We start from the raw sequence: 115,343 nt of genomic DNA, 5'->3' as shown, positions 1-115,343 counted from the left end.
TTTTATTAATATAAATCAACATTAACTCATTCATTAAGAGTTAACCGCTGCTCGCTGAATACCCAGTAAAAAATAAAAGCTGATCCTCAAAGATCAGACATGAATAGGAAGAGGAACCTTAGAGGCTCCACTGTAGTTCCTTGTCATTAATAATTGGCTCAAGGCATTTATTTAATAAAGCCAAATTGAGCCGCCCTATTTCTAACTTTTAACCCATATTTTGGTACAGGTAATACACCTATATGGGAGGAATTTACCATGAAAAATCAAACCATAGTGATCATCGGAGCCAATAGCGAAATTGCTAAAGCTCTGTCACTACAAGTTATTGCAGGCGCGAAAAACAATGATAATACTCAGCTTATTGTTATCAGTCGTGAACTTGAGTTTTATCAGCAAGAAAGCTTTCTTCAATTACCATCAGCTTGCTTAAACACCATTAATGTTAATAGTTACGAAGAATCTGAGATTAACCTAGCGGTGAAAAAAATAGATTTAATCGCCATGTTTGAAATAACTCAAATATATATTTGTCATGGGCTTTTACATAATGAGCAACTTCAGCCAGAAAAACGTTTAGAAGATTTTTCGCCTGAAGCTTTTACTAAAATATTAACCGTAAATACCATCACACCTATGTTATGGCTGAAAAATCTAACACCTATACTCAGCGATAAAGGAGATTGTAAAATAGTAGTATTTACTGCGAGAGTTGGAAGTATAAGTGATAACAGATTAGGTGGCTGGTATAGCTATCGCTCTTCGAAAGCTGCGATGAATATGCTGCTAACTTCTACCGCTGTGGAATTAGCCAGAAGAGCGAAAAACATCAAGCTGATCTCTTTCCACCCAGGCACTACCGACAGCCCTCTTTCAAAACCTTTTCAGAAGAATGTGCCTAAAGGTAAGTTATTTACAAGCCAATTTGTTGCTAAGCAATTATTAAACATCGTTGAACATACTCAACTAGATGGCAAAGCAAGTTATTTAGATTGGGAAGGAAAATCAATACCTTGGTAGAGGGAAGTTAATCGTTATTAAGAAGTAAGATTACATGTTGTGACTATTTCGAAAAGAATACATTTACCAAATCATTAACTAACTAAAACCTCAAAATTAAGACTTATTAGCTTATAAAGAACTTCCTCAATATAATTATGGAGGAAGTTCTATTCTAAGTTTTGTTTAAGCTGCGCTGATAGTTGAGCAAATTTCTTGATCTCTTAATCCGAAATGTTTTTTATCATGCGATTAAAGGCTTGGCTTTCAACATTTTTAAACAGAGTCATAATTTCACTGCCTTTAATAGATAACACTAAAAGCTGGCTGCGTTTATCTTTGTCCCTGTCTTCTTTTTCAATAAGCTATATCCTCCCAACCCTTTGATAAATAAATTAATCAATACTTTATCTCGTCCCATAAAGACAGCTAAAAGTACATTTTAGTGATAACTGTGAGTATAAGAAATATAGACTTTACGCCAGCGCTTACTGGAATCAAAAGCGATAACTCATGTGCATGAATTGACATTAACCACAAATTAGTTATCATGGTAACTAATTTGTGGTTTTAATGATCTATTACCTACGAGGAAGTATCAATATGCACTGTGTCTTTGCAACTATCACCCCAAAAGCAGAATATTTTGAGTCGGCTAAAGCAGCTATATTATCTATCCTTGATGAAACTCGTCATGAAACAGGCTGCATTCAATTTGATATTCATACCAACACTGACCAAACTGAATTATTTCTTTATGAACAATGGGTTAACGAATCAGCTTTACAATTACATTACCTGCAAGATTATACTCAGAAAGTATTCGTCGCGTACGAAACTTGGTTAGAGAAACCTGTAGATATTGTTGCTATGAATCACTTAGGCTAATTACATGTTTTTCTTAAAAGAGTTACCCACTCAAGCAATGATAACGCGCTATAGTGATGAATTTTGTCCTGATCAAAGTCAGAAAATAGCTCAACGGCTTGAAGGTCTGAGGGAATATAGTTCACTTATACGAAAGCTAGACGATTACTTTGCATCACATGGCTTATCTCAATTACGCTTTTTAATACTCATGGCAATTGATCGTGAGTTAGATCGTGAGTGGCTTTACGCATCAGAATTAGTGAGTCGGTTAGATGTATCTAAACCCGTATTAAGTCGTGCTGTTAAAAAGTTAGTTGAAGATGCTTTGTTATGCGCAACAAAAGATGAAGACGATGGCAGAGCGGTAACTTTAGCACTAACAAAAAAAAGCGAAGTTCTGTTAAAATCAATATTGTCAGGCTATTTTGATATATTAACTACCTCCCCAAATTTGGAGTAAAACTTTTGTCGTACCGTTTAGTATTTTCACTGTTAATGTCTTTTGTATTATGTTTTTTGATGACCGTATGGGTAACTTTCATTAATTTAGGACTGGTTGATGGTTTTCTCATTAGTTGGGCTCGAGCTTTCTTATTTGCTTGGCCTGTGGCGTGGCTTATCTCGTTTTCATTAGGACCTAAAATTGAAGCTGTAGCTCAGAAGTTATGTAAGCAAAATGGGCAATAGGCGTTTTGTTCTATCCGATTATCAAAGCTCTCTAAACAAGTGTGTATCAAACAGGTATTCACTAACAAGAAAGATGAATAAAACGGGTATCTTCATCAAAGTAACTTAAATGCTCCAAGGTAACTTAACTACTTCCAGCCTATTTTCCAACACTCACTATTTTTTAAATCGCGCCAGTTGATTGAATATTCATTTTTAGACATAACGGCTTCAATTTTACATTCAACAATACGCTGTTCGTCATCCATCTCAAGTTGAGTTACTACAAAATGCTTTTCTTTATTCTCAACTTCAACTTTAGTCCACTTACTGTGAAGCAACGCTTTTGGGCTGACTTTATTCATATTTACCTCTAATAGTTAACACAACAAACTCGAAAAACATTCATCACTCACAAGATTACAACTACAAACAATTTAGTTTGTAGTTGCCTTTCAATAATCACTTTCTATATATCTTTGTACCTTTACTAGCTTTATTCGTAATAGTCAGATTGCTTACCGCGAGGTTGGTTTCTCGCTTGTTCAGGTATTCCGCCATTAAGTACGCGAATAACTTCTTCACTGGCACGAACACGTAATTCTTCAAGTGATGCATCAGACGAGAAAGCCACGTGCGGCGTAACAATAGTATTAGGATGATCACGTAACTCAGCAGGAACATTAGGCTCATCTTCTAAAACATCAAGTCCTACAGATGAAAGTCTACCGCTCGCTAAAGCATTAATTACCGCATTCGTATCAACCACACCACCTCGGCTAACATTAATTAATAATCCGCCTGGTTTAATGCGGTCTAAAATATTTTGATCAATTAACTGATGCGTTTGTGGTGTAAGTGGCGTTTGTACAATCAGTACATCACTACGTTCAGCCATGGTTTCAAGATCACAAAACTCTATATCATCTTCATCAGGAGAGCGATCTACAGCTAATAATTCACAACCGAAAGGTCTTAATTTACTTGCGGTACGTTGACCGATTCGACCATAACCTAAAATACCAACAGTTAGGTTAGCTACACGCAATAACTTAGCGCCAGCAGGTTCCCAAACACCTTCGCTTACTTTCTTGTTAAAAGGCACTAAACCTCGAGCCCAAGAAAGTAACATTGCTACTGTATGATCAGATACTTCTTCAACACAGTAATCAGGCACATTGGTTACCCAAATCCCTAGTTCAGTACATACGTCAACGGCTAGGTTATCTAGCCCTACACCTAAGCGTGCCGCTAGTTTTAAATGAGGAACACTGCGAATAGCTTTTTCAGTGACAGGTGCCCAACAAAACAATACAACATCAGGTTGATGCTCTAACATAAGCGCTTCAATCACTTCTGCTGAGGCAGGAGCTGATGGCCCAGAAACCACTTTATAGCCAGCACCTTCTAAAATACTTTTTTCAATATCGAGATCAGGCCAAGCGTAATCAGTAATTAATACAACAGGTTGTTTTTCGGTTGCAGTCATCAGCAACATTCCTTTTAATTTATTTCGCAGGTAGCTTGCACTGCGGTAACGGAAATTTAATTGAACTCATAATGAAGTACAGATTTAAGTATAAATCTCTTTTAAGTGATGAATTCTATTTGATTAAGTCAGACAAAAATAGCAGATGAAAGCAAAATGTCGCAGAAAACATCTGTTGTTACAAAACAAAGGGAAGTTTTATATAAATTCGATGGAGTAAATGTTTAAAGAAAAGTGGCTTGGTTGTTTAGCTGATAACAGAAAGCCAACATGGGTAATAGTAGAAGCCTTTAATAAAGGGGCATTACTGATAATTAGTCCTCTAAATGATGCTTCAAAATCAGATAATTTGAATGTGTGATTTGTTACTGTATCAATGCTTGTATCAAAGTTAATTTTATAAGCCAGTTCGTAGCCCATAACTTGCGTTCTAACACGTAATTGATAAGGTTTTTCATCGCCTTTAATAGCAATAGTGACTGACTTTATAGACTCAGATAATCCAGAGAGCTTTTTAAATACACTACTAAACCCACCTGAATTTTCAGTAGATAAAAAGCCTGAAAAAGTTACAGTATTATCTTCAACAAAAGTATGACCTTTTGATAGCCCGCCCATCACACTGTCGTTAGTGATCAGCCAGTCGTCGCTATTATTTAAGGTATGTAAAGGCAAGATTTTATAACTCTGATTCCATTTTTTCGATCAAAGCGATGAACTCTTCTCGTGTTGGATCTTTTTCATAGTCGTAAGCAAATTTACCATGAAAATATAAGCTCATAGTCAGCTCTTTATAACCTAGGTAGCAGGTATATCCGTCAAAGTCGTGCCAAGCCGATAATTCGCCCAAAACGTACTTATCGCCCTGTTTCTCACCATTTGTAACGATATGATTATAAACATTAAGATGGAGGGTTAAATTCATATTAACTTTTCCTTTAGTTAAAGTTGCACTATTTTATAATGATACAGTTTCATGCGTAACTTTGGATGTTGGTAAACCGCACATCTCGTCGTAAGGAGTTTGTAAGGTTAACTGAGCTTCTAACATATCATTATCACGTAACAATTGCTTTGCCGATGACAAAGAGTTACATATTACAACATCGCCCAAAACGGGTAAGGCAGTAAAATTATCATCAACATCGGTTCCGCCTACTAAGTAATGTGTTGCTTCAGCTACACTTATGATTGTTGGTTTAAAATACATAATAAATTCCTCATATTAATTGAAATAAATACTGTGTTTTCTGTTTTCATTAGCTCAATACGTTGGAAAAAACTTTTTGGTTTAAATTAAATCATCATTTTATCGATATATTTAAGATTTGGAGCACTTTATAGATGAAATGCTGGCAGTATAAAAAGGTAAAATGTTGGAATATTAAAAAAATTGTGAGCTAAACTTACTTTTACATCGTATTGATTTATATAACCTAAGTAATACAAAGTCATTATTCAAAAGAGAGTATTCAAATGCGTATTTTTCTATTATCTTGTTTCATATTTATAGCGACAGGTTGTAGTACAACTTATTCAAATAAAGACATTACAGGTAGCACATTTCCTTCTGTGTTAGGCGAATCTTTAGAGCAAGAGCAGGTCAATCTACCTGAAGATTTTAAGGGTAAGTTAACTTTATTATTAGTAGGTTATAAACAAGATTCTCAATTCGACATTGACCGTTGGTTAATTGGTTTAGATATGACTGAAACCCTAGTTGATGTTTATGAAATACCAACGATTCAAGGTTTATTTCCTCGTATGTTCAGTACTATGATCAATAACGGTATGCGTAAAGGTATTCCAAAAGAATTATGGAAAGGTGTTGTTACCGTTTATGAAGATGGTGAAAGAATTCAAGAATATACAGGTAACGAAACGCCTAATAACACGAGGGTCATCCTGTTAGATAAAAATGGCAAGGTTATCTATTTTTATGACAGAGGTTTTTCGGTAGCGGCATTAAATGAGTTGAGAAGTTTTTTAGACTCAAAGAACCGATACCAAACGGATTAATTTATTGCTCACTTAGCGAGAATTTAAAGGCTTAGAGGCACAGGTTCATAGTTCCAGACTGAACCTAAGCACCTACATCCATGTAGGCGAGGCATTGATTGAAGAGAATGGTTATTCTCGGTAACTGCTCCTGCGTTACCCTAATGTCCTACATCCATGTAGGAACCTTGTCAAAATCAATAACGCGGCATATGAGCCTTTAAATTCTCGCCCTTCGGGAGCTCATTAGCAAACCGATAACATCACAAAATTAAAAAAATATAGAATAACTATGTTTAATCAATTTTGCTTGTTCTCAGCTTGCTAATGTAGCTCTAAGTTGCTCAATAAATTAATCCGTTTGGTATAAAGCCATTATCGAATAGTACATAAAAAAAATGGGATAACAATCATGTTATCCCATTTTTTGTAATTTATGCTTTTTTAAGTAAAGCTCTTTTACTCTGCAAGTGCCATAGCAGCCATTTTCATTGTGCTTTCCAAAGACTCTGAACCCGCAATAAATAATCCGTTATGACAAAACATTGCATCGGCGATACCTGTTACGTCTTGTAGCTCTTTATCGGCTAAACCAGCCCAAGCTGCAGGTAATGGCTTTCTGTCTTCAAACGAACCAGGTTCAACAGGCACGGTTTGAATGCGCCATTCTCCTGATTGTGATGGGTAGATCATGTATAACGCTTCTTGAGATAAAGCGTGAACTGTTCTTTTCCATGGAATGTATTTTTCTAATACGATAACACGTGGATCTTCGGCATTTTCAATGGCTTCTGCCACAATAGTTTTAGCACTAATACCACCACTTGATGAGGCGATAAAGCGAGTTAAAACATGTGATGCAAATACAACAGCTTCATCAAAACAAATATCTACATGCTTATCTTCTTGCCATGTTGGGTTAAACATTGAAATGGTTTGGCTAAGGCTAATACCAGTAGGAACACCTTCAACATGACCACAATCTATAGCATCGATTGTTGACACTAAACCTGCATCAACTGAGTTAGCAACGTCTTGATTACCACCACATATTTCTAAACCATATTTTTGCCAGATCAAGCCAAATGAAGAATAAGGAATACCGTTTTCACGTGCGCCAGCGCCACCACGTTGATGATGATCAAAACGACCTGCGTCTGCATCATATACGCCGCCAACATCTATCACTAAATCAGCTTTGCCAATAAGTTCTAAATCTCGTGTACGTATTAATTTAAACGTAGGAAAAATGTTGCTAAGTGCTGCGATACTGAAAACATCGTCTGCATGAAAATTACCATTATGCGTTGCTATTGTTGTTTCATTCATTTGTTTTATGTCATTTTTAGAAAGAGATAAGAAGGCGAAGCTTGTTCAGCTTTACTGTTTGGAAATATAGTAACCCCTAAATAGGTTATTATAATTTACCTAAGTTTTAACGAATTAAAAACTAGGGAATAATTACACGGCTAATTCTATACGAATACGCCTTACAAAAATAGTTAAGCTAACCCTCTTTAATCTTAAGTGTCTAAATCAACAGCATTTTCTTTTGCTCTTTTTTTCCATAATTTACGTGCTTTATGCTGCATATCAACGGTTTTATCTTTTTCATCAACAATTTCTAAGCCTAAAATGGTTTCAATCACATCTTCTAAGGTGATAAGTCCTTGCACACTTCCATATTCATTAACCACTATCATCAAGTGAGACCGCTCTTTTAGTAACTTTTGAAACACGAGTTTTATTCTCATGGAATCAACGACTGTGACTATCGAATAAAGATAGTTCGATACAGACTTACGACCATTACCTCTTGCTTGTGCCAGCAACAAATCGCTACGAAGTACATAACCAATAATATTTTCCATTTCATCGCAGTAAACAGGTATTCGAGAAAAGTAAACTTTATCGTATTTATGAAAGTATTCTTCAACTAACAAGGTGCTAGAAAGCGTAAACATCACCATACGTGGCGTCATCGCATCTTTAACATTCACTCCTTTCAGCAGCATTAAACTCTTAAGTAAGTTGGATTCTTGTACGCCTAACTGCCCTTCTTTTGTACTTAATTCTGCCATAGCTACAAACTCATCTCGGCTTAAACCTGTAACAATCGACTTGTTCTCAAAGGGTGACGTTACGAGCTCTGCTAATTTAATAAATGGATATAAGCTCCATGTCATGAATCTTAATGTATGAGCAGTAAAAGGCACGAGTTCTCGCCAATAATGTGCGCCAATTGTTTTAGGAATAATTTCAGAAAAGATAAGAATAAATAGTGTTAAAACAGCAGAAAAAATACCAACATAAGTATTACCAAATACTAGCGCAGCTTGTGCCCCAGCTCCTGCAGCCCCAATAGTATGAGCTATGGTGTTTAACGTTAAAATAGCAATTAGTGGCTTGCCGACATCGTCTTTTAGTTTTCTGAACATAATACCGATAGCCGAACCTTTTCGAGTCAGGTTTTCAATATAGGCGTGATTAACACTAAGTAAAACAGCTTCTAAAACAGAGCAGATAAAGGAAACGACAATAGCGATAAATACATATAAGAAAAGCATACTCATAAAAGTACATCCACTCATTAAAAGGCATCTACCTTTATTATAATCAATTGAGAATAAATTGAATGGATAAGCACCGAATAGAAATAGACTGAAACAATTAAAAATGACGACCTATTATAATCGCCATCTTATGTTAAGTTTTTATTTTTTGATCACTACAGCTGTACGAAGTCGGCTTGCACCAAAACTCGCCATTTTGTCAAAATCATCACGTGCGATAGGCACATGCTGACAGTCAAAACCATTGTGCTCATGTTCGTCTAAATCAGGATCATGTACGTATAAACACATATCATCAATGTGCGTTACTGTAACCCAATGAGGCGATTTTTTACCATCTAAGCGATAAGTACTGATCAATACTAATACAGCATAACCTTGCTCAAGCCAAAGGGATATTTGGTCTTGCTCAACGGTTTGATAGTTAATTTCAACACCAAGCTCAAGCGCCTCTGCTTTGAATTGATTATCAACCGTTGTCATTATCTGCTTTTTATCTTCAGTGCGAACACCATCGGTAAATAACACATCTTCAGTATTAATATATACCGTGGCTTCAAAACCACGTCGCTTAGCCGCAAGCCCTAAACCAATAGGATGACAACCACCGTGACCTGACGTCATAAAGATGGTGGTTGCTTCACGCCACAGAGCCAGCTCTAATACTTGGCTTAATTCTATTTCGTCATCTAACGAAGTCATTGCCATCATCAAAGCTGAAGGACCGCAGGTAAACGCTGTTGTTTGTGCATACCAAGGTGTTATACGAGATATTTGATGCGTATTCGCACGCAAAACTTTCTTTTGCATACGCAGCGCATCACTATGATCTTCGTAATAATCTGAATACTCGCCAAAAATGCGATAACCCGCCGCTTCGTATAAACGAATAGCGTTATGATTATTTTTATTAACCTCTAAACGCATAAACAAGCGGCCTTGGGCAGCAGCTGCTTGTTCAAGTTGTTGTAATAAATGTTCAGCAATACCTTGCTTACGCGCAGCAGGTAAAACGGCCATCGAGTATAAGCGAACTAATCGCCGTCCTTTATGGCAATAAACCAAACCGTAACCTACAACTTCTTGATTACGGTGCGCGACAATAAAGATACCGTTGTCTGAATTTATCCAGCGAATAAAACTGCGTTTGCTAATCTTGTCAGAAGTGAAACACGTCGATTCAATAACAAGTAAATCGTTTATATCTGATAATTGCGCTTTACGATATTGCACTTCTTCAAACCCAATAGCAGTATCAGGTTGTGTGTTCAATTAACGGCCTCTCTCTTCTAAACGACGTTGAAATTCAGCCATGATCAGCATATAAAGTTCGTCGCCTAAATAAGCGTTTTCAATACCGTGATCGACACTTGGGTTATCATTCACTTCAATCACATAAACTTGTTTATCTTTTTGTTTTAAGTCAACACCATAAAACCCATTACCGACTAGGTTAGCTGACTTTATTGCTGCATCTAATACGGCTTTTGGCACTTCAAATGTTGGTAACGTATCAAAGTCACCTGACGAGAATTTTTTACTCGCTGTGTGGTTGTAAATTTGCCAATGGTTACGTGCCATATGATAACGACAAGCGTAAATAGGTCGACCATTCAAAATACCAATACGCCAATCAAAATCTGTATATAAATATTCTTGTACCAGTACTAAAGCTGAAAGCTCAAATAATTCAGCTAACTTTTCAACTAACTCTTCTTTGTTTTCAACTTTATAAACACCGTTTGAGAATGAACCTTCTGGCATTTTCAATACGATAGGATAGCTATACTCTGCTTCAATGTTAGCAATCAGTTCGTCACCGCCTTGCATAAATACAGAGGTTTTTGGGCTTGGTACTTTTTGATAATTAAACGCATCATGTAAAAACACTTTATTACAGCATTTTAAAATAGAGTCGGGATCGTCTAATACCACTAAACCTGCAGATTCAGCTTTACGCGCAATTTTATAAGTGTGGTGATCTATAGCGGTCGTTTCGCGAATAAATAACGCATCGTAATTTAGAATTTGTGCGGCGTCAGTCGTCGTTACTAAATCAGCTTTAATACCAAACTTTTTAGCCGCTTTAACAAAGCGTTTTAATGCTTGGTCACAACTCGGCGGAAAAGCTTCATCTGGGTTAACCAAAATAGCCATTTCCCAACGTTGCGCTTTAGATTTATTAGTCCGCCAAACAGCACCCGTAAAGTGGCTAAGTTGATTTAAAAATAAGATTTTATCTTCAGCCGACAATTCAGTAATTGATAAGCGTGAAATATCAGCAATACCTTTATCTGAAAAGGTTACTTTCAATATAGGTGCTGGAAATAAATCAAAAAGCTTACGTGCTGATTTTTGAATACGAGTATCTTCGGTCCACCCTAAAAAGATCAGGAATTCAGTAGCGTTAGCATTTTTTGTTAACGATAAAATATTATCAATAATTGAGCTATGATCTTCAGAAATATCACGCAGTTCGTTTATTGTTTTAACACTTGGCAATGCTTGATGCTGTCTAGCTTCAGCCAATAACGAACAATAATAACCTTTACTCAAATACTGAGCGGTATCACATAAGTTAATAATGCGAGTTTTAGGTTCACCCTTTTTTGGGTATTGTTCTAAGTAATCTTTGAAACTTATAACGCCAGTTGAGTTTTCAATTGATACGTCATTTATATCATCACAAATGATTAAGGTTTTATGCATTTCTGTTCTCTAATTTAGCAAGGTCGATAATAATATCTAAAAAGGCAGCCACTGATTTTATTGGCGCCGATTCCGACATGGTATGGTATCCAGAGGTCGGTATTTGTAATGTTGTACCATCAACTATTCCGTTTGAACCGTTAATAATTTTACCCATTTCAGTTGAACCCAGAGAAAAAACATCAAGATCCTGAGCTAACCTTTCAACATTAATTTGTTGTGTGTATTCATCTTTAAAAGTAACGCTGTAATTATGCTTTTCACAAGTACGAGCTAACTTTTCAGTTAACGCTTGGTTGAAACTCGCATTCGCATCGCAATTACGTAAAACAAGATCTTGCTTTGAAGCGGCTTCAAAGTCAGGAAATGGGCTCGTATCAACAACAACTAATTGGTTAGTTTGCCCACCAAAGCGTAAAAACCATTCCAATAAGTATTGCCAGCTATTGCCACACTCTTCTTCAGCAGTAAAAAAGGCCGTGCCTTCAAAACCTAATTCAAACATATAAACAAGTACTGCTGCTGTTAACACATTATCGATTTGACCTACTAAGGCTTCATCGGTTATCGATAATTTGTCGGTAAAAGCAATCGGTGTACCTGCAACTAAATGTTGTAAATTGTCTAATTCAAAAATCAGATTTTTACGTTTAGGGCAAATGTACGAATGTTTAACTTTTCCAGCGCCACGATAAGCACCTGACCATGGCTCGTAAGCGTAAACACTTTGCTCAGGATAGCGCTTAACAATTTTACGCATCAGCTCTTCGTCAGCTGAATTACCTAATAAACCCGAACGATTGGCAGATACAAATGCTGCATATTGAAACTCATTAGGACCAGTACAAACTAGTCCGTGACGATCTATATGTGCTGAAAAAAACACACTTTCAGGATCGTTACCTTGAGCAACAAGTATGCCTTGATACCAAGTTACTTTAGCGCCTCGCTCTTCTAGCTCTCGCTGTAAAACGCGAAAAAATGAATGTTCGGCACCCACAACACTTGGGCTACGGATCAATTGTGCGATTAAATTAACTAACGCTTCTGGCAAACTATCAATCAGTGAATTTACTTGGTTCTTTGGCATTATTGCTCTCTGAAAAAACTTAATTTAGAACACCTAAATTTGTATATTTATTAGGTTATTTTTTTTGCGATTTATATACCTGAATTTAAACTTTAGCAATATTTATTTATCGATAATTAAAAATATTTTCAATGGCAAATATAACCAATATAAAACAGCAAGTTACAGGGTAATAAAAACAGATAAAAAAGAAGTGAAAGTAGTAAATAAATATAGATATGTACGCGTAATTAAAATGTTTATTGGTACATTTATAAAACAGCAGTCTTTAGGTATAAAGGAGGTCGATTTATATCAAAAAGGTTATAAGTTTTTTAACACATTTGAATATTAAGAGAATGAGTGGTTATTGGTTTCAACAGTCGAAAAATCTCATTAAAGTAACTAACCTGAACGATATAAAATCGTATTCTAAGAGGTGATTGTTAACCTTAAACCAGCTAAAAATTATGATTACATTCAATATTACAATTTAGCGACTTATCGTTTGTAGTAAAATGGGAAACAGGCAGTTATATTCCTCCCAATTTTTAATATTGAAGTCGTTGTTATTGCTTTATCAAAAGCACATGAGATATTCTGAATTAATGCCGTTTAAAAAATTGAGAGTCACATGTAAATGATCTCATTGAACTCAATCTACTATTTATGGAGTATACGCATGAAAAAAGTAATTTTATTATCATTATTATTTGTAACCACAATGTCACTTTCGGGTATCTCGTCGGCTTTTGGATTAGCAGAAGCTTTAAAGCAACCAACCTATAAAACCAAGAAAGATGCTGATAAGGCTAATGAAGTAAAAGAAGTCAAAAAAAGCAGTGAGGTTAAAGCCTTAGAAACAACAATCGCTGACTGGGCGAATGCTTTTAATAATAAAGATATTGAAACTTTGATGTCTTTTTATGATGAAGATAGTCTTTATGCCAGCCCAGACTTAGGACTTATTAAAGGCAGTGAGAATATAAAAGTTTGGTATGAAACCTTCTTCCCTGAAATGGATGGTACTTTAAAATACGAACAAGAATCTATTACTGAAAAAGGTGGCGTAGGAACTATTGTTCTTACTTTTTACCTTGAGTCTACTAATAGCGATAAAGCAGAAGTTACATTTAAAGGTAGGTCGATGTTAGTGTTTAAAAAGAAATTCTTAGGTGACTGGTTATTACTATCTTCTATGGTTCACGCAGTTCATTAGCTAATAATGAACGACTTTGAATGACCTGTTATTAATCTCTTTGGGTAATTACCAAGTATTAAAGAAATAAAGCCACAAATGATGTGGCTTTATTATTTGTGGCTTAAAATTATTCAACGCTTATTCATATAGCGCTAATTAATAAGCGCCCGCAGCGTAAGTTAATTCATAGCTATGGCTGTATATTTCAAGAATATTACCAAATGGGTCTTCCATGTAAATCATACGGTATGGTTTTTCATTTGGGTAGTAATAGCGTGGTTCTGCCATTCTCTTTTTACCGCCAGCAGCAACAATCTTTTCAACTAACTCTTCTAAGTTTGGATCTTGTACACAAAAGTGGAAAACACCTGTTTTCCAATATTCGAAGTTATTCTCAGGGTTTTCTTGGTTTTTAAATTCAAATAACTCAACGCCAATACGATCACCCGTCGACATATGAGCAATTTTAAACTTGCCCCAGTTAGCTCCAAACACATCGGTACACATTTCGCCGATTGGGCTGTCATCTTCTACAATTTCAGTTGGTTCCATAATTAAGTACCAGCCTAGTACTTCTGTATAAAATTTTACGGCTTTTTCTACACTAGGAACTGAAATGCCTATGTGTGAAAATGTTCTTGGGTATGCTTTGCTCATAGTTTTTCCTTGAAGACTTGCTTAACTCATTTGATGGGCAAAGTGTACGCTTAGTGATAAAGTATAAAAAATTATCATTTTTAATAATAATGAGTACATTTCGTAATGATAAATCCTAATTGGCTTAAAACGTTCTGTACTCTTGCTGATGCAGGACATTTCACTAAAACGGCTGAATTGCTATTTATGACCCAGTCGGGCGTTAGTCAGCACATCAAAAAACTAGAACAACAACTCGATACGCCATTATTGATACGTGATGGGAAATCTTTTTCATTAACTTCGGCGGGTGTAAAGCTTTATCAACAAGGTAAGTATTTGCTGAACAACTTAACGGAATTAGAGGCTTCAATTAAGTTAGATGAGCCATTTACTGGCAGCGTTAAAATAGCCTCTCCTGGTAGTGTCGGTTTAAAGCTATATCCGTATTTATTAAACATACAAGAACAACATAAAAGCTTAGTTATTGATTACAGCTTTGCGCCAAACAGCGATATTGAAGAGAAAATTATTGAACGGAAAATTGATATTGGTTTATTAACGGAATTAAGCAAAGCCAAGCATGTTGTTTGTAAGAAAATAGCCGTAGAGCCTTTATTATTAGTTACTTCAAGTGATATTGAATCAGTAACCTGGCAGCAATTACTTGAATTAGGTTTTGTATCTCATCCTGATGCAGCTCATCATGCACAGTTATTGTTAAGTAAAAACTTTCCAGCCTTTGAGCATATAGAACAATTTGATCGTAAAGGATTTTCTAATCAAATCAGTTTGATTTTAGAGCCTGTCAGCCGTGGTATAGGTTTTACTATTTTACCCTTACACGCTGTAAATGCCTTCCATAAAGAATCAGCTATTCGTATTCATCCACTTGAATATTCAGTCGGTGAACCCTTGTACCTTTGCCACAATCGACAATCTTTCGAAACTAAGCGTAGCAGCTATATAGCATCTAAGATTTGTGAGTTTATTGGTAAATAGATAGTTCCATTGTTTTGAATCGAGGCGATCCCAACAGTCCTAATTTATCATTTACTTAAACTGTGTATAAAGTAAAAAGCACGCTGTAACGATTAATAACCCGCCCATGAGGTAATTAAAACACTTTAATTTAAAGGCATTATTCAACAATATTGACGCTTTCTTACCGACTACTGACCAGATAAAAAGTGAGCCGTAACATACAACAAAATAAATAAAAGCAAAGGTTAAGAACTCTAGATTACTGTTTGGCACAGAGAATAAAGAAATACCGACCATACTTGCGATCCAAGCTTTAGGGTTTAACCACTGCAACAAGAAACCTTGACTAAATGTAGGTTGGGCACGAGTTTCTATATCAACTTTAGGCTTTGAACTTGCTATTTTATAACCCATATAAACAATAAATAATGACCCAACAACCGCTAAAACATCAAGAAAGTGTGGATATAGATCTATAACTTTAGAAAATCCTAAACCAACAAATAACAGCAATAATGTAAAGCCAATCGCTCCACCTGAAACGAATGCAAATGTTTTACGGATCCCGTAATTAGCTCCTGAAGATACCACCACCATATTCACAGGCCCTGGTGAAATGGACATAGCTAAAGAGAATGAGAACATTGCGAATAATAACGACATGGGTTTCCTAAATATGATTTTTAGATAGTTGGAGCATTTAAAGCATAACTATAAAGACGAGAAGAAGATTAAAGATAAAAACGGAACGTTGTTGGTGTTTATCAAGCCATTATATCACTAACTATAATAAGTAGTGAAAGTTGTATAGTTAATTCAAACTTAACTACATTTTGATCAGAAGCGACTGCTGATCTTTCTTGGCCATTTTACTCACTACTAACTTAAATGAGTTGTCGATCATACGCTCTATTTCACCTTGTGGAATAGAGCCATCTAGAATAATGGTATTCCAGTGGCGTTTGTTCATATGGTAACCAGGGATCACAGAAGGGAATATGTCGCGTAGCATTAAGGCTTCGTCAGGTTCGCATTTTAAATTGATGTAATAATGCCCTGACATTTTGCTATCTGACTTTTCAGTCTCTTTACCTAAAGATAAAAATCCAAACATTTTATGTTTAACGCGATAAACCTCTACGCCATCACCAAAAGGATAATTTACAAAGGCTTTGGGTTTACTCAATAAGTAATTTTGTACCTGTTCTTTGTTCATAAGTGACTTTAATAAAGGTAATGAAACAAAAGAATATCATAACATTCAAGATACACTTCATATTCATTACCTAAATATAAGCCGCTTATTTAGAAAGCGCTTTTAAACGCTCGGATAACTTAACCACGCAAGGCATTAAAAAAGATACGAGGTAGTTTCAAAAAGCTTGGCGAATGTTGAAACTGTGTAAGTAACTGCCCAATCTTATCCTGCTTCTTGTTAGTAACAAACCATGGTGGTTTCGGCAATAACGTTAGCTCACCTGATAATAGGTTACGTGGGAACGGTCGCCAAGGAGAGCGCACAATCACACGTTCAGGTTTGTCGAACATAAACGTATTATGTGCGAAGCCAATACCACTTTGTACATCTTGTAAGGTATGACCTGGGAATGCTCCCCAAGGACAAGCAGGAGTTAAAAAGCCGAGACCACTCCACGTATTAATAGCGATAGTTCCATAACGTAATTCAGCAATTATCTCTTCAAAACGCTCTTTCCCCATTTGCTTGATGGTTTTAGGGTGAACAACAATATTAGCCCCCAATGTTCCATACAGTTCGTTATTAGCAAATTTAACCGCTGCACGTAAATAGGCTTCAGGATCTAGCTCTGATATTTCATGTGTCGCAAGTGCTGGAGCAAAAACTTCAGTCATACGGTACTTATCGTTAGTTGAATCGGTTTCAGAGCTAACCAATAAAGGTGTAACGGTTCCACGATCAAATTTAACAACATTATTCGCGCTTTTCTCAAACTCTGATAAACGATCTGCCGCACCAGGATAATAAGGCTGGCGAGGATCGAGATTACCTATGGTTTCTTCAATCGTTTTCAGTAGCGTTTCTTTCTTATCCCAACCTTTTGGTAAAATAAGCATTTGGCAGGCAACACAGTTAAAACCTGAGTTATGCATTTTTTGTGTTGCTATGTTCTCAGCCTGAAACTTTAAGTCTGCTGATGACCAAGGCCCTGGCACTACGATGGTAGGACAAACTGCACCTAACTCAGATGTGATTGTTTTAGTCAGCTTAGGAGTGTTCGCTGCTTTATTACGAACACCTTCTTCACCTGGTCCCCAAACAATAATGTCGTGTGAGGCACCCGAGCCGGTAATATGTATTTCATTCACATCTGAATGTTCACACAAATAACCACCTACATCAGCACCACCTTTTACTATACGTAGAACATTCAAATCAATCAGAGGCTTTAACGCTTCATTTAAAAATTCTGTTAGATATTCATTAACAGGATTCATTTTCAAGATAACCACTTGATGTTCATTAAAGATTTTATGAAAAACATCTAATGGCGCTATTGATGCAATGTTACCTGCACCTAAAACTAGAGCGAGCTTACCTTTACGTTGTTCTGGAGGTACGTCGTAACTGCCTGCCGTATGTTGTGCAAGGTTACTTTCTGTAACTTTATCTTCCATCCAAACTTCTGCAGAAACGCCAGATAACAATAAATGGTCCCAAATAGAATGCGGTAATACTTTTACAGCGAGTTGACCTGATTGTGTTTTACGTTTTTTCAGTGAATTAAGAAAAGTTTTCCCTTCCATTTTTGTGAGTGTTTGCAGTAAAGCATTACAGGCAGACATCACTGTATATGGACCTGAAATCCACTCTTCACCAACTAAAGCAGAATCTTCTGGTATACCTTTTTTACGGCCTGCTGTTTTAGCCCATTTTTCTGAAACAGGTAAAAGACACTCTTTAATGTCAAGTAATACTGAAATACGTTTGGCAATACTTGTTTGAGCCCATTCGCCTTTTTCAGCAGTAAGATCACTGAGATCTTGATCCAGAGCCGTTTTATCAATGGAGGTGTTTTGTACTGTATTATTAGTCATTCTGTTTTCCTTTATCCATTAAATGTTCACCAAACTGTTTACGTAATTCTGCTTTTTGTACTTTGCCCGTTGCACCCAGTGGTAAGTTATCTACAAAAATAACCGCATCAGGTATCTGCCACGATAGAATTTTTCCTTTATAAAAAGCTAAAACATCTTCTTCAGTAGGGTTCATGTTTGGAGCTTTAACGGCGATAACAATTGGGCGTTCATCCCACTTGTCATGTCGAGCAGCAACCACTGCGGCATTCGCAATCTCAGGATGTGCAATAGCTATATTTTCTAACTCAACGGTAGAAATCCATTCTCCTCCCGACTTAATAATATCTTTGGAGCGATCTCGAATGATCATAAAACCGTCTTCATCAATCGTGGAAACATCTCCGGTATCAAACCAACCATCATCGGTCAGTGCATCTTTATCTTGTCCGAAATAACGTTTAGCAACCCAATGCCCGCGAACCTGAAGATCACCTTGCGTTTTTCCATCATGAGGAAGTAATTCACCGTTTTCATCAAGCAAGCGTAAGTCGACACCAAATAATGGTCTGCCTTGTCCTGTACGTAATGTGGTTTTTTCTGTGTCAGATAGAGCGCTATGACGTTGTAAAAACTGATTAATTGTTGCTACTGGAGAAGTTTCTGTCATGCCCCATGCATGCAACAACTCAACACCGTAAGAGGCAAAAACTGGGATCATGGATGGCGGTAATGGTGCCCCACCTACCACTGTGCGTGTCAAACTTGCTAATGTAGAATCTGAAGCTTCAAGTGCCGCTAATAAGTTCATCCAAATGGTAGGAACGCCAAGTGCTATAGTGGTTTCAGTATCATCAATTAGGTTGAGAATACTTTTCCCATCTAAGTTAGGACCTGGTAACACAAGCTTACAGCCGTTAGCCGCCGCGATGTAAGGAACTCCCCATGCATTTACATGAAACATAGGTACAACAGGTAAAACAGTATCTTGTGCAGAAAGTGCAAGACCGTCAGGTTGATTGCCCACTAATGTGTGCATTAGCGTAGAACGATGCGAATAAAGCACACCTTTAGGATTACCAGTAGTGCCAGAGGTATAACATAAGCTTGACGCCGAACGCTCATCGACTTCTGGCCAAGGTGCATCAGCTTCACCTGTAGTAAGAAGCTCATCATAAAATAACAATCCTTCGATCGCTTGAGCAATATTTTCGTCTCGAGGACCCATCACAACGAAGTGTTTAACGGTTTTCAGTAATGGATAAATTTTTTCAACTAAAGGTAAGAAAGATTGTTCAAAAAGTAAGACTTGGTCTTCTGCATCATTAACCACAAAGGAAAGTTGTTCAGGAGAAAAACGTGGATTAATAGTGTGGCACACCATGCCCCCACCAGAAATACCAAAATAACTTTCTAGGTGACGACGATTATTCCAAGCAATAGTTGCACAACGGTCTCCGCCAGCAATACCAAGCTTACGAAGTGCGTAAGCAAGTTTTCGAGAATTACGTCCGACTTCTCCCCAGTTACTCGTGATTCGTTCGCCTGTGGTTTCTACTGAGATAATTTCAGTGTGGGTGTGGTAACGTTCCGCATGAGCAATGAGGCTGCCAATTGTGAGTGGCATCTCCATCATTTGTCCTAGCATTACGATTCTCCTATTTAATTGTTAACGAAACATATTGCTTATATTCAAAGCACCTCGGAAGAGGTTTATATAAAACAATATCGGTTATATAAGAAGGTAGATTCTCCACAAAGAACAACGTGGAGATCTTTTTATTTATAGCTTCATAATCACACCTTTGCAGTAAAACAACGTGTGATTATGATATTTTTAACGTTATGCTTTTCGGATTAAATCAGCACATTTCTCGCCAATCATAATGGTTGGTGCATTAGTATTCGCATTAATAATGGTAGGCATGATTGAAGCATCAGCAATACGTAAGCCATCAATACCATGCACACGCAATTTATGATCTACAACAGCCATTTTGTCGTCGCCCATTTTACAAGTACCTACTGGATGATAAATAGTCTGAATGTACTTGTTAATATACGTTTTTAACTCATCATCAGTTTGAACAGCAGTACCTGGTAAAAACTCTTCCCCGCGTAAATCATCAAGTGCTGATTCAGCAATAATTTTACGAGCAATTTTAACACCGGCTATTAATGTATCGTAATCACTTTCATCCTGGAAAATATTTGGGTTTATTAAAGGCTTTATCAAAGGATTAGCCGAAGCTAATGTAACCGAGCCTTTTACTTTACTTTGCACTAACGATGGCAAAATAGTGAAAGCATCTGAGCCATCAGTTGGATTTCCTGCACCGTCTAAAATGAAGTAGCCCGGCACAAAATGAAATTGAAGATCTGGCGCTGTAGATTTAGGGTTTATTCTCATAAAGCCCCCTGCTTCACCAATATTTGAAGTAAGCAAACCTTTACCTTTTCCAAATAAAGCGGCTTGTTCTTTGTTACCCGCTTGAGATAAGCTGATTGGCTTTTTACAGTTATAAACCACTGGCATCATATAATGATCTTGCAGGTTTTGACCTACGCCAGGTAAGTCATGAACTACATCAATACCGTGCTCTTTCAAATGTTCTTTCGGACCAATACCAGACACCATCAAGATTTGAGGTGAATTAATAGAACCACCAGAAAGTATGATTTCTTTACGTGCGCTAACAACATGTTCTTTACCGTTAACAAGAAATTGAACACCTGTAGCACGACCATCTTTTACGATAAGTTTTTGAACCATTGCTTCAGCTTGCGCGGTAAGGCGACCTGAATTAATTGCAGGGTGAAGATAGCTCACTGCAGCAGATGCTCTATATCCGTTCTTTTGAGTTACCTGAAACATGCCAAAACCTTCTTGGTCACCATCATTAAAATCATTATTTTGGGTATAACCAGCTTCTTTCGATGCTTCGACCATAGCAAGCGTTATTAGGTTAGGATCATTCAGATCTGAAACACTTAATGGACCATCTCCACCATGGGCTTTAGATGCACCACGTGAATTAGTTTCAGATTTTTTAAATAAAGGAAGTAGATCAGCATAGCTCCAACCTGGATTTGTTTCTCCCCAAGTATCATATGTTGAATAATGACCACGTTGATAAATCATGGCATTGATCGACGAACAACCCCCAAAAACTTTTCCACGTGGCATGTATAAGGTGCCACCATTTAATGAGCTTTGTGGTTCTGAACGATAATTCCAATCCAATGCAGTTTTGAACAATAATGGGAATGTAGCTGGAATATGAATAAAGTCGTTTGTATCAGCTGGGCCTGCTTCAAGAATTAAAACTTTGTTAGCTGGGTCTTCAGATAAACGAGCTGCTACGGCACATCCAGCAGAGCCTGAACCAATAACTATATAGTCGTATTCTTCTGCTGATGTACTTTTAGCATGTGCGGCACTTAAGAAAAATGGAACTTGTGCAGCAACCCCAATTGCTGCAGCCATTCGAATAAAATCACGCCTAGAGATATTTCCTGCGGCGAAGTCTTTGTAAAGTTGTTTTTCCCCTGGATTTTTATTGATTGATGCAACTTGTAATAGTTTTTTTCTTTTAAGGTTTTTATCAGTCATAAATAGTTATCCTAATTTGTTTTTATTTTTTATAATATTCAGCATGATATATGCCAAAACAAAAAAAACCAGTTAATAGTTTGATATATAATGATTTATTCTGTTTACCATTAAAAATAAACACAAAAGAGATAAATCAACTTGAGACAGTTAATGTGAGATGTGTGTCATGTTGAAACACTTGGTGAGTTATTTTTTAGATAACTTCCGGTATAAAGTTGCTCGAGAGATACCTAACCATTTAGCTGCCTCACTCACATTACCTTTACATTGCTTTAGAGACGTTGAGATTAGCTTTTCCATTTCAACATCAATCTTTCCATTTAATTTCTTACCTAATGAAGTACATGATTGATCGGGTAGCAGTTCTACAGCGTTATGATATTCTTCTGGAAGCTCTTCAAGGGTTATATTCTCATCACCCTCATTCATTGCGTCGGCATAAAGCAAAGCATTTCTAAGCTCTCTTATATTGCCCGGCCAATCATAAGTATTAATGAATAATTCCATGCTTTCATCTAGCTTAGATTTATTGTGACAATCTTTATGTAATATAATGTCTGCTATGCCAATTTTGTCTACTCTTGATCTCAGCGGAAGTAGATTAATTGAATAACCTTTGATTCGATAATATAGATCTTTTCTGAATCCACCTGATTCCACTTGTTTTTCAAGATCAACATTTGTTGCACATATCAGTTGAAAGGTTACGTCTTTCTCAATATTTGAACCCAGCGGGTTAACTTTTCTGGTTTCTAATACTCGAAGTAAGCGGCTTTGCATAGCAAGAGGCATATCACCAATTTCATCTAAAAATAATGTACCGTTATGCGCTTCGACTATTCGTCCTTTATTACCTTTCTTATCTGCACCTGTAAATGCACCTCCTTGATAGCCAAACAGTTCACTCTCAATAAGTGCTTCAGGAATAGAAGCACAATTAATGGAAACAAACTTTCCGGTACACTCACTTTTATCATGTAAATATTGCGCGGCAACTTCTTTACCAACTCCAGACTCACCTAATAAAACGATAGGGAGGCGTGATATAACTTTACTTCCGCTATTCATATTTTTATTGATAGTGGGATCACCGAAGTATATAGAATCGGCCTTACAATGGTTTTTTTCGGCTTCTAACGGTGCATAAGTATGTTTAGTGGTTATAGGTTGGTCTTTCGACTTTATAACTTTTGCCGTTAACGAAATACCTGAATGTAATCTCAATTTAAAAGGCTGTTGTTTTGTTAAGCCTAAATTAAGCACATCAGAAAATGGTGTATCAAAAATAGAACTAAATAACTGTCCGTTGATAGAGTAATCATGAAACAAGAAACGATTCGCCGCTTCATTACACCCAACAATAGTCGTATCTGCTGCCACGGCAATAATTAAATTAGTTAGTTCGCCAAATTGGGCTGATGATAAGGTTAACTCTATGGTTAATGTTTCAGGTATTGAATAGACAAGTTGTTTTTGTATGTTTTTAGCGCAGCTTTTCAACATATAAAAGACTGCTGGATCATCTAACGGGTTTTCATTTGTTAAATTGATAGAACCGATAACGATACCTTTTGGACTTAGAATCGGCAAAGCTGCGCAATTTAATCCAACCAGTAAATCTTTATAATGTTCATTCCCAAACACTCTTGTAAATTGTTTTGAGTGAATAGAACAAGACATCGCCGTTGTACCCACTCTATGCTCATCTAAGGCTACACCGTCCTCAAAGCCCACAAATAGTTTGTCATTCACTATTTTATTAGAGCGCATAACTTGCAGGGTATTACAGTTGGTATCAGTTAAGAGAATAGAACAGCCTGAGTCGGCTACTGAATTATGTAAATATTCAAGATGGTTTTTTGAGCTATCGATAAGCAACCGTGAGTCATATTTTACTTCAGCAAAACGACTTTTATTAAGGTGATCATATTCAAGACCACCTTTCATATCTAACGAATTGTTTTTGCATCGTAACCAAGATTCTTTAATGGAGTATGGTAAATATTCATCAATATTTAACTCACCTTCATCAAAGCGTTGCTTTAATATTTCTAATTTAGAACCCATCATATATACACTCAGCTCTATTAAATTAAACACGTAGAAAGGGTTTTCACCAATATATTTACAACATGACTAAGAGCATTTTTTAAAAATGTATTAGCTTAAATACATGGTTAATCCCATACCGTTAAATTTTAACCTTTAGACATGCTAACACCTAAAGAGCTAAGTTCCAATAAACCTAAATTGTCTTTATAAAACTATTACTTTGCCTTTTCAACTTCATAGTTAACAATCCTTTACACAACCTAGCTTAAGGTTGAGTAAAGAGATTGAACGTTATAATCACCTATTCATTCATAGTCATGCTATGAACCTTATGAGTTAATTAATACGACATATTAAAAAACTTTTACAAGTCTAAGATTAATAAATGAGTTTTCATAAAAGCCATTTTCTATTGAAACACTTTGGCCATATTGTAGTTGTACTTGTAAATCAGGTTTTAAGAAGTGCTGAGCAGTAATTTGAAAACGGCTGTTATCTAATTCATCATCTTGTTTTACACCTTCAATTTCAGACTCTGCACCAAAATCATGGTAATAGCTTAAACTTAAGTTAGTAGCCTCTGTCATATGGTAATTAAGATGTGTTTGGATCCCATATTGTGCATCTTGTTTTCTGGTCGTATTACTGTTTCCAAACTCATCATTTTCACCAAAGAATGTATATTCTCCGATTAATTCTAAAGAAAAGTCATTAGAAATCTGATGTATATAAGCGGCTTGAGTAATGAATTTATAACGATTTTCGCCAATATTAATACCACCTTGCTCTTTATCATAATTTCCTAACGGAATAGATAAAAAGCCTGTAACACCAAAGGAATTCTTAGTTTCAGCATTGTTGTATAACCAGATAGTAGCGCCAACTAAAGGATCACCAACACCTGATGCAGATAGTGAGGCATCACCCGCATTTAACTCAACACGTCCAAAAGGGATAACGACTTGCGGATCAACAATAAAATCACCTATTTTAAGATAATGTATCCAACGCGCGATACCAATATTAGTAGATAATGTAGGTGCGCCTTCAATACGATCACCATCAACATAGAGCTTGTCGAGGTCTGTCGTTTGGTAATAAAGTGCAGCAACGTTAAGTCCTGCAGGTAAAGGTCTATAGTCCCCAGGATCGGTAGTCACTTGAGCAGCAAATACGGTAGATGTACAAAGAGATAAAGCTAGTGCAGGTAAATAAGATTGTTTTATGTTTGATGTCATAGTTATGCTTCCTTGTTATTTTTATTTTTTATCAACAACAGAAGAGCAATAAATATTCCATTTATATAAATACAATATAAAACATACACTTAATATATTTAACAGGGGAAAACGAAATAATAATAGTCTTGAAACAGAACGTTTTAATGGATGTAGATCTCATATTGATACAATGAGTAAAATAAATAGGTTTAGCTGTAAGAGATAACAAAGTGTTTTATAAATAATAGATATAGTACGAAGAGGTTTAGGTGTGATTATGTATTTATTAAGGCGTTAGAAAATGACATTTTAATGAAGGCCCTGAGCAATTGAGTTCGCCCAGGGAAATTACTCCTCCATTTGGAATACCACTATTAAGCTGAGTACAGAAAGACTCTGATTTTATAATAGTGGATCAACTTAATTCTATTTAGCGATAGCTCACCATAGTAGGGATAGTCAGTATATTCTTACCAAAACGCTTTAATGTCATATATATGCTAAAGAACACCAAACTAACTACAGCTAATATAATAAAGGACAGCATAGGTGTTGCCGCAAAAGTTGCGACTTGGTAACTTGCTGTTGCAGCTAAATAAGCTAACGTGAAACTCCATGAAGCAGCAAAAACAGCCCAACGTGTACCCACCTCATTTTTAATTGCGCCCATTGCAGCAGCACAAGGCGTATAAAGTAAAATGAAGAGTAAGTAACTAAAGGCACCAATTTTACCGGCAAAGGCGGCCTGCATTATAGTTATAGTGCTTTCTTCAACATCTTGAGCCTGAGCAGCAGCTTGAATAGTGGATACGTCGCCAATACTAGTACCTAATGGATCGTCTGCTTCTATTCCTTGTAAATTATCTGTAATGCTTGATACAGCATCATTCCATACCACACCAAAAGAGTCTGGTTCAGCAGCTTCTTCCGACTTAGGTGAATATAGGCTATTGAATGTTGCCACAAGTGCTTCTTTAGCAAATAAGCCTGTAATAATACCTACACTTGCTTGCCAGTTATCTTCTTTCACACCCATAGGTGCTAATAACGGAGTAACCACTTGAGCACTTCGACTTAATAATGAGTCTTGAGTATCGTGATGTCCAAATTGTCCGTCAGTACCTAACGAGTTAAAAAAGTTAAGTACACAAACAACAACAATAATAGTTTTACCCGCGCCTAATACAAAAGAGCGTGTTCTTTGCCATACACGTTTACATAAGAAAGATAGCTTCGGCCATTCATATAAAGGAAGCTCCATTATATTAATAGAGTTACTGCCCATTAAAATGGTTTTCTTAAGCATTAAGCCTGTAAATAATGCTGCTGCGATACCAATTAAATACAGTAAAAATACAATATTTTGACCTGACTCAGGGAAGAAAGCTGCTGCAAAAAGTGCATATACAGGCAATCGAGCGCCACACGACATAAACGGAGACATCATTACCGTAGTTATGCGCTCGCGTTCGTTATCTAAAATACGTGCTGACATAACCGCAGGTACTGTACAACCAAAGCCAACAATTAACGGTACAAAGGCTTTACCTGGTAAACCAATTCTTTGCATCGCGCTATCAACAACAAAAGCTGCTCTAGCTAAATAACCGCTACTTTCAAGTAATGATAAACCTATGAATAAACAAGCGATAATAGGAATGAAAGTCGCTACTGTTTGAATCCCTAACCCTATCCCACCAATAATGGTTGTTAGCCAATCTGGTAAACCAAAGCTACTTAAAAAGTGCAGTGGATAATCTACAAATATTGCGCCTGCAAGAATATCGAAAAAATCGATAAAAGCACTACCAACGTTAATAGCAAACATGAACAATAAGTACATCATTACCAAGAAAATGGGTACACCTAGAACAGGATGTAACATCCAGCGATCTAATTTATCGCTGAAAGTATTTTTTTCTGGTGGCTCAACAGTAATGTCTGCCATGAGTTGTTCAATAAAAGTATATCTTGCCTGCATTACAGCAAGTGCTCGTTTGTCGTTTGACTGACAAGAGCCAGAACAAGCTTGACGCTCTAATGATAATGGTATGTCTTGATAGTCAGCTAATTCATCAGGAAGCGTTAGTAAGTGTTTTTTCTCGCTGACTTTTGGGATTGTTTTTAAAATTTCTTTTAAATGCTTTCCTGCATTTTTACCAATACTGTTTTCAGTTACAACAGGACAACCTAGTTGTTTAGACAGCTTGCTTACATCTATATTTTCAGCTTCTTTACGATCATTTTTGTTAAGCACAACCACCATAGGCAGTCCAAGCTCTAATAACTGTGTAGTTAAATAAAGTTGACGCTTAAGCTGAGTAACATCGATTACATTAATTAAGCAATCAATCGGCTTATTCTTAATAAAGTCTTGAGTTATTGATAAGTCTTTACCTTGCTGATCACGCTGGGCTAACGAGCTAATACCCGGTAAGTCGGTTAATAATGTAGGCGTGTTATTAATTTCGCACTGTTTCTGTTTTGCAGAAACCGTTACGCCTGTCCAATTACCTGTTTTTTGTTTTCCGTCACTTAAGGCATTAAATAATGTACTTTTTCCTGAATTAGCAAAACCCGCTAATACAAAGTTTTGCTGTGTCATTCGTTTATTAACTCAATTTGAATTTGTTTGGCGATATCATTTTGTAAGCACATTTTTGTTCCGTGTAAATGGAATGCAAGTGGACCTTTAAAAGGAGCTCTATGTGCTAAAGATATTTGTGTTTTTAAGGCAAAACCTTGCTCAATTAGCTGAGCACTTAAATTAAAGTTATCAGGTAAAAAGCAAATACGTGCCTGTTGATTGGGTGATAATTCGGATAATGTCATAAAAGCCACAAATGAATGATAATTGTTATCATTTAATAATACTAAATCTGTAGGTCTTCGACAATATAATTAATACATAGATCAAAAAATGATGGGCTTAAACCCACCATTTAACCGCTATCTTTAACTAATTCGATATTGTATCAATTTGCAACAGCCCAATATCAGTCACTCAAGCTCACTTGATATTGAGTTCTATAAGGCTTTGGCTGTTATTTTGTAAGATTTTATAAGTGCGTATTTACATTAAAGCGTAACATTGGATAATGATCCTTCTAAATATTGCTCATTCAACGTTAATTTTCTTAACTGAATTATTCAGTTCCTCTAGGTTCAGTTGATGTTTCAAGAGTTTATACTAGTATTGGCATAAAATACTCAGCTAGATATGGCTTACTTCGATTAAGCTTTAATTCGCATAAATTTTGATAGCGGAAGTTCAACAAACCCAATGATATTTAATGACAATTCATTTAACAGTGGCACAATAGAAAAGTATTTAACGATAAGGATTCTAAATGAAAGGTATTATCGCCTTACTATTAATAGCAACAAGTAGTATTTGTAATGCAACAGAACAAGCAGAAGCAATTTTTAAACAACTCGCTCCCTCTCTATACCAAATTAGACTTATTGATAAAGCCAGTGGTGAAAAATCATCTATTGGTTCAGGTTTTCAAGTCACCAGCGATGGACTTATCGCAACCAATTATCATGTAATTTCCGGCTATGCTCGTCATCCTAGTAAATACAAAATTGAATACTTAGATAACAAAGGTAATAAAGGCGCACTCGAACTTAAAAGTGTTGAGGTAATTAACGATTTAGCATTAGTAAAACGTGAAGTTACTCGTGAGATGCCTTTTTTCGAAATTTCAGACACAACCCCCACTAAAGGTGAAGAACTATTTTCTTTAGGTAACCCTCACGATTTAGGCATGATTGTAGTACCCGGTACCTACAATGGTTTAAAGAAAGAATCTTTTAATGACCGCATTCATTTTACCGGTTCAGTTAACTCAGGAATGAGTGGTGGTCCGGTTGTAAATGCTCAAACCAAAGTGGTAGGGATTAATGTAGCAACGTCAGGAAATCAAATAGGTTTTTTAGTACCACACGATAAACTATTATCACTTTTTGCATCATATAAAATAGACGAACCTGTAAGTATTGAACAACAAATGCTAGCTCAGCTTACTAAGAACCAAGAAAAGCTCATGTCGAGTATTTTAGCGAATGAATGGCAGTTAAAACAGTTAGGTGAGAGCTTAATTCCAACGATAGATGTACCTTTTATTAGATGCTGGGGAGACTCGAATGCTGATAAAGCTGATGCACTTATTTCAGCCGCTGTTGCACATTGTACTTTAGAAGAAAACACTTACCTGTCTTCACATTTTTTTACCGGTATTCTGGAAATGGAATTCAGGTATATGCAGGCTAAAGAGTTGAGTGATACTAAATTCTATACTTTATATGAACAACGCATTAAAAGAGCTGGTCCCGCTAACGAAGCAAATAAAGAAGATGTGACTGAATATCAGTGCCAGCACGATATTGTGATGCCTTCGCATCAAGGAATGAAAAACAAAGCTGTTTTCTGTACCAGAGCTTATAAGGACTTTTCTGGCTTATTCGATATTCTGTATCTAGCTGCCTCTATTGATAAAAACGATCAAGCACTATTAAGTCACTTTACCATTGCTGGTGTTACGCAAGATTCTGCCATGGCATTTTCTAAGAAGTTTATGGAGTCTGTAACATGGAAATAATCATTGAAGAAATCAGCAAGGGTCATAAGCTTTTAGGCAGACACAAGTTTTCTCAAACATCGATAACCATTGGTAGAGGCTATCAAAACGATATTATTGTTTCTGATCCTCATGTTTGTGCTGAACATTTGAATTTTAATTACAATGGCGAAGACTGGATTGTATCTGATTCAAATACCGTGAATGGTAGTTTTATAGAAAATAGTAAATCGATAATAAAACAGCATATTGTTAAATCTGGCGATGTTATTTCATTAGGTAAAAGTCAAATACGCGTGTTTTTTCCTGATCACCCCGTTGAAGCTAGTACAAGCTTCAGCCCTTTCGAAAACTTGATTGATATCGCACGTCACCCAATTACTCTTGTGTGTAGTATTGCTTTGTTTGCGGTTATTACTGGCTTTTTATTTTATTTAAACCACGGTACTGAAGTATCCTTCACCCAACTGTTTGTTCCTACAATAAGTATGGCGCTGATGTTTGCTTTATGGCCAGCCATTATTTCAATAGTATCTCACCTAACAAAACATGACGCTCGTATAGCCAGCCAGCTGGGCATAAGTTTCGTGTTTTTTAACTTGATGTGGGTAAGTGATATTATCCAACGTTTTGTGCAATTTAATGTATCAAGCCAATGGCCATTAATGTGGTTAGTGTCAGCCGTGCCTATTGCTTTAGCTTTCTGCTTGTTTTGGTTTAACCTAAGTATTGGTTTTCATACCTCTGAGCGTCGTCGTTTAATCATTTCAGCCGCTTTAACAGGTTTGTTATTTGGTGGTACTGCCTTAATTGAATTAAGTAAGAAGCCTGAGTTTAGTACGCGTCCGAAATACGATGCTACATTGATGACACCAATATTTAATATAACGCCTAGTACAAGTGTTGATGAGTTTATTAAAGACAGCGCTAAGTTATTTGAAAATGCGAAAAAAGAGATTGATGAAGAATAATCAGCATAATATAAATTGAGTTATTCGATTACCTTAAAAAACTAAAACGCCCTCTAAATTTATATTTAGAGGGCGTTTTATTTATTGCGTTTACTTATTCTGATATCAGAATATATAACCAATTTTTACTATGGGCGAGGAATAAAACCAACCGCTTCGTATACAGACTTAAGTACTTTTTGGGCATGAGCTGAAGCTTTCTCAGCACCTTGACGCATAACAGAATCTAAAAAGGCTTGGTCGTTACGGTATTGATGATACTTCTCTTGAATTGGCTCTAAAAGCGCTACAACAGCTTCTGCAACGTCACCCTTAAGGTGACCATACATTTTATCAGTATATTCTGGTACTAAAGACTCAACCGTTTTACCTGTACAACAAGATAGCAATGACAATAAGTTAGACACACCTGGCTTCTCAGCTACATCGAAATAGATATTTGCTTGCTCGTCTGAATCTGTCATTGCACGTTTAATTTTCTTAGAAATTTTCTTAGGATCTTCAAGTAAACCAATAAAGTTACTAGGATTATTGTCTGACTTTGACATTTTCTTAGTTGGTTCTTGTAGGCTCATTACACGTGCACCAAATTCAGGAATATACGGATCGGGAACGGTAAACACTTCACCATGAATATTGTTAAAACGTGTTGCTATATCGCGAGCAAGTTCTAAATGCTGTTTTTGATCATCGCCTACAGGCACGGTATCTGCTTTATATAACAAGATGTCTGCAGCCATGAGTACTGGGTAAGTAAATAAGCCTGAATTCATATGTGCTTCAGATTTTTGCGACTTGTCTTTATATTGAGTCATACGATTCAATTCACCCATTTGGGTGTAACAATTTAACACCCAACTTAACTGAGCATGTTCTGGCACGTGAGATTGAATGAAAATAGTACTTTTTTCAGGATCTACACCACAAGCTAAGTACAAAGCTAAGCCATCAAGTGTCGCTTTACGTAATGCTTCAGGATCAGGACGAACAGTGATCGCATGTTGATCAACAAGCATATAAAAACATTCGTGGCTGTCTTGCATGTTAACCCACTGCTTTAAAGCTCCTAAATAATTACCAATAGTTAATTCACCTGACGGTTGGCAGCCACTTAATACAATAGGTTTACTCATGATTTTCCTTTAATAATTTTTAATTGGTTTTTGAACATTGTTTATATGCTGGATTCAGCTTTAGCTAATGCTAGATAATTCTTTTCTTAATTCATCAATAGCAACTTTGTAATCTGGTTGTGAAAATATAGCACTACCTGCAACAAACATATCTGCACCTGCAGCTGCAATTTCAGCAATATTTTCACTGTTAACGCCACCATCAACTTCAAGTCTTATATCTCTTGCGCTCTCAGTGATTTTAGCCTTAACATGTTTAATTTTTTCTATTGTGGTTGGTATAAAGCTTTGACCACCAAAACCTGGATTGACTGACATTAATAAAATAACGTCGACTTTATCCATAATGTAATCTAAACAACTTAACGATGTAGCAGGGTTTAAAACAATGCCCGCCTTACAGCCTAAATCTTTAATCAGTTGTAGTGTTCTATCAACATGGTCAGTTGCTTCAGGGTGAAACGTTATAATGTCTGCACCCGCTTTTGCAAACGAAGGAATTAAACTATCAACTGGCTTGATCATAAGGTGAACATCAATAGGAGCTTTTATACCAAAAGCTCTTAATGATTCACAAATCATAGGACCAAAGCTCAAATTAGGAACAAAATGATTATCCATTACATCGAAATGAATAACATCAGCCCCAGCATCTAAAACAGCTTGAACGTCATCGCCCAAACGAGCAAAGTCAGCAGATAAAATAGAAGGTGCAATTAAAAAAGACATAGGTAATCCTGCAAATAAAATCTGCGCTACTTTATAACAAAGCTGCAATATTTTCCATTATAGAAAATATTATTATCGACTTATTACTCTGTTTAGGTGAGTAATTATAAATTATACTTTTTTTAATGATTAATACTAAAAACTTCTCTGCTTCGTTTTCATCAATTCATGTCGATATATTACATATATTTCCTTGTGAAACGCACTATCGACCATGTCAAATATGAATAAATCAAACAAAACCTTATCAATTTAGAATCTTTATTCTCTTTATTAGAATATTTATAAACATCGCACCCAAATGGTGCGCAACTATGTTTAGATACGCACCAAAACCAAACAAATACTAAAGAAAAAGTTATATAAATGTTAACAAAACATAATAAAGCACTGATATTTAAGTAAAATAAATATATTTTATTTTTGGCAACCAAATTGCTTTATATCAAGGAAACATTTAATAAAATAATAGAGAGAACTAAACATGAAAAAAACAATCGTATCTATCGCATTAAGCGCTACTTTAGCGACTTCAGCACTTGTTTCTACTCAAGCTTCAGCAGTTGAAGGATTATCAGCAAACGTAGCAGCTTCATCAAACTACATTTGGCGCGGTATCAGTCAAACAGGCGATGAAGCAGCAATATCAGGCGGTATTGATTATGCAGCGGATTCTGGATTTTATGTAGGTACTTGGGCTTCAAGCCTAGGTGGTGGTGCTGCTGAAGTTGATTTATATGCTGGTTACGGCTTTGAAGTTGATGGAATAAGCTATGATTTTGGCTATATCTTTTACGGTTACGATAGCTCAATAGCATCTACTGGTGATTCTGATTTCGGTGAGATTTATGCTTCTGTAGGAATTGATGCATTTTCATTTGGTGTGTCTGTTTTAGCTCACGCTGAGTGGGATGAAGATTTTGCTGATGACATTTATTACACAGCTGATTATGCCCTTGATGTTGAAGGTCTGGAAGTTGGCTTTCATGCCGGTTATTACGATACTGAATCTTCATATGATGAAGGTAATGTATATGATGGTTACGATTTAGGTGTAAGTCTGTCTAAAAACAATTTTACTTTTGGTGTTAACAAGCACGAAAACACAAACACAAGCGTATACCTTTCTTACGCTGTAGATATTGATTTATAATCAAATCTAATTAAGTACTAAAAACCTAAATTTTTATTTAGGTTTTTTTTTTCGCCTATTTTTCTCTAACTCTAAATCATCGATAAGTAATGGATACACTTTTGGGTGAAAAAATAACAAGAATAGCTTTCAATATACGCAGAAAATGAAATAGCTACTCTTATTGTTTGATGTTGCTACTCCGACTAAATATTTTTCATTTTTATACCTTATAAAATCAAGAATAGACTGATCCACTTCATTTAAGGTTGAATTCATCAATCAAAAATCATTACTCCATCGTTAAATACATTATTAATTGAAATAAAACATCCTCACAACGGGTCTTTTCTTTATTAGATGAATATTGGTTTATTACCCAGATAGAGGTTTTTATGAAAAAAATACTTGGCTTAGTTTTATCAACATCAATACTTTTGTACTCATCTTTAGCGAGTGCAGATAAAGCTGTTTTAGCTGGCGGCTGTTTTTGGTGTATGGAATCTGACTTCGAAAAATTACCTGGTGTAACTAAGGTGATTTCAGGTTTTACAGGCGGTGAAGTAAAAAACCCAACCTATCAAGGTGATCATAGTGGTCATTATGAAGCCGTAGAAATAACCTATAATCCAGAAAAATTAAGCTATCAGGATATACTCAATCATTATTGGGTTAACATCGATCCTTTTGATGCTCGCGGTCAATTTTGTGATAAAGGCTCAAGCTACTTAAGTGCTATTTTTGTTGCCAATGAGGAAGAAAGGGCTCTAGCAGAAAAATCTAAAGCATTAGTTATAAATGAGTTCCCTGATCAAACGGTTGTAACTCCTATATTAAACAGTAGTATTTTTTACCCAATAAAAGGTAAAGAAAGTTATCACCAAGATTTCTATAAAAACAATCCAATACGTTATAATGCTTACCGTTGGAACTGTGGTCGAGATAAACGTTTGAATGAAATTTGGGGAGATAGATCTACACATTAAAGTAAAATTTATTAAGACTATCTATACCTACCTTACCTAATTTCTTTAGGTAAGGATTAATAATCATTTCAGACAAAATCAAAATAATATCAACAAAGGTTTCTATAGTTTTCATTCGAACTATTAGCTTTATTAAAAGCACAGAAAGAATAACCACCTTCGATTCATAAATACTTTAATTGCACCTCTTTAAATCTACCTGAAATTAAACATTCAGTACCACAACTCTAAAAACTTCATGTTAGATTTATTAGTTCGTTTAATCATTTATTACCTGTAAGAAAAAATTCAATAATTAACATCAGTGACTTAGATGTAATTTCTATTCATAAATATTAAAAAGAGCTGATATTAAATAAATATTTAGGCTTTTTTTTCGCCTATCTTTGCTTTACTCTGAAGTATCTATAAACAACGGATGTACTTATGAGCAATAAAAACAACGAGAATAGCTTTAAAGATACAGCAAAGAGTGTAGGAGCTGCCTTTATTGGAGTACAAAGTGAAGCCAATAGGAAACGAGATTTCTCACAGGGAAAATTTAGTCACTTTGTTATTGCGGGTGTTATTGGTGTGGTTTTATTTATAACTGTACTACTGGTTATTGTATCTTTTGTTTTGCTTTAACCTTTAATTGTTAATCTTAAAGCTTTTTAGATTTAGGTAAATGATACAAAGCTAACAACTCTGCTGCTTTTTTACGTTCACCGCCTTTCTGACTTATAGTACGTGCTACTTGAATAGATTTAATTTTATGCGCGTGCTCATAAATTTTTCTTGTCCAAATCGTATCGTGATTACTAATGAGAACACTCGTTTTAACTTTATTAATGATCTCTTCAGCAGCATTAGCTAAATCAGCTTGTTCATCTAAACCAAAGCCATTTCCTGAATAACTGGTAAAACTAGCTGTAGTACTTAAAGGTACATACGGCGGATCACAATAAATAACATCGCCATCTTGTGCGTTATCTATAACACTACGATAGCCTTGGCATATGAATGTGGCTTTTTCTGACTTCTCTGAAAAGTACTCGAGCTCTTCACGAGGAAAATAAGGCTTTTTATACTTACCAAAAGGCACATTGTAACCACCTGACTTGTTATAACGGCACAGTCCGTTATAACCGTGTCTGTTCATATACAAAAACAGAAGCGAGCGGTAGTATTTATCCGTTGTTTCATTAAACTCTTTTCGCAAGCCGTAATAAACATCGGGATCATTATGTTGCTGATTGAATAAGCGCGCTGCATCTTCAATAAATTTGATAGGTGTTTGTTGGACGATTTTATAAAGGTTAATGAGATCAGCGTTGATATCATTAAGAATATATTCATCATAATCTGTATTTAAGAAAATAGAACCTGCGCCAATAAACGGCTCAATTAAGCGTTTACCATCGGGTAATAATTTATTGATGGTGTCAGACAGTGTGTATTTACCACCTGCCCATTTGAGAAACGCTCTATGTTTAATTTTCATCTAACTTTTTATGGTTAACACTTTCTAAGAGGCTGGATTGTAACTAATTATCGTGACTGATTATATAGGTTGATTTCATTATTCACTGCTTGAATTGACTTTATCCATGGTCCACGGTCTCGAAGTTCAGGAGATAACACCTTGATTGCTGCTTTGGCCTGTGGAATTGACTTATAAACATGGGTGGTCACTATATAAGAAAATTTACCATTAACTTCTCTAGCATAGCCATGAAAGGGGTTGTTTATATGTGTATTTAAAAATGCTTTGTAGCCATCAAGTTTTGCAAAACTAGCAAGTTGAATCACATAACCTTCTATGTAGCTTTGGTAATATTCTGAATTTTTACTAATATCGAGTGGTATATTTTCACTTTCTGTCAATGTTTTTTGTATCTTCAATACTTCGATTTTAGGCTTGCTAGCAGATTGTTTAATTTCAGGTATATCAGTTTCTTCCAAAGTAGCGAATGTTCTAACTTCAGCTTTAGACTTATTTCCGATTGTGTCTACCACTTCACTCTCTGTATTTCCAATACTTTCAGGTTGGATAACTATATCAGTACCTTCTTCAACAATTGCTTTCTGAGTGTTTTCAGCTACATCTATTGATTCATTTATGACGAGTGTCTTTTCATTTATGAGAAATTGAAAAACTTCTTTAGCTGTTGCTATAGCTGGCTTTAATTCTTGCTCTTCAGCTAATGTATTACCATCTCCAATCTTATTAGTTTGTACAAAGGCTTTTTTATATTCGTTCTTGTTAGCTGCTTTACCTTGAATGGATTCAGCATCATCAAGGATATCGTTACTATTAAAACCACTAGAGTAGAACATAAAACCTAAAGAACACATGAGCACGACGATAGCTAAAGTAATTAGAGTGTTTTGTATTCTGCCTTTGTTCTTTTTGTTTTTAAGTATTGATGCATTCCAGCTGATTAGCTGACCATTAGCTGCTAACAATATTGATATTTTATTTTCAAATAGATGTTTATTTCCAGATAGATTGATTCCCGCTTGAACTTTACCTAGAAGTAAAACATTGATCGTTTTATTTAGTTTTTTCGCAATTTCCGCTAATTGACATAATTCATGGGATAACTGTAATGAAAGGTATTCAACATTAGAAATAACAATGGTGATTGCTTCGTTTTTAGCTTCAGCTAACTTAATTACGTTTACAGAGAGTGGTTGTTCGGGATCGAATAAGGTATTTCCAAATAGTTGTTCGATGATTCGACAACGAATTTGAATATCATTTAGTTTTGAAGAGAGTGAGACAAAAGCAGCGTTATTATCTTGCGATAATGAGCCCAGGAATTCATTACCAACATTGGTGTAAACTTCTGGATCATCGTCTATAACTAACACTGCGTGTTTCGAGAATCGTAATATGTAGTCTATACGTGCATTAGCACTAATTGCTGTAACACTTTCACGCAAATTTGGCTTCATTTCTGTGCGTTCAATTGTAGACATACTTTTCTCTTAAAAAATGTTGGCTAGTACACGACCAAATTTACAGTATCTCTTTTAGAAGGTCCTCTGCAATGTCGTCACGGATTTCTGATTTACCAATTGCTGTTGGTATGATGAATCTTAATTTACCCGCTAAATTTTTCTTATCACGTTTCATATGACAGATAAATTCTTCGAACCCCATATTACTTGGTGCATCTAATGGTAAATCAAAAGCTTCAATTAGCGTTTCAATGCGTCGTAAATCTGACACATTAAGTAAATTTAGCTTAACTGCTAGTTTAGCAGCAAGTACCATACCAGTAGCAACAGCTTCGCCGTGTAACCATTTTCCATAACCTTGATCTGCTTCAATTGCATGCCCAAAGGTATGACCTAGATTAAGAAGAGCTCTTATTCCGCCCTCTTTTTCATCAGCAGAAACAATATCAGCTTTTAGCTGACAACATGTTTCTATCATCTTGCTCAATATAGCTGGTTCACCTGAATTAATTGCGTCTATGTTATTTTCTAACCAAACAAAAAATTCGTAATCACCTAAGATGCCATATTTAATAACTTCTGCCATACCTGCGTTAAATTCACGCTTAGGCAAAGTTGTTAATGAATTGATATCGATAAAAACAGCTTTAGGTTGGTAAAAAGCACCAATCATGTTTTTACCCAAAGGATGATTAACAGCAGTTTTACCACCAACAGACGAGTCTACTTGTGAAAGTAATGTTGTTGGAATTTGAATGAAGTCTATCCCACGTTGATAACACGCTGCAGCAAAACCTGTAATATCACCAATAACACCACCACCTAATGCAATAAGAGTTGAATCTCTACCGTGTGCACTAGAAAGTAGATGTGACATTATGACATCAAAATTTGACAGGCTTTTTTCTGATTCACCATCAGGTAAAATCACTTCATCAACATCAAAATCTTTTAACGTATTTTTTAATGCTGATAAATACAGAGGCTGAACAACAGTATTAGATACAATACAAACTCGAGTACCACGGATATGTTTAGAAATAAGATCACTAGTTTCTAGTAACCCTTGATCTATATATATCGGATAACTTCGTGTATCTAACTCAACATGAAGAGTTGTCATGACTTAAATACAACTTAGAAGTCTAAGCGCTCCATTATTTTATGAGCAACAACTTTGGCACTTTGATCATCTGTTTGTACAATAACGTCAGCAATCTCTTCATATAAAGGGTTACGCTCAACAGCTAGATTCTCTAGTACTGTACGAGGCTCTTCTTCAGTTTGAAGTAGTGGACGTTTTCTATCTCTTTGGGTGCGTGCGACTTGTTTATCTATCGTTGTTTCTAAATAAACAACGATACCACGAGCGGATAGACGGTTTCGTACTTGTGCACTAATAACTGATCCACCACCTGTAGCAAGAACAATACCTTGCTTTTCGGTTAGATCTTCAATGACAGACTCTTCCCTTAAACGGAAACCTTCTTCGCCTTCTAGGTCAAACACCCAAGCAATATCTGCGCCTGTACGACGTTCAATCTCTTGATCTGAATCAAAAAAATCTAGATGCAATCTATCTGCTAACTCTCTACCAATGGTACTTTTACCGGCGCCCATAGGGCCCACAAGGAAAATATTACGTTTCTCTGCCATTAGACTAACTTTAACTCATTAAATATCAATTATGTAAAATAGGGTATATCTGGAAACCCCCAACGAAAACTCAAGGGCGCAATTATCGCAATTCTTCTATGTAAAATGCAAGTAAGTGAGGACGAAAGTCCTCACTTACTGCAAAATAGTTATAAACGCTCTGTTACTATGCGGGGTGTAACAAAGATTAATAGCTCTTTTTTCTCGCTAACATTGCTAGTATTTCTAAATAACCAACCAAAATATGGTACATCTCCAAGCACAGGTACTTTTGAAACACTTGTAATAAGTGATTGTTCATAAATACCACCTAACACGATTGTCTCAGCATTATTAACTAATACTTGAGTGCCGATGCGTTGAGTATTAATTGATGGACCTGAGACTGTTTCCTCACCTCTTGTATCTTGAGAAACAATTAAGTCTAAAATAATACGGTCATCCGGAGTTATATGAGGAGTTACTGTTAAGCTCAATACTGCTTTTTTAAATGAAACAGATGTAGCACCACTTGAAGCTGCTTCTTGGTAAGGTATTTCTACACCTTGCTCAATATAAGCTTCTTTTTGATTTGAAGTAGTAATACGTGGGCTAGCTATAACCTCACCTTTGTTTTCACTTTCTAGAGCGCTTAACTCCAAATCTAATATCGTACCATTTGCTAATCTAGCAACCTGAAATGCAAGGCTAGCTGCACCAGTAGTGGTTACAGGTAAATTCACATTTAATCTGTCTGCTAAATCTGGCACTTTACCTGTTCCAACCGGCGATTGAGTTAAACCATTACCATCATCAAGAGCATCTATAGTAGCTGCGCTACCATATTCGCCGTCAGTATTTGTAACACCCCAACGTATACCTAACTCTTCATCAATACTATCAACAACAGTAACCATACGAGCTTCAATTATCACCTGACGAATAGGTATATCAAGAACCGTTACCATTCTTCTGATATCTTCAATACTTTTTGCTGTATCACGAATTAACAATGTATTCGTTCTTTCGTCAACACTCACACTACCGCGGTCAGATAAAATACTATTGTCTTCAGTTTTAACAAGATCTGCTAATTCACTTGCTTTAGCGTAATTCACTTGAACGTATTCAGAATATAAAGGAGCTAACTCTTCAACTTGCTGCAATGCTTGCAAATCACGAGCTTCACGTGCGGCTAGTTCGTCGCTCGGCGCTACCATTAAGATATTACCTTCCATACGCTTATCAAGACCTTTAACTTTAAGGATAATATCTAAAGCTTGATCCCAAGGAACACCATCTAGTCGTAAAGTAATGCTACCTGCAACCGTGTCGCTAGTAACAAGGTTAAAACCATTATAGTCGGCAATAATTTGTAAAACTGTTCTTACTGGAATGTCTTGGAAGTTAAGAGATATAGCTTTGCCTGAAAAGTCATCACTTTCACCTAAATAACCTGGTACTTTAATTTTTTCAGCAACAGTTAATGAAAATAAGTTATTTAATTGTTGGTGTTTAAATGTGAATTCCCCATTAATATCTATCACTAAACGCGCATTTCGACCCTCTTTAAAAGTTTCAATATTTGTAACAAGGGTACCGAAATCGGTTACGTCTAGTTGATATAATAAGTCTTCTGAGATTTCAGTATTATGAAACTCAACATATAGCTTACCTAATTTATCACTTACATCTACGGCAACCATACTGTCTTCAAGGTTAACCAAAACTTGAGCTTCGTTATTCTGACCTTTCCTGAAGTCTAAAGATAAAACATTATTAATAAAGTCTTTACCTATATCAGGTAACTGCGAAACAGAAGAGTTTTTCAGGCCTTTATTTAATACTAAGGAAAACTCATTATCTACTTGAGAAACATCAAATACAGATAATTGATCCATATGAATAGTCGCAACAACTTTTCCAGAGCGTTTTTGCACGGTAATATTATTAACCCCTGCATGTTCCACTATAGTTTCTTGAAGTTGTAGATCGAAACTATCTGCATCAAAAGTAAGTGCAATATTCGCTGGACTCATCGAAGTCTTTACTTTTGGCTGAATACTAAGATTTTCTGACAAGATAAAAGTTAATTTTATCTCTTCATTTTGCATCGTATTATATTTAACGCCAGTTAAACTAGAAGACATTGCAAATGTAGAAAATAAACACATTAACCCAGAAATGAAGTATTTTATGTTTAACATTTTATAAGAATTATTTTTATTCATTTTATTTAATAGCAACATTACTTCCTTTGCCCCTTTGAATCCGATTCTGACATTGTGATAACCGTTTCTCTTTCTACCCAACAACCTGCACCATCAGGAATTAATTCAGTAACAGAAACCGATTTCTGATTTACTGCGGTAATTTTTCCATTATACAAACCAACATACCCACCAATTGAAATACGATGTAAAGTAAAATCAGATGCTTCCACAAGTCCCCAAGTAATACCTAACTCACCTAGTGTGCCTCGCATTGTCAAATCACTAATCGAAAATTTTTCAAGTGGTTGTTTTCTACGACGTGGGTCTGGACTTAAACATCCAGAGGTTTGTTGTAATTTTTCTTGAATCGCTTCAGGTTGTGGTAAGTCAAAAGGGCTACGCATATTCTGAGCTTCATAATCATAATGATGAAAAACAGGAACTTCTGGCATAGGTTCAATACGACTTGTCGTCGTTTCTTGAACATCTGCAATATAGGCTCTTATTTCATTTGTATCATCAAAACAACCAGATAATACAAATGGTAATAGCAAAGCTAATTTTTTCATTCTTCAGCCTCTCTATAACGATATGTTTTTGCTTGTAGTTTTAATATGAGAAAATCATCTGCTTCAAAAGGAGCCGGAGGAAATTCTATATCGAAGTCATGCAATGTAACTATCCGTGGTAAACCTGCGATCTTACTAACAAAGTTACCAAACTCGTGATAAAAGCCTTGAACTTCAATATCAATAGGAAGCTCAATATAAATTTCTTTCGTAATTTCAGGTTGCCAGTTAAGTTTTGCAAAATCTAATCCGCTTGTAGTACCGACGAAAGTTATGTCATCCAATAAACCAGGAGTCTCATGACTTTCTGGTAAACTTTTTAGTTGCTTTGCAAATAAATTTTCAGCCTCTTTCATTTGTTCCTGAAAAAGTTCTAAATTAGCGGCGACATGATATTTAGCACGATAATCGTCACGTAAAGTTAACTCTTGGGTTTGTACATTTTTTAAGGTATCGATTCTGTCGCTGACTAAACCGATATAACCTAAAACAAGCACTACAATACTAATAAAAATAGTGAGTACTATTTTAGGTAAAACTGGCCATTCACCTACATTGTCCAGCTCTAAACCATCAAACTGAGAAAAATCTAATTGCATGTTTAGCGTCCTCCCTGAGCTGATTTGGTTTGCTCAGATGACTTCAAACCTTTTATCGACACTCTCATTTTAAAATCACTTAATAACTTACTCTCAGCATCTTTCGATGTAATCGATTCGAGTACCGCATCAATGAACAAGTCAGACCTTTCTATTTCTCTGATCATATTTGCTAAATGATTGTTTGATTCGCTTTTACCTTCTAATTCTAGAGTATTATTTACTTTCTTCAAATGTGTTAGATAAATACCATTAGGAATTATTTTAGCTATTTCATTTAAGACTTGAGTACCTACATTACGGCTACGTTGGAGTTGTTCAACTACACTCATGCGTTGTTCAAGTTCTTTTTTCTTTTCATCTAGTGTTTTGATTTCAGCAATACGAATATCTAATATTTTTATCTCATTCTTTAAATATTCATTACGTGTATTTTGTCCATCTATTTTAGCTTGGAAATATTGGCTAATAGAGAAAACAATAGCAAAAGAGACAATTGCAACTAGTGCAAGTATCGAGAAGAACTCTTTTTGCTTTGCTTTTTCAGCTTCTTCACGCCATGGGAGTAGATTTATATGTGCCATGAACTAAAGCTCCTTAATGCTAACCCAGCTGCAACCATGAATTTAGGTGCTATGCTTTCTAACTTAACCATATCAATGTCATCAGACTTTTTCATATCTGTAAATGGGTTAGCTATTACCGTATGAATTCCCAGCTCTTCCGTTAGAAGACTTTCAATCCCTTCTACTGAGGCTGTTCCACCAGAGATAACAAGGTAATCAACTTTATCTTTACCACTTGATGTTAAAAACATTTGAATAGCACGACGTATTTGTTGAACTAAAACAGTATGGAATGGTGCTAGTACTTCAAAAGTATAATTAGGGGGCAAATCATTACTTACTTTTGCAAACTCAGCTTCTTCAAAGGTTTTATTGTAATAAGAAACAATTGAGCGAGTATATTGTTCACCACCAAATATTTGATCTCGGCTGTAAATATGATTTCCAGCTTCTGTAACTGAAAACAATGTCATAACAGAGCCAACATCTACCAAGGCAACAATTTTATTTTCTGCATCTTCAGGTAACTGAGACAACACCAAGTCATACGGCCGACTAATGGCATAAGATTCAACATCAATAACCTTTGCTGTAAATCCGCCACTTTCTAGTGCTGAAACTCGAGCTTCAACTGATTCAGTTCGAGCAGCACTTAATAAAACGTTAATTTTACTCGGATCAGATTCATTAACATCTAATGATTCAAAATCTAAACTAACTTCATCAAGTGGGTAAGGTATTAAGCTATCAGCTTCAATTTCTATCTGGCTTGCTAATTCTTGTTCGCTAAGATTAACATCCATATAAATTATTTTGGTGATGACGGTTTGACCTGATACGGCTGCCGCGGCATGAGTTACTGAGGAAGTGATTTTTTTTCTTATTTTAGCAATTACATTACCTACTGCTTCAATATCTTGAATTTCACAATCAATCACTGCACCTCTAGGCATTGTTTCTTCCAACAAAGCCTCTAGTATGTAGCCATCATTTCCTTGATTAAGCAACACAGCTTTTACACTATGTGAGCCAATATCAATCCCAACAATGAGTGATACTTTCTTTTTCCATAGACTGCTTAACATAACATCCTACTAAGTTATTTTTGTTATTCAAAATAATAAACATAAATACATTTATTACACTGTTTTACAGGATATACTAGTAATATTAAACGATTTTATTAATTTTATTGAGTATTTTTTATTGTGTTTACATTTAAAAAACTATTAAAAGTATTTTTTATACTATTTATTCTTGGAACGATATCTCTCGCAGCCCTTTATTTTTCAATGCGGTCAGAACTGCCAAGTGTGAATATTCTTAAAGAAATTCAATGGCAAACGCCAATGCAAATATTTAGTGCTGATGGAGAATTGATTTCTCAGTTTGGCGAAAAAAAACGCATTCCAGTAACTCTTGATGAAGTACCTCAACATTTAATTAACGCACTTCTTGCTACAGAAGATGACCGATTTTATTACCATTTTGGTGTTGATCCCATTGGTATGAGCAGAGCTATTCTGGGTCAATTAACAGGTCAAAATAAAGGCGGTGCTAGTACCATAACAATGCAAGTCGCTCGTAATTTTTTCTTAAGCTCAGAAATTACTTACACTCGAAAGATCCGAGAAATATTCCTTGCTTTTCATATAGAAAGTTTATTAACAAAAGATGAAATATTAACCCTTTATTTAAATAAAATTCCTCTCGGACATCGTTCATTTGGATTTGCCGCTGCTGCACAAGTTTATTATGGCAAAGAGCTAAACGATTTAAGTTTAGCACAAATAGCAGTTTTAGCAGGATTACCAAAAGCACCTTCTGCAATTAATCCAATACGCTCTCCAAGTAAAGCAAAAGCAAGACGAAGTGTTGTCTTAAGACGCATGCTCGATACAGACTACATTACAGATGATGAGTACGCTGAAGCAATGCAAGAGCCAATTACAGGAGAAAAGCACGGCACAGAAATACAACTTAGCGCACCTTACCTTGCTGAAATGGCTCACCAAGAAGTCTTAAATATGTTTGGTAAAGAAGCCGCTTACTCAGAAGGCTATAAAATATATACAACGGTTCCAAGTCATTTACAAATTGCAGCTCAACAAGCTGTTATAAAAAACTTACATGCTTATGATCAGCGTCACGGATACCGTGGACCATCATTAAGTTTACGTCCACAATTAAAAGAAACGGCTGAAGATGGCAACCCAGTAATTACTGATAATGAACGTTTAACAGAAACAGAAATAACACAAGCATTTAAAGAAGTGACAACTTATCAGTCGTTGATCGCCGCTGTTGTTACAGAAGTATTAGACAATTCAATAAAAGTCCGTTTAGAAAATAACAGTACTATTACAATAGATTGGGATGGACTTTCGTGGGCACGTCAATATATTACAGATAGAAGACAAGGCACGGCTCCAGATTATGCTTATCAAATTTTAACATACGGTGATGTGATCCTTATTAGTCGACAAGATGACCTCTACCGTTTGAGCCAATTACCATTAGCAAGTTCAGCATTAATATCACTATCTCCTGATGACGGTGCAATAAAAGCCATAGTTGGTGGTTATAGTTTTGAACAAAGCCAATTTAACCGTGTAACTCAAGCTAAGCGTCAAGTTGGCTCGAATATCAAACCTTTTATTTATTCGGCAGCTCTTGAGCATGGTTTAACTTTAGCTTCTTTAATAAATGATGCACCAATCAATCAATGGGACGAAAGTAGCGGTAGTGTGTGGCGACCAAAAAATTCTCCTGCAAAATACGATGGTCCTATCAGAGTTAGGCTCTCATTAGCTCAATCTAAAAACGTTGTTGCTGTTCGTTTATTTCGACAAGTCGGCAAAAAGAATATTATTAACCACTTGCAGTCTTTTGGCTTTCAGCGAGACGAAATACCTAGAAATGAAACTTTAGCACTAGGTTCAGCTTCTTTTACACCATTAGAGATTGCAACAGGCTATGCTGTTTTCGCCAACGGAGGGTTCTTAATTGAACCTTACTTTATAGACAGAATTGAAGATTCAAATGGCAATATTGTATTTAAAGCTAATCCTAAAATCGCCTGCGATGAAATGTGTATACAACAAAAAGTAATAGAAGCTGAACTTCTCGCTTCAGCAAGTGAAAAAATCATCGCCCAAGACGTTGTTGTAGAGTTTATATCGAACAATGATGACGACAACAATGAAAGATTAGATTACGAATCAACCGAAATTAATCAAATTAATAGTGAACTATCAAACAACGGTTTTGTTTCTGACGAGTCAACTTTCAAGTCAGATTCTACAAATACTTTGAATACTGTTGACACAAACATAAGAGAATTAAATATAGCTGAAAGAGTATTAAATCCTCAAAATGCCTTTCTAATTACCAATGCTATGAACTCTGTTATTTGGGGCGCAGATTGGAATAAAAAGCCTTATTGGCAAGGTACAGGATGGCGTTCTCGTGCATTAAAAAGAAAAGATTTATCGGGAAAAACAGGAACCACTAACCAATCTGTAGATGCTTGGTTTTCAGGGTTTTCGAGACGATTAGTCACTTCAACTTGGATAGGGTTCGATGATCCATCTAAAGATTTAGGTCGCACATCATATAATAACAACCTACCAAAAAATCAAATTACGGGCTCAGAGGCTGGTGCTAACTCAGCACAACCTGCATGGAATCTTTATATGAAAGAAGCATTACCTTACTTTCCTTATGAAGCTTTTACGCAGCCTAACGATGTTGTATCTGCACGTATAGATAAAGCTACAGGTAAATTAACTCATAAAACAGACCGTTCAAGTGACTTTGAGTACTTTAAAAAAGGGACTATTCCAACTGAATCGATACCTCAAAACGATACTTACAACTTGAATGAAGACGAGGATTCTAGTATTGATGGCATATTCTAACAAGAATCATGTAACCAACGCTGGTGACTTTCATAAAAAACAACAAATACATACGTAAAATTCACTAAAAGTAGATTTGTGATAACTTAAATATAGTTATTCACAAATCTCACCCTTCTTCAAAAAAACAAATAATAATTACAAAACAACGAGTTAAAGTTAAATCTATTTTATAATGTATTTTTACTTATAATATAGTTGTGAAAGTTATATGAAAACTTTCACAACGAAAGATATAAACCTTTCGCTTTCCATGAAAGTCAACTAGAATACTTACAAGCTTAATTCTATTTGAAACTTTACCGCTGGAGATACATCAGATGACCACTTTGGGAAATACAATCGATCTAACACAATACGGCATAACGAATGTTACTGAAATTGTTTACAATCCATCTTATGAAATGCTGTTTACTGAAGAAACCAAAAGTACGTTAACAGGCTTTGATAAAGGCGTAGAAACAGAGCTAGGAGCGGTAAACGTTAACACGGGTGTTTTTACAGGTAGATCCCCAAAAGATAAATATATTGCTAGAGACGATGTATCTCGCGACACTGTTTGGTGGTCTGATCAAGGTAAAAATGATAATAAGCCTATGACTCAAGAAACATGGGACAACCTGAAAGGTTTAGTTACGAGTCAATTAACAGGTAAAAGGTTATTTGTAGTAGATACATACTGCGGTGCAAATGATAATACTCGTTTGAAAGTTCGTTTTATTACTGAAGTAGCATGGCAAGCTCATTTTGTTAAAAACATGTTCATACGCCCTACAGATGAAGAATTAAAAAACTACGAGCCTGACTTTATTGTTATGAACGGCGCTAAAACAACCAATCCATTATGGAAAGAACAAGGCTTAAATTCAGAAAACTTTGTTGCTTTTAACCTAACAGAAAGAATTCAGCTTATTGGTGGTACTTGGTATGGCGGAGAGATGAAGAAAGGTATGTTCTCTATGATGAACTATCTTCTACCTCTTCAAGGTATTGCTTCAATGCATTGTAGTGCTAACGTTGGAGAAGATGGTGACGTAGCCATATTCTTCGGACTTTCTGGAACAGGTAAAACAACACTTTCAACTGACCCTAAGCGCCAGTTGATTGGTGATGATGAACATGGTTGGGATGACAACGGTGTTTTCAACTTTGAAGGTGGCTGTTACGCAAAAACAATTAATCTTAGTAAAGAAAATGAACCTGAAATTTATGATGCGATAAGACGTGATGCGCTATTAGAAAACGTTACAGTAGACGCAAACGGAAAAATAGATTTTGATGATGGCTCAGTAACTGAAAATACACGTGTTTCATACCCAATTCATCATATTGAAAATATTGTTAAGCCTATTTCAAGAGCGGGTCATGCTAAAAAAGTTATCTTTTTAACTGCCGATGCCTTTGGGGTTTTACCTCCAGTGGCTAAACTAACGGCTGATCAAGCACAGTACTATTTCTTATCTGGTTTTACAGCTAAATTAGCAGGGACAGAAAGAGGTATTACAGAGCCAACACCTACATTCTCAAGTTGTTTTGGTTCTGCATTTTTAAGTTTACATCCGACTCAATATGCCGAAGTACTAAAAAATCGTATGGAAGCCGTAGGTGCAGAAGCTTACTTAGTAAATACGGGTTGGAATGGCACAGGTAAACGTATTTCAATAAAAGACACACGTGCGATTATTGATTCAATCTTAGATGGCTCTATTGACGACACTGAAACATCTGTTGTGCCTTTATTTAACCTAGAAGTACCGAATACTTTAAAAGGTGTAAATACACAAATATTAGACCCAAGAAATACTTACGAAGCAGCGGGGGAATGGGAAGATAAAGCTCACGCACTAGCCACTCGATTTGTAAATAACTTCAAGAAATTTACCGATACTGATAATGGTAAGTCTTTAGTTCCTGCTGGACCGCAACTTTAAAGATATTTAAAGTTTAACTGTTCCGCCCTGAAATAGGCAACAAAAAAGCAGTATAAGATTCCCTTATACTGCTTTTTTATATCAAATATAAACTTGATCGGCTAAATAAATAAACTTGGAAAGTGATCTCCCAGTTCATAAATTAACTAAGTTAATTTAAACGGTAAAGTAACCGTAGCTTTCAGCCCTCCTTCTGCACCATTTGTTAACTCGACATTACCGCCATGAGAATCAACAATTCGTTTTATTATAGCCAAACCTAAACCACTACCTTCACCACCACGAGCTATATCGCCTTGTGTAAATGGTTGGAATAAACGAGAGATTTCATTTTCAGGTATTCCAGGTCCTTCATCCACCACAGTAAAAGTGATTTGATTACTTTTTACTTGTTCACTTAATGCTACCGTTATTTTACCGTCGCTATAACGTAATGCATTTTGAATTAAATTAGCCACAACTCGTTTTATAGCAATATAACGAATAGGCACTAATGAGATCACATTCTCTTTATAGTCAATAATACGATCATGAGTTTTTTCAGCCTGTATAACTTCTTTTAATAACTCATTTAAATCGCTATTTTCAACCATATCTTTAGTGTCATGACGAATATAATCAATGAATTGATCGATGATTTTATTCATATCATCAATATCACCTTCAATACCTTCTTTTAGAAACTCATCTTCGACAGACATCATTTCTGAAGCTAATCTTATGCGAGTAAGCGGCGTACGTAAATCATGAGAGATCCCAGCCATCAATAGATTTCGGTCATCTTCTAACTGTAAAATACCTTTCGACATATGATTAAAAGCTTGAGTAACTGAAACAACTTCAGTGGTTCCATGCTCTTCTAATGGCTCAGGGAAGTTACCCCTTCCAACTTCTTCTGCTGCATTTTGTAATGCGGTTAAAGGACGGTTTAATTGTCGAACAAACAGCCAGCCGCCCGCAACACTTACAATACCTAAAATCACTAGAATAACGAGCAATGGATATAAATTTTCTTCTTCTAACCCTGTTAACGGTATTTTAACCCACCAATTGGGCGACTGAGGTGGTCGTATCCAAAACAGATATTCATCACCTTGTGAAATACGTACTTCTGCAGGACCACCTAACAAAAATGACATTTCTTCAGAGCGAAATGGATAATGAATAGCATGCTGTAAACCTAGCTGCATTGCGACATTCTCACGATACACGCCTATCCCAGTTTCTTTATGAAACGCTTCAGCCATTGCAGGTCTTAAAACAGGATCGTCAATATCGATAAATACGGCTTTTACTTGTTTTGCGAGAAGTTGATTAACTTGTTGGGCGTTAGGTTGGAGGATATAAATGGCAATTGAGATATAAGAAACAACTTGATTAACTAAAAGTAAAACACCAATTAATAATACCGTTTGCCCAAATGCACTCTGTGGTAATACTTTCATAATAACTTTTTACCTAAAAACCTAAGTTTTTGATGGGCGATATTCAGTAACTTAAACGTGGAAATTACCTTTTAACTATCGGTTAAATACTGCCTAAAAACACTTCACCCTTTAATAAAGTGAAGTGTGTATTTTCAGTTGCTAAAAGATTTAAGCAGTTTCTTTACCTTCAGGAACAAATACGTAGCCTAAGCCCCATACTGTTTGTATATAACGAGGTTTGGCAGGATCTTCTTCAAGCATACGTCTTAGTCGAGACACTTGAACATCAATACTTCGCTCAAGAGCAGAATAATCTCGACCTCGAGCTAAATTCATTAACTTATCTCGAGAAAGTGGTTCTCTAGGATGGCTAATAAGTGCTTTTAGTACAGCAAACTCACCACTCGTTAATGGCATGCTCACATCGCCTTTCAACATTTCTCTTGTTGCTAGGTTTAGTTGATATTCGCCAAATGAAATTATATTTTCTTCTAAGCTTGGCGCACCTGGTGCTTCTAAAACTTTACGTCTTAGCACAGCTTTAATACGTGCTAATAATTCTCTTGGGTTAAATGGTTTAGGCATATAGTCATCAGCGCCTAATTCTAGACCAATAATTCGATCTACTTCATCACCTTTAGCTGTAAGCATAACAATTGGAATGTCGTTAGAGTTTTGACGTAAACGACGACAAATAGATAAACCATCTTCACCTGGTAGCATTAAATCTAATACTAATAAATGAAAGTTTTCACGTTCTAATAAACGATCCATTTGTTCTGAGTTTGCAGCACTTCTTACAACATAACCTTGTTCAACAAGATAACGTTCAAGTAATGCACGTAAACGCATATCATCGTCAACAACTAAGATTTTTGGAGTTTCTTGACCCATAGGAATGTTCTCTGTTTCGGTTATGTTTCTAATATAAATGAAAAAGCGCTAAAACTGAAAAGCTCCTTTGTGACAATGCCTAGGCATTTGTTACAAATTATGAATAGCTGAACAATTCTAACGCAATAAATATCTACACTCAGGTTAAATGAGGTTATTCACCTACATTCAAATTATATTTCTCAATCAATGAATATAAAGTAGGTCTTGTTACACCAAGTAACTCAGCTGTTTTCGACATGTTAGTATCTGAAAGTGAATAAGCTTTTTTAATCGCTATCGACTCAGCTTGTTCACGAACAGTACGTAAGTTTAAAGACAACTCAAATGATGTGTTTTCGTGATCAAAAAAGCCTAAGTCCATCGCCGTTACTTGTGTGCCTGTACACATAATTACAGAGCTTTTTACTTTGTTCTGTAACTCACGAATATTACCAGGCCATCTGTGTGCTTTAATTGCGGCAAAACCATCATCAGAAAAACTTTTTACATTACTTTTATATTCAATAGCATAACGTTGTAAGAAGTATTGCGCTAAAATAATAACGTCTTCATCTCTGTCTCTAAGTGGCGGAATATTTAAAGTTATTTCGCTAACACGGTAAAATAAATCCTCTCTAAAGGTTTTTTCTTTTACCATTTCTTCAAGGTTTTGGTTGGTTGCACATACCACTCTTACATCAACCGAAATTTCTTGTCTACCACCGAGTCGTTCTATCTGTTTTTCTTGTAAAAAACGTAATAATTTAGCCTGAAGGCTGAAAGGCATATCCCCTATTTCATCTAGAAATAAAGTACCTCCTTCTGCACACTCAATTTTACCTTTAGTGGTTTTATGAGCGCCTGTAAAAGCGCCTTTTTCAAAACCAAACAATTCACTTTCTAACAAGGTTTCAGGAATAGATGCACAGTTAATAGCAATAAATGGTTTGTCTTTTCTATCACTCGCTAAATGTACCGCATTTGCAGTAACTTCTTTACCTGTACCACTTTCACCCAACAATAATGCTGTGATTTGCGTAGGAGCAATGCGTTTAACCATAGTACGCAATCGATCAATAGTCGCACTATTACCAATAATACCGATATCGCTACCAGCAACTGAACGCATTAATCTATTTTCTTCTTCAATTGCAGCTACACTAAAGGCGCGAGAAACAATCACATTAATCACTTCAGCCTCTACGGGTTTCTGATAGAAGTCGTACGCTCCTGCTGCAATAGCTTTTAAAGCATTAGTTCTGTCGTCATTACCGGTTATAACAATAACTTTAGTATGTGGTGCTATCGTAAGGATTTCTTGAAGTGCAGCTAAGCCTTCTGAAGCATTCGCTTCATCTGGTGGTAAGCCTAAATCTAATGTCACTACTTTTGGTTCAAAACGTCTAACAGCTGCAATAGCGCTCTCTCTATCGCCAGCTAAAACCACATCGTAATCAGATAAGCTCCACTTAAGCTGTTTTTGAATACCTTTATCGTCATCAATGATTAATAATTTTTCCATTTAGAAAGAATCCTTCTTTTTTAATCTTTCATTTACATTAATGGTGAAGTTGCTGGTATGGTCACAATAAACTTACTACCCACGCCCTCTTCACTTTCTACTTTAATAACCCCCGAAATGCTTTCGATGAATTGCTTGGCTTCGTATACACCAATCCCCATTCCAGCATTACCTTTTGTTGTATCAAAAGGTTTGAACAATCTTTTTTCTATGAATGCTTTCGACATTCCTGTGCCATTATCTTCAATAATTACAAGTGCGTCATTTGCGCTATTATTCAATGAAACTTTCACCCAACCATCAGGTTGTGTCGCTTCCTGAGCATTTTGGATAAGATGGTTTAAAACCGAAAACAACACCTCTTTATCCGCTATAACCGTCGCATCTTGTTTCACTGTAAATGTAACCACAGGTTTTTTAACGTTTCTCTGCTCTACGACTTTCGTGAGTACATCACTAATAGTAAACGTATTACTCTTAGATTGCGCCACTTGTTTATTACGTAATTGAGACAATACTTTATCTAAGCGTTCGGTCGCAGACTCTACCGTTTCAAAAACATCATCAATAAACTCAGGATTGTCCCTATGTTTTTGAGCATTTGTTGTTATCAGCCCAAGTTGAGCTTGTATGTTTTTTAGATCATGAACTAAAAAAGCCGACATTCGATTAAATGCATCAAATTGTTTTGATTCTGCAAGCTTATCGTTCGCTTCATATAACGACAAAACGTTACCTAACTGCTGAGAGATGGCAAAAAGTAAATCGCGATCTTCCCAATTTAATTTATTTGATTTTTTCTCTGTAGCTAAAATAAATAAACCGTAAAAATCTTTACCAATAAAAATAGGTACTACAACCGATATGTTTTTCTCTTGCCATTGTAATAAATTAAGTGACAGATCAGGGTAAATACTAGGACCTTTTGAATATTCTTTTAAATCAATGATCCAGCCCTGGCGCTTACAAAAATGGCAAAGATGAATTAATTGCGGAACAAACATATCTTCAAACTCTAACCCAGAAGTATATTTAGTTTCAAACTGCGTATTAGACACTTGTTTAACAATAGCACCATATTGAGCATCGGTTTTATCCATCATGATTTGAGTCGCCATTTGATAGTTATTTTCGGCGTTACTCGTTTCTATCTTTCCTATGAGATTAAGCCACTCATCTCGGTATTCATATTTATTCGCAAAGAAATTCTTTGCGATAAAAACTTTAACGTTTCTTCGTAAGGTTTCGGTTGCTAATAAAACAATGAGCACTACGCCACCTAGAGCCAGAAAACCAATACTAAATACAGATCCCCATTTACCACCTAAGTAACTAAGTACATAACCAACAATTGCCATTACAATTAGATATAAGCCGGCAATCATGAGCATAGAACTGTAAAAAACAACATTTCTTGAAACGAAAATCCTTACCGAACCATTTTTAATTCTACGTGTACTTATGAGTAACAGTGGTACAACAACTATCGCGATGAAGCCTCGACTGAACCAAAAATCGAAGTCTAAACCTTGCACCATCATTGCTTGAGCATACAATACGAAATCAAATAACGAGACACTTGCAATCGCAATAACAAGTGGCCATATCGCCCACCTGACCTGAGAGTCGGCACTGCGATATAATTGCTCAAGTAAAACCAATGCCCATAAATTTAATACGATGAATAATAAGAACAAATATTCATAAGAAAAGTTAAGACTATAAGTAAGCCCCCAGCAACTTAGCATTAAACCTAACCATATTAAGCAATACTTTCTTATATAAAAATTGGAGAGTAAGCGCCGAAAAGTAGGTTCTTCTGTATTGCAAATAAGAATTAGAATAGACCAACACGCTATTTTAAAGCCATCAGCCACCATAACGAGCTGTAAGCTAAAGCCCAATTTTATTTGAAGTGCAGCGACTAAATTAGCAATTAAGGTAGATAATGCACAAATAATTATGCATCGAGCCATCAAGGTATTATTTCGAGCAGCCAGAATGAGTAATGTAAAAATAACATATGAAAAGCTTGCAAAGGCAAACCCTAAAAAACCAATTGAATTCATTGCTATTCATCCTATGTGCTTCTGGATAAAGAGACAGATATGCTTTATGACTCTTTAAAAACTAATAATATATTAACGTTAAAACACGACTTTTTCTATGTATATGTAGTTAATACAAAAGGATTTATTATTGGATTATTATTAATATAAGAATTGGCGCTCTCGGCAGGAATCGAACCTGCGACTTAGACTCCGGAGGTCCACGTGATATCCACTTCACCACGAAAGCACATTAAGAGGCTGCGATTCTAGTCAAAAGCGTACCTTATTTCTAGTATACAGCTAAAATAAATAGCTTAGCGGCACTAATATAACAGCTAGTAGTTGCCTATCATTACAAGTTTACGTACATTGTATTATTTACTTTATATCGTTTGAAAATCCATGCACAGTAACACGCTCGCTCAAAATCATTTATGTAATACCGTTTTACTAGGCAACCTAGTTGATAAACCCATTATCAGATACCAAGCCAACCCTGTTTTAGCTATTGCTGAATTCACTTTAGCAACACACAGCAAATGGTTTGATAAAAGTAGTAATCAATATAAAGAATGGACGCGATATCATGTAGTAAAGGTAATAGGTGAAGTTGTTGAGCGCTCTCTTATTCATGCACAAAAAGGCGATATAATATTATTGCGCGGCTATTTACTCAATAGTAAAAAAACAGGCCGTGAAATAATACATGCAACCTATGCTCAAACTTACCCTAAAGGCTATGCTAAATCACTGAATCAAATTCATTGCAGTGGGCAAATTGACTCCCCTATTAAATTCGTTACAACAGAACAAAATAAAGAATTAGTAGAGTTAACGCTTTCAACTAACTTCTTTGTGCATTCATCTGTGACACAAGAACTTAAAAATATAGAAATAAAACGCCCTATCCATATATGGGGAAAGCAAGCTGCTTATATTAATGATCAAGCAAAAATAGGCGACCAATTAGTGATTGAGGGTAAACTAAGTTATTTAAATAACTCAAATAAATCGCAATTAATTGATTGTCAGCAAGTGATATTGTTAAAATAACGTAATAATGGAATATACTATTATTTGAATCCTCGATTCACTTAAAAAAGCCTATGGGTAAAATGAATAATAATAACAGCTCAATAACCTTACAAATCATTAAATATCTATTCTTAACATTTGCTATGTTAGGAGCTAACCCTCTATTAGCTAACGATTTCTATAGTGTAGATCCTTATATTGATTTCTCTACCCAAGGAATGAAAGAAACCACTTGGTTAGCGCCTATTGCAAATACCACGCAAGATGATGAACTATTTTTTGTTAATACACATGGCGAAATATATCGTTCTAAAGGGCAAAAAGTTGGCACCGAACCTGTTATTAATTTATCTGAGCATATAAAAAATCAAACAAACCTTACATTTACAGCATTAACACTTCATCCAAGCTTTGATTTACCCGATCAAGAAGGCTCCTATGTAATTTATACTGCCCACATAGAAAAATATGACCCATCCATTAAGAAGAATCGCTTAGATAATAAAGAAATAGAAAAAAGTCATAGTCACGATGCTGTAATAACAGAATTTCAGCTAAGTAATGTAAACAATAATAAAGTGAATATAATTCATCAACGAGAAGTATTACGTATAGCCTCTACTTCTGCAGATATTAATATAAATCAACTGTCTTTTAATCCTTACCTTAAATCATGGAGTGATGATTTTGGATTACTTTATATAGCGTTTGAAAATGACAATACACTACAAAAAACAAGTTTATATTCTGGAACTATCTTACGTATAAACCCTAATAAGTTTGGGCTAAAAAATTATACTATCCCACGTAATAACCCTTTTATAAAAAACCCACAGGTTGAAGATGAAATTGTAGTGCTTGGTGCTCAAGAAATACAACATTTTACTTGGTCTAAAAAAACCAGAAACCAACTAATACTGACTCACCAATTTAATGCAGAACAAAACATATCAGTAACGCCTGTAGGAAGTGACTACTTACAAACAGAACCTTTAAACATAATATATAAACGTAAAAATCCAGATAGCTTACTCTCTACTGTGTATTACCGCAGCAGAGAACTAAATACCTTATGGAATAAAATACTCTTCATTGAAAAAGTAAATAATCAATGGCAGTTGAGCGCGACAAATATCGTCAATCAATCAGAGAGTGAAGTAGTTCCGACAGCGGTACTAAACTTAAATCCAAAACAAGTTAATCCCGAGAGTCAGCTTGCTTTATATATACCACGTGAGAATGAATTGCTGATATGGGATCGCTCACAAGCCATCATTTATAAAGTTCTCCCTCACTTATCTACAGACAAAAATTTTTCTTCTGTGAAAGAGTTACCAGAAGAAAGCGGTTCTAATACATTACCCTATACTTTTTTAATATTGATACTTGCAGCCATCCTATTTATTTATATAAAGAAACAGTACGGGCAAAATATCATTAGAAACAAATCATTATTGAGAGCTAACTTTGCTCGTTTTGAATTTGATACCGAGACTAAGACTATCTCTTTGTTCAAACGACATGAGACTGAAGTAAACACAAGCTTATCGGTTGTGGATATTGCTTCAAGTGAAGTTTGGTTAAATAACACTTTATTAAATACTGTCAGTATAGAAAGTGGACGTGGGTTTGATTTGCCAAAAGAAAATGCTCTTAGACTCAGTTTTGAGCAAGAACACCGCGATAAAATGGTCGATGATAAAGTTAGACAAATCTCAGTAAAACTAATAACAAGTCAATCTGAGCAATACCATATTTGTGCTTACTTAAGAGAAGGTAATCAAAGGTTAACTAAAGAAAAATATCACAACGTTATTGATCATATTATCGATTGGAATTGGTACTTTTCTGCTTTAATTAATAAAAATGAAACGCCAGAAAGACCTGTAAAAACGCCTGAAGTGAAGCCAAAGTTAAAACCTGAAAAAGCTAAAGTTATTACACCGATAAAAACGAAAGAAGTGCTCGATAAAAAAGTAGAACCTACAAGTTTAGCAGAAGAAAAAGTGACTCAAAGTTCAGTAGTTGAAAGCTCTACAGCTAAAACTAAAACTAAAGCAAAGATCGACACTAAATTGATCGAAGCATTAAATAAACTTGCGGTATTAAAACAGCAAGGCTATTTAACAGAAGAAGAGTTTGCTTTAGCTAAAGCCAATTTATTAGAAAGCTTATCAGCATCTTCTGCAGATTAAGCAAAATGTCCAATGCCTTGGCTTAAAAAACTACTTTTTAATAAGAGCACATTATGGCTGATAGCAATAAGTACATTTGTTGTACTTTACGCTCTTATCTCAATAACTGTTTTCACACAGAATGCATTTCAAGAGTATTTACTGTCAATCTCACCTACTAGCCTAAAATCTATAATAATATTGCTTAGCATCTTGTTAGGACTCTCTTGTATAGGCATGCCAAGGCAAGTAGTAGCTTTTACTTGCGGGTATTTCTTTGGTGTTATTTTAGGTTTAGTTTACGCAACACTAACCGTTACTATCGCCGCTGCTATTACTTATAAGGTAGCGTCTTTATTTCAACAAAGTTATATCGCCAGTAAATACAAAAAACAGCTAACAAAACTGCATAACTTTTTATCTGTTGATACATTTTTAAAAGCCTTAGTTATTAGATTACTTCCTGTTGGTTCAAATTTTTTAACCAATATACTCGCTGGAATTGCTAATATTCCATTACGACCTTACATTGCAGGTAGTTGCCTTGGTTTCATACCACAAATGGCTATTTTCTCATTGGCTGGATCAGGTGTTAAATTAGCAGATTCAGCACACATTGGAGCCGCGGCAATACTCTTTCTAATCGCGACAATAATTGGTTATCACCTTTATAAAACAAGAAAATCAGAGTTAAATTAAAATAATATTAATATTTTACCTTTAGGTAATTTGTAAACTAAGCTGCAGCTCTTACTCACAGTTTACTGCTAATAATAAACATATCCTCTCGCGACAGTAAGATGACAATGTTCAGCACAACTTCTTAGTCATAACTCTAAAAAAAGACATAAAAAAAGAGCGACATGCGCTCTTTAATATTTAAAATCTGAACTCGATGATCATTCAGTCACTATTAGCGGTTACTTTAACGCTAATAAGTGATTTACAAGCTTCTTATAATCACCTTCAAAATCACCTTTGTCTAATGCAGCAGGGTTGATTCTGTATTTACCATTAACAATAACTGTTGGAACAGCATTTAGGTAAGGCTTACCATCTGCGCCAGTTTTCTTTGAGAAGTATTCTTGGTGTTTCTTCATCAACTTAGCTTGGCTATTAATAGAAAAACTAGACATTAACTTATCAAATTGCTCGCCATCTGCACCGTTTAATACAAAGATGTTACGAATATCTTTTTCAGATGTTATGAAAGCACGTTGAACTTGAAGATAGTTAAAAATAGCGCCAACCATTTTTTTTCTCCATATCCATTTTCTTAGCAACAACAATTGCCTTACTTAATAACCCTTGTACTTTAGGAGAAGCAGCACGTAAAAAATCAACGTGATTCATTTCAAATGTAGCACCTGCAGGTAAGTCTTTTTTCACATTCGCCATAATTGGTTCAAAGTTGAAACAATGTGGGCAATAAAATGAAAAGTATTCACGTACTTCTAATTTTTTAGATACTTTATCGTCAACTACTGTGTAGTGTTCACCTGCTTTATATTCTGCTGAACACGCCATTAATGGCATACATAACATAACGATAAGACTTAAAATTTTCTTCATTATAAACATCCTAATAAATGTGCTTTGCCAATATTGGCTACATTGGAATTAAACTTAAAGGCGGTTGCTGCAAGGCAGACATTTGCTCTTTCAGCATTAAAATTTGTTGTTCCCAGTACTTTTCACTATCAAACCATGGAAAATTTCGCGGGAAAGCTGGGTCGTTCCACCGCTTACATAACCATGCCATATAATGTACAACTCGCATAGTCCTCAATGATTCTATCAAAACAAGCTCACTACTATCAAATGTAAAAAACTCTTCATAGCCTGTTAAAAGTGTATCGAGTTGTAACAGTTGTTCATTACGGTCGCCTGAAAGCATCATCCAAAGGTCTTGAATGGCAGGGCCCATTTTACAATCATCTAAATCAACGAAGTGAGGTCCTTTGTCTGTCCAGAATATATTTCCAGCATGACAATCACCATGTAACCTGATTTGTGTCTTCGGTTTATATTGACCCGCAGCCACTTCAATAACTTGCTCTAAAATAGTAAAAAAAGCGATATTAAGTGATTTAGGCACAAAACCTGAAGATTGAATGATTTTCATTGAATTGTTCAGCATATCATCAGTCGTTAACGCTAAACGAGTTTCGAACGGTTTTTGCGAAGCAACTGCGTGAATACGAGCTATAAAACGCCCCATCCATTCAAGTTGATCTAAATTATCTACTTCAAAGGTTCTCCCACCACGACAGGGAGATACAGTGAAGTAATAGCCTTTATAATTAAATAAGCTTTCACCGTTTACAGATAAAGGCGCTACTAGCGGTAACTCTTGCTTATCAAGCTCTAACGCAAAGTTTAACTCTTCTCTTATTTGTTTTTCGCTCCAACGTTCAGGGCGATAAAACTTAGTGACATATTTAACAAGATTTTCATCATGAAATTGATAAACGCGGTTTTCGTAACTATTTAAAGCCAGTAAACCGCTGTCTACATTAAAACCTACGCTTTCTAATCCATCTAAAATCAGATCAGGGGACAGTGAAGTAAAATCGAATACTGACATGTTTTTCTCAATAAAATTCATTGCGCCAATAGTAAACGTTAGCGTTGTAACATACTAGGGCTAGAGGTTTTGAATATCAGTAAACATCATTTAAAATCAACAGTAGAAGCCTAAAGCTCCTACTGTAATTATACTAAGTTGATCAAATTATGATCCAGGTTTTCACACTATCTTTTATTGAAAAATCGACTTTCATGTTCAAGTTTAATATCACTTTCTGGCTCTACTTGTTCAATAACAAAAGTAATATCGTTCATGTAAGATTCTAGTTCGTAAGGGTCGACTGAGATACTAATAGGTAATGTATAAACATCGGCAGCAGGTACTTTAATCACCTGGTCACCATGCCATGTTGTATGCTCAATACCTCGAACAGACAACTTATAGGTATTATCTGTTTGTGACATATTCAAAATCTTTAAGGTGTAAACGTTTTCGATATCGCCATTAAAATTCTCTTTCGACAATTCATTACGGTCACGAATAATATCGAGCGACACAGGTACACGATTAACAATTTCTAATACCAGCAAAGTCGTCATCACTAATAATACAATCGCATAACCTATGAGTTTTCCACGGAAGAATTTGACTTTTTTACCTTTTAAATCATTTTCTGTTGCGTAACGTATCAACCCTCTGTCGTAATTCATTTTATCCATTACGCCATCACAAGCATCGACACAGGCACCACAGTTGATACATTCGTACTGCAATCCATTACGAATATCTATACCTGTTGGGCAAACCTGAACACATAAATTACAATCAATACAGTCGCCTAAATCTGAATCTAACTCTTTAGGATCTTTCTTTCTACTTCTTGGTCCTCTATTTTCTCCGCGCTCCGCATCGTAAGATACCGTCAATGTATTTTGATCAAACATAGCCGATTGAAAACGTGCATAAGGACACATATGTAAACACATAGTTTCGCGCATCCAACCCGCATTACCGTATGTAGCAAAAGTAAAAAATAAAATTATGCTGGCAATAGTTAATGACGTATTAAGTGTAAATACATCTATAAAAACATCTCGCATCGGTGAAAAATAACCAACAAAAGTCATTGCAGTGAATAAAGAAAATAAAACCCAGGAAGTATGTTTTAAGGTTTTCCGCCAAAACTTATTAAAATCCATTTTCTGGCTATCAAGGTTTTTACGCTTATTAGCTGTACCTTCTATTTTTTCTTCAAACCAAATAAAAATGAAGGTCCATACGGTTTGTGGGCACATATAACCACACCAAACACGCCCCAAAAATGCCGTAACAAAAAACAGCAGAAAAGCACCTAAAATAAATAACCAAGCTAATAAGGTAAGATCTTGTGGCCACAAAGTTAAACCAAAAATAGTAAAACGCTGTGCCTCAATATCAAATAATACGGCTTGATGTCCATTAAATTGAACCCAAGGTAACAAAGCAAAAAAAGCAAAATAAACCAAGTTCATTCGTTGCCTTAGCTTTTGAAAAAAGCCCGACACTTTACGCACATAAATCTGATCGCTGGGTTGGTAAGTTTCTACACCCTTAGTTTTATGTATAACGATATTTTTTACAGGAATTTGAACTGCGGATTTATTTTTTAACTCTTGCTCATTCACAAAAAAGCCCTTACTTAGCAAAACCGTTCATTAAAAATGAAATGGGGAAAAGTGATAAAGATAATATATTGTTGGAGAAAAATTGATTATCCTATCAAAACAACACCATTATACGCCAAGATATGAAAAATTTATTGATATTGATCGTCGCTGCAGCGGTATTTTTGCATTTTTATCCTCAACCAAAATTAGAACGTTGGTATAACGAACAAAAAGATTCGTTACTCACCGGGTTTAATAATGCCACCGACACTAAAGTTAAATTGAGTGTCAAAAAGGTCTACAGCGATTTAGAACGAGAGTTTAAGCACTTTACACCTGAAGAGATCACCTATGCGACAGAGTTAACCTCTGAACGAGATAAAGTTATTACATTTTATAAAACTCATTGTGATAAACCTAAAACTGATTACAATTTTCAAGCAGCTAATCAAAAGATCGTTTGTAAAGTTATAGGAAAATATAGAAGTTACTTCTAACTTTTGATTAAAGTCAGATTTTGTCTCAATAATATTTACTGCTCACTCTTTTCTATTTACTAAGAGTTAGTGAGCAGTATGTTGAACTTCAGCTAATAACATCGTGAAAGCTTTCATACTATCTTTTTCTTCGGTGTGTATACCTTCTTTAACAACCCATTCCCCATTTACCATAACGTCATTGATCATATTTGTTTGGCTAGCAAAAAGTAAACTATCTAATATGAATTGTTCATCACTGGCAAAGGTAGCTAAACGCTCTTGATTCAACACTAATAAGTCGGCTTGTTTACCTATGGCTAATTCACCAACATTGCTATGAGTTGAATTCATTCCGCCCGTTAACGCTTTTTCCCATATATAAGCGCCAATAGAAGGTTGAGCAGATGATGCTAATAACGCACGTTTTTGCTTAGTAAGACGTTGCGCATATTCTAGCCAGCGTAGCTCTTCAATAGGGTTAACTGATATATGACTGTCTGAGCCGATGGCAAAACTGCCACCTTCGGTAACAAACTCAAGAGTAGGGAAAATACCGTCGCCCAAATTAGCTTCAGTCGTCGGGCAAATACCTACCACCGCTTCTTTTTCAATAATACCTTTGCGTTCAGCTTCATTAATATGAGTGGCATGAATCAAACACCAATGCTTGTCTAACTCAACATTATCAATAAGCCACTGCACAGGTCGTTTTCCATAAAAAGAAATGCAGTCATCAACTTCTTGTTGTTGTTCGGCAATATGGATATGAATAGGTGCATTCTCATCTAAAGATCTCACATGAGTCACGGCACTTATTAACGATGTTTTATCTACGGCTCTTAATGAGTGAGGAGCAATACCTAAATTGGTATTACTGAATGTTTTTGTATATTCAAAGCACTGAGTAACTAATTGATTAAATTCATTAGCACCATGAATAAAACGTGCTTGATTAACTGAAGCAGGTTTTTGACCAAAGCCACTGTACTGATATAAAACGGGTAAAAACGTTAAACCTATCCCTGCTTGTTGTGCCGACTCAAATATGACTTTAGCCATTGCGGGTGCAGAACGTCCATCACATTCAACACTGCCACTTTCAACTCCGTTAGATTCAGTCCCGTCATTTTTGTCGAAATGCAGATAATGAAATTCAGCTACGCGCGTATAACCACTCTTTAGCATTTCAATATAGAGTTGACGAGCAATTGTACCTACATCAGCAATCGTTAACTTTTTCAAAAAGCTGTACATCACCTCACGCCATGACCAAAAACTATCGTCACCCGAACGTTTAATTTCACTAAAGCCAGCAAAAGCACGCTGAAATGCATGTGAATGACAATTCACCATACCAGGAATAACAACACCAACTGATTCAGCACCTTCAATATAGCCATTGATCACATCTACAATAATGCCATTTTCAATACGAAGGGTTTTCTGCTGTTGCCAGCCATGATTGAATAATATTTTTTCAGCATGTAACAACATAATTAACTTGCCTCCTTTACCACTATATTAGGTGCACAGTTAAGCAAAGCTTCTACCATAGTTTTTAATATAGGCTTTACTTGCATAGCTAAGTTTTCATTAAAGGTAAACTCACTTTCATTCATGTAAGTTCGCTGAGAGAGTTCGAGTTGAATGGCATGGATGTTATTCTCAGGATCGCCATATTCACGTGTTATATACCCCCCTTTAAAGCGATCATTCCATACAACCGAATAAGGAGAAAAATCTATTTTTTTTTATACTGTTAATAACGTCTGTAGAACAACTTGCTCCGTTGGCTGTGCCCCAATTAAAATCTGGTAATTGCCCTTCAAAAAAGCGTGGTACTGTCGATAATATAGAATGAGCATCCAAAATAATCGCAAAACCAAACTCTGCTTTTATATCTGCTAACGTGTTTGTAATTTGATCGTGATAAGGTTGCCAATATTCAGCTATACGTTTATCTACTTCTTCTTTTGAAACGCTTTTCTTGTCTAAATAAATAGACGTACGATTGAAAGTTGAGCTAGGGCATAACTCGGTACTATCAGCACCTGGATATAAATTAATGCCATCAATCCCTCTATTTAAATCAATCACATAACGACTAGTATCTGGCTTGATAATGCTTGCTCCTATTTCATCAGCAAACTCGTACAACTTATCAATATACCAATCTGTATCTTTGATTAACAATGCTTCTTCAGTCATTAAGTCTGCGATAGTCTCAGGAATTTTTTGACCTATATGCGGCATGCTAATAAGCAGAGGAGTCGAGCCTTTTGATAACGAATAACAAGTCATAATTTATTTTTAATCCTAAATATTAAGAGATATACCTATCGAAATCTTAATTGTATATACAAGTTGTATTTAATTTATCACTTAGTTCCTAGAACAATCAATAATTTCACTCGTTTTTTTTACGCGTCATGCTTATTTTATTCAATTAATAGACATAAATTTTTGATGGTGTACTATCCTTTAAAACAAGTATTTAATAAATTTGCTACGAGATATTGAAATATGGTTAACAATTGGAATAAAGGATCATTTTCCATGCTGCGTTATAACACTCTTATTGCTCTTACCTTTGTTGTCGGTATGTTTTTTCATATAGAACAAGCAGTAGCCAATAATAATCTTATTGAATTCCCTCAAATCATTCAGCTAGCCGATGGCCAAACCTTAGATGAGAAATCAGCTAATGCTTTATCAATTCTTCACTTAGACACTCAAAAACAAATACGCAACATTTATAAACAAGCCCTATACGTTATTGCGACTATTTGTATTTTTGTGATCTTGGTTATGTTTATTTATTACCGAAAAATTCAAGTAAAAGAAGCATTACGTAAAGCAATAGAGAAGGAATTAAAAGTAGCCGAAGAAGCGCGACAACATGCCGAAGAATCAGCTCAAGAAAAACTAACTTTCTTAGCGCGTATGAGTCATGAAATAAGAACCCCCATGAATGGTGTTTTAGGCATGGCGGAAGCGCTTACCTATACTGAGTTGAACAATAATCAGCAAGAATTACTTGGTACATTAAAAAGTTCTGCAGGTAATTTATTGGCACTATTAAACGATGTGCTCGATTTCTCTAAAATGGATGCGGGTAAGTTAACCCTAGAAAGTGTACCTGTTAATTTACATCAATTAAGCCGTAATATTACTAATAGCTTCCAACAATTAACCTCTGACGAGCTGAACCTTAATTATCATGTAGCCGATAGCATTACTCATAACTATTTGACCGATCCAACACGCATGTCTCAAGTGCTAAATAACCTATTAAGTAACGCAATTAAATTTACTGAAAAAGGTGGTGTTGCTCTTACAATAGATCTTCTTGAATCGAATGTTGAAGGCGAGCAAACAATCGATACGATAAGAATATCAATTAAAGACACTGGCATAGGTATTCCACTTATGCACCAAACTTCATTATTCACGCCTTTTAAACAAGCTGATGATGCCATCACCCGTAAATACGGTGGTACAGGTTTAGGCCTGAGTATTTGTCAGGAAATAGCTACCGCAATGAATAGTCATATTCAATTAGATTCTACCGATGGCGAAGGCAGCAACTTCTATTTCGATCTGTCGCTAGTCCAATCAGGCGTAGAAAGTGATACCGAAGATAGACGTAAAAACAAACGTGTGATTAACCCACCTAACGATAACCGTTTTAAGGGTTTAAGAGTACTTGTTGCTGAAGACAACATAGTTAACCTAAAAGTATTAACTGCTCAGCTAGAGCGTTTGAATATTTCGCCTCATATTGCACAAGACGGTAAACAAGCTTTAGATATGCATAATGAGCTTGCTTACGATATTATTATTTCAGATTGTCATATGCCGAATTTGGATGGATTTGAACTCGCTTCTATTATATCTAAACAAGAACATGAAAAGCCTATTTGGCTTATTGCGATAACAGCTGACGCCTTAGATGATGCTGTTGAGCATTGTATTTCAGCAGGCTTCGACGACTACATGTCAAAACCTTGCCCGCAAGAAGTTATTACCAACAAACTCAATAATGCTTATCGACAATTAAAAGAAAGTAGAAGTGACCTTGAATAATGATAAAGTGGTCGCATTTAGTTACTTATCTAGTATGTAAATAACATACAAAAGCGCTATTATAACTTATACATTCATTTCGGAGATAACCATGTTCACCAATAAAGAAACACAAGCTGTACCTAACGTAACATTTAAATTAAGAGCTAATGACGAATGGGCTGAACGTTCAACAAATGAAATTTTCAAAAACAGAACAGTTGTAGTTTTTTCACTACCAGGTGCATTTACACCAACATGTTCATCAACTCATTTACCTGGCTATGATGAATTAGCACCTAAGTTCTTCGCAAACGGCGTAGACGAAATCATTTGTATGTCAGTTAACGATACGTTCGTTATGAACTCTTGGTCTGCAGATCAAAATACAAAAAACATCAGCTTTATCCCTGATGGTAATGGCGACTTTACTGACGCTATGGGCTTATTAGTTGATAAGTCAGACATCGGATTTGGCAAACGTAGCTGGAGATACGCTATGTTAGTTAAAGACGGCATCATTGATAAAATGTTTATCGAGCCAGAAGTACCTGGCGACCCGTTTGAAGTTTCTGATGCGGCAACTATGCTTAAATACATCAACCCTGAAGCAGTTTCTACTGCTGAAGTAGCTGTAATTACAAAACCTGGCTGTCCTTTCTGTACTAAAGCTAAAGCATTATTAGTAGAAAAAGGTTACCAGTTTGAAGAGCTAGAATTAGGTAAAGACTTAAGTCTAACGGCACTTAAAGCAATTACTAATGCAACCGCAGTACCACAAGTATTTATTGATGGTGAACTTATTGGTGGAAGTGACAAATTAGAAGAACACTTTCAAAAGTAATTAACCCATTTAAAATAGCTAACAACTTACGTTAGTTAATCTTTTATCTAAAAGCAGAGCGATATAGTTCTGCTTTTTTATTATCTAAACCTTGAACCTATAACTTAAACAGAGAAATCCTTTGGACAATCAACCATACAATCCACTGCACGGCATTACCCTTAAAACTATTGTAGAACAACTTGTTGAACACATTGGTTTTGAAGCGCTTGGTCAAGAAATAAAAATCAAATGTTTTACTGATAATCCAAGTATAAAGTCGAGTTTAACTTTTCTAAGAAAAACCCCCTGGGCACGAGAAAAAGTAGAAGAGCTTTACATTAAAAACAAAACAAGTTTTCCTGAGTAGTATTAAAAACATTAATATTATTGATCATAAAGTCCTTTATCTTAGATTAACCTAAAGAACTGGTCAGCTTGTTACCCGTCACTAAAACCTGTTGTTTCATTGAAAAAAATGTAAAAATATAACCAATCAATCAACTTTAATCACTGTAAATATAAAATGAGTCAAACCAACCATTACACGTTAACTTGGAAATGCCCTGATACTTCAGGCGTATTAGCAAAAGTATCTCAAAACTTATTTGAACACGGTGCTTTCATCACAGAAACATCGCAATACAGTGACCCATATTCAAATACATTCTTTTCACGTATCGCTTTTGATGACCGTAACCTAACCGTACCTATTGCTGAATTCACGCAAGGTATTAATGAGTTAGCTAAGCCATTAAACATGGAATACGTACTAAGAAATAAAGATTGCTTACCTAAAGTGGTTATTGCTGTATCGCAATATGATCATTGCTTAGTGTCATTACTCACAAAGTCTAAAGCGGGTGTTTTACCTATTGAAGTGGCTGCGGTTGTATCCAACCACCTTGATTGCCAATCGTTAGTTGAATGGCATGATATTCCTTATCATTACTTACCCGTGACGAAAGAAACCAAAGCAGAGCAAGAAGCTCAAATTTTAAATATTATTAGCGAAACAGAATCAGAACTTTTGATTCTAGCGCGATACATGCAAATATTGTCAGACGACATGTGTGTTAAGTTACGTGGTAATGCTATTAATATTCATCATTCATTCTTACCTAGCTTTAAAGGTGCAAAACCTTATCATCAAGCCCATTCACGAGGCGTAAAAGTTATAGGTGCTACAGCGCATTATGTAACAGCAGACTTAGATGAAGGACCCATTATTGCGCAAGAAGTTAAGCCAATTAACCACACTTTCACCATAGAACAAATGGTACATTTAGGACACGACTTAGAAGCAACAGCCATTTGTAGAGCAGTAAAAGAACATGCTGAGCAACGTATTTGTTTAAACGGCGATAAAACAGTAATTCTTTCTTAATCCTCTTAAAAAATCGCTAATATCCTTGCTCGTAAGGTGTTAAGCGCCAAAGTTTCTGCTACATTGAAGCATATTTTATTTTCAATGTAGCGTGACTTTCCCATGATCAATTATTCAATTTCTCCGTTAAATATTAACAGCCATTTATTTTCAGTTTCTTTAACCTTTAACGCAATTGCAGATAAACCCTATACCCTTTCATTACCTAGCTGGCTTCCTGGCAGTTATATGATCCGTGACTTTGCTAAAAACATTATTGAAATTAATGCGACGGCAGAAAATAACAACTCACCAATATTGATTAAGAACGATAAACAAACCTGGACACTTACATCAAACGCAGACACAAGCGTTAGCGTTAATTACTCAATATTTGCTTTCGACTTATCAGTAAGAACCGCTTATTTAGACAGCCAACGTGCATTCTTCAACGGTAGTTCAGTGTTTTTACAAGTAGAAGAACTAGCCGATCAAGCTTGCCTATTAGACATCAAACCAAACGACGCGATAAAAGATTGGAAAGTAGCAACAGGACTTACGCGACATAACACAGAGAAATACGCATTCGGTCAATACAGTGCTGAAAACTATCAAGAATTGATAGATGGACCAGTTGCTATGGGTAACTTTAGCTATCAAGAATTTGATGTTGAAGGCATAACTCATCACGTTGTATTTACCAGTGAACATTATGGCGATTTAACACGTTTAACAAACGACTTAACTAAACTATGTCAGCATCATATATCCATGTTTGGCGAAGCGCCTTTTAAAGAATATTGGTTTATTACCCATTTACTTGCTAATGGTTTTGGTGGCTTAGAGCACAAAAATTCAACCATACTACAAGCCAGTCGTTTCGACTTACCTAACCCAAATAAACCAGATGAATTAACAGATGATTACCGTACATTCTTAAGTTTATGCTCACATGAATACTTTCATGCCTGGAATGTTTGTCGTATCAAACCAAAAGAGTTTATTCCTTATAATTTACAAGAAGAAACCCACACCACTCAGCTTTGGGCTTATGAAGGTATCACCTCTTATTACGACGATTTTTCACTGTATCGTACTGGACTTATCTCGTTTGAAGATTATTTAAAAATTCTGTCTAAAACCGCTACTCGTGTCTACCGAGGTAAAGGTGAATTAAAACAAAGTGTCGCTGACTCTAGTTTTGATACTTGGACCAAGTTTTATAAACAAGGACCTGACGCCGTCAACAATATCGTAAGTTACTACACTAAAGGATCTTTAATTGCTCTTTGGTTAGACTTAACTATTCGAGATAAATCGAATGGGCAATACAGTTTAGACAACCTAATGAAAGAGTTATGGATACACTTTGGTCGAACTAATATCGGCACCAGCGAAGATGACTTCATCAACATAGCCAATATCTTATGTAATACAGATATACGTGACGAGTTTACAGCCATGTTACACAATGCTGAGCGTGTAGAACTATCACCTTTACTTAAAAAAGTAGGTATTGATTTCGCCGCCAGTAAATTCAGTAAATTGAATAGTGTAGAAACCCGCACAACAGACGAATATATTCCATACGTAGGTGCTCTTTATAGTGCTACGCCTTCAGGGCTAAAAGTCACTCAGGTGATAGAAGATAGTCCTGCTGCGGAAGCTGGTTTAGCGGTAAATGACATCATAGTTGCAGTAGATAATATGCAAGCGACTGAGAAATCATTACAAAATATAGCTGAACACTTAGCTCAAAACGCTTCGGTAAATTGCCACTATTTTAGAGATGATCAACTTATAGAACAGCCATTAAGCTTTATCGACTCACCTGCTTCAGCAATAGAAATTACAGAGTCAGATGCAGAGTTAAGTAGTCTATGGCGCAATATTATAGGGCTGTGAACTAAGCAGAATCATTACGCTTAGCCTTCTTTATATTTAAGCAACTCAGTAAATAAACGCTATCTTAAGGCAAATAATTCAATGTGAAGGGTTTTAATCAAACTATTCACATTGAAAACCTTAAATTTTTTAGCTAAATGACGAATGAAGCGTGATGACTATCGCTGTTTATCAATTAATCGAGTAAAATAGAACCATTAAGACCATAAATTGAAGCACACACATGTCACGCGTTAAAAAATCAAGAAAACCTGGTGTAGGAAAAAGAGAAGTTCTTAGTGAAGCTGATAAAAAGCTGATCGTACCTACGCCGAAAAGAGCTAAAAAGAAAGTAGGCAAAGAGCCAGGTAACCGTCAAAAAGAAGCTTTTGAAAACAAAACTCAAAATCAAACAAACAATGCTCCTAAAGATCCACGCTTAGGCAGCAAAGTACTTATTGATTTAACGCCTCAAGCTGCACCTAAAGTTACAACGAATACCAACAAGCCTAAAAAAGAGAAACAATCTCCTATTGCTGCTATTCGTATGGTTGAACCTGAAAAAGAACCTAACAGCGCTTTAGAAGACGAGTTATATGCCATTGAAGATGATCAACAACTGCAAAGTATATTGGCACTTCAAGAAGAAGATAAAAGCCTTAGTGAAGAGCAAATTGATTACTTCAATGAGAAAATGGAACGTCATCAAGAGTTACGTGAATTACTTGGTTGGGATGATGAAGAATCTGAAGACGACGAAGATGATAGTCAAAGCAAGTCGAGTGAAGATGACTTGTGGGATTCGTTAGATACAACTGATTTATCTAAATACTAAGTAAGGACCAACATGTTTGAAGGTTACGGGCTATACGCTGTTATTGCTTTATTCATTATTGTTCCGCTTGCAATATATGCTGGCATGCTGCTTTCTCAATTAAAGAAGCAAACCGCTGACCAAATTATTGCCGAGCAAGAAAAACAAGCTGCACTAAAAAGACACGATACTAAAATACTGAATAGTGTCGTGATTATAGTTAGAGCAATGAAAGAAGAGCAATGCGATATATCTGAAGGCTGTTGGCGCTTGTCGGTACTATTAGACTCACTCAAACTTAGCAGTGAGCTTAATACCTTATTTCCTTCAGTTTATGGCTTGTACGAAGGTATAAAGCACATGCCTATTTTAGAAGAACGTAAAAAGCTGACCAAGCCTGAGCGTATGAGACTCGATTTTGAACGCATGAAGCTAGAAGCCGATCTTAAATCTAAAATTCAGCAAGATGTACACGAAATACATCAATACGCTAGTGAGAGATTATCGGTTATCGCTCCATAAGCAAACCTATAAAAATTTTGCTTAAACAAGACCCAAACTAAAATTGCAATTGGCACTCGTAAACATTAATTCAGTGCCTTTTGTTGTTTTTACTTCCTGCGCTATATCTACCCATTGATAAAACACATTACGATGTACCTTCGCTTTTAAATTACGTCGAACGGTAACCATCAAATCACCCTGTTCATCAATACTTAAAGGATGATCTTCGTCGAGCACAAACTCATCTTCAACATTGGTACGAACTGTCATTATGGTTTGTTCCGCATCTTGCCATTGCCATTGAGTTAAAACAAAAGGCGCTTGCTCAACAATTATTTTTACTTTCTCAACGGGCGTTACTAAAAAGTAATCACCTGACTCTTTTTTAATAACAGAAGAAAATAGTTTAACTAGCGGTAACCGTTTAAAAATGCTGTTGTTATAAAACCAATCACCATTCGCTTTTATTCTAATATCAATCTCGCCACAGTAAGGTGGATCCCATAACTCTACAGGTGGAATTTTAACGCCTTTTCCATCTGATGATTTGCCTAATTGTTCTGATATTTTGTCTAAATGCATAAGTTACCTGATGTGCGATATAACCCAAGTTAGCGTTAAATTATTTTACTTTTCGAGCTTACCTAAACGATGTTAATAGTGACGACTTAACAATAAGTTATAAGCTAATGGGTATACTTTACTCTTTATTCAGAATAAAGAAGTAGAAACTACAAATTGCACTATAATTAAAAGATCTATAATTTAGCTATTGTATATATAACTTTCTTGGAAATACAATGAACTAACATTAGCTTAAGCGTTTTAGTGTTTTAATTAAATATCACATGATTAAAAATTATCACACTAGAAAGCCCAGTACTTAAGGAGGAAAAATGAGTCACCCTAAACTTATAGAAGTTCTAGTTCAGCAAACGCCTAGATCTATGATTGCTTTGTTAATCGTTTCGTTTATTTATTTCGTTATATTCTTTAAGTTTATTCCCCTCTCTTTTCTCATTATATGGCTCTTTGCTCAAACATTATTAGCTTCATATCGTTTGTATAATGTCAGAATGTTTAAAAAATATATAAAACAAGCAAGCACGCAAGGAATACAGAAGCAGAAAAAAGTATTCATGATAGTTACAGCCTTACAAGCATGTATTTGGACGGTGTCTTCATGTTTAGTTGTTATATATGCTCCTCCACCATTCGAGCTCGTTAATTTGGTCATAGTTATAGGCATCATTACTGCTGCAGTATTATCAATGGCAACTATTTACAAAGCTTACATGGTGTTCTTTTTTATTATGATCATCCCACAAATATTCATTCTATTTTATTATGGTAAGCATCAGCATATTGCTTTAGTGGTATTAATACTGATTTATATCCCAGTAACACTCCTTCTTTCAAAAGCCATTTATAACGGTCATTTAGTCAATATACAAACCAACAAAAAACTCGAAGAAAGTGTAGAAGAGCTACATAAATTGTCTATGATTGATAATTTAACCAATATATACAATCGACGTTATTTTTTTGAGGTTGCAGAAAACTTATTATCGATAGCAGTAAGAGACAAGAAGAAAGCCTCGCTTCTTATGATGGATATAGATTTTTTCAAAAAAATTAATGATACCTATGGACATCATGCAGGCGATTTTATTTTAGTTAGTATTACACAAGAGATAGAAAAAATAATGCGTAAGAGTGACATCTTCGCACGAATTGGCGGTGAAGAGTTTACGATTTTACTTCACGACACCTCAAAGGAAGGGGCTGGAGTCATCGCCGAAAAGATACGTTCAATAATAGAAGACAAAAATTTTGAATATAACGAATTAACTATAAAGTTAACGCTTTCTATCGGAATATCTGAGGTTAATCAACAAAACACCACAATTGAAAGCTTATATAAAGAGGCAGATAAAAAACTTTATAGCGCTAAAGAAAATGGTCGAAACCAAGTTGCTTCTTAATATTAAAGTGAAATTAAACTTTAAACAGGTAAAAGCACAAAGGAAAGATAAAGCACAGATAAAATAAGTAAAAGTGAATTTTTTTCTTGTAAACATCGGCTCAAATGCAATATACTCTCCGCGCCTTACCACAAGGTACTTTAAGTAATATCAGTGGTGGCTATAGCTCAGTTGGTAGAGCCCCGGATTGTGATTCCGGTTGTCGAGGGTTCAAGTCCCTTTAGCCACCCCACTTCTTTATACTTTTCAGATATCTAACTCATCTAAAGCTATACCTCAGATAAAACCTTAAACTTTATTGAATAGATAAGCTTTTGATATAGAGTAATCAATAATTTAATACTCTATATCTAAAAACCTTAATATCGCTAAGCTTTAGTTTGCTTTGTTCTTCAACTTTCACTCGCTCTATGTTTTTGAATACGTATCTAATACCAAACGGATTAATTTATTGCTCACTTAGCGAGAATTTAAAGGCTTAGAGACAAGGCATTGATTGAAGAGAATGGTTATTCCCTTGTCAAAATCAATAACGCGGCATATGAGCCTTTAAATTCCCGCCCTTCGGGAGCTCATTAGCAAACTGATAACATCACAAAATTAAAAAAATATAGAATAACTATGTTTAATCAATTTTGCTTGTTCTAAGCTTGCTAATGTAGTTCTAAGTTGCTCAATAAATTAATCCGTTTGGTATAAATCAGCTTCCGACTTTTTAGTCTCTGCTTCTTTATCTTGTGAGAGTACGTAGTTAAGCTCTTCAGATCGCTGACGCACAGCAATGCCATAGTTTTCATCATCTTCCGACATACTAGATAACTGGTACAGTGACTCCAAGTCATGCTTTCTAAACACTGCGCCTGCTCTTTTAGCATCGGCAGTACTTCTTCCTAATAATTTCAAAGAATCGACAGCTAATGTAATAGCAGAATCAAAAGTCTCACGGTTAAATGCATCAACTTTCATATTAATTAATTTGTATGCATGGCCTCTGTTAATAGCACGTACTACCAGCTATAAAATTCTCGGCCGCAAGCGACCGAGTTTCAAAACAAGTTCAGTTGATCGCTATTAATTTCTTTACCATCTAATTCGATTAACTGTTCTTGAACATATTTCCTGATAACTTCTTCTGTTGCGTTACCAATCGTTTCAACAAAAAAGCTTTGTGTCCATAATTTACCGCCCCAGAAATACTGCTTTTTAATTTCAGGATAAATTCTAAAAAACTCACGAGCAGTTATACTTTTAATTATTTGCATAACATCGCTTGGCGACTGTTTAGGGATCCCTCTAATAACCATATGAATATGGTCACTCGGAATTTCTAACTCTACGATATCAATATCGTAGTCATATCCTACTTTTTGAATAATTGCTTTCATTGTTGAACGATAGGGTTCAATGAAGACTTTGTGTCGATACTTTGGTATCCACACAAAGTGGTACATTAATCTAAAGACATGATGTGTATTTCTTTGAAGTTCCATATGAAGAATAGCATTTACTGGGGTCCCCCCAGTATACACTATCCAGCACGGGGGCAAGCCCCCGAGATTTACGCTTCGCTAGTTAAATTTGGATAATGTCGCTGTGCGAACTCCACTATTTCTAATGATTTTGCGCTATCATCAATGGCTATCACTAAAAGCTTAGCTTCATTTGCACCTGCAGCATCAAGTAGATCTTTGCGAGCTGCATCACCATAAAAAACCTTATGCCCAAACTTTCGTAACAGATCAATCTGACTAGCGCTGTGATCAAGAATCGTAACTTGGTAGCCTTGTGCTTTTAATAAACGTCCTATCATTTGTCCGAAACGACCATAACCAGCAATGATAACGCTCTTACTCGTTTCCATTTCTTCCTTATCATCAAAGGCTGGACCACTTTTCTTTTTGTTAATTATTTTTTCATAAACCATTAAGATAACAGGTGTGAAAAGCATTGATACCGCTACAACAAGGGTGGTTAACTTTGTTTGTTCTACTGATAATATTTGTAATGATGAAGTTAAACCAAGTAATACAAAAGCAAATTCACCGCCTTGAGCTAAAGCAAGGGCAAACAGCAGTTGGTTTGATTTGTTCATTTTGAATAAAAATGCCAGAACATAAAGTACGGCAACTTTAACGAGTATAAGTAATACAACGAGTAGCACGACAGTAACAAAAGCCTGACTCAATAATTCAAAATCAATTGATGCGCCAACCGTGACAAAGAACAAACCTAATAACAAACCTTTAAACGGCTCTATATCAACTTCTAACTCATGCCTAAATTCACTTTCAGCTAATACGACACCTGCTAAGAATGTGCCAAGCGCGGGGGAGAGTCCTACTTTTTGCATGAGTAAAGCAATTGCGATGACTAAGAATAAAGCAAATACCGTAAACATTTCTCGTAAGCGTGTTTCAGCTATGTACCTGAATATAGGCGCTGAAATATAACGTCCTGCAAAAATAATAAACACGATAGCGGCGATAGATATACCTACTTGTTCAAGCACAGGTAAATGCGAAATTATAGATTCGCTATGCTCTTGGCTTTCTTTCGCGGGTAAAAAGGCTAACAAGGGGAGAAGTGCAAGAATAGGAATGACAGCAATGTCTTGAAATAAAAGTACCGAGAATGAGTTTTGACCCGCTTCTTGTTTTATCCAACCTTTTTCAGTTAATGTCTGTAATACAATGGCGGTAGAAGAGAGTGATAACATAAGTGCGGTAGCTAACGATGTCTGCCACTTCATCTCAAATAAAAGATAACCAATCGCGAAAAATACAGCGCTGGTCACTACAACTTGTAATCCACCTAAACCTAAAATTGATTTTCTTAACCGTCAAAGTCTTGAAGGTTGAAGCTCTAACCCCACTAAAAACAGCATCATCACTACGCCAAATTCAGCAAAGTGCATAACATCCGTTTGATCGCCAACCATACCTAAAGCATAAGGGCCAATCAGCATACCGGCAAATAAATACCCAAGTACGGAACCTAAACCCAAACGTTTTGCTAGCGGTACAACAATAATTGCAGCAGCTAGGTAGATAATGGCTAATTCTAGCATTTAGATTTCCTTTAGGATTTTAATTAATTCAGACGATTAAAGACTAGCTTAACATTAAGGTTGGTTTAACTATGTAAATATCAATAAATGCTTAAACCCCCGCTCACTTTCTCATTAATAAAGTAAGCAGGGTTCATGTAATTTATGGCAACTGACTAATTTAATTGGATATGGTGGGCAAAGACTTCTTCTTGTTCAATATGAACCCAAGAAATAGATAAGTTGAGCGCTTGTTTTAAGCCTTGTAGTAATTGTTTTATCTGTTGTTTAGCTTGCTCTTCTTTGTCTAAGGTGACAGATAAAAGAATTTTCATACCTTTCTCTTGAATACCAGCTTGATATACTTCTTTATCGTGCTCACCATCTTCCGACCAAATACCATCAATAGGCTGACAACAAGCGCCAGCAAATAACTCGCCTAACTTAGGGCTAAGCCAGTCCATAACTGCCTGATAAGGAAAGTTGGGCGTTGAAAATATAATGGTAAAGCGGATGCGTTTATTCATGATTCTTATAAAAGTAAAGAGTGAGTAAAATAACGAACATAAACGTAATATTAAGTATGTGCTCGGCTGAGAGCAATTGAATGAAATCTAATACGCCTGTGCTATCTGCATGCGGAGTAGTATTTCCCATACTAATTAAGTCTATAACTAAACTAAGTAATCCAAGTGTACCTAAAAAAGTTAATAAGGTCTGTATTACCTTATTTTGTTGACGCAGCTTTTCTTGTGCTAAACGATCTAAACGACTTTGAGTTAAACCTGTTAATTTTGTTACTCGTTCACGCTGTTCATTAAACCCCCAAGCCTGACTAAATTGTTGAAATAATTCACGGCGTTTACCTTGAACGCCTGCTTCAGCTGCTGATACTTGAATATTAATATATTCGATATGATCATTTCGATATTGCTGGTTCGTAACGTTCAAGCTTAATGACTTAACAGGAGTTTTATTATAATAATGACTGTTAAGCTTTTTTAGATTGTCTTTTAATAAGTCTTCTATACGTTCCATCAGCGCTGCGTGAAATTGCGACATCACCATAATGCGATTCACATCTGAGTAATACTCTTCTTGAAGCAGTAAAGAATTACCTGAGCCTAAATGTAAAATGTCAGATTCAGCATCAACATTTTTAAGCCAGTTTAAATAGTGTTCTGGTGTCAGGTTTTGATTTTTCTTCAGCATACGCGCAACCCATAAAGGCTTCGCACTCGTGAGGTCTTCTTTGTCACTATTAAAAAATCGATAAGCGCTAGGCTGGATCATGGGCGCTTCCGTTTTCAATGCGTATATTAACTTCAATATAGGTGCTAAATATTCCATTGATAACTCATCAACGCGCTGTGAAATAGCTAAATCATCAATATTACTCAAATCAGCATCTACAGTTAAACCTAAGTTTAATACCGCAAGACAACTATCGTAAACATACAAGCTTACATGGCTAACATCAGACTCTGCAGTTAAATCAGTGATTTTGAAAATAGCGGCTGGCTGATACAACTCTGATAAATTATCGTGATCTAATGAACCATATCCCATTGGCCAGTTATTCGGTTCTATTTCTAAGCCTTCGATCTTTGAAAAATACTTTTCTAATAATTGGTAGCGTTGTTCACTCTCCGCTATTTGTTCTGACTGCCAATTAATCGGTACATTTATGGGCGCATATATTTCTAAATCTAATGACATGTACAACCTATTTTATTTTTATAGAGATATTTATTATTGAATTATAAGTATTTCAGTAAGTTAATTGATTGACTATAACTCCTTAATCTAAAAGATGAAAAAATTAATACGTCTTATTCATGACTCTTCAGATCGACTATTCAAAGCTTGTACGTGTTTCTCAAGTTTTGAAATAAGCATTAAAAATGTAGTTCTTTCATCAGGTGTTAAGCCGTTATCTATCTCGTCATTTAGCTTTAAACGTTTAGGCACTATCTCGTCGTGCAACGAAAGTCCTTTGTCTGTCAGTATTATTTCAACTTTGCGCTTATCCATTTCAGACGGTTCAGTTTCTACAAGTTGCTGCTTCTTCAATTGTTTAACAACACGAGAAATAGCGACATGAGTTTGCTTTATATATTCGCAAATATCTTTGTTGGTCATTTTTCCAAATTTAGCTAACACCGCAATCACTTGCCATTCTTTTACACTCATAGATTCAGGTATTGCGTGTAATTGATTTCCGGGAGTAAGCATTTGATCGGTTAGCTGTCTTATTTTGATAGAAATTGAGGTATCAAAAAGAAGTGGCGTTTTTGACTTTTGGCATTTCGTTTCATTATTTTTTTTCATATTCTCTGCCATTATTTAATTATTTTAAGAAGGATAACTATATTTACTTTAGCATAATAATATGTTCATATGAACATAAATAGGCGAATAAAAATCGACCTAATAAAAATAAAAAACAACTATAAAACAATTACAATCGGAGAATTATCATGAATAAATTTAAGAAGTTACCTCTTTGCTTAGCGATATTGTCTACATTTTCTATCGCTACCTCTACAATGGCGGAAGAAACAGCTACAAAGAGCACAAGCACCAAGTCTGACTTACAACAAAGTATGGAAGTCATCTCAGTAACAGCCAGACGACAAGAAGAAAATATTAAAACCACCCCTATCGCAGTTTCAGCTTTTACCGGTGAAGGATTAGAAGTAAGAGGCTTTCAGGACGTTAGTGACGTTGCCAAAGTAGCTCCTAATGTTGTTTTTGACGGAGCTTCTCCCGTTTCAGGTAATTCAGCCGCACCAAGTGTTTTTATTCGTGGTGTAGGCCAACTTGATTTCACCATCAACTCAGATCCTGGTGTAGGTATTTATGTTGATGGTGTTTATATGGCTCGCTCAGTGGGCGGCATTATCGATTTATTAGATCTAGAACGCGTCGAAGTTTTAAGAGGTCCACAAGGTACGTTATTTGGTCGAAATACCATAGGTGGAGCTATTCAACTTATTTCTAAAAAGCCCGATTTAGATGAGGTTAGTGGATTTGCCAAAGCGACTTATGGCAGTGATAACCGCAGAGAAGTTCAAGGCTCAGTTAACTTACCTATTGGCGATACTTCAGCAGTAAAACTTACTGGTTTAGTTAAGAAAAGAGATGGTTATGTTGAAAATGCTATTGGTCAAGATTTAGGTGACGACAATACCTATTCACTTCGTGGTCAATACAGATGGAAACCAAACGATGCTTGGGAAACCAATCTAAATGTAGATTACACCCGAGATGACGAAAATGGTGCCGCCAATGTGTCGGTAACAGGTCATCCAAATGGCGCTATACCTTATCGTTTCAACACAGGAGACAACTTTGGTTGTGGCGCTCCTGATGATGGCTTAACCTTTCTGAGTAATGGTGATTTAAATACCACAACGCCAGCTTACTCTAACTACATCACCCATGTTGATGCGAATCCTGATAGCTGTTTTGGCGTAAACGCGCTTAATTCGGATAAAGATAAAACCAACTCAACAACACCATCGGTTTCAATCAACGAAATATTCGGTGCTTCTCTTTCCGTTGAATATGACATGGATGAAATATCATTCAAATCAGTTACTGCATACCGCGAGCTAGAATCTAAATTCCAACGTGATTCAGACCTTACGCAGTTCCATGTTTTTGATACCATTAATTATCAAGATCAAGACCAGTTTAGCCAAGAATTTAACGTTTCAGGTAAGCATGAAAAATTAAAATGGTTAGCAGGTTATTACTATTTCAGTGAATCAGCAATTGAAGATGTAAACGTTGTTTTGCCTGCAGAAAGCAGAACGATTTTGATCCGTGGATTATTTGATAATGCCGTAGAAAACGATAACTGGGCAATCTTCGGTGAGGCCACTTACGATGTAACAGAACGCTTTCATTTAACCGCAGGGTTACGTTACACGGAAGAAGAAAAAACCTATAAAACCAGTCAAATATTTGGTTTTAACGGCGATGCACCTTCGCCACTTTATAATCCAACAGGCTTTGACATTATTTCAGTAGATGACTACTTAGCTGCTGGCTTACCTGCCTTAGTCACTTTAGTTGAAGACGATACCAAAACAGATATCTCTGATACAACGGTACGTATAACAGCCGCCTACGATGTAAGTGATAAAATATTTACTTATGCCACATTCTCTCAAGGTTTCAAATCAGGTGGTTTTAATCCTCGTTATTTAGCACCAACAGGTTTGGGTAATGATGACCCAAGCGACGATTTAAAAGCTATCAGCTACGATCCTGAATATGTCGATATGATAGAAATTGGCGCCAAATTTACCTTTGATAATGGTGTTTCTTTAAATCTTGCTGCATTCCAAATGGATTATGAGGACATGCAAGTGAGCGCAAGTACACCAAGTAGCTCAGGCGCAACAGTTACAGACAATGCCGCCAGCGCGAGTATTGATGGTATAGAAGCTGAGTTTTCTTGGTTTGTTACTGACGATTTTGTTGTTGAAGGTAGCTTAGGTTTATTAGATGCTAAATATGACGAGTTAGATGATTCGGTAGAGTTTTCTTGTTTACCTAATTGTGACCTAGCCCGTATTCCAGATACGACTGCTAGTTTAAATATGGTTTACTACAGTGAGCTTTCTCAAGGTGGTACTTTAATGTCTCGTCTTGATTTGTCTTATAAATCGAGCGTAGAAGGTGATGCTAATAACGCACCTGAAGTTGTTCATCCTAGCCAAAGCATCGCAAATGCAAGTATCACTTACACTAGCCAAGAAGAAAGCTGGATAGTAACTGGCGGTGTAACTAATTTGTTTGATGAAGAATACATTACCTCTTCAAACAATAACCCTCGTTTGTCTTACTCAGAAGTTATTTATGGTCGAGGAACTGAAGCATACATTAGCGTTAAGCGCGTATTCTAAGTTCTTTTTCAGAGGTATATCAAATTATTGTTATACCTCTGTTTTCCTTAAGTTTCCTTCAACTCCCCCAAGCCAAGACTATAATCCTATGAAGTTTTTATACTTATTTATATCCGTTGCTCTTTTATTTAGTCACAGTGCAGCGGCAAATACTCCTTCTACACTTAATAAAATTGTTCAATCAGGTAACTCTATTTGCGAGGAAACAATACGCGCATATCCTAAACTACGAGATAATGGCCCAATTAAAGAGTACGGTACTTTGTTTAGTGAAAATTCATTATTTGAAGTTAAAAAGCTCGGCATATCTTTGAAAGGACGCGAGCAAATTACAGACCGATTAAGCATAGCGTTAGCAACAACAAAAACTCATCATATTGTAAATGACGTACACTTAAACTTATTTAGTGATGATACATATCATGCTAAATCATTTTTCGCTCTTACTTTATTAAAAATCACTGAGCCAAAGTCAGCAACGATGAATATAACGGGTCACTATCAAGACGTACTTCATTTTGACGGAAAACACTGTGAAATTGTTTCTCGTCAGGTTAATCTCGATCCACAAACTCCATAATATAGGAAGTTAATATGTTTGCATTATTAGGGCGCTTAGGTCCTGGGATAGTTTTCGCTGCCATGGCGATAGGCGTATCTCATCTTGTTCAATCAACCCGAGCGGGTGCCGAATATGGTTTGAGTTTATTGGCTCTTGTTATTTTAGCTTCACTGTTAAAATACCCATTATTTCGTTTTGCTGTGCAATATTCAGCGATCACAGGTAAATCTCTGTTGTACGTTTATAAAGACACAGGATTTTATGCCAAATGGTTGCTGATCATATCAGTGCTTATCGACTTATTTATATCGACTGCTGCGGTAGCCTTATTAACTGCGGGCGTTATCAAGTATGTACTTGGTTTGTCCTTAGCTGATATATGGGTTGTACTCATCGTTTTTGCTTGTTTATGTAGCCTATTAATCGCCTCTGGGTATGGGCTTTTCGAGAAGTTTTCGAAATTTATGGTGTTTACATTCACTATACTCTGCTTTATCACCGTAGCGATTATTGCGCCTGATGGCTTTAATAGCACGACATCACTATTTCCAAATATTGAAATTACCTCTGGGTTCTTGCTATTTTTAGTGGCGATGGCTGGTTGGATGCCGAATCCGCCAAGTGCTTCTTTCTTTTTATCTGCGTGGTCAGCGGTAAAGCATAATAAAGATCATTCAGATACTGAAGCTAAGCAAAATGTTAAAAACGTCTTGTTCGATATTAATACGGGTTACATTATTACTATCATTATCGCTATTTGCTTCGTTTTTATTGGCGCGGTACTTATCTATAGAACAGGCGTCGAATTTCCTCAGTCATCGCCAGCAGGCTTTGCAAAGTTTTTGATATCTCTCTTTACCGATACGATGGGGCAATGGGTTTTTCCTATTATTGGCACTACAGCCATTGTGGTTATGGTATCAACGCAATTTGCCTTGATGGATGGTTCACCACGTATGCTGAGTAGAATTTTCACCAGTGATCAAGACAATAAGTTTCTCTATATTGCCTTTTTATTGATGCAATTTACGGGGGTAATGGTGATCATTTATTTTTTCACTTCTTCGTTTGGAGTGTTCATAGATTTTGCGACCAGTATCAGTTTTACCACAGCACCTTTTATCGCAATACTTAACCATAAAGCCATGATATCCGATGAAATACCTGTCGAACACCGCCCATCATTTTTACTTCAACTGTGGAGTGTTATTGGCATCATCACCATGTTTGCCGCTGGCGGATATTTCTTATATATGAAATTGCTCGGCTAGATTTATTCACTAACCTCTTTCATAACATCATCATCCGATAATCCAATATCAATCTGGATTATCGGAATATATGCCTGAATTTAGCTTACGAGACCAACTTCTTACCTTATAAATGTTTAGCATTTTGAACGTGCTTCTACTTTTGTTAAATTTCCAATAAACCGTTAACCTATGTTCACTTCATGCTAAGTAATACCAAACGGATTAAGTAAATGGCTTTATCATGTTTATGTCATCGTCTTTATGTGAATATAAAATAAAAACTAATCCCTAAACAACTAACTCGTTATATAATTCGTTAACCCGAATATAGATTATATTAACGATCTAAAGGGACGAAAAACATGACACAAACAATCATTATTAACGAAAAACCAGCACGACTAGCCGAGTCTGGCATTTTATTTTTTAAACGCTTTTTTAAACCATAAGTTGTATAAATTTTTATGAGTAATCATCTGTCACACTTACTCGCTAAGTGGTATCCCAACCGAGATAATTCCGATTGGGTTTTAGCGACCATTTACGACACTCGTGGTCCTTGCTACAGAAAGCCTGGAGCCATAATGCTATTTAGCAGCCAAGGCGATCAACTGGGTATGCTAAGTGGCGGTTGTTTAGAGTCAGATATTGGTATTAATGCCCGCAAAGTTATGCAAACAGGTCAATCGATTTTGGTTTGCTACGATGGCTCTGATGAAGACGACTTATCTTTTCATCTCGGCATTGGCTGTGGTGGCACTATCTACATCATGCTGCAGCAAATTAACCAAAACAATAACTACTTAGCCTTAGATCAAGTACATAATGCACTTAGGCAACGTATATCAGGTTATTACTACCAAAGTATTGTTAAGCGCAATGTAACCGATAAACAAACTGAACAAGCTTATTTTGAAGCTGAAGATATTACTGATCTTTCGGCAACGGCTGCTTTAGCTGAATCAGCTAATCCTCCTCATCAAGTAACTTCTGATACAAACGGCACTAATAAAGATACCTTAACTGATGATCAAAATACTGATTGGCTAGCTTCTCCTATAATCCCTGAACCGCATCTTTTAGTTGTAGGTGGTGGTATTGATGCCCGACCTTTAGTGAATATAGCTCAGCAGTTAGGTTGGAAAGTGTCTTTGTGGGATCCACGTCCAGCTAATGCACGGAAAGAATATTTCTCAAGCGTCGACAATATTATAAAAGGCGATGCGAGCGTACTTACTTCGTTTGCTGGTCAGGAAGATGTGAATGCTGCGGTATTGATGAGCCATAATATTGAAATTGATGCCCAAGCACTGCAAGCCTTAGCCACAAGTCAGCTGAAATACTTAGCCTTACTTGGACCTAATAACAGAAAACAGCAAGTTATTACCCAAGCTAAAGTTAACGAACAAAGCTTACCTTTTGTTTTTGCTGGACCTGCAGGTTTAAGTATTGGCGGAACCTTGCCTGAAAGCATCGCTCTAGCAATACTTTCAGAATGTCATGCCAGTTTACACAACAAAAAAGCGCAATCGATAAGCCATGTTTTATGAGTAACAATGACTATCACTTAAACGTTATTCTACTCGCAGCAGGTAAAAGTGAGCGCTTTAATGGCATCAAACTATTATCAGAAGTAAGTAATAAGCAAACGTTAATAGCGACATCTGAACTTAAAGAGCATCCATCAACCTTAATTGAACAAGTGTTAAATCAGCTAGGTAATGCTCTGTACGAATTAAACATAGCTGACAATAACTTGCAGGTAGCCACAGGGCTTTATCATCAACAATTGTCGGCTTTAATTGGCGATCGCTATCATATTCATTATTGTGAAAACGCCCATCTAGGTTTAGGACATACGATTGCTCAATCAGTATCTGAAATACTTGAAGCACAAGGTACAGCGAAGCCAAGTCATATAATGATCGCCCTTGCAGACCAAGTAGCTTTAACTGCTGATGACTACATTCGTTTAATTGAGCAGTCACAATCCACACCTGACAAATTGGTTTGCGCTCAAGCTGAACAAGAATTGATGCCTCCTGCTATTTTTCCACAGCGTTACTTTAAAGAACTCACCACGCTGCATGGAGATAAAGGCGCTAAAGCCCTCCTCCATAAAAATAAAGAGAATCTACAGCCCGTATTATTAAATAGTGCGGCTATCGATATTGATACTCAGCAAGATCTTATAGATTGGTTAGATAGATAAGCGCTAATTTCAATGCGTGATGGTTAATGTCTGATGTTTAATGCTTGATGGTTAATGTTTGATTGATTGATAAGGTTTGATGCCTAGTGGTAAATATAGGATCCTGAATAGGAAGATTACATGTAATAGTAAACGCTTAAAAACTAGCCTGCGCCTCTTTCTCGAACAACTCTCCATACAACTTTAGATACAAGTTTTCATATCAGTAATCACCCAACTTCTACATCAACGTTTAACTCAACTCTTCGCACTAAAACAGTGCTTAATTTCCCTAATTGAGTAGTAATCTGAATCGCTTAAATTAGTTATATTATTTGATATTTTATCTGTCTGAATAATAAGTGCTTTTACACTAAAAATACCTTTATCTTATGGTGTATTTTTTGCATAATTCATAACAAACACTTCATTTAAGGAGCCAAAATGGACTCTACTCTTACTATTCTTGCAGTTTCATTAGCGCTAGCAAGTGTTTTAAATATCATACTGACCAAGTTTTCTATCTCGCATATTATCGGCTACATAGTTACAGGTACGATTATCAGTATTATATTCAGTATCGATGGTGGAGCAGCCGACAGCCACAACTCACTCGATCTTATTGGTGAATTTGGTATCGTCTTCTTAATGTTTACGATTGGCTTAGAGATGTCTTTCGCCAAACTTCATAAATTGAAATACCTCATATTTTTCAATGGTTTTATGCAAGTCGCCTTATGTTCCATATCCATATTTTGTTTGGCTTATTTTGCTTTTTCCGTTGATGTAACTTCATCAGTTATTATCTCCTTAGCGTTTAGCCTCTCTTCCACGGCTATCGTATTGCCGTATTTGAAAAAATCGAAAGATATAATCACGCCTTATGGTGAGAAGTCTGTTGCAGTGCTTATCTTCCAAGACATTGCCGTTATTCCTATTTTATTACTTATCAGCTTTTTAGCTGACGATAGCTTACCCCTAAGCGACATTCTGCTTAAAACCGCGCTATACGGCACAATTATCATAGTATTTATGTTTACTATTGGTAAACGAATTATCGCTTGGTTATTACATTTCTCATCTAAAGCACAAATGGAAGAACTGTTTTTAGGCTCAGTATTTACCATTGTATTAGGTACGTCGCTTATCGCCCATGCATTTGGTTTTAGTTATTCTTTAGGCGCATTTATCGCAGGGATGATCATTGCTGAAACTAAGTTTCATTTAAAAGTAGAAGCCGATATTGCCTCATATAAAGACTTATTATTAGGTGCCTTTTTCTTCTCAATCGGCACCAAAATAGATGTGTCTTATTTTGCGAGTAACTTCTTTATTGTGTTGTCGTTACTTGTATTAGTTATGTTGATTAAAGCTATTATTATCTTCTTATTAATTAGACATAAATCTAATAAAAGTGAGTCAGTTAAGTCAGCCATTGCCTTGTGTCAGATTGGTGAATTCTCGTTTGCGATTTTTACCCTAGCAGGTAATCAAAATATTATTACGCCGGAACTACAAAGCTCGTTAATTCTGATAACAGTATTATCGATGATAGTGACACCGTTTATGGTGAACAATATATATAAGATTGCCGCTTTATTTGCAGAAGACTTTTTTGAATCAGATAAAATTACGCCGATTGACGCATCAGGTCACACCATTATTTGTGGTTTCGAAATTTTAGGTAAAATTGTTGCTCGCAAATTAGAAAAGAATAACGTTAAATTTTATATTATTTCAGATAACTTACAGCACGTTTTAGTGGCAAGAGAACGCGGTTATATCGCCTATTTTGGTCATTTAGATAAACTCCCCGTATTAGATTCGTTAAAAGTTAAAGACTCTCACTCGGTGATTTTAACTCTTGATTCTCTCGTGACTAAACAAGTGATCATCGAAGCGGTTTTAGGTTACTACCCAGACGCTAATATCATTACTCAAGTGAATACACGTAAAGAGAAACTTGCTTTAAATAAATTCAAAATTAATTCACTTATTCACGCAAGAAACGAAATAGCAATGTTAATGGTTAATGAAAGTATTAGTGAGAATATAATAGAACCTACAGTATTAAATGAAGTTGATACCGCCAATAAATCACTCGTAGATGAGCTCAAACCTTAAGTTATAACCTGAACTTAAAATTTATCATTTTACTTTTAACATCAAATAAAAAATGATGGTCTGTTGTTTATAAAGGCCATTATTTGTTAAATAAATGATGTAATCTTACTCTTCATACCTTTAATTATTTATGAAGAAAACATATTTAACTCAACCAAGATGTTAATTCTGTACTACAATAAAAGAACAACTTACACCTATGTTTATATCTATAGATTTAATCTATTACTTTTTTCTGTACATAAACCGATTTAAAAATATAAATTTATGAATAAAATATTATTAGTTCTCTTAATTCTTATCCAGACAGGCTTATTGTTGTTTTCTCAACAATCTGTTGCTAGTCCTGAAGAATCAGACTTTTTAGGTGAGAATAGTCGTTGGACTATTGATGCTTCAACCCGTATTACTCATAACATAGACAAAGAACATAGCACCTTCATGCATGCTATCGGATTAGATATACATAAAGTATTTAGTAACGACACATCAGATATTGGCACATTACTCTTTCAGCCTTACATCGTAAGAATAAATAACAATAACAACCCTTCACTTACTTTCGACGATGGTAACGACACAGAAATAACATGGCGTATGGTTAATTTTAACTATACAGGGTTAAGCCAAGGTCAATTCAACATCAGAGTTGGACATTTTGAAGTACCTTTTGGTCTGGAGTATCAATTAGATACTAATGGTACATTACGCCAGTTCACCATCAGTGACCGAGGTATAAAAGGTGATTGGGGCGTTTCAGTAAATGGTATATTGCCTCTATTTGAGTACGAAATAGCTATTACTCGTGGCTCGGGTAATGAAATAAGAAGCCATGGTAACCCACACATATTTTCAGGGCGAATAGGCACACTAAGCAATAAAAACATGGTTGCTGGCTTGTCGTGGTTTACTGGTGATGTCTTAGGTAGAAATGGCGTAACTCAACGACAGAAGTTGGGAATTGATGCGTCTTACTATTATTATCAATGGCAATTCAAAGCGGAATCTTCTGTGGGCTCTACTGCAAAAAATGATACTGTGAATGCTTTAATTGAAGCGCTTTGGATGAACCCTAGAGAAAGCTTATCTAGCTATATTCAACTAGGCTATCAAAGCACTGAAATTAATCACGAAATCAGTAATGCAACGCAATCAACAAGTTATTGGCTAGCAGGGGTTCAATGGTTAGATCAAAATGGTTTCGATATTAGTGCTCAATATAAGCATAAACTAGAAGATACAGCTACAATAGAGATAGACCCCGTATTAAGCGTTCAACTTAGATATAGAATGTAGTGGTAAGTAATATATGCTAAATAAACTCAAATTTTTACTGCTTGTTATACTTGTAGAAGTAGTAACGTTATCATCTGCGAATGCAGCTTTTTGCTCTTTAAGAGATCCTGTTTCAGCCATTCAAATGCTTTATGATGACGGTTATGAGTTTCGTTCATTAGTGTCTACCATAACAGAAGAAGATCGCTTAACGCTTAAAGACGAACTCTCGTTCACACTTCATCAAAGTGAGGTGGGTCAACATACCTTATATGTACTGTCTAAAAATAATAAACATGTTGGATTTTTACAAGCTCGATCAGAGTGGGCTAAATGGGGCTTAGTAGAAATAGCATGGGCAATAAACGTAGATCGCAGTATTAAAGGTTTTCATTATCAGCGTTGCCGTAGCCCAGAATGTAATGAGAATACTATTAAGAATATTAACGCCGTTTTAAAAGATAAGTCTTTCTCACAACTACAAGCTTTACTGAGTGAAAACGGGGAAGAACTTTCTGATGAAGGTAAAAAAGCTTTTCAACAAACACCTCGACTGGCTTTATTAACTTTACGCTCAGCCTTAAAAACTCTCGCGATTACTGATATCAGCTGGAAAGGTGAAATTGATAAAATTACACACCTTGAGCAATAAAGGTTTTTAATGAGAATTCGTAGCTATTTAGCCATATTAGTGATCACCGGGCTACTAGGCGCTTACGCTTTAGAGCAAGTTATTGCTTATCACTTTACTCATGTGCAAGCCTTAGCAGACAAATACAACAAAAGTATGTTGTTGGCAAAAGATCTTGAACGTATAGAAAACAGCGCAGCTCAATTTTTAGTATCGACTGATCTGGTTGTAGCCTCTGGAAATACCTATCTTATTTACGGCTCAAAAAATATGGGCTATTACTTAAGTAATGAATTAACTGAAATATCTGTTGATAGTTATTTCAAGAAATTTGATACCCAAATCCAACGTTCCATTATAAATATCAAAAAAATAGATAAGTATTTAGACATTATTGGAGATATTCCTCCGAACGAATTAGAAACACGCTTAGGACATTTACTTGATGAATACGATCCTATTAGTTTAACCCTATCGCAAGACATTCAATTTCTCTTAGAAGAAACTAATAACCTCATAATTCAAGACGCGACTGAACTCAAACAAGAAAAACTTTTCATGAATACGGTAGTCTGGGTTGGTCGTGGTGTATTCTTCTTATTTGTTATTCTCTTATGGTCGTGGGCTAATAGAAAAATCTGCAAACCTATCAATGGTTTAATAGTTTCATCTCATAAAGCATTAGCTGGCGGCAGTTTTAAAGCCGTTAAAAATGCTCCGACTGAGATAATGGAATTAAGTAACGATTTTAAGTTTCTAACGCATACTTTATCTCATCAAGCATCACACGACCCTCTCACTGAACTCAACAACCGTAGAGCCTTTGAGCGTGAGTTAAACAACATAATAGAAGACAATGAACATCGGTACTTTTTATGTTTTATCGATTTAGACTATTTTAAAACCATTAACGACTCATGTGGCCATGCCGCAGGCGATGAAATATTAATAAATGTTGCACGTATACTTAAAGACAATGTCCGCAGTTACGATACCGTTGCTCGCTTAGGTGGTGATGAGTTTGCTATTTTAATTAAGCATTGTGAAGAAGCTAAAGCCCTTAAGATTGCCAATCAAATCAAAGCAGATATTAATCAGTTAACTTATCAATGTGAAACAGAAACCTTCAAGCTAAGTGCAAGTATTGGTGTTGCTCCAAAAACACCAAAAAGCACAACCACAGACTTGTTACACGCGGCAGACGTAGCCTGCAGTTTAGCTAAAAGCTCTGGTAGAAACACAGTACACTTATTTGATATTAATGATGTTGATGTAAGCGAGCAACAGCAAGACATGCAGTCTGTTCATCAAATAAATAATGCCATTGCTAACGGCTCATTTGTTTTATACAAACAAGATATTGTGCCTTTACAACAACAGAACACAGGTAAGTATTTTGAAATATTAGTAAGAATGCTTGATAGCCAAGGCGGCATAGTTAGCCCCGCAAGTTTCTTTCCTATTGCCGAGCGCTACAAACTCAGCAGTAAAATAGATCTTTGGGTGATTAATGCAGTTTATGATTATTTTGTTGAACACAGTGATCAAGTTAAAGACATTGCCACTATTTCAATTAATTTATCGGGTCATTCATTAACCGATAACGAGCTAGAAAGCTTCATAATTAACAAGTTCACTCATAGTAAGTTACCTGCAGATAAATTCTGTTTCGAAATTACTGAAACAGCCGCTATCACGAATACAAAGCGGGCTCGCTTGTTCATGGACAACATAAAAGCTTTAGGCTGTAGGTTTGCCTTAGACGACTTTGGTAGTGGACATTCGTCATATGCTTACATTAAAGAATTGCCTACCGACATAATAAAAATAGACGGTGCGTTTATCACCAACATGCTGGACAACCCATTAGACTACACTACAGTGAAGTCTATTTGCGAAATAGCTAAAGCTGCAGGACAAGAAATTGTTGCTGAATTTGTAGAAGAAGAGAATGTTGTTGAGGCATTAACTCAGCTAGGCGTAGATTATGCGCAAGGCTATTACTTTGATAAGCCAGAGCCTCTTATCTGATTTGTTCTATAGCGTTTATATTTTCTCTTACTGCTGCCTACATCACTTTCCCTAATACAAATACCTCATGCAAAGATTCATAATCTACAGACAATAAAAAAACTGAACCCTGCTCCCACAGAATTCAACTTTTCTTTAACTGTTACCTAGCTTTAACTCAGTCGCTATATTGCATAGCTTTAGCCATTAGCTTCTTTTAATACAGGTTCCATCTGCTAAGAAATAATGTCTTTGCTCAGAGACTGCGCTTAAATAAATAGTATCACCATATTCAAACGGACAATCGCCATCAGCACGTACCGTTAGCTTACCTACATTTTCAACATTTACATGTAAGTATGTTTCAGAACCTAAACGTTCAGATACGCCAACAACGCCTTTCCATGAACCTTCTTCAGTTGAGATGGTGAAGTGCTCAGGACGAACGCCTATTGAATCAACATCATCTTCTGCTGACTCTTCCATCGGAATAAAATTCATTTTTGGCGAACCAATAAAGCCAGCAACAAACTTATTCTTTGGATTTTTATAAAGCTCAAGTGGCGAACCTACTTGTTCAATCTGACCTGCATTTAATACCACTATCTTATCAGCCATCGTCATCGCTTCTACCTGATCATGTGTTACGTAAATCATGGTAGTTTTAAGATCTTTATGTAACTGAGATATTTCTAAACGCATATTCACACGTAAAGACGCATCTAAATTTGATAATGGTTCATCAAATAAGAAAGCTGAAGGTTCCCTTACAATAGCACGACCAATAGCAACACGTTGGCGTTGACCACCCGACAATTGCCCTGGTAAGCGATCTAAATAATCAGTTAGGTTTAGCACATCAGCAATTTGATTCACTTTTTGTGCAATAACGTCTTTGTCTAACTTAGCGCGCTTTAAAGGAAACGCAATATTATTGCGTACCGACATATGCGGATATAAAGCATACGATTGAAACACCATAGCCAAACCACGCTTAGCTGGAGCTAAGTTAGTCGCGTCTACGCCATCAATCATAATTTGACCGCTACTTACATCTTCAAGACCTGCAATAAGACGTAATAACGTTGATTTACCACAACCCGATGGACCAACGAAAACAACAAATTCGCCTTCTTCAATATCCAAATCTAACGGACGAATAACTTCATGTTGATCAAAGTTTTTTGTAACTTGTTTTAAAGAAATGCTACCCATAATAATGTTCCTATTTTACTGCGCCGAAAGATAAACCACGAACTAACTGCTTTTGGCTAAACCAACCTAAAATAATAATAGGCGCGATAGCTAAGGTAGAAGCTGCTGATAATTTTGCATAAAACAGTCCTTCAGGACTTGAGTAACTTGCAATAAAAGCGGTTAAAGGCGCGGCTTTTGCCGCAGTTAAAATTAATGTCCAAAATGCTTCATTCCACGCGAGAATGATATTTAGTAATAATGTAGACGCTATGCCTGGCAATGCGATAGGCGCTAATACGTAAAGTATTTCTTCACCTATTGTTGCTCCATCCATGCGCGAAGCTTCTAAAATCTCACCGGGTATTTCTTTGAAATAGGTATATAACATCCAAGTCATAATAGGTAAGTTTATCAAGGTCATAATAATGACTAAGCCTGTTAACGAATCTAATAAACCTAAGTCTCTAAATAACAAATAAATAGGAATAAGTACGCCAACAGGTGGTAACATTTTTGTAGATAACATCCACATCAATATGTTTTTAGTGCGCTTGTTAGGATTAAAAGCCATTGACCAAGCTGCTGGTACCGCAATGATTAATCCAAGTAAGCTTGAACCAACAGATATCACCACTGAATTCCAAAAATGTCTGAAATAAGGTGAGCGTTCCATAACATCTCGGTAGTTCTCAAGCGTCCAATCAAAAAAGAACAACGAAGGTGGTGCTGTAATAGCTTCAGCTTCGGTTTTAAAACTTGTTAAAAAAGTCCACAGTATTGGGAAAAATATCGCAGTACTAATTAACCAAGCAAGTCCCGTGTAAAATATTTTACTTCGGTTAGAATTTTTAATAGACATCTTCTTACCCCTCTATGTTCTTGCCGATCATACGCATCAAGAAAATCGCTACTATATTGGCAATAATAACGGCGACTAACCCACCTGCTGATCCCATACCAACATCAAATTCAAGTAATGATTGTGAATAGATTAAGTAACTAATATTGGTTGACGAATTACCTGGACCACCACCTGTAGTCACTAATATTTCAGCGAATATAGACAACAAGAAAATAGTTTCAATTAATACAACTGCGGTCATTGCTCGTGACAAGTGAGGTAATACCATAAATCTGAATCGGCTAAATTTACCTGCACCATCCAGTTCAGCTGCTTCAAGTTGTTCGCGATCAAGCGATTGAATAGCCGTTAGCAAAATAAGCGATGCAAACGGTAACCACTGCCACGACACAATAATAATAATTGAGGCTAACGGCATTTGAGATAGAAAATCGATAGGCTCAAAACCTAGCGAAGTAGCAAAATAAGCAAATAACCCATTAACAGGATTCATAAACATATTTTTCCACACTAATGCAGACACGGTAGGCATTACAAAGAAAGGTGCTAACACCATAATGCGAACAAAGTTTCTACCGTAAATAGCTTGGTCTAGTAATATGGCTAAGCCAGTACCACCGACTAAGGTAATAAACAAAACACCCACAACGAGTATGATGGTATTAAAAAAAGATTCAAGAAATGCGGGATCTGTTAAAAAGAACTCGTAGTTAAGTAAACCAATAAAGTCATGCTCACCTGGCATGAACAAATTGTAATCCAAGAATGAAAAATAAATGGTCATTACTAAGGGAACAATCATCCATATCAGTAATAATATTACTGCGGGTGATAACATTGCGCGAGCCAGTGCTCTAGAGTTGTTAGTAGCCATTATGTACTCCTAAAATTATAATAAGTTGTATAACGAGATGCATATTCACACCTCGTTATACATAGGCTTAATTTTTCGGATAACCAGCTTTACGCATAGAGCGCTTAACTAACTTCTGAGAACGGGCCAAACCTTCTTTTACTGACATTTGACCAGCAAGAACAGCAGATAGTTGACGACCAACAGCAGTTCCTATTCCCTGAAACTCAGGGATAGCAACATACTGAATGCCAACATATGGAACTGGGTCAACGGTTGGGTTATTCGGATCCGCAGCATTGATCGAGTCTAATGTTATTTGTGCGAAAGGAGACGCTTCCATATAAGCAGGGTTGTTATATAAAGATTGACGAGTTCCAGGAGGAACTTTCGCCAAACCTTTTTCTTTAGCAACCAAAGCTAAATATTCTTTAGACGTCGCCCAGCTAACAAATTTCATCGCAGCATCAGACTTCTTCGTACTTGCAGGAACAGCTAGAGACCATGCCCACAACCAGTTACCACGTTTACCTAGACCATTATCAGGTGCTAAGGCAAAACCAACTTTATCTGCAACTTCCGAATCTTCAGGGTTACTTACAAATGAACCCGCAACAGTTGCATCTATCCACATACCACATTTACCCGTTTGGAATAATGCTAGGTTTTCATTGAAACCGTTAGATGATGCGCCTGGAGGACCATAGTTTTGTAATAACGAAACATAATAATCAACCGTGTCGTGCCACGCTTTACTGTCTAATTGCGGCTCCCACTTTTGATCGAACCATTTAGCGCCGAACGAGTTAGACATAGCCGTAAGTAACGCCATGTTCTCGCCCCAGCCAGCTTTACCGCGTAAACAAATACCATAAACATTATTGGCTTTATCTGTCATTGCTGCGGCAGCTTCTTTAATAAACTTCCACGTTGGCTCTTTAGGCATTTTTAAACCAGCTTTCGCTAGTAAGTCAGTTCGGTACATTACCATCGAACTTTCAGCATAAAACGGCGCAGCATGTAGCTTGTCGTTTACTGTTAATCCATCTCTTACGGCTGGCAGTAAATCATCAATATCGTAATTAGCATCAAGCTTGTCTAAAGGTAATAACCAACCACGCTTTGCCCAAATTGGCACTTCATAAGTACCAATCGTCATTACATCGTATTGACCGCCTTTAGTTGCTACATCTGTTGTAACACGTTGACGTAGAATGTTTTCTTCAAAAGTAACCCATTCTAAATCTATACTAGGGTTCTTTTTGGTAAAGTCATCACTTAACTCTTTCATAATGACCATGTCGCCATTATTTACAGTGGCTATTGTTAGCGTTTCAGCTAAAGCAGGTAGGCTTACAGTTAGTGCCGCACACATTGCAATACATAATTTATTTAACATATCTTTTTCCTATTCTTTAGATGAGAGTGAAGAAAGAAAAGACTTTCTTACAATCAGAATTAGAGGTGTCAGTGACCATGCCTGTATGAAATATCATCATACGATGAAATTAACATAACAGACCGGTCATATTTTGAGCAAATATAAGTTTAAAACTTAACAGAAATCTCAGACGTGAAACCGTCAAACCCTGCGCCAATTTGGCCGCCAGAGTTAACACCCTCATCTTGATCAACATACTCGAACTTCAAAAGCGTTTTGTCATTGAACCAATAACCAGCAGCGATCTGAAGACGTTCAACAGTATTGTCAACCTGTTCGATAAGTTCAGAGGTATTTTCAGCTTCTGCGTAGCGAGCTGCTACATAAAGCTTGTTAGGAATTAGATAATGTTGTGCTTCTAAACTGAAGTACTCAACTTTTGACTCACCTTCAATAACCGTTGAAGAATCAAATGTAGTACCTGCAGCATCAGCAACCCCATCAGTGCCTAAATACGTGATGCCAGCTACTGCATTACCTGCAGCATCAGCAAAAGTATAATCATCAGTTGTTTGACCAATCATGAAGATAAGGCTTGTATTAGGGTTAGGTTGGTAGGCTAAATTTAATTGAATAATTTGCTGTTCAAGACCTGGTAACGCGCCAACATGCGTATCACGTTCGCTTGAAGGAGAAGCAGAGAAATTATAGTTTTCACCATCACCAAAGCGATAGTTAGTTGTTGTTAAACCGTCAAGGCTTGCAACGCCGTTTTCAAAGCGTAATTGATCGCCTTGGTTAGCTTGGAAAAAGTTTAAGCCCGCTTTAAAACCACCTTCAAACTCAAGAGTACCTTGAATTCGGTAGTTAAAACCGCGATCTTCTTGGAAGGCTTCACCAAAGCTTGATGTTGTCATGTGAGCTGCAACGTTATAAGCACGAATAACACCGCTTTCAAAAGATTTGCTGTAACTTAACTGTGCACCGTTTTCTGCAGTTGCATAATCGGTCATACCGTTACCAATTAATGCATTACCTTGGTTATCAGCTCCATCTTGGAAACCTTTAAATTGGAAAGGAGCGGCACCAATGTTACCTACACGTAATGTTAAATCTGAATCTTCACTCTCTCTACCTGTCATCCCAAGTAATTCAAATTCGATACCGGCAAAATCTTGGTGGAATGAAAAGTCACGGTCGCCGTTATTACCGAAGTCATTTGGCTCTTCAGCAATATCTACATCGGCAGTAATAAATTCTGTGATATGAAACTTAAGTTGTAAATTTACTCTTAAACGACCAAAGCCGTCAGACTGCTCTTCGTCTACAGGACGAAACGCGCCTTCTTTTGCTTGAATTGATTGGTAGTTTTGTAATGCTAAAAAGTTAACTTCTGCTAGACCGTCAAGAAATACAGCAGCTTGAACAGAAGGAGCTGAAACAGCCATAACTGCAGCGGCAACTAAGCCTATTTTACAAATTTTAGATGGTGTTTTTTGAACAGTTTCTTTAGATATATAGTTTTTGAACATGATGTTTCCCCAATTTTATGTTTTAAAGCTAAGAAATGGCATTCTGTGTACTGCTATTATTTGCCAAACTATGCTCTTCCCCGAAAGAGCGATAACTTAATTTCACTTCAAAAACCCAAAGTGAGCATAAGCCCAAGCCAAGGGCATACTCCCACCTACATTTATTTTAGTCAACAATTTTTTGGGTATAAAAAACACACATAATACGACTTAAAATTATTAAGAAGTCTTCAAATGAATTGATACATGATGTTAAAGCAACATAAAAAATACATTAACAAATCCTTATTTTTACATTGTTTTTCAACAAGATATAAACCGTCTGCAATTAATAAAAATAGAAGAATAAGTCATAAAATTAAAAAGTCTAAATGTGTATAAATATGTCTGTAATTTATGTTTCTTCGGCTGGATTATTCCAAAATAAAAGACAAAAAAGGTTTTTTTGTCTCTAATATTCAGTATCGAATGATGATTTTTAGTGTAGCGAAATGTTATTTATATAAGATAATGCTAAGAAAAGACTGATGACTAAATGGGTTTAGTCTATTTTATTAACCCTTTATATTTATGAGTAAATATTAAGCATAATTTGTTATTAGTTTTACTTTTAATAATAGACTTGATTAAGGAAAGTGAATAAATAACTATGCTTTCTACTGCTTAATTGTAAACTCTATAAACAGATCGATGAATGCTTCTCTGAAACAAAAATTAGGTGCAAACATGGATATACGTGTTGGTGAATTAAGAACCGAGCAAGTAATTGCTTTACTACAAGCGCATCATGAAGATATGTTAAAACATTCTCCTGTAGAAAGTGTGCATGCATTAGATTTAACAGGCTTAGAAGCGTCTGATATCACCTTTTTTAGTTTGTGGATCAATGAAAATCTTACTGGAATTGGTGCTTTAAAAGAACTTGATAGTGAGCATGGTGAAATTAAATCTATGCGCACATCAATGAATTACTTACGCCAAGGCATTGCACACCAGCTGTTAGAACACATTATTAAACAAGCCAAAAGTCGGTCATATAAACAGTTAAGTTTAGAAACAGGTACTGCTGATGCTTTTTTACCTGCTCAAACTCTCTATCGCCAATTTGGTTTTCAAGAATGTAAGCCTTTTGCACATTACAGTTTAGATCCCTATAGTATGTTTATGACTAAAGCGCTGTAATAAAAGTCGCCTCTCAATTTGAATGAAAAATCACACACATAGGAAAGTCGAATGAGTATATTATTAGAATTTGTCCCAAGCCTTTTCGTCGCACTCGCTTTTGATTTTTTACTTTATAAAACAGGTGCTACTCTTTTAGGTTTTGCTTCTTTTAGCGCATCGAAGAATCAAACCTTAAATTATAGCGAGTTCAAAGCAGCTAAAAAGAAATCGAATAAAGGTTACCTTCTGCAATATATAGTGGGCATTTTGTTTTATGCACTTATTATTGTTTCAATAGCTTGGCTTAACTGAATAATTCGTTGAGAAAATAATTAAATAAGACATTTAACATCAAAAGGAATATCGATGATTTCTAGAATAATAACCATGCTGATAGGAATAATGTTATTAACCTCATGTAGCACGTTAATGAGTGATTATACCGGTAAGAAAACACAATCTAGCAGCTTGATGGATTTTTTATATCCTAATAAAGAAAGCCGCACAGAGCATAAACAAGAAATTCCAGTATTAGCCTTACCTGTAAAAGTGGGTTTAGCTTTTGTGCCATCAGAAGATTGGCAGAGCAATGGCATGCACGGTAAAGATCAAGTTGAGTTGCTTGAGAAAGTAAAACAACAATTTCTTAAATACGATTATATTGATCGCATCGAAATTATCCCAAGTACTTATTTAAATGGTGGTGAAGGTTTTACTACGTTAGAGCAAGTAGGCAGACTATATGATGTGGATGTTATGGCTTTAGTTTCATATGACCAAGTGACTCAGTCATTAGAAAATAATGCAGCACTACTGTATTGGACCATAGTGGGTATGTATGTGATCCCTGGAAATGAAAATTCGATACAAACCTTTGTAGATACTGCGGTATTTGATATTAAAAGTAAGAAAATGCTTTTTAGAGCGCCTGGTATTAATAAAATAGAGAAAAGAACCACAGCCGTTGGCATTGATGACACTATGGCAGAAAAGTCGCTTGAAGGATTTGGTTTGGCAGTCGCTGACATGACCACCAATTTAGATGCAGAACTGGCTCAATTTAAAACGAGAGTGAAAGAAGAAAAAATCGCTAAAGTTGAACACAGAGCCGGTTACAGTGGTGGTTCATTGCATTATTATTTCTTAGCTTTGTTACTTGTAGCCCTTACAAGAAAGCTTTTTAAACTCACTTCTTAGCTTTCTCCATAATATATAGCGCGGTCATTAAATCTAAATGAGCGCCACCACCATTTTTAAAGAGTGTGATTTCTGTTTCTGATTTACGACCTTGTTGGTTATTACAAAGTTGGTAAAAGTCAGCAATCACATCTTCTTCTTTAATAACGCCATTTTCTATAGGCATAGCAAGTTCGCCAATATCATGAATAGCGGTTGAACGTGAATCGACGAATATGCGTGATTTAGCAATTAAATCATCATCGGCTTCGCGCATATCGGGTCGGTAAGCGCCAATTAGATCAACGTGGGTTCCTGCCTTTATCCAATCACCTTTGATAAATGATGCTGTCGACATTGTTGATGAAGAAACAATATCAGCATTACTTAATGCTTCAGGTAAGCTTTCAATGGCAATAGCGTTTTTCTCTGCCGCTAATTCTTGTGCTTTTGCGAAGGTACGATTCCAAACCTGCACTGTTTCTAGCTGAGGAAATAGTGCGCGGTAAGCGTCTATCATGGATGAAGCAACAGCGCCTGCTCCTATAATAGTTAATACTTTGCTATCAGGTCTTGCGAGTAATTTAGCTGCAAACACTGAGTCCCCTGCTGTTTTCCACTTGGTGACTAAGTTGCCGTCTATAAAGGCTAATGGTTGTCCATTTTCATCATCAAACAAGGTAAAAACCGCTTGTACGTTGGGTAAAGCAGGTGAGCGATTGGCGTTATTTGGAAATATCGTAGCTGTTTTTACACCTATACCTTTACCTTTGATCCATGCCGCTCGGTTTAATACTGCATTGTCACCTTGTTTAAATAATATATCGTCGATATCTGCTTGAGGCGCTTGATGGCCTTCATGTAAAGCATCACAAAGTTCTGACCAAGATAAGTTATTTTTAACATCTTCAGCATTTATGAAAACAGGCATGTAATTGAAATCCTTTAGGTAAAATTGAGATGGATTAAAACACATCTCATCTATTTGTGTTGTGACAATTGATCGCTCAGCGTACTTTAAGCTCTGTGATCTTTAGAGATTACCCTTGATATAACTTATCAAAATTCGGGATCGCACTTTCCCAAATAGGGGTTTCTTTACCTAAATGATCTTTTACGGCATCAAAAAACAAACGTGTTCTCACAGGTAAATCTCGGTGCGGATATAAAGCATATAAATCATTGTAATTCTTCAATTTCACATGAGTAAGAAAAGGTACTAACAAGCCATCTGTCACCTCATTCTGTACTAGCAAGGCAGGCGCTAAAACAAATGCAGTGCCTGATAACGCTTTAATTAACAAAGCTTCACCATCATTACATCTGAAAACACTTTTTATCTTTTGCTCGCAAGTTTCATTTTTTTCGTTGAAGTAATGAACGCTATCAATTTTCATGTGTTGGCTGGCATAACTTGCGGCTGGATAGTTGATCAGATCTTCCATCGACTCTGGCGTACCGTAGGTTTCAATAAACTCAGGTGCAGCAAGTAATACCAATCTATTACGGGCAATTTTACGAGCAATGAGAGAAGAGTCTTTTACCTCACCTACTCTAAAAGCTAAATCGAAACCGCCAGATACAATATCCACTAATTGATCATCTAAATACAACTCAACTTCTACTTGCGGAAAGCGTTTTTGAAAGTCATTAATTATAGGCTGAATATAACGTCTACCAATATTAATTGAAGTGGTGATTTTTAACATACCGCGAGGTTCGCGGTGATAATTTTCAGCCAGTTGAATGGTATCGCCAAGCAGCGCTCTTAACTCTTCGGCTTTTTTTACCATTTCTGCGCCAGCAGCTGTTAACGAAAACGAGCGAGTTGTTCTATTTAATAGCCGAACACCCAGCTCATCTTCTAAGCGACTTATCTGTTTTGATATAACTGAACGGTCAATGTTTCTGTACGTTGCCGCTTTTGCAAAGGAACCCCTTGCTACAACGTCTAACAGTAAAAGTAATCGACTACTTGTGTCCATATTGCGCTCATTGGTTATTTCTATTGGTGCAATTTTGGCACCAATGAATGTTAAAATCCATTCTTTTTCTCTACACATAAAGTCCGTATGATCACGTCATTATCCTAGGAGTTTTATAATGTTCAAATATCTATTCGTTTCTGCCCTATTAGCGTTAACTATTGTTCTTTCAGGTTGTGAAGAAACAGCATCGAAAGAAGCCGCACAGCAACTTCATCAACCAATTGATGTGGCTGAAGTTTTAGTTAAACCCGTGCAAAACTGGCACACCTATACAACACGTCTTGAATCACCAGAAGAAGTGGCTTTAATGCCAAGAATTTCAGGTGTTATTAACCATATTGATTTCATCGAAGGCGATAAAGTTTCTCATGGTGACTTATTATTTCAACTTGATGGACGTCCTTTTGAAGCGATTGTTTCAAGTTTAAACGCTCAAGTTGTTAGTGCTAAAGCTGCGTACGAGCAAGCGAAAAGCGAATCAAAACGTGCGGTTAAATTAGCAGAGCGTAACGCTATTTCAACGGAAGAAGTTGAATCACGTAAATCAACATTACGTCAACGTGCTGCACAAGTTGCTGCCTTAGAAGCTCAAATTGTAGCGGCTGAACTTGATGTAGAGTTTGCTTCTATTCGTTCGCCAATTGATGGTGTTATCTCGCGCGCTAATATTACTAAAGGTAATAACGTTATTGCGGGTCAAAGCATTCTTACGTCAATTGTTTCTAATAAAAAAATGTACGCTTACTTTGATATTGATGAGCGGACATGGAACCAATCATTCAGCGACGTTACGGCAGAAAGCAAGCAACACGTTGTAATGCAAAAAGTAGGTCAAAAAGATTTTGCTTACGGTGGTCATATCGATTTTATTGATAACCGTATTAATCCTTCTACAGGTACTTTGCGTGTTCGTGCTGTTTTTGAAGATGATACTAACCAATTACGTACAGGTTCTTTTGCTCGTATTAAAGTAGCGGCTAATGCCATTACTGAACAAATTATTGTTCCTGCTAGAGCTATTGGTACAGATTTAGAAAATAACTTCATCTTAGTGGTTAATGCAGATAACGTTTTACAGTACCGCCTTGTTGAAGTGGGCGAGCGTTACGGTAAATTACGTGCGATCACTTCAGGTTTAGTTGAAGGTGACATTATTGCTGTAAACGGTCCTGCACGTGTAGGTCCAGGTATGACAATTACACCAAATAACGTAACGATTGATAGTGATGGCATTGCCTTTACATTAGGTTCGATTGATACCACTAACTTAATCGCTAAGTACTAAGGTTTAAGAATGAAGTTTTCACATTTCTTTATAGAGCGCCCTATTTTTGCGGCGATGCTGTCTCTTATTATTTTAATTGGCGGCGGTATTTCATTATTTCAATTACCGGTAAGTGAATACCCAGAAGTAGTACCTCCAACAGTTGTTGTTACAGCTAACTACCCAGGTGCTAACCCTACAGTAATAGCACAAACCGTTGCTACACCATTAGAGCAAGAGATTAATGGTCTTGAGAACATGTTGTATATGGCTTCTCAAGCAACAGGTGATGGTCGTTTATCTTTAACGGTAACGTTTGCTTTAGGTACAGATTTAGACCGAGCGCAAACCCAAGTTCAAAATAGTGTAAACAGTGCTTTACCGCGTTTACCTGAAGAAGTGCAAAGATTAGGTGTAGTAGCTGAAAAATCATCACCAGATCTAACAATGGTTGTTCATTTATTCTCTCCTGAAAATACTCATGACACAGCCTATTTAGCTAACTATGCTGACTTATACATTAAAGACCAAATAACCCGCTTATCTGGCGTAGGTGATTTTAGGCTTTTTGGTGGTAGCCAATATGCAATGCGTGTTTGGTTAAATCCAGATGCCCTATCTGCACGTTCTCTAACTGCAACAGATGTATTGACTTCATTACGTGAACAAAACCAACAAGTTGCTGCTGGTAGCTTAGGTGCACAACCTTCAGCCAATGATAACCAATTCCAAATTTTATTAAATGTAAAAGGTCGTTTAACTAGCATTGAAGAATTTGAAGACGTTATTATTAAAATTGGCGATCAAGGGCAGATAACTCGCCTTAAAGAGGTAGCAAGAGTTGAGCTTGGACAAAGTAGTTACTCACTACGTGCTTTACTTGATGGACAACCTGCATTAGCGATGCCTGTATTTCAACGACCTGGAGCAAATGCTATAGAGCTTTCAGGGGAAGTACGCGAAACCATGGAACGACTATCTAAAAACTTCCCGGCTGGTATTGAATACGACATTGTTTACGACCCTACCGTATTTGTTCGTGGCTCTATTGACGCAGTAATAACCACCTTACTTGAAGCGATTGTACTTGTAGTTATTGTTGTAATTTTATTCTTACAAACATGGCGTGCTTCTATTATTCCACTCATAGCTGTTCCTATTTCATTAGTAGGTACATTTGCTGTTATGCAGTGGTTAGGGGTTTCAATAAATACCTTGTCTTTATTCGGACTGGTACTCGCCATCGGTATTGTTGTAGATGATGCCATTGTTGTTGTAGAAAACGTTGAACGAAATATTGAAAAAGGCTTAAGCCCACTTGAAGCAACACGTGTTGCTATGACTGAAGTAACCGGACCTATTATTGCCATTGCTTTAGTGCTTGGTGCTGTATTTATTCCTACAGCATTCATTTCAGGCTTATCAGGACAATTTTATAAACAGTTTGCTTTAACCATTACTATTTCAACCTTTATTTCAGCATTTAACTCATTAACATTATCGCCTGCTTTAGCGGCTATTTTATTAAAATCTCACGATACTAAACCAGATAGATTAACGCGTATATTAAACAAGTTATTTGGAAAGTGGTTATTTGAACCTTTCAATCGCGTGTTTGAACGTGGCGCCAAAGGTTACGAAAAGCTTGTTAAAAAACTGCTTCGTATGGGATTAATTGTAGGTATTGTTTACGTAGCCTTGCTCGGCGGTACTGTTACATTATTTAACCAAGTACCAAGTGGCTTCATACCCGTGCAAGACAAACAATTAGTTATTGCTATTGCTCAATTACCTGATGCTGCCAGCTTAGATCGTACAGAAGCAGTTGTTAGAAAAATGGAGAAAATAGCCCATCAAATACCGGGTGTTTCACATACAGTAGCTTTTCCTGGTTTATCAATAAATGGATTTGCCAACTTACCTAACAGTGCCGTTATGTTCACTCCTTTAAAAGACTTTTCAGAAAGACAAGGTCCTGGTGAGTCAGCTGGAGCTATTGCCGCTAAGCTTAATAAAGAGTTTATGGCAATTGATGAAGCATTTGTTGCTGTATTTCCACCACCACCAGTTCGTGGTTTAGGTTCAACAGGCGGCTTCAAATTACAGCTAGAAGATCGAGAAAACAAAGGTTTTGAAGTATTATTTAATAACCTACAAAACGTTATTAAAAAAGCAAATGCAGACCCTGCATTAACTCGTATGTTTTCAAGCTTCCGTATTCAAGTACCACAAATGGATATTGATATTGATCGCGAACAAGCATTAATTCAAGGTATACCTTTAGATGAAGTATTTGATGCCTTACAAGTTTATTTAGGTTCAGCCTATGTTAACGACTTTAATATGTTTGGCCGTACTTATCAGGTAAATGCACAAGCTGATACTGAATTTCGACAAGATCCAGCACAAATATTGAATTTAAAAGTGCGCAATCGCCAAGGCAATATGGTTCCATTAGGTTCAGTATTAACAGTAACTCCAACAATTGGTCCTGATCGTGTCATGCATTATAACGGTTATCCAAGCGCAGAACTTAATGGTAGTGCTGCTCCAGGTTACAGCTCAGGCCAAGCACAAACGGCTATAGAACGTATTTTAGCTGAAACCTTAGAACAAGGTATAAGTTACGAATGGACGGATGTTACCTACCAACAAATATTAGCAGGTAATACAATGGTTTACGTATTCCCGTTGGTTGTACTATTAGTGTTTATGGTACTTGCTGCACAATATGAAAGTTTACGTTTACCACTTGCGATTATTTTGATTGTACCAATGACCATTTTCTCAGCTTTACTAGGCGTTTGGTTAGTTGGTTCAGACAACAACATATTTACTCAAATAGCCTTAATTGTACTGGTCGCCTTAGCCTCCAAGAATGCCATCTTGATGGTAGAGTTTGCTAAAGATCAGCATGACAAAGGTTTATCGAATGTTGATGCGATTATTGAAGCTTGTCGTATGCGTTTACGTCCTATCTTAATGACGTCTATTGCCTTTACTGCGGGTGTTGTACCGTTAGTTTTAGCAACAGGTGCAGGTTCTGAAATGCGCCATGCTATGGGTAATGCGGTATTCTCGGGCATGATTGGTGTTACAGTTTTCGGTTTATTATTTACACCAGTATTTTATGTTTTACTGAGTAAAAGTAAAAAAGATAAAGCTGAGTTAACTGAAAATGTTTAGTTTAATCACCTCAATTAAAAGTAAGTTTGCTGTTAGTCACTTACTTTTCATTTCAATTTTACTTGCAGGTTGTGCAAGTAAAGTTGATGAAGCTAAGCAGCACCAACTTGTAGAAAGCTTTATTGAACGTGCTGATATTGCTTTTAACTTAGCGAGTGCGAGTGAATTGAATTGGTGGCGCCAGTTCAATTCTGCTGAGCTTAATGAATTAGTACAAAATGCATTAACAACAAACCACGACTTAAAAACGAGTCAGTTAGAGTTGAAAGGCGCTCTAGCTCGATTAGGCGCTCAAAAAGCAGAATACTTACCGCAAGGTGGCTTCACTATTTCAGCGACTCGTAGTGGCGTAGATAGTGTGATTACGCGAGAATCTAGTGGTACTTTAGGTTTAGATTGGCAGCTTGATTTATTTGGTCGCGTGACAGCATTAGTTGATGCAGCTAACGCTTCAGCAATGAGCCAAGCTGAACAACTAAGGTTGTTGAAGATAGAAATAGTTTCTGGCGTGGTTAAAGGCTATATAAACTATCAAGGAAATATTCAGAACCAGCAGATTATTTCTAAGCAAATTACCGCGTTAAAACAAAGTATTGATGTACTTGAAGCTCGTGTTGAAGAAGGTGTAGCAAGTGAGCTTGATCTTAATCGAACCAAAGCTCAGTTAAGCCAGCAACAAGCTTTATTGCCTGACATTATTTATGCGCAATACAGCAACTTAGCTGCCATTGCTTTATTAACGGGTAAATTAACGAAAGAAATTTCTCTTAGTGAAACTCAAGGTTTATTCGATACGCCAATTGAAGTAGCGATTGCTGATGCAAATAACGCTATCGCGTTGCGCCCTGATATCAATCAAGCGTTATTAAACTTTAGCCAAGCTTATTCGTTAAGTGTTTCTGCAAGCAAAGCTTTGCTACCAAATATTAGCTTAAGTGGTTTTGCAGGTGTGTTAGGCTTAGACAATACACGTTTGGTAGATACACAGCAGCAATGGCAAGTGTATCCACAAATTGAGTGGAATTTATTGAGTTACCCAGCTTTATTAGCACAAAGAGATGCGCAATCGTTTTTAAGTGAAGCCGCTTATAGTGAATATCAGCAAGTTGTTCTTGAAGCGATTAATGAAAGTGAGCTTTCTTTACAGTTTTTAGTTAAGCAGTCAGATATGCAGAAGTTTGCTAAAGCACGCTATAAATATGCGAATTACGCATTTTTACAAGCAGAGGTTATGTACCAAGAAGGTCAAATACCTTATTTAGAATTATTAGATGCAAGACAGGATGTTTTAGTTGCAGAAAAAAACAATATCGACTCAGCTATCTCATCTTTAATTGCGAAAGTATCTACATACCAAGCATTTAATGGTAGCTGGAGTCAGAAGCTAGCAACCAACGAGCAGTAGAATATGAACTCTTCTAACGAAACATTACAACTTTGTGATTTACCTGAAACAATGAAAGCCATTGTATTAGAAAGTCCAAGCGAAACATTCGCATTACAAGAAGTAGAATTACCGCTTCCTCAATGTGATGACAACGAAATACTAGTCAAAGTTGAATTTGTTGGTCTTAACCCTTTAGATGCGCAATTTGCTAAAACAGGTTTCTGTAAATGGCAATACCCGCATATTTTAGGGTTAGATGCTGTAGGCACTGTAGTACAAGCTAATAAAGGGCAATTTCCTAGCGTTGGCGATCGCATTATGTGGCATTCAAGCCTAGCGGAACAAGGCGTATTAAGTGAATATGCCAAAGTACCTAATTTTGCGGTTGCACTAATACCTGAAAACCTTCCATCTGAGACCGTTGCTGCTGTTCCTTGCTCAGGTTTATCTGCTTTAATTGCCGTAGAAAAAATACAAATTAATGAAGGTGATAGTGTTTTCATTGATGCAGGTGCAGGTGCTGTGGGTCAATTTGCTATTCAATTAGCAAAACAACGTGGTGCAGACGTTTTTACGATGGCTTCTAAACATAACCATAAACTTGTGAAGAAGTTAGGCGCAGATGCAGTTTTTGATTATAAAGATAAAAAATTATGTGAGAAAATTACAACAGCGCTTGGTCCTCAAGGGTTTGATGCCGTTATAGATACAATAGGTGGCGACTCAACCCTAAGAAATATTGAACTGATGCGTTTTTGTGGTCGTATTGCTTGTTTGAAATCATTACCTATTTTAACACCTGAATTAATGTTCCGAAAAGCACCAAACATTAGTATTGTATCCTTAGGCGGAGCTTGGCTAGCTAACAGTTTATGTGCGCAACAACGTATGAGCTTTATGAATAATCAGTTGCTTGAAAGTATAGATAATGGTGACATAACCGTACCCAAAATAGCACACGTGAGTTTCAATGCTGAAGCGATCACTCAAGCCTTACATCACCAACTCGATGGTGGTTTTACTGGTAAACAGATCGTAGAAATAATCTAAACTCTTCCTACCTGATCAAACTAATCAAATATAATCAGCAGAATTTAAACATCCTGCTGGTTTAATGCTCACATATAAAAACAACGTTTAAAATATAAAAGTTCCTACCTTTTCCTTTCATAATAAAATATTTTTCTCGCTTAATGGCATAATATTTAACTTCGACTACAGTTAATATGACCTTGTTGAATATTATTTTTTTGTTCTACAATTAAGTTACTTACAGGAACAAATATGCATTATGAAATTCTTTTAGTTGATGACGAAAAATCTGTAACCAAAGCATTAAAACGAGTTTTAAGACACGACTTTTCTACCGTACATGAAGCCCAATCCGCTGCAGAAGCTTTGATTATTTTAGAAAACAATCAAATTGATGTAGTGATCTCTGATTATCGTATGCCTGAGGTAAACGGCAGTGAGTTCTTAACTCAGGTACATAGCCTTTATCCTGACATTTTAAATGTCATGCTATCTGGGCAAGCCGATATGGAAGGTTTTTCAAAAGCGTTAAATGATGGTTCTATCAGTAAATTTCTATGTAAACCTTGGAAAAATGATCAGTTACGATCATTCATGCAAGATACTATCAAAGAACATGAGTCCAAGCGTAATCACGATACATTAACGTTAATTCCCACATTAAAAATGTTTAAAGAACAAATTAAACATTTAGGTTTGAATGAATTTAACGGAGCTTGTGTGGCTTTGCTGAATCTTCAAAATTTTTCTGCCGTCAATGAAACCTATAGCTATAAAGCAGGCAACAAAGTACTCAAAGTTATCGCTAGACGCTTAAGTATGATGTTTCCAGAACATATAATGACACGGGTAGAAAGTGATATTTTCGCTATCGTCTTTCAAAATGAAGGCAGTTTAAGTAAAGACGCCAATGCATTATTGCGAGTTATTTCAACTCCCATAGGTATAGATGAGAAAGAAATTGAAATTTCTGGTTTCGTTGGTATTACATCAATAAATGATTGGAAAACTGATCTAACAGCAAACCTTGAACGTAATATTAAGTACATGCATACCTTAGTAGACGATAAACAAGAAATAGTCTTTTGTCCTCCTCAGCAAGAAGATAAATGGTTTAACAATGCCAAGCTTATTAGTGAATTGCAAAGTGCGATAAAGAACAACGAGTTAAGCTTACATTATCAGCCACAAATTGACCTTAGTGTTAATAAAGTCACCGGTTGTGAAGCATTGATACGCTGGATCCATCCTGAGCTTGGATTCTTAACACCTGACAAATTCTTACCATATATAGAACGCTATAATTTAGCTGATGATTTGTTAGCTATGATTTTAGATCAAGCCTTTAGTTATATGTCGGCTGAACCAGCATTATTTAAAGATATAACCATGAGTATTAACTTGTTTGCCAGCCAATTAGGCAATCCTAAGTTGACACAAATTATTATTGAGAAGCTAGCGCTATATCAGATCACTGCTTCATCTTTAGAGCTAGAAATAACAGAAACAAGTGTTGTTAAAAGCTTTCAAGAAACTCGCGAACAACTGATTACATTACGAAGTTTAGGCATAAAGATAGCTATCGACGATTTTGGTACTGGCTACGCTTCTTACGAATATTTATGCGAATTACCTATCGATGTTGTAAAAATAGATGGGTGCTTCATTAAAGGTATGAATACAAGCTTAGAAAAAGCCACAGCATTGAATAATATTATCGCAACAGCTACCACCTTATCCCTCGAAATTGTGGCTGAATTTGTTGAAGAAGAACACCAAGCCACTGCACTCACTCAAATGGGATGTAATAGGTTACAAGGTTATTGGTTTAGCAAAGCGATAAATTGTAATGACTTTACCGGTTTTGCCTTGCTATTTAGTAAAAAAGATTAACATTCAGTGAGAAGTGATGACTGAAGCCATGATCGATAAACAACAAAAAGAAACACTCCCTGAAAACTCGTCATTAAAGCTATTACTGCTTGATGATGAAGAAGATATAATCAACGCGCTAAAAAGATTATTACGTAACAACTACGAAATTATAACCTTCAGTAAAGGTTGTGAAGCTATTGCTTACCTAAACGAAAACCATGTTGATATTATTATGTCTGACATGCGAATGCCTAAAATGGATGGTGCGGAATTTTTAGCTCATGCCAGAGATATAATCCCTAATGCTATCCGTTTATTACTCACTGGCTATAGCGACATGGATTCAACGGTAAAAGCCATCAATGATGGCGGCGTTTACACTTACATTAGCAAACCCTGGAACAATCAAGACTTAAAGCTAACGCTAGAAAAAGCCTCAGAACATTACCTTCTCAAAAAAGAAGCTAAAAGACTGAATGAAGAAGTAGCAAAAGCAAACAAAGAACTTGAGATATTTAATCAATCTTTAGAATTAAAGGTAGCCCAAAGAACTAAAGCCTTGCAAGCCAGCACAAAGAAGCTAAAAAATACGCTGCAAACTCAAAAAGAATTATTTTTTGATGTTTTAGATATGATGTCTGCCACGATTGAATATCGTACTGGCTTCAGTGCAGGTCATTCAAAACGTATTGCAATTCAATGTAAAACCGTAGCAAAAAGCCTTGGATTAGATGATATAAACTGTCGACGTATTTACCTCTGCGCTCTGTTACATGAGATAGGCACAGTCGGTCTTTCTGATGACTTACTACAAGAAAGTACATTAGGCTCAGGTAAACTCGACGATTTACTAGTTACTCACCCTATGATTGGCGCTGAAATTGTAGGTAAGGTAAAACGCTTTGCTCCATTAACCGATAACATACTGCATCAAAACGAAAATATTGATGGAACAGGTTTACCTAAACATCTTTCAGGAGATGATATACCTGTTGGTGCACGCATTATAAGAATTGTTAAAGATTTTGATTTTTTAATTGCCGGCAAAACTAACGAAAAAAGAATGTCGATCACAAATGCATATGCTTGGATGAAAGAACGTGCTGGCATTTGGTATGACCGTAACATTTTAAATACATTTATTGATTTACTCGGTAACCGTGAATCTGATGACAGTGAAATGGAGTTCAGTATTGGTGTTGAAGCCTTAAAACCAGGTGACAAATTATTAGAAGATTTAATCTTACAAAATGGCAATGTCATGCTAAAAGCTGGTCAAGAAATTAACTCTATCATGATAGATAAGTTAAAAGAATATGAAAGAACACACAATACTAAAGTAACGCTATTTATCGCCTAGGAGACTTACGATGCAAGGTTCAATTTTTACAGCTTTTTCAGACATGATTATCGATAAAATGGGTATGGAACAATGGAATGAACTGTTGGAAAGAACAGAACCCGCTTCCCAAGGTATTTATACCAGTGGTGAACAATACGAAGACAGTGAATTAATAAACATGGTAGTCGCGCTATCAGAAAAAACAGGTATAGAGCCGGAACAACTTATACAAGCTTTTGGTCAATATTTGTTTACATCTCTTTACGAGGGTTGTCCTACAGATATTTCTAATATCGATTCGTTACGAGAATTTTTACTACAAATAGACAGTGTTATTCATGTAGAAGTAAAACGTGTTCACCCTAACGCTTATTTACCTAAATTTGAATACGAAGATGGAGAAGGTACTGATTTGATTATGTATTACAGCTCTAAGCGTAAGCTTTGTCATACCAGTATTGGTTTGATTTATGGTGCAGCTAAAAAGTTTGATGAAGACATCAGCATTTCGCATCCTGAGTGTATGCATTCAGGTAAAGATCGCTGCAAACTTATTATCAAGTTCAAGGATTAGACATTGCCAGATAGCAACCCTTACAAAGTAGCCTATGAAAGAGAACGTATGGCGCGTAAAAAGGCAGAGAAATTTCTCGATGATAAAACTCGAAGTTTGTACGACAATATTGTTCAATTACAAACAACAGTTCATGCATTACAGGAAGCTCAAGATCAATTAGTGCAATCTGAAAAAATGGCTTCTATTGGTCAACTTGCTGCTGGCGTTGCTCATGAAATTAACAATCCTATTGGCTTCTCATTAAGTAATCTAACAACATTAGCTGAATATGTTGAATCGTTCGTTAAGCTCGACGATATGGTTATTTCGAATGTTGATACATTAGACAAAAACGAACTTCACACTCAATACCAAATCCTCAGAAAAGAAGAAGATATAGACTTTGTTAAAGGTGACCTAAAAGGTCTGCTTGGCGATACCATCAAAGGTTTAAACCGAGTCAGTGCAATTGTTTCTAACTTGAAAAAGGTGACTCACGCTGGCGAGCTTGAAATGAAACCTTGCCAGATTAACGATATTATTGAAGAGTCGATAAAAGTTGTATGGAACGAATTAAAATATAATATGGAAGTAGAGAAATATTTTACTCCAATACCTTTAATAGCTTGCCATTCTGGTGAAATTCACCAAGTACTGATGAACCTTTTCATAAATGCCTCTCATGCATGTGATGAAGAAGGCTTGTTGATCATAAAAACATATACCAAAGAAGCACAGGGTAAAGGCTGGATAGTGATTGAAGTCAGCGATAATGGCAAAGGTATGCCAAGTGAAGTAAGAAAGAAAATATTCGACCCATTTTTTACCACTAAAGCTGTAGGTGTTGGCACAGGTTTAGGGCTTTCTGTATCTTTTGGAATTATTGAAAAGCATCACGGTACAATAAAAGTGGCAAGCGAAGAAGGTATAGGGACAACGTTTACGATTCATTTACCCCTACATGAAGAAATTGAAGCGAGTTCGCCTTAATTTTGATTATTTGATGTCTATAAAAAGATAATCTTCGCTGCGTTAACTCACCCTTATTGATAAAATAAACCTAAAAACTCAACTCTCCCTCGTTATGGACTTGTTAGCTAATTGATCTTGATTGTTTACCCGTTATTAATGCAATGTTAACTCGTTATAAAACACCTCTTCTTTCTCTTCATAACGGCTTCAAAATAGCTTCGAAACAAAAAGACAATTCCCTTATATTTCAATGAAATGAAATAAATACACCACTAATTTTGCAGAAGTAATTGCGCAATTATATAGAAAGCCTAAGCTTAATAAAACGAATAATATTAAGAATAATAATGATGAAAAACTATATAACATTAATTAAATCGCTTTCAATCACAGCCGCTCTCTTGTTAACTTTTTCGAGTCAAGCTGGTATATTTTCAGGATCTAAATGGGGAGATTCGACAGTAGGCACATCCGGTGGTGAAGTGACATGGAGCTTAATGGCTGATGATATTTCATGTGAAGGGTTTTACGAGCCTGACGATTGCAGCACAACAGCCTTATCAAACTTTATGCCTGACGGTTATGTTGACGAAATAGCACGTGCTTTTAGTATGTGGTCGGATATTGCCGACATTACCTTTAATATGGTACCTGACGGAGGCGAACGCTTTGGCGGAACACCAAGTGCAGATATTCGCCTTGCAGGTCATTATTTTGATGGTACAAATGGTGAACTAGCACACGGTTATTATCCTGCAGGCTATACAGGAGGAGACATACACTTTGATACGGGTGATAGTTGGAGTATTAATGGTTATATCAATGTTTTTTCTGTTGCGCTTCATGAAATTGGACATGCCATAGGTATTAAACACTCAGACAAAAGTAGTGCAGTTATGGGAGCTAGTTACAAACCTGTCACAGGCTTAACGAATGACGATATTGAAATAGCTCAGTTCATTTACGGCGAATCACAAATCCAAACAGCCGTTCCAGAACCAAGCTCAATACTTTTATTTATGTCGATGATTGGTTTAGTCTTTGTCAATAAACGTCAAAAAAATTAGGAACAAGGTTATTACTAATAAGTGTTAAGTACGGTTACGCCTCTTATATAAGTAATTATATAGACAGCTATAAGATCCAGCCAGACTAGTACCTATAAAGCATTCGCTATAACGAATGCTTTTTTTATGTCTTATTTTGCAACTAATACCAAACGAATTAATTTATTGAGCAACTTAGAGCTACATTAGCAAGCTTAGACCAAGCAAAATTGATTAAACATAGTTATTCTATATTTCTTTAATTTTGTGATGTTATCAGTTTGCTAAT

The 115,343-nt window shown here is 36.1% G+C and carries 103 protein-coding genes, 2 tRNA genes and 1 pseudogene (1 of these 106 cut by a window edge); 49 read left to right on the top strand and 57 right to left on the bottom strand.

Annotation, left to right across the window (positions count from 1 at the left end; genetic code table 11):
- The 5 genes from ACPUVN_RS18060 to ACPUVN_RS18040 form a co-directional block, all read left to right on the top strand.
- Positions 1-14: the end of a DUF3429 domain-containing protein gene (locus ACPUVN_RS18060; RefSeq protein WP_426358926.1), read on the top strand. 412 nt of this gene lie to the left of the window's left edge; only the last 14 of its 426 coding nucleotides appear in the window; its start codon lies beyond the left edge, outside the window; it ends in the stop codon at positions 12-14.
- A 244-nt stretch (positions 15-258) separates the two neighbouring features.
- Complete coding sequence (locus ACPUVN_RS18055) at positions 259-1,020, top strand: SDR family NAD(P)-dependent oxidoreductase (protein WP_426369584.1); 762 nt, start codon at positions 259-261, stop codon at positions 1,018-1,020.
- 582 nt (positions 1,021-1,602) lie between these two features.
- Positions 1,603-1,887: a putative quinol monooxygenase gene (locus ACPUVN_RS18050; RefSeq protein ID WP_426358928.1), complete on the top strand. Its 285-nt coding sequence runs from the start codon at positions 1,603-1,605 to the stop codon at positions 1,885-1,887.
- A gap of 4 nt (positions 1,888-1,891) precedes the next feature.
- On the top strand, positions 1,892-2,329 hold the full coding sequence (locus tag ACPUVN_RS18045) for a MarR family winged helix-turn-helix transcriptional regulator (protein WP_426358929.1): 438 nt from the start codon (positions 1,892-1,894) through the stop codon (positions 2,327-2,329).
- Between the two features lie 35 nt (positions 2,330-2,364).
- Positions 2,365-2,556 (top strand): DUF2798 domain-containing protein, encoded by a 192-nt coding sequence (locus tag ACPUVN_RS18040; protein WP_426370584.1) that lies wholly within the window; start codon positions 2,365-2,367, stop codon positions 2,554-2,556.
- Between the two features lie 128 nt (positions 2,557-2,684).
- Here the strand turns inward: ACPUVN_RS18040 and ACPUVN_RS18035 are convergent, their stop codons facing one another.
- The 5 genes from ACPUVN_RS18035 to ACPUVN_RS18015 form a co-directional block, all read right to left on the bottom strand.
- Complete coding sequence (locus ACPUVN_RS18035) at positions 2,685-2,900, bottom strand: TIGR02450 family Trp-rich protein (RefSeq protein WP_426369583.1); 216 nt, start codon at positions 2,898-2,900, stop codon at positions 2,685-2,687.
- Between the two features lie 131 nt (positions 2,901-3,031).
- A complete protein-coding gene (locus ACPUVN_RS18030) occupies positions 3,032-4,024 on the bottom strand; it encodes a C-terminal binding protein (RefSeq protein WP_426369582.1) in 993 nt (330 codons plus the stop codon).
- Between the two features lie 198 nt (positions 4,025-4,222).
- Positions 4,223-4,699 (bottom strand): CIA30 family protein, encoded by a 477-nt coding sequence (locus tag ACPUVN_RS18025; protein ID WP_426369581.1) that lies wholly within the window; start codon positions 4,697-4,699, stop codon positions 4,223-4,225.
- 4 nt (positions 4,700-4,703) lie between these two features.
- On the bottom strand, positions 4,704-4,949 hold the full coding sequence (locus ACPUVN_RS18020; RefSeq protein WP_426369580.1) for a DUF3081 family protein: 246 nt from the start codon (positions 4,947-4,949) through the stop codon (positions 4,704-4,706).
- Positions 4,950-4,982: 33 nt separating this feature from the next.
- Positions 4,983-5,234, bottom strand: coding sequence for a DUF6482 family protein (locus ACPUVN_RS18015; protein ID WP_426369579.1), 252 nt, complete (start codon positions 5,232-5,234; stop codon positions 4,983-4,985).
- Positions 5,235-5,500: 266 nt separating this feature from the next.
- On the opposite strand from ACPUVN_RS18015, the gene ACPUVN_RS18010 reads away from it, so the two are divergent.
- Complete coding sequence (locus ACPUVN_RS18010; RefSeq protein ID WP_426369578.1) at positions 5,501-6,043, top strand: hypothetical protein; 543 nt, start codon at positions 5,501-5,503, stop codon at positions 6,041-6,043.
- 438 nt (positions 6,044-6,481) lie between these two features.
- Here ACPUVN_RS18010 and ACPUVN_RS18005 read toward each other — a convergent pair whose 3' ends face one another.
- From ACPUVN_RS18005 to ACPUVN_RS17985, 5 genes are all read right to left on the bottom strand, one after another.
- A complete protein-coding gene (locus tag ACPUVN_RS18005; RefSeq protein WP_426358937.1) occupies positions 6,482-7,351 on the bottom strand; it encodes an MYG1 family protein in 870 nt (289 codons plus the stop codon).
- A gap of 194 nt (positions 7,352-7,545) precedes the next feature.
- Complete coding sequence (locus tag ACPUVN_RS18000; protein WP_426369577.1) at positions 7,546-8,595, bottom strand: CNNM domain-containing protein; 1,050 nt, start codon at positions 8,593-8,595, stop codon at positions 7,546-7,548.
- A 141-nt stretch (positions 8,596-8,736) separates the two neighbouring features.
- Complete coding sequence (locus ACPUVN_RS17995; protein WP_426358939.1) at positions 8,737-9,867, bottom strand: peptidase C39 family protein; 1,131 nt, start codon at positions 9,865-9,867, stop codon at positions 8,737-8,739.
- Entirely contained in the window at positions 9,868-11,304 is a 1,437-nt protein-coding gene (locus tag ACPUVN_RS17990; RefSeq protein WP_426358940.1) for a RimK family protein, read from the bottom strand.
- Positions 11,297-12,394, bottom strand: coding sequence for a peptidase M42 (locus ACPUVN_RS17985; RefSeq protein ID WP_426358941.1), 1,098 nt, complete (start codon positions 12,392-12,394; stop codon positions 11,297-11,299). Before ACPUVN_RS17985 ends, ACPUVN_RS17990 begins: the two co-directional genes overlap by 8 nt.
- Before the next feature lie 661 nt (positions 12,395-13,055).
- Between ACPUVN_RS17985 and ACPUVN_RS17980 the strand changes: the two genes are divergently transcribed.
- Positions 13,056-13,592, top strand: a complete 537-nt coding sequence (locus tag ACPUVN_RS17980) for a YybH family protein (protein WP_426369576.1) — start codon at positions 13,056-13,058, stop codon at positions 13,590-13,592.
- A 138-nt stretch (positions 13,593-13,730) separates the two neighbouring features.
- Here ACPUVN_RS17980 and ACPUVN_RS17975 read toward each other — a convergent pair whose 3' ends face one another.
- Positions 13,731-14,231, bottom strand: coding sequence for a lactoylglutathione lyase family protein (locus tag ACPUVN_RS17975; RefSeq protein WP_426369575.1), 501 nt, complete (start codon positions 14,229-14,231; stop codon positions 13,731-13,733).
- Between the two features lie 105 nt (positions 14,232-14,336).
- Here ACPUVN_RS17975 and ACPUVN_RS17970 point away from each other — a divergent pair, with 105 nt between their 5' ends.
- A complete protein-coding gene (locus ACPUVN_RS17970) occupies positions 14,337-15,212 on the top strand; it encodes a LysR family transcriptional regulator (protein WP_426358944.1) in 876 nt (291 codons plus the stop codon).
- 51 nt (positions 15,213-15,263) lie between these two features.
- Here ACPUVN_RS17970 and ACPUVN_RS17965 read toward each other — a convergent pair whose 3' ends face one another.
- The 9 genes from ACPUVN_RS17965 to ACPUVN_RS17925 all read right to left on the bottom strand — a co-directional run bounded on the left by ACPUVN_RS17965 (position 15,264) and on the right by ACPUVN_RS17925 (position 27,968).
- Positions 15,264-15,857: a LysE family translocator gene (locus tag ACPUVN_RS17965; RefSeq protein WP_426358945.1), complete on the bottom strand. Its 594-nt coding sequence runs from the start codon at positions 15,855-15,857 to the stop codon at positions 15,264-15,266.
- Between the two features lie 163 nt (positions 15,858-16,020).
- The gene (locus ACPUVN_RS17960) at positions 16,021-16,410 is read right to left on the bottom strand and encodes an MmcQ/YjbR family DNA-binding protein (protein WP_426358946.1); all 390 of its coding nucleotides are present in this window, start codon (positions 16,408-16,410) and stop codon (positions 16,021-16,023) included.
- A gap of 119 nt (positions 16,411-16,529) precedes the next feature.
- Positions 16,530-18,269 carry an aldehyde dehydrogenase family protein gene (locus ACPUVN_RS17955; RefSeq protein WP_426358947.1) on the bottom strand — a complete coding sequence of 580 codons (1,740 nt, stop codon included), beginning with the start codon at positions 18,267-18,269 and terminating at the stop codon, positions 16,530-16,532.
- Positions 18,262-19,896 (bottom strand): long-chain fatty acid--CoA ligase, encoded by a 1,635-nt coding sequence (locus ACPUVN_RS17950; RefSeq protein ID WP_426369574.1) that lies wholly within the window; start codon positions 19,894-19,896, stop codon positions 18,262-18,264. The genes ACPUVN_RS17955 and ACPUVN_RS17950 overlap by 8 nt, the downstream gene beginning before the upstream one ends.
- Before the next feature lie 195 nt (positions 19,897-20,091).
- Complete coding sequence (locus tag ACPUVN_RS17945; protein ID WP_426358949.1) at positions 20,092-21,861, bottom strand: GMC family oxidoreductase; 1,770 nt, start codon at positions 21,859-21,861, stop codon at positions 20,092-20,094.
- 189 nt (positions 21,862-22,050) lie between these two features.
- Positions 22,051-23,934, bottom strand: coding sequence for a sigma-54-dependent Fis family transcriptional regulator (locus ACPUVN_RS17940; protein WP_426358950.1), 1,884 nt, complete (start codon positions 23,932-23,934; stop codon positions 22,051-22,053).
- Positions 23,935-24,269: 335 nt separating this feature from the next.
- The gene (locus ACPUVN_RS17935) at positions 24,270-25,154 is read right to left on the bottom strand and encodes a transporter (protein ID WP_426369573.1); all 885 of its coding nucleotides are present in this window, start codon (positions 25,152-25,154) and stop codon (positions 24,270-24,272) included.
- Positions 25,155-25,566: 412 nt separating this feature from the next.
- On the bottom strand, positions 25,567-27,741 hold the full coding sequence (feoB, locus tag ACPUVN_RS17930) for a ferrous iron transport protein B (RefSeq protein WP_426358952.1): 2,175 nt from the start codon (positions 27,739-27,741) through the stop codon (positions 25,567-25,569).
- Positions 27,738-27,968 carry a FeoA family protein gene (locus ACPUVN_RS17925; protein WP_426358953.1) on the bottom strand — a complete coding sequence of 77 codons (231 nt, stop codon included), beginning with the start codon at positions 27,966-27,968 and terminating at the stop codon, positions 27,738-27,740. Before ACPUVN_RS17925 ends, feoB begins: the two co-directional genes overlap by 4 nt.
- A 518-nt stretch (positions 27,969-28,486) precedes the next feature.
- On the opposite strand from ACPUVN_RS17925, the gene ACPUVN_RS17920 reads away from it, so the two are divergent.
- Positions 28,487-29,740 (top strand): S1 family peptidase, encoded by a 1,254-nt coding sequence (locus ACPUVN_RS17920; RefSeq protein ID WP_426358954.1) that lies wholly within the window; start codon positions 28,487-28,489, stop codon positions 29,738-29,740.
- Positions 29,731-30,690: an FHA domain-containing protein gene (locus tag ACPUVN_RS17915; protein ID WP_426358955.1), complete on the top strand. Its 960-nt coding sequence runs from the start codon at positions 29,731-29,733 to the stop codon at positions 30,688-30,690. The genes ACPUVN_RS17920 and ACPUVN_RS17915 overlap by 10 nt, the downstream gene beginning before the upstream one ends.
- A gap of 128 nt (positions 30,691-30,818) precedes the next feature.
- On the opposite strand, the gene trpS is transcribed toward ACPUVN_RS17915, so the two are convergent.
- Positions 30,819-31,823 (bottom strand): tryptophan--tRNA ligase, encoded by a 1,005-nt coding sequence (gene trpS / locus ACPUVN_RS17910; protein ID WP_426369572.1) that lies wholly within the window; start codon positions 31,821-31,823, stop codon positions 30,819-30,821.
- Positions 31,824-31,883: 60 nt separating this feature from the next.
- On the bottom strand, positions 31,884-32,552 hold the full coding sequence (rpe, locus tag ACPUVN_RS17905) for a ribulose-phosphate 3-epimerase (RefSeq protein ID WP_426358957.1): 669 nt from the start codon (positions 32,550-32,552) through the stop codon (positions 31,884-31,886).
- Between the two features lie 484 nt (positions 32,553-33,036).
- Here rpe and ACPUVN_RS17900 point away from each other — a divergent pair, with 484 nt between their 5' ends.
- From ACPUVN_RS17900 to ACPUVN_RS17890, 3 genes are all read left to right on the top strand, one after another.
- Positions 33,037-33,705, top strand: a complete 669-nt coding sequence (locus ACPUVN_RS17900; protein WP_426358958.1) for a TorF family putative porin — start codon at positions 33,037-33,039, stop codon at positions 33,703-33,705.
- 374 nt (positions 33,706-34,079) lie between these two features.
- Complete coding sequence (gene msrA, locus ACPUVN_RS17895; protein WP_426358959.1) at positions 34,080-34,670, top strand: peptide-methionine (S)-S-oxide reductase MsrA; 591 nt, start codon at positions 34,080-34,082, stop codon at positions 34,668-34,670.
- Between the two features lie 426 nt (positions 34,671-35,096).
- On the top strand, positions 35,097-35,297 hold the full coding sequence (locus tag ACPUVN_RS17890) for a DUF2970 domain-containing protein (protein ID WP_426358960.1): 201 nt from the start codon (positions 35,097-35,099) through the stop codon (positions 35,295-35,297).
- A gap of 16 nt (positions 35,298-35,313) precedes the next feature.
- On the opposite strand, the gene ACPUVN_RS17885 is transcribed toward ACPUVN_RS17890, so the two are convergent.
- From ACPUVN_RS17885 to ACPUVN_RS17845, 9 genes are all read right to left on the bottom strand, one after another.
- Positions 35,314-36,153, bottom strand: coding sequence for a Dam family site-specific DNA-(adenine-N6)-methyltransferase (locus ACPUVN_RS17885; RefSeq protein WP_426369571.1), 840 nt, complete (start codon positions 36,151-36,153; stop codon positions 35,314-35,316).
- Between the two features lie 47 nt (positions 36,154-36,200).
- Positions 36,201-37,634, bottom strand: a complete 1,434-nt coding sequence (locus tag ACPUVN_RS17880) for an SPOR domain-containing protein (protein ID WP_426369570.1) — start codon at positions 37,632-37,634, stop codon at positions 36,201-36,203.
- Between the two features lie 40 nt (positions 37,635-37,674).
- Entirely contained in the window at positions 37,675-38,739 is a 1,065-nt protein-coding gene (gene aroB, locus ACPUVN_RS17875; RefSeq protein WP_426369569.1) for a 3-dehydroquinate synthase, read from the bottom strand.
- Positions 38,740-38,753: 14 nt separating this feature from the next.
- On the bottom strand, positions 38,754-39,272 hold the full coding sequence (gene aroK, locus ACPUVN_RS17870) for a shikimate kinase AroK (protein ID WP_426358964.1): 519 nt from the start codon (positions 39,270-39,272) through the stop codon (positions 38,754-38,756).
- A gap of 149 nt (positions 39,273-39,421) precedes the next feature.
- The gene (locus ACPUVN_RS17865) at positions 39,422-41,500 is read right to left on the bottom strand and encodes a type IV pilus secretin PilQ (protein WP_426358965.1); all 2,079 of its coding nucleotides are present in this window, start codon (positions 41,498-41,500) and stop codon (positions 39,422-39,424) included.
- Positions 41,500-42,018: a pilus assembly protein PilP gene (locus tag ACPUVN_RS17860; RefSeq protein WP_426369568.1), complete on the bottom strand. Its 519-nt coding sequence runs from the start codon at positions 42,016-42,018 to the stop codon at positions 41,500-41,502. Before ACPUVN_RS17860 ends, ACPUVN_RS17865 begins: the two co-directional genes overlap by 1 nt.
- Before the next feature lie 11 nt (positions 42,019-42,029).
- Positions 42,030-42,632, bottom strand: a complete 603-nt coding sequence (locus tag ACPUVN_RS17855) for a type 4a pilus biogenesis protein PilO (RefSeq protein WP_426358967.1) — start codon at positions 42,630-42,632, stop codon at positions 42,030-42,032.
- A 2-nt stretch (positions 42,633-42,634) separates the two neighbouring features.
- Positions 42,635-43,216, bottom strand: coding sequence for a PilN domain-containing protein (locus ACPUVN_RS17850; RefSeq protein WP_426358968.1), 582 nt, complete (start codon positions 43,214-43,216; stop codon positions 42,635-42,637).
- Positions 43,204-44,283, bottom strand: coding sequence for a pilus assembly protein PilM (locus tag ACPUVN_RS17845; protein ID WP_426369567.1), 1,080 nt, complete (start codon positions 44,281-44,283; stop codon positions 43,204-43,206). The genes ACPUVN_RS17850 and ACPUVN_RS17845 overlap by 13 nt, the downstream gene beginning before the upstream one ends.
- Before the next feature lie 228 nt (positions 44,284-44,511).
- On the opposite strand from ACPUVN_RS17845, the gene ACPUVN_RS17840 reads away from it, so the two are divergent.
- Positions 44,512-47,118, top strand: coding sequence for a penicillin-binding protein 1A (locus ACPUVN_RS17840; protein ID WP_426358970.1), 2,607 nt, complete (start codon positions 44,512-44,514; stop codon positions 47,116-47,118).
- Positions 47,119-47,438: 320 nt separating this feature from the next.
- Positions 47,439-49,049, top strand: a complete 1,611-nt coding sequence (gene pckA, locus ACPUVN_RS17835) for a phosphoenolpyruvate carboxykinase (ATP) (protein ID WP_426369566.1) — start codon at positions 47,439-47,441, stop codon at positions 49,047-49,049.
- A 146-nt stretch (positions 49,050-49,195) separates the two neighbouring features.
- Here the strand turns inward: pckA and envZ are convergent, their stop codons facing one another.
- The 5 genes from envZ to ACPUVN_RS17810 all read right to left on the bottom strand — a co-directional run bounded on the left by envZ (position 49,196) and on the right by ACPUVN_RS17810 (position 55,172).
- A complete protein-coding gene (gene envZ / locus ACPUVN_RS17830) occupies positions 49,196-50,494 on the bottom strand; it encodes a two-component system sensor histidine kinase EnvZ (RefSeq protein ID WP_426358972.1) in 1,299 nt (432 codons plus the stop codon).
- A 150-nt stretch (positions 50,495-50,644) separates the two neighbouring features.
- The gene (gene ompR, locus ACPUVN_RS17825) at positions 50,645-51,370 is read right to left on the bottom strand and encodes a two-component system response regulator OmpR (RefSeq protein WP_304367550.1); all 726 of its coding nucleotides are present in this window, start codon (positions 51,368-51,370) and stop codon (positions 50,645-50,647) included.
- Positions 51,371-51,524: 154 nt separating this feature from the next.
- Complete coding sequence (gene prsR / locus ACPUVN_RS17820) at positions 51,525-52,874, bottom strand: PEP-CTERM-box response regulator transcription factor (RefSeq protein ID WP_426358973.1); 1,350 nt, start codon at positions 52,872-52,874, stop codon at positions 51,525-51,527.
- Positions 52,875-52,906: 32 nt separating this feature from the next.
- On the bottom strand, positions 52,907-54,943 hold the full coding sequence (gene prsK, locus ACPUVN_RS17815; protein WP_426358974.1) for an XrtA/PEP-CTERM system histidine kinase PrsK: 2,037 nt from the start codon (positions 54,941-54,943) through the stop codon (positions 52,907-52,909).
- A 154-nt stretch (positions 54,944-55,097) separates the two neighbouring features.
- Positions 55,098-55,172: transfer RNA gene (locus ACPUVN_RS17810), tRNA-Arg, on the bottom strand.
- A gap of 155 nt (positions 55,173-55,327) precedes the next feature.
- On the opposite strand from ACPUVN_RS17810, the gene ACPUVN_RS17805 reads away from it, so the two are divergent.
- From ACPUVN_RS17805 to ACPUVN_RS17795, 3 genes are all read left to right on the top strand, one after another.
- Positions 55,328-55,978: a single-stranded DNA-binding protein gene (locus ACPUVN_RS17805; protein WP_426358975.1), complete on the top strand. Its 651-nt coding sequence runs from the start codon at positions 55,328-55,330 to the stop codon at positions 55,976-55,978.
- Between the two features lie 62 nt (positions 55,979-56,040).
- Complete coding sequence (locus ACPUVN_RS17800; protein ID WP_426369565.1) at positions 56,041-58,155, top strand: hypothetical protein; 2,115 nt, start codon at positions 56,041-56,043, stop codon at positions 58,153-58,155.
- Between the two features lie 216 nt (positions 58,156-58,371).
- Complete coding sequence (locus tag ACPUVN_RS17795; RefSeq protein WP_426358977.1) at positions 58,372-58,833, top strand: TVP38/TMEM64 family protein; 462 nt, start codon at positions 58,372-58,374, stop codon at positions 58,831-58,833.
- Between the two features lie 221 nt (positions 58,834-59,054).
- Here the strand turns inward: ACPUVN_RS17795 and ACPUVN_RS17790 are convergent, their stop codons facing one another.
- The 4 genes from ACPUVN_RS17790 to ccoG all read right to left on the bottom strand — a co-directional run bounded on the left by ACPUVN_RS17790 (position 59,055) and on the right by ccoG (position 62,328).
- Positions 59,055-59,387 carry a hypothetical protein gene (locus ACPUVN_RS17790; RefSeq protein WP_426369564.1) on the bottom strand — a complete coding sequence of 111 codons (333 nt, stop codon included), beginning with the start codon at positions 59,385-59,387 and terminating at the stop codon, positions 59,055-59,057.
- Complete coding sequence (locus ACPUVN_RS17785; RefSeq protein WP_426369563.1) at positions 59,368-59,706, bottom strand: DsbA family protein; 339 nt, start codon at positions 59,704-59,706, stop codon at positions 59,368-59,370. The genes ACPUVN_RS17790 and ACPUVN_RS17785 overlap by 20 nt, the downstream gene beginning before the upstream one ends.
- 37 nt (positions 59,707-59,743) lie before the next feature.
- A complete protein-coding gene (locus ACPUVN_RS17780; protein WP_426358979.1) occupies positions 59,744-60,721 on the bottom strand; it encodes a serine/threonine protein kinase in 978 nt (325 codons plus the stop codon).
- 167 nt (positions 60,722-60,888) lie between these two features.
- Positions 60,889-62,328 carry a cytochrome c oxidase accessory protein CcoG gene (gene ccoG, locus ACPUVN_RS17775; protein ID WP_426358980.1) on the bottom strand — a complete coding sequence of 480 codons (1,440 nt, stop codon included), beginning with the start codon at positions 62,326-62,328 and terminating at the stop codon, positions 60,889-60,891.
- Positions 62,329-62,450: 122 nt separating this feature from the next.
- Here ccoG and ACPUVN_RS17770 point away from each other — a divergent pair, with 122 nt between their 5' ends.
- Positions 62,451-62,807 carry a hypothetical protein gene (locus ACPUVN_RS17770; protein WP_426358981.1) on the top strand — a complete coding sequence of 119 codons (357 nt, stop codon included), beginning with the start codon at positions 62,451-62,453 and terminating at the stop codon, positions 62,805-62,807.
- Between the two features lie 66 nt (positions 62,808-62,873).
- On the opposite strand, the gene ACPUVN_RS17765 is transcribed toward ACPUVN_RS17770, so the two are convergent.
- From ACPUVN_RS17765 to ACPUVN_RS17755, 3 genes are all read right to left on the bottom strand, one after another.
- Positions 62,874-64,283, bottom strand: a complete 1,410-nt coding sequence (locus ACPUVN_RS17765; RefSeq protein ID WP_426369562.1) for a formimidoylglutamate deiminase — start codon at positions 64,281-64,283, stop codon at positions 62,874-62,876.
- Between the two features lie 2 nt (positions 64,284-64,285).
- Positions 64,286-64,408, bottom strand: a complete 123-nt coding sequence (locus ACPUVN_RS17760; protein ID WP_426369561.1) for a hypothetical protein — start codon at positions 64,406-64,408, stop codon at positions 64,286-64,288.
- Positions 64,409-64,499: 91 nt separating this feature from the next.
- The gene (locus ACPUVN_RS17755; RefSeq protein ID WP_426369560.1) at positions 64,500-65,090 is read right to left on the bottom strand and encodes an N-formylglutamate amidohydrolase; all 591 of its coding nucleotides are present in this window, start codon (positions 65,088-65,090) and stop codon (positions 64,500-64,502) included.
- A 255-nt stretch (positions 65,091-65,345) separates the two neighbouring features.
- Between ACPUVN_RS17755 and ACPUVN_RS17750 the strand changes: the two genes are divergently transcribed.
- The 7 genes from ACPUVN_RS17750 to ACPUVN_RS17720 all read left to right on the top strand — a co-directional run bounded on the left by ACPUVN_RS17750 (position 65,346) and on the right by ACPUVN_RS17720 (position 72,263).
- Entirely contained in the window at positions 65,346-66,875 is a 1,530-nt protein-coding gene (locus tag ACPUVN_RS17750; protein WP_426369559.1) for an ATP-binding protein, read from the top strand.
- A gap of 91 nt (positions 66,876-66,966) precedes the next feature.
- Positions 66,967-67,698 carry a glutathione peroxidase gene (locus tag ACPUVN_RS17745; protein ID WP_426358985.1) on the top strand — a complete coding sequence of 244 codons (732 nt, stop codon included), beginning with the start codon at positions 66,967-66,969 and terminating at the stop codon, positions 67,696-67,698.
- Positions 67,699-67,819: 121 nt separating this feature from the next.
- On the top strand, positions 67,820-68,047 hold the full coding sequence (locus tag ACPUVN_RS17740) for a VF530 family DNA-binding protein (protein WP_426358986.1): 228 nt from the start codon (positions 67,820-67,822) through the stop codon (positions 68,045-68,047).
- A gap of 156 nt (positions 68,048-68,203) precedes the next feature.
- A complete protein-coding gene (gene purU / locus ACPUVN_RS17735; RefSeq protein WP_426358987.1) occupies positions 68,204-69,064 on the top strand; it encodes a formyltetrahydrofolate deformylase in 861 nt (286 codons plus the stop codon).
- Between the two features lie 102 nt (positions 69,065-69,166).
- The gene (locus ACPUVN_RS17730; protein WP_426369558.1) at positions 69,167-70,948 is read left to right on the top strand and encodes a M61 family metallopeptidase; all 1,782 of its coding nucleotides are present in this window, start codon (positions 69,167-69,169) and stop codon (positions 70,946-70,948) included.
- Positions 70,949-71,171: 223 nt separating this feature from the next.
- On the top strand, positions 71,172-71,762 hold the full coding sequence (gene yihI / locus ACPUVN_RS17725) for a Der GTPase-activating protein YihI (protein ID WP_426369557.1): 591 nt from the start codon (positions 71,172-71,174) through the stop codon (positions 71,760-71,762).
- 12 nt (positions 71,763-71,774) lie between these two features.
- Positions 71,775-72,263 (top strand): DUF2489 domain-containing protein, encoded by a 489-nt coding sequence (locus tag ACPUVN_RS17720; protein WP_426369556.1) that lies wholly within the window; start codon positions 71,775-71,777, stop codon positions 72,261-72,263.
- 21 nt (positions 72,264-72,284) lie between these two features.
- On the opposite strand, the gene ACPUVN_RS17715 is transcribed toward ACPUVN_RS17720, so the two are convergent.
- On the bottom strand, positions 72,285-72,827 hold the full coding sequence (locus ACPUVN_RS17715; RefSeq protein ID WP_426358991.1) for a DUF1285 domain-containing protein: 543 nt from the start codon (positions 72,825-72,827) through the stop codon (positions 72,285-72,287).
- 314 nt (positions 72,828-73,141) lie between these two features.
- Between ACPUVN_RS17715 and ACPUVN_RS17710 the strand changes: the two genes are divergently transcribed.
- On the top strand, positions 73,142-74,230 hold the full coding sequence (locus tag ACPUVN_RS17710) for a GGDEF domain-containing protein (RefSeq protein ID WP_426369555.1): 1,089 nt from the start codon (positions 73,142-73,144) through the stop codon (positions 74,228-74,230).
- Positions 74,231-74,386: 156 nt separating this feature from the next.
- Positions 74,387-74,462 (top strand) — tRNA-His (locus ACPUVN_RS17705).
- Positions 74,463-74,911: 449 nt separating this feature from the next.
- Here ACPUVN_RS17705 and ACPUVN_RS17700 read toward each other — a convergent pair.
- The 6 genes and pseudogenes from ACPUVN_RS17700 to ACPUVN_RS17675 form a co-directional block, all read right to left on the bottom strand.
- Positions 74,912-75,133, bottom strand: a complete 222-nt coding sequence (locus ACPUVN_RS17700) for a hypothetical protein (RefSeq protein ID WP_426358993.1) — start codon at positions 75,131-75,133, stop codon at positions 74,912-74,914.
- 143 nt (positions 75,134-75,276) lie between these two features.
- Positions 75,277-75,720, bottom strand: a complete 444-nt coding sequence (tnpA, locus tag ACPUVN_RS17695) for an IS200/IS605 family transposase (protein ID WP_426357338.1) — start codon at positions 75,718-75,720, stop codon at positions 75,277-75,279.
- Between the two features lie 83 nt (positions 75,721-75,803).
- A pseudogene (locus tag ACPUVN_RS17690) lies at positions 75,804-77,297 on the bottom strand (monovalent cation:proton antiporter-2 (CPA2) family protein); the annotation flags it as partial.
- A 155-nt stretch (positions 77,298-77,452) separates the two neighbouring features.
- A complete protein-coding gene (locus ACPUVN_RS17685; protein WP_426358994.1) occupies positions 77,453-77,803 on the bottom strand; it encodes a hypothetical protein in 351 nt (116 codons plus the stop codon).
- Entirely contained in the window at positions 77,796-78,995 is a 1,200-nt protein-coding gene (locus ACPUVN_RS17680) for a hypothetical protein (RefSeq protein ID WP_426369554.1), read from the bottom strand. The genes ACPUVN_RS17685 and ACPUVN_RS17680 overlap by 8 nt, the downstream gene beginning before the upstream one ends.
- A gap of 117 nt (positions 78,996-79,112) precedes the next feature.
- On the bottom strand, positions 79,113-79,607 hold the full coding sequence (locus ACPUVN_RS17675) for a MarR family winged helix-turn-helix transcriptional regulator (protein WP_426369553.1): 495 nt from the start codon (positions 79,605-79,607) through the stop codon (positions 79,113-79,115).
- 149 nt (positions 79,608-79,756) lie between these two features.
- On the opposite strand from ACPUVN_RS17675, the gene ACPUVN_RS17670 reads away from it, so the two are divergent.
- The 9 genes from ACPUVN_RS17670 to ACPUVN_RS17630 all read left to right on the top strand — a co-directional run bounded on the left by ACPUVN_RS17670 (position 79,757) and on the right by ACPUVN_RS17630 (position 92,262).
- A complete protein-coding gene (locus ACPUVN_RS17670) occupies positions 79,757-82,195 on the top strand; it encodes a TonB-dependent receptor (RefSeq protein ID WP_426369552.1) in 2,439 nt (812 codons plus the stop codon).
- Positions 82,196-82,283: 88 nt separating this feature from the next.
- Complete coding sequence (locus ACPUVN_RS17665; protein WP_426369551.1) at positions 82,284-82,775, top strand: nuclear transport factor 2 family protein; 492 nt, start codon at positions 82,284-82,286, stop codon at positions 82,773-82,775.
- A 14-nt stretch (positions 82,776-82,789) separates the two neighbouring features.
- On the top strand, positions 82,790-84,028 hold the full coding sequence (locus ACPUVN_RS17660) for an NRAMP family divalent metal transporter (protein ID WP_426369550.1): 1,239 nt from the start codon (positions 82,790-82,792) through the stop codon (positions 84,026-84,028).
- A 446-nt stretch (positions 84,029-84,474) separates the two neighbouring features.
- On the top strand, positions 84,475-85,560 hold the full coding sequence (locus ACPUVN_RS17655) for an XdhC family protein (RefSeq protein WP_426369549.1): 1,086 nt from the start codon (positions 84,475-84,477) through the stop codon (positions 85,558-85,560).
- The gene (locus ACPUVN_RS17650; protein ID WP_426359001.1) at positions 85,557-86,222 is read left to right on the top strand and encodes a nucleotidyltransferase family protein; all 666 of its coding nucleotides are present in this window, start codon (positions 85,557-85,559) and stop codon (positions 86,220-86,222) included. The genes ACPUVN_RS17655 and ACPUVN_RS17650 overlap by 4 nt, the downstream gene beginning before the upstream one ends.
- A 423-nt stretch (positions 86,223-86,645) precedes the next feature.
- Positions 86,646-88,325 (top strand): cation:proton antiporter, encoded by a 1,680-nt coding sequence (locus tag ACPUVN_RS17645; RefSeq protein WP_426369548.1) that lies wholly within the window; start codon positions 86,646-86,648, stop codon positions 88,323-88,325.
- Between the two features lie 267 nt (positions 88,326-88,592).
- A complete protein-coding gene (locus ACPUVN_RS17640) occupies positions 88,593-89,621 on the top strand; it encodes a hypothetical protein (protein ID WP_426369547.1) in 1,029 nt (342 codons plus the stop codon).
- 13 nt (positions 89,622-89,634) lie between these two features.
- Positions 89,635-90,252 (top strand): hypothetical protein, encoded by a 618-nt coding sequence (locus ACPUVN_RS17635; RefSeq protein WP_426369546.1) that lies wholly within the window; start codon positions 89,635-89,637, stop codon positions 90,250-90,252.
- Between the two features lie 9 nt (positions 90,253-90,261).
- Entirely contained in the window at positions 90,262-92,262 is a 2,001-nt protein-coding gene (locus ACPUVN_RS17630; RefSeq protein ID WP_426369545.1) for a putative bifunctional diguanylate cyclase/phosphodiesterase, read from the top strand.
- 186 nt (positions 92,263-92,448) lie between these two features.
- Here ACPUVN_RS17630 and ACPUVN_RS17625 read toward each other — a convergent pair whose 3' ends face one another.
- The 5 genes from ACPUVN_RS17625 to ACPUVN_RS17605 all read right to left on the bottom strand — a co-directional run bounded on the left by ACPUVN_RS17625 (position 92,449) and on the right by ACPUVN_RS17605 (position 97,982).
- Positions 92,449-93,456 (bottom strand): ABC transporter ATP-binding protein, encoded by a 1,008-nt coding sequence (locus tag ACPUVN_RS17625; RefSeq protein WP_426369544.1) that lies wholly within the window; start codon positions 93,454-93,456, stop codon positions 92,449-92,451.
- 10 nt (positions 93,457-93,466) lie between these two features.
- Positions 93,467-94,297: a carbohydrate ABC transporter permease gene (locus ACPUVN_RS17620; protein ID WP_426359007.1), complete on the bottom strand. Its 831-nt coding sequence runs from the start codon at positions 94,295-94,297 to the stop codon at positions 93,467-93,469.
- Positions 94,298-94,301: 4 nt separating this feature from the next.
- Positions 94,302-95,174, bottom strand: a complete 873-nt coding sequence (locus tag ACPUVN_RS17615; protein WP_426359008.1) for a carbohydrate ABC transporter permease — start codon at positions 95,172-95,174, stop codon at positions 94,302-94,304.
- A 67-nt stretch (positions 95,175-95,241) separates the two neighbouring features.
- On the bottom strand, positions 95,242-96,552 hold the full coding sequence (locus ACPUVN_RS17610; protein ID WP_426359009.1) for an ABC transporter substrate-binding protein: 1,311 nt from the start codon (positions 96,550-96,552) through the stop codon (positions 95,242-95,244).
- Positions 96,553-96,701: 149 nt separating this feature from the next.
- Entirely contained in the window at positions 96,702-97,982 is a 1,281-nt protein-coding gene (locus ACPUVN_RS17605) for a hypothetical protein (RefSeq protein ID WP_426360519.1), read from the bottom strand.
- A gap of 810 nt (positions 97,983-98,792) precedes the next feature.
- Between ACPUVN_RS17605 and ACPUVN_RS17600 the strand changes: the two genes are divergently transcribed.
- Genes ACPUVN_RS17600 through rhlP form a run of 3 tightly spaced genes read left to right on the top strand, consistent with a single transcriptional unit; the run spans position 98,793 to position 100,427 of the window.
- Positions 98,793-99,248 carry a GNAT family N-acetyltransferase gene (locus ACPUVN_RS17600; protein WP_426359010.1) on the top strand — a complete coding sequence of 152 codons (456 nt, stop codon included), beginning with the start codon at positions 98,793-98,795 and terminating at the stop codon, positions 99,246-99,248.
- Between the two features lie 51 nt (positions 99,249-99,299).
- A complete protein-coding gene (locus ACPUVN_RS17595; protein WP_426359011.1) occupies positions 99,300-99,542 on the top strand; it encodes a hypothetical protein in 243 nt (80 codons plus the stop codon).
- Between the two features lie 54 nt (positions 99,543-99,596).
- On the top strand, positions 99,597-100,427 hold the full coding sequence (gene rhlP, locus ACPUVN_RS17590; protein WP_426359012.1) for a rhombotarget lipoprotein: 831 nt from the start codon (positions 99,597-99,599) through the stop codon (positions 100,425-100,427).
- Here rhlP and ACPUVN_RS17585 read toward each other — a convergent pair.
- Complete coding sequence (locus ACPUVN_RS17585) at positions 100,417-101,337, bottom strand: ornithine cyclodeaminase family protein (protein ID WP_426369543.1); 921 nt, start codon at positions 101,335-101,337, stop codon at positions 100,417-100,419. The genes rhlP and ACPUVN_RS17585 overlap by 11 nt on opposite strands.
- A gap of 109 nt (positions 101,338-101,446) precedes the next feature.
- The gene (locus ACPUVN_RS17580; RefSeq protein WP_426370583.1) at positions 101,447-102,391 is read right to left on the bottom strand and encodes a LysR family transcriptional regulator; all 945 of its coding nucleotides are present in this window, start codon (positions 102,389-102,391) and stop codon (positions 101,447-101,449) included.
- 118 nt (positions 102,392-102,509) lie between these two features.
- On the opposite strand from ACPUVN_RS17580, the gene ACPUVN_RS17575 reads away from it, so the two are divergent.
- The 9 genes from ACPUVN_RS17575 (at position 102,510) to ACPUVN_RS17535 (ending at position 115,075) form a co-directional block, all read left to right on the top strand.
- Positions 102,510-103,679 (top strand): efflux RND transporter periplasmic adaptor subunit, encoded by a 1,170-nt coding sequence (locus ACPUVN_RS17575; protein WP_426369542.1) that lies wholly within the window; start codon positions 102,510-102,512, stop codon positions 103,677-103,679.
- A 9-nt stretch (positions 103,680-103,688) separates the two neighbouring features.
- Positions 103,689-106,844: an efflux RND transporter permease subunit gene (locus tag ACPUVN_RS17570; protein WP_426359016.1), complete on the top strand. Its 3,156-nt coding sequence runs from the start codon at positions 103,689-103,691 to the stop codon at positions 106,842-106,844.
- On the top strand, positions 106,837-108,249 hold the full coding sequence (locus ACPUVN_RS17565; RefSeq protein ID WP_426369541.1) for a TolC family protein: 1,413 nt from the start codon (positions 106,837-106,839) through the stop codon (positions 108,247-108,249). Before ACPUVN_RS17570 ends, ACPUVN_RS17565 begins: the two co-directional genes overlap by 8 nt.
- Positions 108,250-108,252: 3 nt before the next feature.
- Positions 108,253-109,281, top strand: a complete 1,029-nt coding sequence (locus tag ACPUVN_RS17560; RefSeq protein ID WP_426369540.1) for a zinc-binding dehydrogenase — start codon at positions 108,253-108,255, stop codon at positions 109,279-109,281.
- A gap of 234 nt (positions 109,282-109,515) precedes the next feature.
- Positions 109,516-111,156, top strand: a complete 1,641-nt coding sequence (locus ACPUVN_RS17555; protein WP_426369539.1) for an EAL domain-containing response regulator — start codon at positions 109,516-109,518, stop codon at positions 111,154-111,156.
- Positions 111,157-111,172: 16 nt separating this feature from the next.
- A complete protein-coding gene (locus ACPUVN_RS17550; RefSeq protein WP_426369538.1) occupies positions 111,173-112,498 on the top strand; it encodes an HD domain-containing phosphohydrolase in 1,326 nt (441 codons plus the stop codon).
- Between the two features lie 10 nt (positions 112,499-112,508).
- Entirely contained in the window at positions 112,509-113,054 is a 546-nt protein-coding gene (locus ACPUVN_RS17545) for a heme NO-binding domain-containing protein (protein WP_426359022.1), read from the top strand.
- Between the two features lie 3 nt (positions 113,055-113,057).
- A complete protein-coding gene (locus tag ACPUVN_RS17540) occupies positions 113,058-114,026 on the top strand; it encodes a sensor histidine kinase (RefSeq protein WP_426359023.1) in 969 nt (322 codons plus the stop codon).
- A gap of 332 nt (positions 114,027-114,358) precedes the next feature.
- A complete protein-coding gene (locus ACPUVN_RS17535; protein WP_426369537.1) occupies positions 114,359-115,075 on the top strand; it encodes a matrixin family metalloprotease in 717 nt (238 codons plus the stop codon).
- The last annotated feature ends 268 nt before the right edge of the window (positions 115,076-115,343 follow it).

The organism is Pseudocolwellia antarctica (assembly GCF_049933045.1).
Lineage (GTDB): Bacteria > Pseudomonadota > Gammaproteobacteria > Enterobacterales > Alteromonadaceae > Pseudocolwellia.
Note: the sequence above shows the minus strand (reverse complement) of the source record. Positions and strands in the feature narration are given on the sequence as shown.

Excerpts from the sequence above, each read along its gene's own strand:
- ACPUVN_RS18055 (WP_426369584.1), top strand. The coding sequence starts at position 259 with ATGAAAAATCAAACCATAGTGATCATCGGAGCCAATAGCGAAATTGCT.
- ACPUVN_RS18050 (WP_426358928.1), top strand. The coding sequence starts at position 1,603 with ATGCACTGTGTCTTTGCAACTATCACCCCAAAAGCAGAATATTTTGAG.
- ACPUVN_RS18045 (WP_426358929.1), top strand. The coding sequence starts at position 1,892 with ATGTTTTTCTTAAAAGAGTTACCCACTCAAGCAATGATAACGCGCTAT.
- ACPUVN_RS18040 (WP_426370584.1), top strand. The coding sequence starts at position 2,365 with ATGTCTTTTGTATTATGTTTTTTGATGACCGTATGGGTAACTTTCATT.
- ACPUVN_RS18035 (WP_426369583.1), bottom strand. The coding sequence starts at position 2,900 with ATGAATAAAGTCAGCCCAAAAGCGTTGCTTCACAGTAAGTGGACTAAA.
- ACPUVN_RS18030 (WP_426369582.1), bottom strand. The coding sequence starts at position 4,024 with ATGACTGCAACCGAAAAACAACCTGTTGTATTAATTACTGATTACGCT.
- ACPUVN_RS18020 (WP_426369580.1), bottom strand. The coding sequence starts at position 4,949 with ATGAATTTAACCCTCCATCTTAATGTTTATAATCATATCGTTACAAAT.
- ACPUVN_RS18015 (WP_426369579.1), bottom strand. The coding sequence starts at position 5,234 with ATGTATTTTAAACCAACAATCATAAGTGTAGCTGAAGCAACACATTAC.
- ACPUVN_RS18010 (WP_426369578.1), top strand. The coding sequence starts at position 5,501 with ATGCGTATTTTTCTATTATCTTGTTTCATATTTATAGCGACAGGTTGT.
- ACPUVN_RS18005 (WP_426358937.1), bottom strand. The coding sequence starts at position 7,351 with ATGAATGAAACAACAATAGCAACGCATAATGGTAATTTTCATGCAGAC.
- ACPUVN_RS18000 (WP_426369577.1), bottom strand. The coding sequence starts at position 8,595 with ATGAGTATGCTTTTCTTATATGTATTTATCGCTATTGTCGTTTCCTTT.
- ACPUVN_RS17990 (WP_426358940.1), bottom strand. The coding sequence starts at position 11,304 with ATGCATAAAACCTTAATCATTTGTGATGATATAAATGACGTATCAATT.
- ACPUVN_RS17985 (WP_426358941.1), bottom strand. The coding sequence starts at position 12,394 with ATGCCAAAGAACCAAGTAAATTCACTGATTGATAGTTTGCCAGAAGCG.
- ACPUVN_RS17980 (WP_426369576.1), top strand. The coding sequence starts at position 13,056 with ATGAAAAAAGTAATTTTATTATCATTATTATTTGTAACCACAATGTCA.
- ACPUVN_RS17975 (WP_426369575.1), bottom strand. The coding sequence starts at position 14,231 with ATGAGCAAAGCATACCCAAGAACATTTTCACACATAGGCATTTCAGTT.
- ACPUVN_RS17970 (WP_426358944.1), top strand. The coding sequence starts at position 14,337 with ATGATAAATCCTAATTGGCTTAAAACGTTCTGTACTCTTGCTGATGCA.
- ACPUVN_RS17965 (WP_426358945.1), bottom strand. The coding sequence starts at position 15,857 with ATGTCGTTATTATTCGCAATGTTCTCATTCTCTTTAGCTATGTCCATT.
- ACPUVN_RS17960 (WP_426358946.1), bottom strand. The coding sequence starts at position 16,410 with ATGAACAAAGAACAGGTACAAAATTACTTATTGAGTAAACCCAAAGCC.
- ACPUVN_RS17955 (WP_426358947.1), bottom strand. The coding sequence starts at position 18,269 with ATGACTAATAATACAGTACAAAACACCTCCATTGATAAAACGGCTCTG.
- ACPUVN_RS17950 (WP_426369574.1), bottom strand. The coding sequence starts at position 19,896 with ATGCTAGGACAAATGATGGAGATGCCACTCACAATTGGCAGCCTCATT.
- ACPUVN_RS17945 (WP_426358949.1), bottom strand. The coding sequence starts at position 21,861 with ATGACTGATAAAAACCTTAAAAGAAAAAAACTATTACAAGTTGCATCA.
- ACPUVN_RS17940 (WP_426358950.1), bottom strand. The coding sequence starts at position 23,934 with ATGATGGGTTCTAAATTAGAAATATTAAAGCAACGCTTTGATGAAGGT.
- ACPUVN_RS17935 (WP_426369573.1), bottom strand. The coding sequence starts at position 25,154 with ATGACATCAAACATAAAACAATCTTATTTACCTGCACTAGCTTTATCT.
- feoB (WP_426358952.1), bottom strand. The coding sequence starts at position 27,741 with ATGACACAGCAAAACTTTGTATTAGCGGGTTTTGCTAATTCAGGAAAA.
- ACPUVN_RS17925 (WP_426358953.1), bottom strand. The coding sequence starts at position 27,968 with ATGACATTATCCGAATTATCACCCAATCAACAGGCACGTATTTGCTTT.
- ACPUVN_RS17920 (WP_426358954.1), top strand. The coding sequence starts at position 28,487 with ATGAAAGGTATTATCGCCTTACTATTAATAGCAACAAGTAGTATTTGT.
- ACPUVN_RS17915 (WP_426358955.1), top strand. The coding sequence starts at position 29,731 with ATGGAAATAATCATTGAAGAAATCAGCAAGGGTCATAAGCTTTTAGGC.
- trpS (WP_426369572.1), bottom strand. The coding sequence starts at position 31,823 with ATGAGTAAACCTATTGTATTAAGTGGCTGCCAACCGTCAGGTGAATTA.
- rpe (WP_426358957.1), bottom strand. The coding sequence starts at position 32,552 with ATGTCTTTTTTAATTGCACCTTCTATTTTATCTGCTGACTTTGCTCGT.
- ACPUVN_RS17900 (WP_426358958.1), top strand. The coding sequence starts at position 33,037 with ATGAAAAAAACAATCGTATCTATCGCATTAAGCGCTACTTTAGCGACT.
- msrA (WP_426358959.1), top strand. The coding sequence starts at position 34,080 with ATGAAAAAAATACTTGGCTTAGTTTTATCAACATCAATACTTTTGTAC.
- ACPUVN_RS17890 (WP_426358960.1), top strand. The coding sequence starts at position 35,097 with ATGAGCAATAAAAACAACGAGAATAGCTTTAAAGATACAGCAAAGAGT.
- ACPUVN_RS17885 (WP_426369571.1), bottom strand. The coding sequence starts at position 36,153 with ATGAAAATTAAACATAGAGCGTTTCTCAAATGGGCAGGTGGTAAATAC.
- ACPUVN_RS17880 (WP_426369570.1), bottom strand. The coding sequence starts at position 37,634 with ATGTCTACAATTGAACGCACAGAAATGAAGCCAAATTTGCGTGAAAGT.
- aroB (WP_426369569.1), bottom strand. The coding sequence starts at position 38,739 with ATGACAACTCTTCATGTTGAGTTAGATACACGAAGTTATCCGATATAT.
- aroK (WP_426358964.1), bottom strand. The coding sequence starts at position 39,272 with ATGGCAGAGAAACGTAATATTTTCCTTGTGGGCCCTATGGGCGCCGGT.
- ACPUVN_RS17865 (WP_426358965.1), bottom strand. The coding sequence starts at position 41,500 with ATGTTGCTATTAAATAAAATGAATAAAAATAATTCTTATAAAATGTTA.
- ACPUVN_RS17855 (WP_426358967.1), bottom strand. The coding sequence starts at position 42,632 with ATGCAATTAGATTTTTCTCAGTTTGATGGTTTAGAGCTGGACAATGTA.
- ACPUVN_RS17850 (WP_426358968.1), bottom strand. The coding sequence starts at position 43,216 with ATGGCACATATAAATCTACTCCCATGGCGTGAAGAAGCTGAAAAAGCA.
- ACPUVN_RS17845 (WP_426369567.1), bottom strand. The coding sequence starts at position 44,283 with ATGTTAAGCAGTCTATGGAAAAAGAAAGTATCACTCATTGTTGGGATT.
- pckA (WP_426369566.1), top strand. The coding sequence starts at position 47,439 with ATGACCACTTTGGGAAATACAATCGATCTAACACAATACGGCATAACG.
- envZ (WP_426358972.1), bottom strand. The coding sequence starts at position 50,494 with ATGAAAGTATTACCACAGAGTGCATTTGGGCAAACGGTATTATTAATT.
- ompR (WP_304367550.1), bottom strand. The coding sequence starts at position 51,370 with ATGGGTCAAGAAACTCCAAAAATCTTAGTTGTTGACGATGATATGCGT.
- prsR (WP_426358973.1), bottom strand. The coding sequence starts at position 52,874 with ATGGAAAAATTATTAATCATTGATGACGATAAAGGTATTCAAAAACAG.
- prsK (WP_426358974.1), bottom strand. The coding sequence starts at position 54,943 with ATGAATTCAATTGGTTTTTTAGGGTTTGCCTTTGCAAGCTTTTCATAT.
- ACPUVN_RS17805 (WP_426358975.1), top strand. The coding sequence starts at position 55,328 with ATGCACAGTAACACGCTCGCTCAAAATCATTTATGTAATACCGTTTTA.
- ACPUVN_RS17800 (WP_426369565.1), top strand. The coding sequence starts at position 56,041 with ATGAATAATAATAACAGCTCAATAACCTTACAAATCATTAAATATCTA.
- ACPUVN_RS17795 (WP_426358977.1), top strand. The coding sequence starts at position 58,372 with ATGCCAAGGCAAGTAGTAGCTTTTACTTGCGGGTATTTCTTTGGTGTT.
- ACPUVN_RS17790 (WP_426369564.1), bottom strand. The coding sequence starts at position 59,387 with ATGGTTGGCGCTATTTTTAACTATCTTCAAGTTCAACGTGCTTTCATA.
- ACPUVN_RS17785 (WP_426369563.1), bottom strand. The coding sequence starts at position 59,706 with ATGAAGAAAATTTTAAGTCTTATCGTTATGTTATGTATGCCATTAATG.
- ACPUVN_RS17780 (WP_426358979.1), bottom strand. The coding sequence starts at position 60,721 with ATGTCAGTATTCGATTTTACTTCACTGTCCCCTGATCTGATTTTAGAT.
- ACPUVN_RS17770 (WP_426358981.1), top strand. The coding sequence starts at position 62,451 with ATGAAAAATTTATTGATATTGATCGTCGCTGCAGCGGTATTTTTGCAT.
- ACPUVN_RS17765 (WP_426369562.1), bottom strand. The coding sequence starts at position 64,283 with ATGTTGTTACATGCTGAAAAAATATTATTCAATCATGGCTGGCAACAG.
- ACPUVN_RS17760 (WP_426369561.1), bottom strand. The coding sequence starts at position 64,408 with ATGAATGAAAGTGAGTTTACCTTTAATGAAAACTTAGCTATGCAAGTA.
- ACPUVN_RS17755 (WP_426369560.1), bottom strand. The coding sequence starts at position 65,090 with ATGACTTGTTATTCGTTATCAAAAGGCTCGACTCCTCTGCTTATTAGC.
- ACPUVN_RS17750 (WP_426369559.1), top strand. The coding sequence starts at position 65,346 with ATGCTGCGTTATAACACTCTTATTGCTCTTACCTTTGTTGTCGGTATG.
- ACPUVN_RS17745 (WP_426358985.1), top strand. The coding sequence starts at position 66,967 with ATGTTCACCAATAAAGAAACACAAGCTGTACCTAACGTAACATTTAAA.
- purU (WP_426358987.1), top strand. The coding sequence starts at position 68,204 with ATGAGTCAAACCAACCATTACACGTTAACTTGGAAATGCCCTGATACT.
- ACPUVN_RS17730 (WP_426369558.1), top strand. The coding sequence starts at position 69,167 with ATGATCAATTATTCAATTTCTCCGTTAAATATTAACAGCCATTTATTT.
- yihI (WP_426369557.1), top strand. The coding sequence starts at position 71,172 with ATGTCACGCGTTAAAAAATCAAGAAAACCTGGTGTAGGAAAAAGAGAA.
- ACPUVN_RS17720 (WP_426369556.1), top strand. The coding sequence starts at position 71,775 with ATGTTTGAAGGTTACGGGCTATACGCTGTTATTGCTTTATTCATTATT.
- ACPUVN_RS17715 (WP_426358991.1), bottom strand. The coding sequence starts at position 72,827 with ATGCATTTAGACAAAATATCAGAACAATTAGGCAAATCATCAGATGGA.
- ACPUVN_RS17710 (WP_426369555.1), top strand. The coding sequence starts at position 73,142 with ATGAGTCACCCTAAACTTATAGAAGTTCTAGTTCAGCAAACGCCTAGA.
- tnpA (WP_426357338.1), bottom strand. The coding sequence starts at position 75,720 with ATGGAACTTCAAAGAAATACACATCATGTCTTTAGATTAATGTACCAC.
- ACPUVN_RS17685 (WP_426358994.1), bottom strand. The coding sequence starts at position 77,803 with ATGAATAAACGCATCCGCTTTACCATTATATTTTCAACGCCCAACTTT.
- ACPUVN_RS17680 (WP_426369554.1), bottom strand. The coding sequence starts at position 78,995 with ATGTCATTAGATTTAGAAATATATGCGCCCATAAATGTACCGATTAAT.
- ACPUVN_RS17675 (WP_426369553.1), bottom strand. The coding sequence starts at position 79,607 with ATGAAAAAAAATAATGAAACGAAATGCCAAAAGTCAAAAACGCCACTT.
- ACPUVN_RS17670 (WP_426369552.1), top strand. The coding sequence starts at position 79,757 with ATGAATAAATTTAAGAAGTTACCTCTTTGCTTAGCGATATTGTCTACA.
- ACPUVN_RS17665 (WP_426369551.1), top strand. The coding sequence starts at position 82,284 with ATGAAGTTTTTATACTTATTTATATCCGTTGCTCTTTTATTTAGTCAC.
- ACPUVN_RS17660 (WP_426369550.1), top strand. The coding sequence starts at position 82,790 with ATGTTTGCATTATTAGGGCGCTTAGGTCCTGGGATAGTTTTCGCTGCC.
- ACPUVN_RS17655 (WP_426369549.1), top strand. The coding sequence starts at position 84,475 with ATGAGTAATCATCTGTCACACTTACTCGCTAAGTGGTATCCCAACCGA.
- ACPUVN_RS17650 (WP_426359001.1), top strand. The coding sequence starts at position 85,557 with ATGAGTAACAATGACTATCACTTAAACGTTATTCTACTCGCAGCAGGT.
- ACPUVN_RS17645 (WP_426369548.1), top strand. The coding sequence starts at position 86,646 with ATGGACTCTACTCTTACTATTCTTGCAGTTTCATTAGCGCTAGCAAGT.
- ACPUVN_RS17640 (WP_426369547.1), top strand. The coding sequence starts at position 88,593 with ATGAATAAAATATTATTAGTTCTCTTAATTCTTATCCAGACAGGCTTA.
- ACPUVN_RS17635 (WP_426369546.1), top strand. The coding sequence starts at position 89,635 with ATGCTAAATAAACTCAAATTTTTACTGCTTGTTATACTTGTAGAAGTA.
- ACPUVN_RS17630 (WP_426369545.1), top strand. The coding sequence starts at position 90,262 with ATGAGAATTCGTAGCTATTTAGCCATATTAGTGATCACCGGGCTACTA.
- ACPUVN_RS17625 (WP_426369544.1), bottom strand. The coding sequence starts at position 93,456 with ATGGGTAGCATTTCTTTAAAACAAGTTACAAAAAACTTTGATCAACAT.
- ACPUVN_RS17620 (WP_426359007.1), bottom strand. The coding sequence starts at position 94,297 with ATGTCTATTAAAAATTCTAACCGAAGTAAAATATTTTACACGGGACTT.
- ACPUVN_RS17615 (WP_426359008.1), bottom strand. The coding sequence starts at position 95,174 with ATGGCTACTAACAACTCTAGAGCACTGGCTCGCGCAATGTTATCACCC.
- ACPUVN_RS17610 (WP_426359009.1), bottom strand. The coding sequence starts at position 96,552 with ATGTTAAATAAATTATGTATTGCAATGTGTGCGGCACTAACTGTAAGC.
- ACPUVN_RS17605 (WP_426360519.1), bottom strand. The coding sequence starts at position 97,982 with ATGGCTGTTTCAGCTCCTTCTGTTCAAGCTGCTGTATTTCTTGACGGT.
- ACPUVN_RS17600 (WP_426359010.1), top strand. The coding sequence starts at position 98,793 with ATGGATATACGTGTTGGTGAATTAAGAACCGAGCAAGTAATTGCTTTA.
- ACPUVN_RS17595 (WP_426359011.1), top strand. The coding sequence starts at position 99,300 with ATGAGTATATTATTAGAATTTGTCCCAAGCCTTTTCGTCGCACTCGCT.
- rhlP (WP_426359012.1), top strand. The coding sequence starts at position 99,597 with ATGATTTCTAGAATAATAACCATGCTGATAGGAATAATGTTATTAACC.
- ACPUVN_RS17585 (WP_426369543.1), bottom strand. The coding sequence starts at position 101,337 with ATGCCTGTTTTCATAAATGCTGAAGATGTTAAAAATAACTTATCTTGG.
- ACPUVN_RS17580 (WP_426370583.1), bottom strand. The coding sequence starts at position 102,391 with ATGGACACAAGTAGTCGATTACTTTTACTGTTAGACGTTGTAGCAAGG.
- ACPUVN_RS17575 (WP_426369542.1), top strand. The coding sequence starts at position 102,510 with ATGTTCAAATATCTATTCGTTTCTGCCCTATTAGCGTTAACTATTGTT.
- ACPUVN_RS17570 (WP_426359016.1), top strand. The coding sequence starts at position 103,689 with ATGAAGTTTTCACATTTCTTTATAGAGCGCCCTATTTTTGCGGCGATG.
- ACPUVN_RS17565 (WP_426369541.1), top strand. The coding sequence starts at position 106,837 with ATGTTTAGTTTAATCACCTCAATTAAAAGTAAGTTTGCTGTTAGTCAC.
- ACPUVN_RS17560 (WP_426369540.1), top strand. The coding sequence starts at position 108,253 with ATGAACTCTTCTAACGAAACATTACAACTTTGTGATTTACCTGAAACA.
- ACPUVN_RS17555 (WP_426369539.1), top strand. The coding sequence starts at position 109,516 with ATGCATTATGAAATTCTTTTAGTTGATGACGAAAAATCTGTAACCAAA.
- ACPUVN_RS17550 (WP_426369538.1), top strand. The coding sequence starts at position 111,173 with ATGACTGAAGCCATGATCGATAAACAACAAAAAGAAACACTCCCTGAA.
- ACPUVN_RS17545 (WP_426359022.1), top strand. The coding sequence starts at position 112,509 with ATGCAAGGTTCAATTTTTACAGCTTTTTCAGACATGATTATCGATAAA.
- ACPUVN_RS17535 (WP_426369537.1), top strand. The coding sequence starts at position 114,359 with ATGAAAAACTATATAACATTAATTAAATCGCTTTCAATCACAGCCGCT.